Genomic DNA, 114,780 nt, shown 5'->3' with positions numbered 1-114,780 from the left:
GACCGGATACGCGCCCTCGGGGCCCGCGTCGTCATGGCGCCGCCCCGGGAGCGGGAGGCGGTCGCCGGGGAACTGGCCCGGACCGAGGGGCTCGCGCTGATCCCGCCCTTCGACGACCCGGACGTCATCGCCGGGCAGGGCACCGTCGGCCTGGAGATCCTGGAGCAGTCGCCCGAGGTGACCACCGTCGTCGTCCCCGTGGGCGGGGGAGGGCTGGCCTCCGGGGTGTCCACCGCGGCCTGGACCGTCCACCCGCGCCGCGTCCGCGTCATCGGCGTCGAACCCGAGCTCGCCGCCGACGCGGCCGAGAGCCTGAGCGTGGGACACCCCGTCACCTGGCCGCCCGAGCGCACCGGCCGCACCATGGCCGACGGCGTCCGCGTGGGCCTCTCCGAGCGCACGTTCGCGCACCTCGCCGCCAGACTCGACGGGATCGTCACCGTCACCGAGGACGAGATCGCCCGCGCCGTCGGCGTGCTGGCCCACGGCGCCCGCGTCGTCGCCGAGCCCAGCGGGGCCCTGGCGGCCGCCGCCCTCCTCGCCGGCCGGATCGACACCGTCCCCGGGCGGCCCGAGGCGACCGTGGCGGTGGTGTCGGGAGGCAACGCCGATCCCGGCCTCTTCGCCCGCCTGGTGGCACAGGGCTGAGGACGGCTCCCCTCGGGGCCGGAGCCGGGAGGCGCAGGCCCCGCCCGGTGGGCAGGTCCCCGGGCTGCCGGGCACGGCCCTGCCCCTCCGCCGGCCGTCGGCGTTCGTGTGGGCGGCCCACCGCCCGGGCCGCACGGCCGAGGCCGACGGCCTGCTCGTGTCGTCGGTGATCACGGCGTTTGGCCGGGCCCGGCCCGGGACCGGCGCGCGCGTCCACGACGGGCCCGGCGGCCGAGCGAGGGGAGGCGGAGCGCTGCGCGGTCACGGTCTCCGCGGGCGGGCACCGGACGTCCCGCGGGAGGTGCTGCTGCGGTCAGCGGCGTTCGGCGGCGTCGCGGTCGGGGACGCCGCCCGCGGTCGCGCCCGCCTGCGGCGCCCGGGCGGCGGGGGAGGCGGAACGGGAGCCCGGGCCGGTCGCCGGGGTCTTCCGGGCGGCTCGGTCCTCGCGGCGGCGCATGGCCATGTCGGACACGGCGGCCACTCCCAGCGCGACGACGAGCGTGGCGACGATCAGCAGGGTCCACAGGGCGGCGCCGAAGGAGGAGGGGTCGGTCACGGGGGCTCCGGGGGTTCGCGGGCGGTCTGGTCCCCTCACCGTAATAGGCGTTAACTTTCGGACCCAGTGTTAGCACGAGTGAACTGCGTCATACACGGCCCCGGGCGGGCGAGGGCCCAGGACACACGGAGGGCCCGGGACGGCGCCCCCGTCCCGGGCCCGGCGGCCGGCCCCGCGGCGACGCGTCGCGGGGCCGGAACGGCTACAGGATCGAACCGGGGGAGTAGGCGGCGGCCTCCGGGCGCTCCGCCACGATCCCGTCGATCCGCGCCACCACGGAGGCGACCTGGTCGGCCGCGGCCCCCGTGAAGGTGATCCGGTCCTCGAGCAGCTCCTCCAGCGCGGCACGGTCCAGCGGGAAGCGCTCGTCCGCGCCCAGCCGCTCCAGGAGCCGGTTGCCCACGCCCTCCTGGCGCATCGCCAGGGCCGCACCCACCGCGTGCTCCTTGATCAGCTCGTGGGCGGTCTCCCGGCCCACGCCCGCGCGCACGGCCGCCATCAGCATCTTGGTCGTGGCCAGGAACGGCAGGTACCGGTCCAGCTCGGCGGAGACCACAGCGGGGAAGGCGCCGAACTCGTCCAGCACCGTCAGCATCGTCTCGACCAGGCCGTCGAAGGCGAAGAACGCGTCCGGCAGCGCCACCCTGCGCACCACCGAGCACGACACGTCGCCCTCGTTCCACTGGTCCCCGGCCAGCTCGCCGGCCATCGACGCGTAACCGCGCAGGACCACGGTCAGCCCGTTGACCCGCTCGCACGAACGCGTGTTCATCTTGTGGGGCATGGCCGACGAGCCGACCTGGCCCTCGGCGAACCCCTCGGTCACCAGCTCGTGCCCGGCCATCAGCCGGATCGTCTTGGCCAGCGAGGACGGGCCCGCCGCCAGCTGCACCAGCGCCGTCAGCACCTCGAAGTCCAGCGAACGGGGGTACACCTGCCCCACGCTCGTGAACCGGTGCGCGAAGCCCAGGTGCCCGGCCACCTCGTCCTCCAGGGCGGCCAGCGCCCCGCGGTCGCCGCCCAGCAGGTCCAGCATGTCCTGCGCTGTGCCCACCGGCCCCTTGATCCCGCGCAGCGGGTAGCGGGCGATCAGCTCCTCCAGCCGGCCGTGGGCGACCAGCACCTCGTCGGCGATCGACGCGAACCGCTTGCCCAGGGTCGTGGCCTGCGCCGCCACGTTGTGGGAGCGGCCCGCCATCACCGTCCCGCCGTACTCGGCCGACAGCCGTCCGAGCCGGGCCAGCAGCGCCACCACGCGGTCGCGCACCAGCAGCAGGCTGTCGCGCACCTGCAGCTGCTCGACGTTCTCGGTCAGGTCGCGCGAGGTCATGCCCTTGTGCACGTGCTCGTGGCCGGCGAGGGCGTTGAACTCCTCGATCCGGGCCTTCACGTCGTGCCGGGTGACCCGCTCGCGCTCCGCGATCGAGGCCAGGTCGACCTGCTCAAGGACCTTCTCGTAGTCCTGGACGACGCCGTCGGGGACGTCGACGCCCAGACGCGACTGGGCCCGCAGCACGGCCAGCCACAGCCGCCGCTCGGAGACCACCTTGTACTCGGGGGACCACAGCCGGGCCAGCTCCGCCGAGGCGTAGCGGGCAGCCAGGACATCGGGGATCAGAGGTTTCGCGCTCACGTCGCCCCACCCTACCGTCCTGAGCTGCGCCGCCCGCCCCGGCCTCGGCCCGCCCGGCGGTCCCTGGCGCGGACACGGCCCCGGCGGACGCCGGGGCGGCGGGCGGACGTGCGGCGGTCCACCGCAGGGCGGGGCCGCGCCCGGCCCGTCCGTGCTCCACGGGTGGGGAAGCGCGGTGGGAGGAGGCCCGGTGGACGCGGGCCCGGAGAAGGGGGGACACGCCCCGGGTGGGCCCTGCCCCACCCCCGGCCCGGGGGCGGGGCCGATTCCGGCCCCCTCGCCCGCTGCCTACGGTGGGGGCATGACCACGCCCCGCACGACGAAGGCGCAGCCGAGGACACTCCTGGCAGCCCTGCTGAGCCCCCGCTTCCTCCTCACCGCCTGGCCCTGGCGCGCCCTGGCCCATTCCGCGAACACCGTGTTCGTCGGCCTGGCGGTGGCCGTGGTCGCCATGCCCGTCTACCTGCCGTGGACGCTCGTCGGGGGGATGCTCCTGAGGAGGCCGTGGGACACCCTCTCCACCGGCCCCGTGGCGGCCGGGTTCCTGGGCGGCCTGGCCATGGTCCTGGTCTTCGCGCCGCTCATCGCCCTCCCCCTGGGGGCGCTGGAGCGCAGGCGCCTCGTGTTCATCACGCGGGGGCCCTTCCCCAGCGGCCACCGTGTGCCGGAACCCGGCCTGTGGGCCTGGGCCCGCACCCGCCTGACGGAAGGGGCGACCTGGCGGGAGATCGCCTACTCGGTGCTCCTGGTCCCCGTCGCACTCCTGGTCTGCCTGGTCCTGGGCTCCCTGATCAGCGCGGCGGCGGTCTTCGCCACGGGCCCGCTCCTCGCCCAGGAGTCCCGGGGCGGCCAGGTCTCCCTGGGCTTCGTCACGATCACCTCCTCCGCGGAGGCCGTGCCCTACATGCTCCTCGCCCCGGTCATCCTCGTCGTGCTGCTCTACGCCTCGGCGGTCCTCGCCCAGACGCACCTCGCCATCGCCCGCGCCCTGCTCGTGGGGCCGCCCAAGGACGAGCTCCGCGCCGAGCTCAGCCAGGTCACCGAGTCCCGCGCACGGCTGGTCAACGCCTTCGAGTACGAGCGCAGGCGCATCGAGCGCGACCTGCACGACGGAGCCCAGCAGAGGCTCGTCGCCCTGTCCGTGGACCTGGGGCTGGCCCGTCTGGACCTGGAGGAGGGCAGTGAGGCCGACCGGCGCGTGGCCGCCGCCCAGGCCAACGCCGACGAGCTGATCGACGAACTCCGCGAACTCGTGCGGGGCATCCACCCCAGGGTCCTCACCGACCGCGGCCTGCCCGCCGCCCTGGAGGAGCTGGCCGACCGCTGCCCCGTCCCCACGCGCGTGGAGGCCGCGGTCCCGGTCCGCCTGCCCGCCCACGTCGAGGGCACCGCCTACTTCGTGGTCGCCGAGGCGCTCACCAACGTGGCCAAGCACGCCGGGGCGACGGCGGTGACCGTGCGCGCCTCCGTCCCGCCCGGGACGGGCGGTTCCCCGGACACCCTCGTGGTGGAGGTCGCCGACGACGGTGCGGGCGGGGCCGAGCCGGGGCAGGGCTCCGGCCTCACCGGGCTCACGGACCGGGTGGCCGTCATGGGCGGCACAATGGAGCTGTCCAGCCCCCAGGGCGGACCGACCCGAATCCGAGTGGAGCTGCCGTGCGGACCGATTCCCCCGACCCCGCTGACCTGACCCCCGTGCCGACCGTCCTCGCCGAGGACGGCGTGCTGCTCAGGGAGGGCCTGGCCGGGGTCCTGGAGCGCTTCGGCTTCCCCGTCGCCGCCGCGGTCGGTGACGGGGAGGCGCTCCTGGCCGCGGTCGCCGAGCACCGCCCCGGCCTCGTCGTCACGGACATCCGCATGCCCCCCGGCTTCACCGACGAGGGGCTGCGCGCCGCGGTCCGGCTGCGCGCCGAGCACCCCGGGCTCGCGGTGGTGGCCCTGAGCCAGTACGTGGAGCTGAGCTACGCCTCCGACCTGCTGGACTCGGGGGACGGCCGGGGCGTCGGCTACCTGCTCAAACAGCGTGTGGGGGACGTACGGGAGTTCGCGTCCGTGCTCCGGCGCGTGGTGGACGGGGCGACCTTCGTCGACCCCGAGGTGGTCCGCCAGCTGCTGCGCCGCCGGTCCGACCCGCTGGAACGCCTCACCCCCCGGGAGCGCGAGGTGCTCGCGCTGATGGCGGAGGGGCACTCCAACGGGGCCATCGCCCGCAGGCTCGTGGTCAGCGACGCCGCCGTCGGCAAGCACGTGGGCAACATCCTGGCCAAGCTGGACCTGCCCCTGGACGAGGACGTCCACCGCCGGGTCCAGGCGGTCCTGGCCTACCTGCGGGGGCGCTCCGCCTGAACGGCGGGCGGGCCGGGCCCCGCGAACGGGTTCGGCCGCCCCTCCCCTCCGGAGCGCCGCGCGCGCACCCCACCGGCCGGGACGGCGTCCGAGGGGGCCGGGGGCGGCGCCCGGACCCCGGACGTATCGTGGGACCACCGCCCGCCACAAGGCGCGAACCCCCCGCGCAGCCCGGAGGAGAACGGATGCAGCCCACCGCCGCCGCCCCGGAGAGCGTCACCTGGAAGATCCACCTGGACCGGTCGATGTGGGTGGCGGGCGTGCGCGCCCTCATGCTCCAGGCGCTCCACCCCGTGGCCATGCAGGGGGTGTGGCAGCGCTCGGACTTCCGCTCCGACCCGACCGGACGCCTGCTCCGCACCGCCCACTTCGTGGCCGTCACCACCTACGGCAGCCTCACCGAGGCCGAGGCCCTCGGCGCGCACATCCGCCGCGTGCACCGCGCGCTGTCCTTCACCGACCCGGCCACCGGACGCCTGCACCGGGTGGACCAGCGCGACCTGCTCGTGTGGGTGCACTGCGCGGAGGTCTCCTCCTACCTGGAGACCGCCCACCGCGCCGGAGTGCCGCTGACGGCGGAGGACGGGGACCGCTACGTGGACGAGCAGTCGCGCACTGCCGCCTACGTCGGCCTCTCCCGCGACGACGTGCCGCGCGACCTCGCCGGGATGCGCCGCTACCTCGCCGCGGTCCGGCCCTCCCTGCGCGCCACCCCCGAGGCCCGGCAGGCGGTGCGGTTCCTGCTGTGGCCCAAGGTGCCCGAGCGCCTGGCATGGCTGACCCCGCTCAAACCCCTGTGGTTCCCCGTCGGCGCGCTGTCCTACGCCACCCTGCCCGCGTGGGCGCGCCGCGCCTACGGGATGCTGCCGGACCCGCCGGGGAGCGACGCCCTCGCCACCACCGCACTGCGGGGGCTGCGGGCAGGGCTGGAGCTGGTGCCGGAGCGGTACTACAACCTCGTCTTCGACGAGGCCACCGTGCGCAGCGCCGACGAGGCGAGGAAGCGCCTGCTGGCCGCGGGGTACGAGGTCGAGAACGGGTTCCGGGCGCTGCGCGCCCGCACGCTCTTCCGGGCGCCGGCCGTGCCGGCGCCCCGCGACCCCGCCGAGGTCTGAGGCCCGCTCGCGGCCGGGGCCCGCCCCCGGCCCCGCGGGCCGGTACGCGTCGTGGTCCGGCACACGCCCGACGAGGTACGGCCTCCGGCGGGGGGACTTCGCGCGGAGAGGACGGGACGGCCCGTGGGCGGCCCCGCCCGAGCCCCGGGGCTTCCGGGCCGACTGCGGGCCGTGCCCCTACCTGTCCAGGACCCGGCGGAGCGCGGCGAGCACCACCTCGGCGCGGTCCAACCGGGCATTGTGGCCCATGAGGCCGATCCGCCACACGGACGCCGCGTAGCGGCCCACGCCCGCGCCGATCTCCAGGCCGTACTCGTCGAGCAGGCGCATCCGGACCTTGGCCGAGTCCACGCCCTCGGGGACGAGCACCGACGTGAGCTGCGCCAGCCTGTGCCCCTCGGCGGCGAACAGCTCCAGCCCCATGTCCACCAGGCCCTCGCGCAGGCGGGCCCCGGCCGCGCGGTGGCGCTCGGCCACCGCTTCCGGGCCCTCGGCCTCGATGCGTGCGAGCGCGGCGTCCAGGGACGCGATCATCGCCGTCGGCGCGGTGTGGTGGTAGGCGCGTCCGCCGGGGCCGCCGCGCACGTAGGCGCCCAGGAGCCCCAGGTCGGCGTACCACACGGGCGGGGTCGTGACCCTGCGCTCCCAGGCGCGCTCGGAGAAGGTGAACGGGGCCAGCCCCGGTGCGACGCCCAGGCACTTCTGGGTGCCGGAGTAGGCGATGTCGACCTTCCACGCGTCCAGCTCCAGGGGCATGCCGCCCAGGGAGGTCACGCAGTCGGCGAGCAGGAGGGTGTCGTCGGAGCGCTCGCGCAGGGCGCGGCCCAGGGCGCCGACGTCGCTGACCACGCCGGTCGAGGTCTCGGCGTGCACCACGGCGACCAGCCTCGGGGAGGGGTGGGCGTCCAGCACGCGCCGCACGTCCACGGGCTGTCCCCACTCGTGGTCGACCCGTACGACATCGGCTCCGTAGCGGCGGGCGACCTCGCACATGCGCTCGCCGAAGAGGCCGTTGACCGCGACGACCACCACGTCGCCCGCGGAGACCGTGTTGGCGAAGGCCGTCTCCATGCCCAGGGAGCCGGTTCCCGACAGGGGCAGCGTCAACGGGTTCCCGGTGCCCCACAGGGCCCGGAGCCGGTCGCAGGTGCGTTCGAGCACGGCGATGAACTCGGGGTCGAGGTGACCGAGGAGGGGCGCGGCGAGCCCCAGGGTCGCCTCCGGATAGGGGTTGCTCGGGCCGGGGCCGAGCAGGATGCGGTCCGTCAGTGGCATGCGCACACACTAGCGGGGCGTGTGCGCCGGACGCGTGACGGGGAGCGGGGGAGGTCCGCCCCGCGGCGGCGGTGCGGACGGCGGGGCCCGGCCCCCGGACGGGTTCCCCGGGGCCCGCGGCCCGGGCCGCGGGTGCAGGTAGCGTGGATGTCAGCGCCGGTGAGGGGGTTCCCCGATGAGACGCAGGGTGCGACAGTACGGGATCCTCATGGGCGTCTGCCTCGTCCTCTTCGCCGGTTCGCTGCCCGTCTACTACGTGTTCGGCACGGGGTGGGCGGTGGCCATGTGCGCGGCGGCGTCGGTCCTCCCACCGGTCGCGGCCACCCTGGGCAACCTCGCCGACCCGGCCGACCCGCAGGATCGCGGCGCCCGTTTCGGTCCCAACGCAGACCCGGGCTGCGGGAGCGGCGACGACCCCGGCGACGGGGACGGTCCCGGCCGCGCCCCGGGCCCTTCGTAGCCGCGCGGCCCCGGGCCGGCCGACCCCCTTCGGCGGGAGCGGCGGTCCCGCACGTAGTATTCCGGCGGGGTCGGGCACCGTGCGCCCGGACGGCCGCCGCGACTCCCGGACGACAGGGGAGGGGAAGCGGTGACGCACACCAGCACCGAGGACGCCGGGGCGGGCGGCAGCACCGGAGGGGTGCGCATGCTGCGGGTGCTCCACGACGACCCCCGGGTGGCGGGGCTGCTCGCGGGCCTGCTGGAGGAGTACACCGAGCGCTACGGCGCCGAGGGCGCCGCGAAGGAGCTCGCCCGGTACCCGGTGTCCGAGTTCGTCGCCCCCCACGGCCGCATCGTCCTGGCGGAGTCGGACGGGGAGGTCGTCGCCGGGGGCGCGATCCGCCCCTACAAGAAGGACCGCGCGTCCATGGCCGACACCGCCGAGTTCAAGCGGATCTGGACCTCGGGCCGCCACCGCCGCCGCGGGCTCGGACGAAGGGTGATGGCCGCACTGGAGGAGGCCGCCCGGGACCTCGGCTACACCAGGGTCCTGCTCTTCACCGGCCCCTCCCAGCCCGAGGCCGTCGCCCTGTACGAGGGCATCGGCTACCGGTGGGTCGACCCGGCCGAATTCGACGAGCTGCCGTACTCCTCCGCGATCCCCTTCGCGCACGAGCTGTGAGCCCAGTCCCTCCGCCACACGGGCCGCCCGACCTGCGGCGATCCGGTTCCGCGGGGTCGGCTCCGGGCACAGCGGGCGCCCCACGGGCGTTATGGGGGCCGCTATGCCCGTCGGCCGGTCGCCCGTACGGTACCCCCCGTACGATGGGCGGCAACGGCCGTCACCAGCGGTCACCGAGGGCCGTCACCCGCGGCCCCTACGACGGATCCGACAGGAGAGTCACGACGTGAGCGAGCAGCAGCGCCCCGGAGCCCAGACGGACGCACCCGTGTTCAGTCCACGCAAGAACGGGCAGGCGCAGTCGGTCTCCGACGAGCTCGCCGCGTGGATGAGCACCGGGTGGGCCGACACCGAGCTGCGGGACCTGAAGCCGGTCGAGCAGGCCGGGCACACCGCCCGCCGCCGCGCGGCCCTCAGCGCCGCCTTCCCCGGCGAGCGCCTCGTCGTCCCGGCCGGACAGCTGCTCACCCGCTCCAACGACACCGAGTACCCGTTCCGGGCCGCCACCGCCTACGCGTACCTCACCGGGGACACCTCCGACGGCGGCTGCCTGGTGTTCTCCCCGGACTCCGACGGCGGCCACGACGTGGTCCTGTACCTCAAGCCCCGCTCCAACCGCGAGAACGGCGAGTTCTGGCTGGGCGGCTACGGCGAGCTGTGGACCGGCCGCCGCCACAGCCTGGACGAGGCCGCCGCCCTGCTCGGCGTGCCCACCGCCGACGTGACCGGCCTGACCGAGGCCCTGCGCTCCGACGCGGTGACCACCCGGATCGTGCGCGGCCACGACGCCGCCCTCGACGCCCTGGTGGACGGACTGCGCGCCGACGCCGACGAGGACTCCCGCGCCGGGTCCGCCCGGCTCGACGAGGAACTGGCCGTGACGCTGGACGACCACCGCCTGGTCAAGGACGAGTGGGAGGTCGCCCAGCTCCAGCTGGCGGTGGACGCCACCGTCCGCGGCTTCGAGGACGTCGTCCGGGCGCTGCCGCAGGCCAAGGACACCTCCGAGCGGTTCGTCGAGGGCACGTTCTTCCTGCGCGCCCGGGTCGAGGGCAACGACGTCGGCTACGGCACCATCGCCGCCTCCGGCGCCAACGCCACCACCCTGCACTGGACCCGCAACGACGGGCCGGTGCGCGAGGGCGACCTGCTGCTCCTGGACGCGGGTGTGGAGACCACCACCCTGTACACGGCCGACGTCACCCGCACGATGCCGGTGTCGGGCACCTTCACCGACCTCCAGCGCAAGGTGTACGACCTGGTCTTCGCCGCACAGGAGGCGGGGATCGCCGCCGTCGCCCCGGGACGGCCGTTCACGGCCTTCCACGAGGCTTCCCAGCGCGTGCTCGCCGAGGGCCTGGTCGAGTGGGGCCTGCTGGAGGGACCGGTCGAGAGGGTCCTGGAACTGGGCCTCCAGCGCCGGTACACGCTGCACGGCACCGGCCACATGCTCGGCATGGACGTGCACGACTGCGCGGTGTCCCGCCAGGAGGTGCACCTGTACGGCGACCTCGAGCCGGGCATGGTGCTCACGGTCGAGCCCGGCCTGTACTTCCAGCCCGACGACCTGACCGTCCCCGAGGAGCTGCGCGGCATCGGCGTGCGCATCGAGGACGACGTGCTGGTCACCGAGGAGGGCCGCACCGTGATGTCGGCCGGCCTGCCCCGCTCCTCCGCCGACGTCGAGGCCTGGCTGGCCGAGCGCCTGCCGCGCTGACCCCGCCGAGCCGTACGCGCACGGGCCGTCTCCCCTTCCGGGAGGCGGCCCGTCGCCGTCGGGGCGCCGCGACGGCGGACGACGGATCCGGGACGGGGACGCCGAGCCGCGTGTGGGACGCCCGCCGCCGAACCCCCGGGTTTGCCCAAGGACGGGTGATGCTTCGCACCCCGGGGTTTGCGTCGCCGTGTGAACGGTGAGCAGGGGGAGAAGGACAGGACACACCGAGCAAGAGGAGGTTCTCCTCTCATGGGAGACGACAACCAGGGCCCCACGCTGCGGATCTTCGCCTCGCCGGGGCGCTACGTCCAGGGACGCGGCGCCCTGGCCCGGTTGGGCGAGCTGGTCGCCGACCACGGATCGCGGCCGCTCGTCCTGGCCGACGACGTCGTCCGCGGCCTGACCGAACAGGTCGTCACCGACTCCTTCCGCGAGGCGGGGCTGCCCCTCGTCTTCGAGCGGTTCGGGGGCGTCCCGACCCGGGCTGAGGCCGCGCGCGTCGCCGCGGTGATCGGGGACGGCGGCCACGACGTCGTCATCGGCCTCGGCGGGGGGACGGCGATCGACACCGCCAAGGCCGCGGGCGACGACTCGGGGGTCCCGTGGGTGAGCGCGGCGACGGTCGCGTCGACGGACGCCCCCACGTCGGCGCTGTCCGTCGTCTACACCGAGTCCGGCGCGTTCGAGTCGTACCGCTTCTACGACCGCAACCCGGCCCTGGTCGTGGTGGACACGCAGCTGGTCGCCGAGGCTCCCACCCGGTTCCTCGCCGCGGGGGTCGGCGACGCGCTCGCCACGTGGATCGAGGCGCGGGCCGTGCGCGACGCGCACAGCCACAACATGGTGGGCGGCCTCCCGACCCGCTCGGGGACCACGCTCGCGCGCCTGTCCTGGGACATCCTGTGGGAGTCGGCCCTTCCCGCGCTGGAGGCGGTCGACCGGAACCTGGTGACCCCCGCCGTCGAGGCGGTGGTGGAGGCCAACACCCTCCTGTCCGGCCTCGGCTTCGAGTCCGGCGGACTGGCCGCCGCGCACGCGGTCCACGACGGCCTGACCGCGGTGGACCAGACGCACCACCTGGCGCACGGGGAGAAGGTCAACATCGGCTCCCTCACGCAGCTGCTCATGGAGGGCGCCCCGACCTCGGAGGTGGACGCGTTCGCGGAGTTCACGGCCCGCGTCGGCCTGCCCACCACGCTCACCGAGGCGGGGCTGGGCGACGCCGACGACGCCACGCTCGACCGGGTGGTGGCCGCGGCGACCGCGCCGGAGGAGACCATCCACAACCTGCCCTTCGCCTTCACCCCCAGGGACGTGCGCGACGCGCTGCGCGCCGTCGAGGGGGTCGGCCGCCGCGCACGCGCGCGGGCAGGCCTCGGGGAGCCGTCCGCGCCGGACCACGGCTGACCGCCGCCCCGCCCCGCCCCGGCCCGGGCCGAGGATCCGCCCTGCCGGGCCCGTGCTCCGGGGGCAGCGGCTCCGGCGGCCCGGCCCGGCGGGCGCCCCCGCCCGGGCCCCGCAACCGTGCGGGAAGGGGGCCGCGGGCGGCGCCCGCGCCGGAGGGCCCGCCTCAGGAGGCCGGTCCGGCGAGCTCCGCCAGTTCGGCCTCCAGGAGCGGTCCCAGGAACCCCCTGGTGCGGGCCGCGTCCGCGGGGGCGCGACCGCGCGGTGTGGGCTCGACGAACATGATCAGGTACAGGTACGTCCGGTAGAGGGCGAGCCGGCGGAGCAGGCCGGGGGAGAAGTCGAGGACGCCGCCCGTGTCGCGGTACCCCGCGAGGAAGTCGGCGTCGTCCCGGATGTCGCCGAACAGGGCCAGGGAGACCAGGTCCGCCGCGGGGTCGCCCCAGAACGCGCGCTCGGCGTCGATGATCCCGGTGAGGCGCGGTTCGCGGTCGGGGCCCCCGTCCGCGCCGGGCCGCGACGCCAGGACGTTGCCGTCCCACAGGTCGAAGTGCGTGAGGACGGGGGTGCGGACCGGTGCGAGGTGGACGAGGTTCGCGGACACCAGCCGCACGACCTCGGCGCCGCCCCCGGGCAGGGGCACGGAGAAGCGCCGCGCGTCCGCCACGACCGCCTCGGCCATGGCGCGGAAGGCCTCCGGCCAGGTGTCTGCCCGAAGCCCCGCGGACCCCGCCGGATAGCCGAAGGCGTCGCCGGTGACCGTGTGCAGGGCCGCCACGGCACGGCCCAGGTCCCGGCGGGCGGCGGAGGACCGCACGGTCGCCTCGCCGGACCGCAGATCCTCCAGGGTCTCCCCGGGCAGGTGGTCGAGGAACAGGTACTCCCGGCCCGGTTCTCCGGGGACCCGCCCGGAGGCCAGGACGCGAGGGACGAGTCCGCCCAGCAGCGGACGGGCCCTCGCGTAGACCAGGGCCTCCGTGGCCAGGAGGCCCTGCTCATAGGTCAGGCGGGGGCGGTCGGCGGGCGGCGCGACCTTGAGGACCGACCTCCGGCCGTCGCGCAGGACCACGGAGCGGACCGTGTTGTAGGTGCCGCCGGACAGGGCGGTGTGCTCGCGCACCCGCGCCCCGCGCCCGAAGGCGGAGCCGACGAGGGCGTCGAGGGCGGGGTCTGCGGGAAAGGGGCGGTCGGCTGCGGGGGGCTGCACGCACATGGGCCCAACCTAGCCGTACCGGCCACGGAGGCCGGTGACGACCTCCTCGCCCGACACACGGCAAGAGGGCCTCCGGCATCGGTGCGGACCGCGGCATCCGCACCGACGCGCCGGAAGGCCGTCGACGCCCCTCACCACCCACGCCCATGCCACCCTCGCACCCGCCGGACGCCGCAGCCGCCCGAGGGGCGCGGGGCGGCGGCGCCCCGCACCCTGTCGGCGCCGGTTCCGGTCGGCCCGCCGACACCGCCCGCCCCGGCCCGGAAGTCCACGCCTCCGGTGCGGGCCGCCCCGTGTGCGTCCCCGGCCCGGTCGGGAAGCCGCCGTGGCGGGTGCCCCCGGAACGGCCGCGTGCTCCGGGGACGGGAGTTCCGGTCCGGACGTGCCGGGGCCGGGCGGCCCCCGAGGCGTTCCCGGGACACGGGTGCGTTATCTCACGGGCGCCCCGGAGCCCCCGCACAGGCGTCATCGCGGCCGGACGTGGCCTCCCTCACGGGAGAAGCACGTCCCGTCCCTGGTTGACTGGTCCGCGCTGCACGGGCCGGAGGCGTGCCAGGGGGCCGTAACGCACCGCCGCCCCACCCCTCCGCTCCGTCCACAGTCCGCGTACGTCGCCGAAGCGGCCCGGGACGACCGTCTCCGGGCGGACCCGCGCCGCCCGACGGCGTCCGGCTCCGTGTTTCGCCGGACGGCGCGCCCCGTAGCGGGCGCCGTCCGACCGGCCTGCCGCCGACCGGGGCGGACCCTTCCACGCCGACCGTCGACAATGCCGGTCGGCAGTTTCCCACCGAGGAGCATCCCCTTCTCCATGTTCTCCACCCTGCGCACACGCGTGTCCGCGTCAGGAAACCGTCCCGACCTCTGGGTCATGGGCGTCACCTGCGTGCTCCTGATCGCCTTCGTGGTGACGGCCCTGGCCTCACCCGGGGCGGTCGGCGCCGCCGTCGACGCCGCGTTCGCCTGGTCCGCACAATGGTTCGGCGCGTACTGGCAGGTCCTGCTCCTCGCGATGCTCGCCGTAGCCGCCGTCCTCGCGTTCTCCCGCTACGGCAGGGTCCGCATGGGCGGCATGCCCGCACCCGAGTTCGGCATGTTCCGGTGGGTCGCGATGGTCATGACCACCCTGCTCGCCGCGGGCGGGGTGTTCTGGGCCGCCGCCGAGCCCATCGCCCACTACACCGCAGCGCCGCCGGCGTACGCCGACCAGGCCGGAGGCATGGAGGGGGCCGCGGTCGCGCTGGCCCAGAGCTTCGTGCACTGGGGCTTCCCCGCCTGGGCCATCGGAGGGTCCCTGGCCACCCTGGTCATGATGCGGGGTGTCGAGAAGGGCATGCCGCTGCGCCCCCGGACACTGCTGTGGCCGGTCATGGGCGAGCGTGTGCGCACCCACTGGATCGGCGCGGTCGTCGACATCAGCTGCGTGGTCGCGGTCGTCGCCGGGACCGTCGGACCGATCGGCTTCCTCGGTCTCCAGGTGTCCTACATCGGGGGCCGGCTGTTCGGGCTGCCCGACGGGTACGGCACCCAGGCCGCCATCATCGCGGGGCTGACCGTCGTGGGCGCCGTGTCGGCGGCGAGCGGCCTCAACCGGGGCATCCAGCTGCTGAGCAAGGCCAACGTCTGGGCGGCCCTCGCGCTGATCCTGGCCATCGTCGGACTCGGCTCCGTGCCCTTCGTCGTCGACCTCTACCTCCAGGCGATGTCGGTCCACGTCCGCGAGTTCGTGCCGATGGCGCTCTTCCGGGGCGACCAGGAGTGGCTGGGCTACTGGACCGTCTTCTTCTTCGGCTGGTTCCTGGGCTACGGGCCGATGATGGCGATCTTCATCGCCCGCATCTCCCGGGGCCGCACCGTGCGCCAGATCTTCGTGGGGGCCACCGTCGCCCCGGCCGTGGTGACCACCGTCTGGTTCACCGCGCTGGGCGGCACCGGCATCTTCCTGGAGCAGCAGAACCCCGGAGCCGTCTCCGGCGCCTACGAGGCGGACGGGCTCCCCGCCGCCGCCCTGGCCATCGTCGAGGCGCTGCCGATGAGCGCGTTCCTGGGGGTGCTCATGGTGGTGGTGACGCTGATCTTCTTCGCCTCCACCCTGGACGCGATGTCCTACGCGATCGCCTCGTCGAGCATGCACGAGGGCACGCCGCCCGGGTACTTCCGGGCGTTCTGGTGCTTCGGCATGGGCGCCGCCGCCATCGCGCTCCTCCTGGTCGGGGACGGCGGCGTGCAGGCGCTCCAGTCCTTCATCGTGGTCACCGCGGTCCCGGTGGGGCTGATCATGCTCCCGACGCTGTGGACGACTCCGCGCCTGCTCCGGACCATGGCCGTCGAACAGGGGATCGTCGCCGACCCCGCCTCCCCGGCCGCGCGGGACGGGGGAGCGCAGTCGGACCCGGGGGACGGCGCCCCCTCGGCAGAGGGCGACCGGGTCGCGGCGGGCGGCGCCCGGTAGCCGCGGCGCCGTCGGCGGCGCGGGCGGGTACACCCGTCAGGGACCCCGCCCGCGCCGTGGACGGGCTCCGTGCAAGCCTTCCGGGCAGCCGGTTCCCGGCACGCGGAACGGCCTCCGAAGGTTCCCGGACGATCCATGATCTGGAACACAGAAGTAAATGGGCCCCGTCCCGTAGGATCGGGAATGTCCCGGTCCCATGGGAGGTTGGTGTACCTCTGGGCGGGTCCGAACACGTCCCCCGCGGACCCCGTTCCTTTCCACGACACGACCACCCACACGACGACGCGAGGACACCAGTGACCGGGCAGCACAATCCATCAGTGGCCGAGGAGAACTCGGCCGGCGGTAGCGGCGGAGCGGAGCCGCGCACCGCCGACCGCCTCGTCATCCCGCTGCTCCTCGTCTCGGCGTTCGTCGTGATCCTGAACGAGACGATCATGGGAGTGGCGCTTCCCGCGCTCAACAGGGACCTCGGGATCTCCGTCTCCACCGGGCAGTGGCTGACCTCGGCGTTCATGCTCGTGATGGCCGTGGTCATCCCGGCCACCGGGTTCCTGCTCCAGCGGTTCCACCTCCGCCAGGTGTTCATGGCGGCCATGACGCTGTTCAGCATCGGCACGCTGATCTGCTTCCTCGCGCCCGGGTTCGGGCTCCTCCTGGCGGGCCGTGTCGTCCAGGCCGTCGGCACGGCGATCATGATGCCGCTGCTCATGACGACCGTGCTGAACCTCGTGCCGCCGGACCGCCGCGGCCGCACCATGGGCAACATCTCCATCGTCATGGCGGTCGCCCCCGCGGTCGGCCCCACACTCGCCGGCTTCATCCTCAGCGCCCTGGACTGGCGCTGGATGTTCGGCCTCGTCCTGCCCATCGCCCTCCTCGGCCTGGTCCTCGGCTCGCTGTTCATCCGCAACGTCACCGAGCCCCGCCACGCCAGCATCGACCTCCTCTCGGTCCTGGTGTCGGCGTTCGCGTTCGGCGGCCTCGTCTACGGGTTCTCCAGCCTCGGCGAGGGCCACGCCACCGCGATCGTGCCCCCGTGGGTCGCGATCGGCGGCGGCGCCGTGGCACTGGTGCTGTTCGTGTGGCGGCAGCTGCGCCTCCAGCGCGGCGACCGCGCCCTGCTCGACCTGCGCGTGTTCCGCTCGCGTCAGTTCTCGATCTCGATCGGCCTCGTCGCGGTCAGCTTCATGGCGCTGTTCGGCACGCTCATCCTGCTGCCGCTCTACATGCAGAACGTCCTCCAGCACGACACGCTCGTCACCGGCCTGACCCTGCTGCCGGGCGGCCTGACGATGGGCCTGCTCGCCCCGGTGGTCGGCCGCCTCTACGACCGGTTCGGCCCGCGCCCGCTGGTCATCCCGGGCGCGGCGGTCGTCTCGCTGGTGCTCTGGACGATGACGCTGTTCGGCACCGAGACACCGCTGGGCTTCGTGGTCGCCACGCACGTCCTGCTGAGCGCCGGACTGGGCTTCATGTTCACCCCGCTGCTCACCGGCGCGCTCGGGTCGCTCAAGCCCGAGCTCTACTCGCACGGCAGCGCCGTGGTCGGCACGGTGCAGCAGGTCGCGGGCGCGGCGGGCACCGCCACGTTCATCGCGGTCATGTCCGCCAGCTCGGCGAGCCTGCTCACCGACGGCCTCCCCGAGATCAGCGCCCAGGCCGGCGGCATCCACGTCGCCTTCCTCCTCGGGGCCACGATCTCGGTCCTGGCCTTCGCGGCGACCTTCTTCGTGCGCCGCGTCGAGTCGGGCACCTCGGAGGGCGCTCCGATCGCCCACTAGGAACCTCGCGACGGCGACGGCCGCGCACGGGAGCTCCCGTGCGCGGCCGTCGCCGTGTCGGCGGGTCCTCCTTCCCCGACCCCGTCCCCGCCCTCCTCCACGCGCCGCGCCGTCCGCGGCGCGTTCGCCCCGTCCCCGGGACGCCCCTGGATAATCGGTGCGGAGCGGCCGTGCACGGGCGGCCCGGACCGGAGGGGGAGACATGGGCACGACGCGAACGCACGCGGCCGGCGCCGTGATGCTCGGCCTGGCGGCGGGCGCGCGCTCCTCGCTCGGGACGGCCGCACCCCTGTGGCCGGCCTCGTCCGGGCGGCGGCGGGTGTTCCTCGCCGCGGGAGTCCTCGGGGAGTTCGTCGCGGACAAGTCTCCGGTCGTCCCCAGCCGCCTCTCCTGGCCGAGTCTCCTCGCCCGCTCCGCCAGCGCGGCCGCCGGAGGCGCGATGCTGGCCCGGGAGCGCTCGCGACCGGTCGCCGGCAGCGCCGTGCTCGCGGCCGCCGCCGCGCCCCTCGGCGCGCTCGCGGGGTCCGGGTGGCGGAAGCTGTGGACCGACGGCGGACTCCCCCCGTGGATCGGCGCCCTCGTCGAGGACGGCCTCGCCCTCGCTCTCGCGGCGGCCGCCTGCCGGGGGGTCCGCGGCGCGGCCGGGGACGAGGGGCCCGGCCCGTGGCGGACCGGCCGCCCGCACCTCCTCGCGGGGGCGGGTTCGGCCCGCGCCCGCTCCGGGTAGGTGACCCGGGCAGAACACGCATCCGACCCTGGGGAAGCACATGGCACGCCTGATCGACCTGCACGGCACCGCGCTGGAGGAGTTCGACCGCCGGGTCCGGGCGGTCGGGCTCACCGACTGGGCCCGGCCCACGCCCTGCACGGACTGGGACGTGCACGACCTGGTCAACCACCTGGCCACCGAGCAGCTGTGGGTCCCGCCCCTGCTGGGCGGGGCCCGGATGGAGGACGTCGGCGACCGTTTCGACGGGGACAACCTGGGTGAGGAGCCCGCGGCCTCCTGGGCGGTGGTCTCGAGGGAGGCCCGGACGGCCTGGCTCGGCCTGTCGTCCCTGGAGCGCACGGTCCACCTGTCCTTCGGGGACGTGCCCGCCGAGGTGTACCTCTGGCAGATGACCTTCGACCTGGCCGTCCACGCCTGGGACCTGGCCCGCGCGATCGGCGCGGACGAGGCGCTCGACCCCGACCTGGCCAAGGAACTCCACGCCTGGGCCTCCGATCAGGACTTCGGGCCGGGGCAGATGTTCGACGCGCCCTCCCCGGTCGGCCCCGACGCGACGGCCCAGGACCGCCTGATCGCGCTCACCGGACGCACGCCCTGAGCGGTCCCCGGACGCGGGCGGCCGGCGGGGGACGCACCCGCCCCTCCGCCGGGCTGCCGCAGCCCCTGTCCCCGGCGGCTCCGGGGCGCCCCCGGACGCGGCACGAGCCGTCCGGCACCGCCCCGACGTGGCGGCTTCGCCGAGCCACCCCCGTGTCACACACTGGGACGAGAGCTGTACGAGGGGCAACGAGGGGAAGGCACATCCGGTGGACGCCACGATCACCCTGCGGGTCGACGGTGAGGAGCGCCGGCTCACCGTCGACACCCGCACCACACTGTTGGACGCGCTGCGAGACCGGCTGGAGGCGACCTCGCCCAAGAAGGGCTGCGACCACGGGCAGTGCGGAGCGTGCACCGTCCTCCTGGACGGGCGCCGCATCCTGTCCTGCCTGGCGCTCGCGGTCGCGCACGACGGCGCCGACGTCACCACCGCGGCCGGCCTGGGGAGCGGGGACGGCGCCCCCGGCGGGGAACTCCACCCCGTGGCCCGCGCCTTCGTCGACCACGACGGCTTCCAGTGCGGCTACTGCACCCCCGGCCAGGTCTGCTCGGCCGTGGGCATGCTGCGGGAGGCCGAGGCCGGCTGGCCCAGCCACGCGACCGCGGACCTCGACGCCCCGGTGAGCCTGGACGACGAGGAGATCCGCGAGCGCATGAGCGGCAACCTGTGCCGGTGCGGCGCCTACACCAACATCGTCGCCGCGATCAGGGAGGCGGCACGGTGAGGCCCTTCGACTACACGCGGCCCGACGGGCCCGCGGACGCCGTCGCCCTGGTCGCCGACGACCCCGGCGCCGCCTACCTCGCGGGCGGCACCAACCTGGTCGACCACATGAAGCTCGGCGTGGCCTCGCCCACCCGGCTCGTGGACGTGCGCGGCCTGCTCGGCAACCGGGTCGAGGAGCTCCCCGGCGGGGGACTCAGGATCGGCGCCTCCGTGCCCAACAGCGACCTGGCCGCCCACCCGGCGGTCCGCCGCCGCTACCCGGTCCTGTCCGCCGCGCTGCTCGCCGGCGCCTCGGGGCAGCTGCGCAACGCCGCCACCACCGGCGGGAACCTCTTCCAGCGCACCCGCTGCCCGTACTTCCAGGACACCACCACGCCCTGCAACAAGCGCGAGCCCGGCACGGGCTGCTCGGCCCTGGAGGGGCACGGACGCGACAACGCCGTCCTCGGCGCCTCCGACCACTGCGTGGCGACCCACCCCTCCGACATGGCGGTGGCGCTCGCCGCGCTGGGCGCCGAGGCGCGCGTGCTCGGCCCCGGCGGGGAGCGCGTCGTGCCGATCCCGGGCCTGCACCGGCTCCCCGGCAGCGAACCCGAACGCGACACCGTCCTCGGACACGGCGACCTGATCACCGCGGTCGACCTGCCCCACCTGCCGGTGGCCGCACGGTCGGCCTACCGCAAGGTGCGCGACCGCGCCTCCTACGCGTTCGCGCTGGTGTCGGTGGCCGCCGCGCTCGACGTCGTGGACGGCACGGTCGCGGACGTGCGCATCGCCTTCGGCGGACTGGCGCACGTCCCCTGGCGCGCCCACCGCGCGGAGGAGGCGCTGATCGGCGGACCGGCGACGGAGGAGGCGTTCCGCGAGGCCGCCCGCGCCGAGCTCGCCGACGCCCGCACCGGGCGCGACAACGCCTTCAAGGTCCCCATGGCCGTCAACACGCTCGCGTCCACGCTGCGCGGCCTCACCGCCGAGGAGGCACGATGACCACCACGCCGAGCACGCCGTCCGTCGGGCGTCCGCTGACACGCCTGGAGGGGGAGGCCAAGGTCACCGGCCTGGCGCCCTACGCCTACGAGTACGCCCTCACCGACCCGCTGTACCTGGGCCCGGTCCTGTCCACCGTCGCCCGGGGCAGGGTCAGCGCCGTGGACACCGCACGGGCGGAGGAACTCCCGGGGGTGCGCGCCGTCCTGACGCCCGCCAACGCCGAACGGCTGGCCGACACCGAGGACCGGGAGTTCGCCGTCCTCCAGAGCGACGAAGTGTCCTTCCGCGGCCAGTTCGTGGCGGCCGTGGTCGCCGACACGCCCGAGACGGCCCGCGAGGCGGCCGGGCTGGTGGACGTCGCCTACGAGACGCTCGCGCACGACGTGACGCTGACCGCCGACCACCCGCGCCTGTACCGGCCGGAGGAGGTCAACACCGGTGTCGAGGCGGACACCGAGCAGGGGGACCCCGACGCCGCGCTCGCCCGCGCGGCCGTCGTGGTGGACCGCACCTACCGCACGCCCATGGAGCACAACAACCCCATGGAGCCGCACACCACCGTCGCCCTGTGGGACGAGGGGGGCGGCCGTCTCACCCTCTACGACTCCACCCAGGGAGCGCACCCCGTCCGGCACACGGTCGCCGGGGTCTTCGGCCTCGACCCGGAGCGCGTCAGGGTGGTCGCCCCGTACGTCGGGGGAGGGTTCGGGTCCAAGGGCTCGGCGCACGCGCACAACGTCCTGGCCGCGATGGCGGCCCGCGCCGTCCCCGGACGCCCGGTCAAGTTCGCGCTGACCAGGCAGCAGATGTTCAGCCTGGTCGGCTACCGGACGCCCACCATCCAGAGGCTGCGGCTCGGGGCCGACCGCGACGGGCGCCTGGACGCCGTCGTGCACGACGTCGTGGAGCAGACCTCGAAGATCAAGGAGTTCGCCGAGCAGAGCGGGGTGTGCACCCGCATGATGTACGCGGCCCCCCACCGGCGCACCACGCACCGGCTGGCGCCCCTGGACGCGCCCATCCCGTTCTGGATGCGCGCCCCGGGCGAGGCGCCGGGGATGTACGCGCTGGAGTCGGCCATGGACGAGCTCGCCCACGAGTGCGGGGTCGACCCGGTGGAGCTGCGCCTGCGCAACGAACCCCCGGTCGACCCCTCGACGGGGGAGCCCTGGTCGGACCGGGCTCTCGTCAGGTGTCTGCGCGAGGGTGCCGAGCGCTTCGGCTGGCACGGGCGCGACCCCGCGCCGGGGGCCCGCCGCGAGGGCGACTGGCTGGTGGGCACGGGGGTCGCCTCCGCCATGTACCCGCACATGGTGAACCCGGGGTCGGTGGCCGAGATCCGGTACGGCGAGGACCGCCGCTACCACGTCGGCATCGGCGCGGCAGACATCGGCACCGGAGCGCTGACGGCCCTCACCCAGATCGCCGCGGACGCGCTGGGGCGCCCGCTGTCGGAGGTCGTGGTCTCCATCGGCGACACCGACCTGCCGGAGGCCTCCGTGGCGGGCGGCTCCAGCGGCACCACGTCCTGGGGGGCGGCGCTGGTCGCCGCGGCCCGGGTCTTCAGGGCCGAACACGGCGAGGCTCCCGCGCCGGGCGCGAGCGCGCGCGGGACCGCGCCCGAGGACACCGCGACGCCGGGCTACTCGCAGTACTCGTTCGGCGCCCACTTCGTGGAGGCGCGGGTGCACGCCGACACGGGGGAGATCCGGGTCCCGCGCATGCTGGGCCTGTTCTCGGTCGGCCGGGTCGTCAACCCCCGCACGGCGCGCTCGCAGTTCCTCGGGGGGATGGTCATGGGCCTGTCGATGGCGCTCTACGAGCAGAGCGTGGTCGACCCCGCCTTCGGCCATGTGGTCAACCACGACCTGGCCCAGTACCACGTCGCCGTGCACGCGGACGTGTCCGGGCTGGAGGCCGACTGGCTGGAGGGGGAGGACCCGCACGCGGGCCCCCTCGGTTCACGGGGCGTGGGGGAGATCGGCATCGTCGGCACGGCGGCGGCCGTCGCGAACGCCTGCCACCACGCCACCGGCGTCCGGGTCAGGAACCTGCCCCTCACCCCGGACCTCTTCCTGCGCTGACCTGCGAGGAGGGACGGCTCGCCCCGGCGGCGGGCCCGCGCGCGTGCGCGGGCCCGATTGGAGCGCCCCGCCGCGGGTAGCCCGGGGACCGTGCACCGACACGGGGAGGGAACGCACATGGTGGAAGCGATGGCACCGCCGTGGTCGCTGGGCTGGAGTATCGCGATCTTCGTCCTGGTGGCCGCGGTGACCGTGGTGGCCAGCGTCAGGATGGCCACCCTCGGGGACGTCCTCGCGGACCGCACGGGGTGGGGGGAGGCCGTCTTCGGCGCGGTCTTCTTCGGCCTGGCCACGTCCCTGTCGGGGATCGTGATGACGGCGGTGAGCGCCGCCGCGGACCAGCCGGGGCTGGCCTACAGCAACGCCGTCGGGGGGATCGCCGCCCAGACCCTCGCTCTGGCGGTGGCCGACTTCTTCCACCGCCGCGCCAACCTGGAGCACGCCGCGGCCTCGTCGGCGAACCTGCTCTTCTGCTGCCTGCTGATCGGGATGCTGTCCCTGGCCCTGATGTCCGGCTTCGGGCCCGACGTGACGGTGCTGGGGGTCCACCCGGCCTCGGTCGTCCTCGTCGCCTTCTACGCGGGCGGGCTCCGGCTGATCCACCACGAGGGAGCGCACCCGATGTGGCGCGCCGTACACACGCGGGAGACGGTGGTGGACGTCCCCGGCGCCTCCGGCGGCGCCCCGGCGCCCGGCTCCGGGGGCGGTTCCGCGGGGAGCGGGACCGTGGACGCCGTCCGCGCGGACACCCCGGCGGGCGAGGGGGCCGGGGGCACGGCCTCCCTGTGGGCGGGTTTCGCGGTGGTCGGCACCGTCGTGGCCGTGGGCGGCTGGGCCCTGGCGGAGGCGGCGGTCGTCGTCGTGGAGTCCACCGGGCTCAGCGCGGGGCTCGTCGGCGCGGTGGCGATGGGCGCGGTCAACGCCCTGCCCGAGACGGTCGCGGCGGTCGCCGCCGTCCGGCGGGGCGCCATGACGCTGGCCGTGGCGGCGATCATCGGCGGCAACAGCCTGGACGTGCTCAACCTGGCGGTGGGCGACGTCTTCTACCGCTCGGGGTCGCTGTTCCACGTCGCGGGAACCGACGAGCTCTTCCTCACCTGCGGTGCGCTGCTGATGACGGTGGTGCTCCTCGCCGGGCTCATCGTCCGCCAGGCGCGCGGATGGGGCCGGATCGGCTTCGAGGGCGTGCTGCTGATCGCCGTGTACGCGGGGATCGTCGGTGTGCTGGCCTTCTGAGGCGGGTCCGCCGGCCGCTGCGGGGCGCGGTCCGGAGGGCGCCGGGCGGGAAACCCGCCCGGCGCCCCGCCCGCAGGAGGTAGGCGGCTGGGAGTCGGCCCCCGGAGGGGGCGCCGGGGGCCGAACTGGGGAGAGGGTCAGCGGTCCCCGGCCCTCGCCCGGGGAGGAGAACCGGTACGGCCCGCAGGCGCGCCTTCGGCTTCCATGACCCTAGGTGACCACATTCCGGGACGCACAGTGTGCGATTCCAGAAAAAAACTTCGGGAAATCCGGGAACGGCCAGGACCTCGGTCCCGGAAAACGCCCCGGCCGCTCCGATCGCCCGGGAGCCGGGCCCCGGGAGCCCGTGTTCCGACACGCACACGGAGTCGTCGTCCACCCACGGAAAACCCGTGTGCGCACGGCTCCGCCGGAAGGGCGGGGCCGTGCGCACACGGGAAGGGAGAGGGAGGCGCCGGGACCTGCTAGCCGCCGCTGTAGGAGTTGTACCTCTCGGCGCGCTCCTGGCCGGACATCGCCTGGATGGCGTCCATGACCTGGTCGGCGATCACCCTGCGGGCCTTGCCCGGAGCGAGGTGGTCGTAGCCGGAGGAGAAGTCCAGGGGTTCGCCGAAGCGGATGGTGAAGGGGCGCGGACGCGGCATGGACGCCCCCACCGGCTGCACGTCCTGGGTGCCCGACAGCGCCACCGGTACGACGGGGGCCTTGGACTCCATCGCCAGGTGCCCCACACCGGTCCGGCCCCGGTAGAGGCGCCCGTCGCGCGAGCGGGACCCCTCGGGGTAGATCACGCACGCCTCGCCCTCGCGCAGGCGGTCCAGCATCAGCTCCAGCGACATCATGGCGCCGCGGGCGTCGGAGCGCTTCACCGGCATGGCGCCCAGCGAGGAGAACACGGCCTTGGTCAGGCGGCCCTTGACGCCGGAGCCCTCGAAGTAGTCCGACTTGGCGAGGAAGCGCACCGGGCGCTGTGTGACCGACAGCGGGATGATGATGCTGTCCACGAACGACAGGTGGTTGCTGGCGAGCAGGACCGCGCCGGTGGCGGGGACGTTCTCACGGCCCAGGATGGTCGGGCGGCACAGGGTGCGCGCGAGTACCGACGCAGACTGCCTGAACGCACCATAGAGCACGTGGTCTCCCTCACGAGATTGGTCGGATGCCGGATCCAATGTAAGGGCGACCGGTCGGTAACATCGGCACCGGGTCACCCGGGTGCCCCAGGTCACCGCTTCGCGCGGCGGAGCCCGGGGACGGAGCGGCTCCGCTGCCCCGGCCCGTCAGCCGACGCGCCTCCAGTCCGCGTTGGCGCCGCACACGACCAGGCAGGGGCGCTCCCCGGGGACCCGTCCGGCGAGCCAGGCGGCGAAGGGCACCGCCGCCGCCGGTTCGGTGGCGATCCGGAACTCCTGCCACAGGCGGTCCTGCGCCTCGACGATCTCGGCGTCGTCCACGAGCGCCGGGGTCACCGGGTGGGCGCGCAGCACCTCGAACGGCACGCGGCCGAGGACGGACGCGCCCAGGGCGGAGGCGGCCACCGAGTCCACCGGGGTCTGCACCGGCCGGCCCGCCGCCAGTGCGGCGTGCAGGCTCTGGCAGCCCTCGGGCTCCACGCCCACGACCTGGCGTCCGCCCGCTCCCAGACGCACGCCGGCGGCGAGCCCGCCCCCGCCGACCGCGACCGCGATCGTGTCGCACTCGGGCGCGTCCGTGGCGATCTCCAGACCGATCGTGCCCTGGCCCGCGACGACCAGGGCGTCGTCGAAGGCGTGGAGGTAGCGCACACCCTCCGCCTCCGCGCGGGCCCTGGCGGCCTCGGCGGCCACGGCGTAGTGCTCGCCCAGCCGGACGATCTCGGCCCCGGTGGCGGCCAGCGGCGCCGCCTTGGCCTCGGGGACGGTCTCGGGCACGTACACCGTGGCGTGCACGCCCAGCAGCCGCGCGGCGGTCGCCACGCCCAGCCCGTGGTTGCCGCCGGAGGCGGTGATGACGCGCTCGGCCGGCTCCCCGCCGAGCAGCGCGTTGAGGGCCCCGCGCAGCTTGAACGCGCCCGTGAGCTGGAGGTGCTCCAGCTTCAGGGACAGCGGACGGCCGTCCACCTCGGTGTGCAGCACGGGGGTCCGTCGGGCGTAGGGCGCGATGCGCTCCGCCGCCGCGCGGACGTCGGTGGCCGTGGGCGTGCGCGCGGCGTGCGCGGTCGTGGGGCTCATGGCTCCACTCTGCCGCTACTGACGATTAACTTAAAGTTGGGTCTGCTAAAGATCAGTAAGCAGAACTTTGTGCCGGATGTTGTTTGGGGGAGGGTCGCCGTGCTGGACGCCAACCGGCTCCGCGTGCTCGTGGAGATCGCGCACGCGGGATCCATCGCCGCCGCGGCCGAGCGACTGTCGTTCACCCCGCCCGCCCTCTCCCAGCAGCTCACCAAGCTGGAGCGCGAGGTCGGATGCGCACTGGTCGAGCGCGGACGCACGGGGGCCACCCTCACCGAGGCGGGGCGGGTGCTGCTCGCCCACGGGGAACGCGTCCTGGGCGAGCTGCGCGACGCCGAGACCGCCGTCCGCGCGTTCGCGGGGGTGGTCCCCGACCGCCTGTCCCTGGGGGCCTTCGCCAGCGCGGGCAAGGTCCTGCTGCCCGCCACCCTCGCCGCCTTCGGCCGCGAGCACCCGCACGTGCGGCTGTCCCTGTCCGACATCGAGCCGCCCGGAGGGTACGGCCTGGTCGCCTCCGGCGAGCTGGACCTGCTCGTCACGCACCGCTACCCGGGCGTGCCCCTGCCGCGGGCCGGCGGCCTGCACCGCGAACGCGTCCTCGTCGACCCGCTGCTCGCGGTCGCCCCCACCGGGCACCCCCTCGGCGACCACGACCTGGGGCTGGCGGACCTGGCCGACGAGGAGTGGATCTGCGGGGCGCCCGGGATCCACAACCGCGTCAGCCTGGACACCGCGGCGGCCGCGGCCGGGGTCCGCCTGACCGTGGCCTACGAGACCCGCGACTACGAGGTCGCCCTCGCGCTCATCGAGGCCGGGGTCGGTGTGGCGCTCGTGCCGAGCAGCATCCTGGGCGCCGCGCGCCCGGGGCTCCGGGTGAGCCGCCCCCTGCGCGACGCCCGCCTGGCCAGGGAGATCTACGCCGTCCACCGGCGGCGGCCGACCGGGCCCGTCCACGCCATGGTCACTATGCTGCGCGAGGTGGCGGACCGTGCCCTGGGGGCGACACCGGAACTCCCCTGAGGCGGGGACGGCCGTCGGCGCGCATGCGGGTGCGCGTGCGGAGCTCGCCCCCGCCCGGCCGAGCGCCTGGCCCGTCGGCGCGCACGCGTGCGTGCGAGGTCCCGCACGACGAGTGCCGCCGGCCGGGAGAGGTCCAGGGTCACCCGTGCGGCCCCGCGCCCCGCTCCCCGGGGACCGGGTCCTCCTCCGCGCACACGGATGCCGGGGCCCGCGCCCCGTCCGCGGACGTGCGGGGCGGCCGGAGCCCGGTGCCGGGGCGGGGGTCACAGCGGCGGCGCCCCGGGCGGCAGGGGGGCGTTCCACCGGTACCGCAGCGCGAGGATCCGCACGGTGAAGCAGACCAGGGCGCCGACGACCGCGACCAGGCCCGTGCCGAACCCGGCCACGTTCGCGAGCACGACGAACGCGGCGCCGAGCATCGCCGGGATGGCGTACAGGTGCGAGTTGGCGCTGAGCACGGTCGGTACGCGGTTGAGCAGCACGTCGCGGACGGTGCCGCCGCCGACCCCGGTGATCGCGCCCAGCAGGACCGCCTGGAGCGGACCGAACCCCATCTCCTGCGCCTTGGTCGCGCCGATCACCGCGAACAGGCTCAGGCCGGCCGCGTCGAACAGCAGGATCGGCCTGGACAGGTGCGTCAGCTGGCGGCTGAGGAAGAAGGCCAGCGTGCCGCCGACGAGCGCGGTCGTGATGTAGCGCCAGTCCTGGAAGGTCGCCGGGGTCACCCCCAGCAGGACGTCGCGGATGACGCCGCCGCCGATGGCGGTGACCAGGCCGAGGGACAGCACACCGACGATGTCCACCCGGGCGGTGCGGATGGCCGTCAGGGCCCCGTCGACGGCGAACGCCAGGATGCCGACGAGGTCGAGGACGAGGAGGAGGTTCTGCGTGGACATGGGGATGCGCCGGGGAGGCGGTTCCTTCCGGATCGGACCGGGTGACGACCTGCAATTCCATCACGCCCCGGCCCGCGCACGGCCCGTTCCGGGGGTGACGCGCCGCACGCGGGCGCTCCGCCGGACCGCGCTCCCCGTGCGCGTCCGCGGCCGTCCGCCGTACGCGTGCGGGCCGCTTCCGCGCCTCCCGCGCGGTTCCGGAGGCGCGAACCCGTGGAATAGCCGCGTGTCGGACCTTCCCCCCACCCCGGGCAGGGGCCACCATCGTGGTTGACCCACCGGGCTGCGGGCGGAACGAGGCACATGGAACACCTGGACGCGATCATCATCGGCATGGGACCGGGCGGCGAGACGGTCGCGAGCCGTCTGCTCGAGGCGGGCAGGCGGGTCGCCGTCATCGAGCGCGAACTCGTCGGCGGCGAGTGCGGCTACTACGCCTGCATCCCCACCAAGGTGCTGCTGCGGCCCCCGGAGGTTCGCGCGGAGGCCGTCGGCGCGGCGGGCGTCTCCCCGCCGGACCTCGACTGGCCCCGGCTGCGCGAGTACCGCGATCAGATGATCCGCCACCTCGACGACTCCGCACAGGTCCAGGGGTACCGGGACCAGGGCGCGCTGGTGTTCAAGGGCGAGGGGCGCGTGATCGGCCGCGACCCCTGGCGCGTGGCGGTGGGGGACACCGAGCTCACCGCCGACCACGTGGTCGTCGCCACCGGGTCCTCGGCCGTGCGCCCGCCGATCGACGGCCTCGACGCCCTGGACCGGTCCATGGTGTGGACCAACCGGGAGGCCACCACCCTCACGGAGATCCCCCGCAGCGCCCTCGTGGTCGGCGGCAGCGCCGTCGGCGTCGAACTGGGGCAGTTCCTGTCCCGGATGGGCGCCGCGGTGACGGTCGTCCAGCGCGGGCCCCGCCTGGTGGACCGCGAGGAACCGCGGCTGTGCGAGCTGATCGGCGACCAGTTCGCCCGCGACGGCATCTCCGTGCACCTGGGGACCCAGGTCGCCTCGGTGTCCAGGGACGGCGACGGCGTGCTCGCCACCCTCGACAACGGCGAGCGCGTCCGCGCCGACGTGGTGGTGCTCGCCACCGGTCGCCGGCCCCGGACCGACGGCCTCGGGCTGGAGGAGGCCGGCGTGCGGACGGACCGGAGCGGCCTGCCGGTGGACGAGCGCTGCCGGGCGGAGCCGGGCCTGTGGGGCATCGGCGACGCGACCGGGGTGTCGATGTTCACGCACGTGGCCAAGTACCAGGGGCGCGTCGTCGCCGACAACATCCTGGGCAGGGAGCGCACCGCCGACTACACGGCGGTCCCCCGCGTGATCTTCTCCGAGCCCGAGATCGCGGCGGTGGGGCTCACCGCCCGGCAGGCGGTGGAGCGCGGGATCGACGCGGTCACCGCCGAGGCCGACCTGCCCGAGACCCTGGCCCGGCCCTGGACCTACGGGACCGACCCGCGCGGCACGCTCGGGCTGGTCGCCGACCGCGGGCGCGGGGTCCTGGTCGGCGCGTGGGCGTTCGGGCCGATGGCGTCGGAGTGGATCCACACCGCCGCGCTGGCGATCCGGGCAGGGATCCCGGTGGCGACCCTGCTCGACTCCGTCCCCCAGTTCCCGACCTTCAACGAGGCCTACCTGATCGCGCTGGAGAAGCTGGAGGCGTAGCGGCCGGACCGGGACCGCGGCGTCAGCCGGAGGAGGCCAGGGTGGCCTCCTCCTCGGCCTCCACGCTGCGGTTCCACTCGGCCTTGGAGGCCTGCCAGCCGTCCTCGTCGCGGCCCAGGCGCCAGTAGCCGGAGATGGACAGGCTCTCCTTGGCCAGCCCGTACTCGACGCGCAGGAGGCGGCGCAGGTCGCGGACGAACCCCGCCTCGCCGTGCACGAACGCGTGCACGGCGCCCTCGGGGAGGTCGAGCGCGCGCACGGCCGGGACCAGGAGGGACCCGACGGGCCGGTCTCCGCGGTGCAGCCAGTGCACGTGGACGTCGTCGTGGGCGTCGAGCTTGTGCTCCTCCTCGGGCCCCTGGACCTCGACGAACACGTGCGCGGTGCGGCCGACCGGAAGCCGCTCCACGGAGGCGGCGATGGCGGGAAGGGCGCTCTCGTCCCCGGCCAGCAGGTGCCAGTCGGCGCCGGGGTCGGGGGAGTAGCCGCCGCCCGGCCCCAGCATGCACAGCCGGTCGCCGTGCGAGGCGCCCGCCGCCCAGGCACCGGCCAGGCCGGAGCTGCCGTGGTGGACGAAGTCGATGGTCAGCCGGCGGGAGTCGGGGTCCCAGGCGCGCACGGTGTAGGTGCGGGTGACCGGCCACTCCTCGCGGGGGCGCTCGGCGCGGATCCGGTCCACGTCGAGGGGTTCCGGGTCGCCCGGGGCGGGCGGCGGGAACAGGAGCTTGACGTAGCTGTCGGTGTGGCCCCCGGTCGCGAACGAGGAGAGTCCGTCACCGCCGAACACGACCCGGACCATGTGCGGCGTCAGCTGCTCGACCGACTCCACCCGTCCCGTGTGGACGGTCCTCTTCGGACGTTCCCGCCGCTCTGCCATGGTGTCCCCGTTCTCGCGTCGTGGGTTAGGTAAGCCTAACCACCTCACACGGTAGGGCACCCTGCGCCAACAGGGCAAACCGCCGCGAACCACAGGGCCGGTCCGGGGCCGGGCCGGAGTCTCACGGACGTTCCCGCGCGGGGGCCCGGGGACGCGTGAACGCCCCGTCACGCGTCCCCCGGCACCGCCCGCGCGGGCCCGAGGGCCGGCCCCTACGCCGCGTCGGTGCGGTCCCTGCCGCGGTCGGCGCCCCCGTCCGGGGCGGGCCGGGTGAACGCCCCGTGCAGCTCGCGGTCCCCGTCCGCCGCACCGGCCCGCAGGGCGGCCAACCAGGCCGCTCCGCCCTCCGTGCACCCGGCCGCGACGACCTCCGACCCGGCGGTGCCCATCGTCAGCTTGCGGGTGAGCGCCGACCGCACCGGTTCCGAATGCGCGAGCACGCCGCCCGCCAGCACCACGGGCAGGCACTCGCCGGGGTTGCGCACCTGGTGCACCGAGTGCGCCAGGTGTCCGGCGGCGGCGTCCACGATCACCTCGGCCGCAGGGTCGCCCAGCGCGTACGCCTCGCTGACCAGCGGCGCGAGTGCGGCGAGTGCGATCGGGGGCGCCGCGGTCAGGGTCCGGGCGAAGTTCCTGGCGTGCTCCTGGGGTATGTGGGACTCCCCGTCCACCGGCCTCTGGCCGGGGATGACGCGTTTGGCCACCGCCCGGGCCAGCGGGCTGAGGCCGCCGCCCCGGGACAGCTGACGCGCCGTCTCCTTGGCCGCGTGGTGCCCGATCCAGAACGCCGAGCCGTCGTCGCCGATCAGCCACCCCATGCCGTCCGCGGACCGGGTCCGCCGGCGGTCGTCGATCCGGGTGGCGATCGCCCCGGTCCCGGCGATCAGCACCGTGCCGTGCGCGGACGGGGTCCCGGCGGCGAAGGCCACCTCGTCGTCCCCGGTGAAGACACCCCGGCCGACGGCCGGCCCGGCCTCGTGCAGGGCGCGCTCCATCCGCGCGCGCACGCCCGGGTCGCGGAGCGCGGAGACTCCGGCCAGGCCCACCACCACCGCGGCCACCGCGTCGCGCGCCCCCCGCCCGGCCTGGTCCAGGGCCCCCGCGACCGCCTCGGCGAGCCGGTCGGCGGCCGCGTCGGCGCCGTGCGCGTTGGGGTTGGCCCCCCCGGACCGGGCCCGGCCCAGGCGCTCGCCGGACAGGGTGGCGACCAGTGCGCGGGTGGCGGTGCCGCCCGCGTCCACCCCCACCACGAGTCTGCGCCGACCGTCGCGGGGCGGGTGGTCGGACGGGGGCCTGAGGGGAGGGGTCGTACGTTTCACACGGTAGGAGTGCCCCCTGGGGCGGCGGGTTACTCCTCGGTCCCGCGCCTGTGGACGACGGCCGCGGGACGGAGGTCGCGCGCGACCTCCGGCGCCGCGACGGCCGCCTCCTCCCCGCGGCCCCGGAGGGGCGCGGGCCGCGGGGGAGCGGTCGGGTCGGCCCGGCGGGGTGCACCCGCCCCCGGCGACCGGGGCCGGTCGCCGGGGGACGATCGCGCCGACACGCGGAAAACCACTGGCGCCGCGCCGGGCGCGGCTGAGAGGGTCGGCCCATGGCAGGCGCTCACCACCCCGTTCCCCCTCGCAACGACGACCTGGGATGGGCCGTGCGCACAAGCACGGAGCAGGAGTACCCCGAGTTCGCGGCGGTCTTCTCGGAGGCCATCGGCCTGCCGGTGGAGAGGCTCCTCCGCGAGGAGCGGGACTTCCCCAGCGCGGAGTACGACCGCGCCCTGGTCGCCCTGGACGGTGAGCGGATCGTCGGCACCACCATGGCGTACTCGCTCACCCTCACCGTGCCCGGCGGGCCCCGCGCGGTCGCGGGGGTCACCGCCGTGGGCGTGTGGCCCACGTACCGGCGCAGGGGCGTGCTCAGCGCGCTGATGCGGCGCCAGCTGGCCGACGTCCGCGAGCGCGGCGAGAAGCTCGCGGTCCTCTGGTCCTCGGAGGGCACGATCTACGGCCGCTTCGGCTACGGCCCGGCCGTCCGGCAGTTCGAGGCCTCCGTCCAGCTCGCCCACGCCGCGCTGCGGCCCGGGGCCCCGCGCGACCCGGCCCTCACCGTCGACCTCACCGAACCCGGGCACGTCCGCGGCGAGATCGAGGAGCTGCACCGCCGGACGGCCTCCGCCCGCAACGGCCACATCCTCCGGAAGCCCGGCTGGTGGGGATGGCTCCTGCACGACGAGGAGCGGGACCGCCGGGGCGCCGGGCCGCTGCGCGCCGCCGTCGTGCGCGGCCCCGACGGGGCCGAGGGCTACGCCCTCTACCGCGTCCTGCACAAGTGGGAGGACCGCCTCCCCACGGGGGAGGTCCGGGTCCGGGAGGCCGTCGCGGCCACGGCCCGGGCCGGGGTCGCCCTGTACGACCACCTGTTCTCCAGGGACCTGGTCTCCTCGGCGCACCTGGACAACCTCGCCGAGGACGACATCCTCACCGTGCTGCTGGCCGACCCGCGCCGACTGGCGCGCCGGGAGTTCGACTCCCTGTGGGTACGCCTGGTGGACCTCCCCGGCGCCCTGGCCGAACGCTCCTACGCCACGCCCCTGGACACCGTCCTGGAGGTCACCGACCGGTTCGCCCCCTGGAACGCCGGGCGCTGGCGGCTCAGGGCCGGCGGCGGGGAAGCCCGCGCCGACGCGGCCGACGCGGCCCCCGACCTGACCCTGGACGTGTCCCACCTGGGCGCCGTGTACCTGGGGGGCGGTTCCCTGACCGCCTTGGTGGACGCGGGCCTGGCCGTCGAGCACGCGCCGGGGGCGGCCGCCCGCCTGGACACCGCGCTGCACGTGCCCCGCGCACCCCTGTGCACCACGGACTTCTGACCGACCGCGAAGACACGAAGAACGGTAGCAACGGCATGACGAAGAACCCCGAGACCGAGAGACCCGCGTGGACCGTGCGCGGCTCCGACCGGGACGAGTTCCCCGAGGTGCTCAGGGTCGTGGGCGAGGCCCTCCTCGCGGGCGACGACCCGGACACGATGGCGGAGCGCGCCTTCCCCCTGCACGACGCCGTCGGGTACGACCGCGTCCTCGTCGCGGTCGACGGGGAGGGGGACGCGGAGGAGGTCGTGGGCGCCACCAACCACTTCCCCTTCGAGATGGCCCTGCCCGGCGGGCCCCGCGCGGTCGCGGGGGTCACCGCCGTGGGCGTGTGGCCCACGTACCGGCGCAGGGGCGTGCTCAGCGCGCTGATGCGCCGGCAGCTGGCCGACATCCGCGCCTCCGGCGGCAGGTACGCGGCCCTGTGGGCCTCGGAGGGGGCCATCTACGGCCGCTTCGGCTACGGCCCGGCCGCGACCGAGATGGAGACGGCCGTCCAGCGCCAGTACGGCGTGCTGCGCCCGGAGGCGCCCCGGGACCCCGCCCTGCGGGTCCGGCTCGCCGACCCCGTCCGGGTCCGCGACGACCTCGCGCTCGTGCACCGCGAGGTGGCGGCGGCCCAGGTCGGCCAGTTCCAGCGCGGGAGCCACTGGTGGGACAGGTTCTTGCGGGACAAGCCCGACTCCCGCGACGGGAAGAGCCCGAGGCTGGCCGCTGTCGTGAGCGGACCGGACGGCCCCCTGGGATACGCCCTCTACCGCACCCTGAACAAGTGGTCGGGTGACGGGGCCCGTGGCGAGGTGCACGTCGAGGAGGTCCTGGCGACCGCCCCCGCCGCCTGGACGGCCCTGTTCGAGCACCTGTTCAACCGCGACCTGACGAGCAGGGTCAGGTTCGGCTTCCTGGCGGAGGACAACCCCCTGCGCCACCTGGTCGTGGACAGGGACCGCGTGGTCCCCACGCTCTACACGTCCCTGTGGATGCGGCTGGTGGACGTGCCGGGGGCGCTCGCCGAGCGCTCCTACGCGGCACCGGTGGAGGCGGTGGTGGAGGTCGCCGACCGCCACGCGCCGTGGAACGCCGGCCGGTGGAGGATCGGCGCCGACCGCGGGGGAGCCCGGGTGGAGGCCGTGCAGGACGCCCCGGACGTCTCCCTGGACGTGTCGCACCTGGGCGCCGCCTACCTGGGGCAGACCTCCCTGGAGGGGTACCTGCGCGCGGGCCTGCTCACCGAGCACACCCCCGGCGCCGTGGCCGGCCTGGACGCGGCCCTGCACCGGGCGGACGCCCCGTTCTGCGGCCGCATCTTCTGACCGTCGCCCGCCGCGGGCCGGTCCGCTCCCGCCACGGGCAGCGGACCGGCCAGCAGGGCCCCCTCCCGCCGCTCCGACGGGCACGGGACACGGCGTGCCCCGCCCCGGGGCTCCACGGCCCGCCCCGGCGGACCGTCCCGGGACCCGCCGCGCGTGGGCGCGTGCCCGCGCCCCCGGAGCGGGATACTGGTCGCCGCGGCGGCGCCGCCCGGCCCTCCGGACGGCCGGGGACCGCGGTGCGGGTGGCGCTGCGCGTGAGCAGAGACCGTAGCGGCAGGAACACGTGACACGGATGTAACCGTCACCTGTAACGCTTCCGTGCACGCCTTCGGACCCGCCTCCGGCCCGCCGGGGGCGCCCACCCATCGACGACAGGGAGACACACTCTGATGACCGATACGATCCAGGCGATCCTGGACGCCGTCGTTTCCTTCGTGTGGGGACCGTTCTTCCTGATACCCCTGCTCCTGATCGTGGGCGTCTACCTCACCATCAGGCTGGGCGGGCTCCAGTTCCGCGTGCTCGGGCACGCGCTGTGGCTGGCGCTGATCCGCCGCACCGAGGGCGGCCAGGCCAAGGGCGACATCTCCCACTACCAGGCGCTCAGCACCGCCCTCGCGGCCACCGTCGGCGTCGGCAACATCGCGGGCGTGGCCCTGGCGATCGGCGTCGGAGGCCCCGGAGCCCTCTTCTGGATGTGGGTCACCGGCGTCCTGGGCATGGCCACCAAGTACAGCGAGGCCCTGCTCGGCGTGAAGTACCGCCGCCCCGACTCCAAGGGCGAGATGAGCGGCGGCCCGATGTTCTACCTGCGCCACGGGTTCGCCGAGAAGTTCGGCCCCGGCAGCGGAGGGGCGAGACTCGGCCTGGTGCTCGGCACCCTGTTCGCGCTCTTCGGCGCCGTGGCCTCCTTCGGCATCGGCAACATGACGCAGGCCAACGCCGTCGCGGGCCAGCTCGACTCGACCTTCGGCGTGCCGACCTGGCTCTCCGGGATCGTCATGGTCGTGCTGGTCGCCGCGGTCATCCTCGGCGGCATCAAGAGCATCGGCCGCTTCGCCGCCGGCGTCGTGCCGTTCATGATCATCGCCTACGTCCTGGCCGCCCTCGTGGTCCTGGCCGTCTACGTCACCGAGATCCCGGCGGCCATCGCCCTGATCTTCACCGACGCCTTCACCGGCACCTCCGCGGTCGGAGGGTTCCTGGGCTCGGCGTTCATCCTCGCGATGCAGCAGGGCATGGCGCGCGGCATGTTCTCGAACGAGTCGGGCCTGGGCACCGGCGGCATCGCCGCCGCCGCGGCCAAGACCGCGCACCCGGTCCGCCAGGCGATGGTCTCCATGACCCAGACCTTCATCGACACCATCATCGTCGTGACGATGACGGGCCTGGTCATCATCGTCACCGGCGCCTGGCACGCCGAGGCGGACACGGGCGACGGCGCCCTGATGACCAACTGGGCCATGAGCGAGGCCCTGGGCTCCATCTCGCCGGGGCTGGCCCCGGTCGGCGGCGCCATCGTGGCGATCAGCCTGATGTTCTTCGCCTTCACCACGCTGGTCGGCTGGTCCTACTACGGTGAGCGCTGCCTGGACTACCTGGTCGGCCGCAAGGCGGTCATCCCGTTCCGCATCGTGTTCGTCCTCGTCGTGTACGTCGGCGCCACGACCGACCTCAGCATCGCCTGGGCGTTCAGCGACGCGGCCAACGGCCTGATGGCGGTCCCCAACCTCATCGGCCTGCTGGTGCTCAGCGGGGTCATCGTCGCGGAGACCAAGAAGTACTTCTCGGACCCGGACTGGAAGAAACCCGACCTGGTGGACGCCCGTCAGCAGTGACGGGGGCGCCGGAGCGGATCCGGACGGGGTGAACGGGGGCGCGGTCGAGACCGCGCCCCCGTTCCGTGTTCCGGGGAGTCCGGGGCCACGGCTCCGCAGGGGAGGGCACCGTGCGGGGGCCGGCCCCGCGTCCCGCACGGCGACGGGCCGCATGGATGCCGTGAGGATTCACCACCGGTTCCGCATGGAAGCCGTTAGGAACGGCATCGGCGCAGTTCCAGGGGTTTTGTATGGGTTTCAGGCCTTCGAGGCCCGTGCCCCGGACAGAGGGGCACACCCTTCACCCCAGGGAGTCGCCCCGTGCTCGACGTCGTCTACGTGCTCACCGCGCTCGCCGCTTTCGCGCTGGTCGGCGTGATCGGCAGGGGGGTCGCGAAGCTGTGATCGCCTTCGACCTCCTCGCGGCCGCGCTCGCGGCGGCCGCGGTCGCCTACCTCGTGTACGCCCTCGTCAAACCGGAGCGGTTCTGATGGCCGTCCTCCTCGCGGTCCTCCCCGCCGCCGCCGTCGCGCTGGTCCTCGCCCTGCTGTACCGGCCCCTCGGCGAGTACATGGCGCGCGTCTTCACCTCCCCCCGCGACCTCGCGGTCGAGCGGGGCTTCTACCGGCTCATCGGAGTGGACCCGGCGTCCGGGCAGTCGTGGCAGGCGTACCTGCGCGGGGTGCTCGCCTTCTCCGCGGTCGGCCTGCTGTTCCTGTACCTGCTCCAGCGGCTCCAGGCGTTCCTGCCCCTCTCCCTCGGGCTGCCGCCCGTCCCCGAGGGGCTCGCGTTCAGCACCGCGGCGTCGTTCGTGACGAACACCAACTGGCAGTCGTACTCGCCGGAAGCGACCGTGGGCCACCTCGTGCAGTTCGGCGGGCTGGCCGTCCAGAACTTCGTCTCGGCCGCCGCGGGCCTCGCGGTCGCCGTCGCCCTGGTCCGCGGACTGGCGCGCCGCCGCTCGGGCACGATCGGCAACTTCTGGGTCGACCTCACCCGTGGAACGCTGCGCATCCTCCTGCCGATCTCCCTGGTCGCGGCCGTGGTCCTGATCGCGGGCGGTGTCGTCCAGAACCTCGGCGGCCCCACCGAGGTCCGGACCCTCGCCGGCGCGACGCAGACGATCCCCGGCGGAACGGCGGCCTCCCAGGAGGCGGTCAAGCTCCTGGGCACGAACGGCGGCGGCTACTTCAACGCGAACTCCGCGCACCCGTTCGAGAACCCCTCGCCGTGGACCAACCTGTTCGAGATCGTCCTCATGCTGGCGATCCCGTTCTCGCTGCCGCGCACCTTCGGCCGGATGGTCGGCGACCACCGGCAGGGCTACGCCGTCCTCGCCGCCATGGCGGCGATCTTCGTGGTCTCCCTCACCGCCCTCACCGCCCTGGAGCTGAACGGCGCCGGAGCGGCGCCCGAGGCCGCCGGAGCGGCGCTGGAGGGCAAGGAGCAGCGGTTCGGCGTCATCGCCTCCGCCCTGTTCGGCTCGGCGAGCACCCTGACCTCGACCGGCGCGGTCAACTCGATGTTCGACTCCTACACCGCCCTCGGCGGCATGGTGCCTATGGTCAACATGATGCTCGGCGAGGTCGCGCCCGGCGGTGTCGGCTCCGGCCTCTACGGGATGCTGGTGCTCGCCCTCCTGGCCGTCTTCGTCGGGGGCCTCCTGGTCGGCCGCACCCCGGAGTACCTCGGCAAGAGGATCGGTCCGCGCGAGATCAAGCTCGCCAGCCTGTACATCCTCGTCTCCCCGACCCTGGTCCTCGCGGGGACGGCGCTCAGCTTCGCCGTGCCCGCCGTCCGCGCCGGCGTGGAGGCGACGTCGATCCTCAACCCCGGCCTCCACGGCCTGTCCGAGGTGCTGTACGCGTTCACGTCGGCGTCCAACAACAACGGCTCGGCCTTCGCCGGACTGACCGCGGACACGCCCTGGTTCAACACCGCGCTGGGCATCGCCATGCTGCTGGGACGGTTCGTCCCGATCGTGTTCGTCCTCGCCCTGGCCGGCGCACTCGCGGCCCAGGACAAGGCGCCCGCGACCGGCGGCACCCTGCCCACCCACAGACCGCAGTTCGTCGGCCTGCTGATCGGCGTCACCGTCGTGGTGACCGCCCTGACCTACTTCCCCGTGCTCGCGCTGGGCCCCCTGGCGGAAGGACTGTAACCGACCATGACCACGACATCCCGCCCACCCGTCGCCGAGGCGCCGCCGAGCGCCGACCCCGCGACCGGAGGCCGCCGCAGGGCGTTCGGACCGGCCCAGGTCGCCGCCGCGCTCCCCGGGGCGCTGCGCAAGCTCGACCCGCGGATCATGTACCGCAACCCCGTCATGTTCGTCGTCGAGGTCGGGGCCGCGCTCACCACGGCCATGGCGGTCGCCGAACCGTTTTTCGGAGGCCCCGAGGCGTCCGGGGGCTCGCCGATCCCGGCGGGCTTCACCTGGGCGATCGCCGGCTGCCTCTGGCTGACCGTGGTCTTCGCCAACCTGGCCGAGTCCGTGGCCGAGGGCAGGGGCAGGGCCCAGGCCGACAGCCTGCGCAGGACCCGGACCAGTACCGCGGCGAACCTGGTGGTCGGCTACGACCCGGAGGCCGACCCCTCCGCGGAGGACACCGGGACACGCCCCGTCTCCTCGGCCGATCTCAGCCCCGGGGACGTCGTGGCCGTCTCGGCGGGAGAACCGGTTCCCGGCGACGGCGACATCGTCTGGGGCATCGCCTCGGTGGACGAGTCGGCGATCACCGGGGAGTCCGCGCCCGTGGTGCGCGAGTCCGGCGGCGACCGCAGCGCCGTCACCGGCGGCACCCGCGTGCTCTCGGACCGGATCGTCGTCCGCATCACGTCCAGGCCGGGGGAGACCTTCGTCGACAGGATGATCGCCCTGGTCGAGGGCGCCGAGCGGCAGAAGACCCCCAACGAGATCGCGCTCAACATCCTGTTGGCGAGCCTGTCGGTCGTCTTCGTGGTCGTCGCCCTCACCCTGCACCCGATCGCCTCCTACGCCGGGGCGCCGGTCAGCGTCCCCGTCCTGGTCGCGCTGCTCGTGTGCCTGATCCCCACCACCATCGGCGCCCTGCTGTCCGCCATCGGCATCGCCGGCATGGACCGCCTCGTGCAGCACAACGTGCTGGCCATGTCCGGCCGCGCCGTCGAGGCCGCCGGCGACGTGACCACCCTGCTGCTGGACAAGACCGGCACCATCACCCACGGCAACCGGCGGGCCAGCGAGTTCGTGCCCCTGGAGGGCGTGCGGAAGCCGGACCTGGTCAGCTCCGCGGCGCTGGCCTCCCTGGCCGACCCCACCCCCGAGGGCACCTCCGTGGTGGAACTCGCCCGCGCCGAGGGGGTGGTGGTGGACGCCGCGTCACCCGGCGAGGTCGTCCCCTTCACCGCCCAGACCCGGATGAGCGGTGTCGATCTGCCCGACGGCACCCTGATCCGCAAGGGCGCGGGCTCGGCGGTGCTCGCCTGGGTCCGGGAGACGGGCCCCGTGGGCCCCGTCGTCCGCACGGAGCTGGAGGACCGGGTCGGGCGGATCTCCGACAGCGGGGGCACACCGCTGGTCGTGGCGGTGCGCAGGCCCTCGGGACACACCGCCGTACTGGGCGTGATCCACCTCAAGGACGTGGTCAAGGAGGGCATCGCCGAACGCTTCGCGCAACTCCGCGAGATGGGCATCCGCACCGTGATGGTCACCGGGGACAACCCCCTGACGGCGAAGGCGATCGCCGCCGAGGCCGGGGTGGACGACTTCCTCGCCGAGGCCACCCCGGAGCAGAAACTCGCCCTCATCCGCAGGGAGCAGCAGGGGGGCGGGCTCGTCGCGATGACCGGGGACGGCACCAACGACGCCCCCGCACTGGCCCAGGCCGACGTCGGCGTGGCGATGAACACCGGCACCTCGGCGGCCAAGGAGGCCGGGAACATGGTGGACCTGGACTCGGACCCCACCAAGCTCATCGACGTGGTCCGTATCGGCAAGCAGCTGCTCATCACCCGGGGGGCGCTGACCACGTTCTCCGTCGCCAACGACATCGCCAAGTACTTCGCGGTCATCCCGGCCATGTTCGCCGGGGTCTTCCCCGGTCTGGGCGCGCTGAACGTCATGGGCCTGGCCTCTCCCGCGTCCGCGATCATGTCGGCGATCGTCTTCAATGCCGTGATCATCGTGGTCCTCATCCCGCTCGCGCTGCGCGGTGTCCGGTACCGGCCCCTGCGCGCGCCGCAGATCCTCAGCCGCAACCTGCTCGTCTACGGGCTCGGCGGAGTGGCGGCCCCCTTCGCCGGCATCAAACTCATCGACCTCGCCGTCAGCCTTCTTCCCGGTTTCTGACGGCTCCGAAGGGAGACACCCACCATGGGTTCCACACGCGTACTGATCCGCCACCACGGAACCGCCCTCCGGGCGTTCCTGGTCCTCACCGTCGTCCTGGGCCTGGTCTATCCGCTGGCTGTGACCGGCGTCGGCCGGGTGCTCATGCCGGAACGCGCCGACGGCTCGCCCGTCAGGGCGCAGGACGGCACGGTCGTCGGCTCGTCCCTGATCGGGCAGTCCTTCACCGGCGCCGACGGCGCACCGCTCCCCGAGTGGTTCCAGTCCCGGCCCTCCGCCGCCGGCGACGGACACGACGCCGGGGCCTCCGGCGGGAGCAACCTCGGTCCGGAGAACCCCGACCTCGTGGACACGGTCGAGGAACGGCGGGCGGCGGTCGCGGAGTTCGAGGGGGTCGATCCCGGGAGCGTCCCCGCGGACGCCCTGACCGCCTCGGGTTCCGGTCTGGACCCGCACATCAGCCCCGCGTACGCGCTGCTCCAGGCGCCGCGCGTCGCGGAGGCGCGGGGGGTGCCGGCAGCGGACGTCCAGGACCTGGTCCGGCGTAGTATCGAGCCCCGGGACCTGGGGTTCCTGGGCGAGGAGAGGGTCAACGTCCTGAAGCTGAACCTCGCCGTCGACGGGTGGGGGGCGGAAGGCAGATGAGGAGAGGCCGGCTGAGGGTCTTCCTGGGCGCCGCTCCCGGGGTCGGCAAGACCTACACCATGCTCGAGGAGGGGCGGCGCCTGCGCGAGGAGGGCGGGGACGTCGTGGTCGCCGTCGTCGAGACGCACGGCCGCTGCGGCACGGCGGCGATGGCCGAGGGCGTCGAGGCGGTGCCCCGGACGACGGTGTCCCACCGGGGCGTCGGCCTGGCCGAGATGGACCTGGACGCCGTCCTGGCGCGCCGTCCGGGGACGGCGCTGGTCGACGAGTACGCGCACACCAACGCCCCGGGGGCGCGCCACGAGAAGCGCTGGGAGGACGTGTCGGCGCTGCTGGCGGCCGGGATCGACGTCATCACGACCGTCAACATCCAGCACATCGAGTCCCTCAACGACGTCGTCCAGCGGATCACCGGCGTCCCGCAGCGCGAGACCGTCCCGGACCAGGTGCTGCGCGCCGCCGACCAGATCGAACTGGTCGACCTGGCGCCGCAGGCCCTCCGGGACCGCCTGGCGGCGGGGAACGTCTACCCCGCCGAGCGGATCGACGCCGCCCTGTCCAACTACTTCCGCCTGGGCAACCTCACCGCGCTGCGCGAGCTCGCGCTGCTGTGGCTGGCGGACGAGGTGGACAGCGCGCTGAAGGACTACCGGGCCGAGCACCGCATCGACAGCACGTGGGAGGCCCGGGAGCGCGTCGTCGTCGCCCTGACCGGCGGGCCCGAGGGGGAGACCCTGCTCCGCAGGGGGGCGCGCATCGCCGCGCGCTCCTCCGGGGGCGAGCTCCTGGCCGTGCACGTGAGCAGCCAGGAGGGGCTGCGCGAGGGCCGTCCCGGGGCACTCGCCGCGCAGCGGGCCCTGACCGAGAAACTCGGCGGCACCTTCCACCAGGTGGTCGGCGACGGCATCCCCGAGTCCCTCGTCGGGTTCGCCCGCGCGGTGAACGCCACCCAGCTGGTCATCGGCATCAGCCGCCGGGGGCGCCTCGCCACCGCACTGACCGGCCCCGGCATCGGCGCCACCGTCATCCGCGAGTCCGGCGGCATCGACGTCCACATCGTCAACCACGCGGCGGCCGGGGGACGCTTCGCGCTCCCCCGGCCGGGCGGGGCGCTGACCGCCAGGCGCCGCCTCCTGGGCTTCGCCCTCTCGGTGCTCGGCGGCCCCGTCCTGACCTGGCTGCTCGTCGGCCAGCGCAGCGCCGAGTCCATCGTCGTCGAGGTCCTGGCCTACCAGCTGCTGGTCATCGTCGTCGCGCTCGTCGGGGGCATCTGGCCCGCGCTGTACACCGCCGTCCTGTCGGCGGTCACACTGGACTACTTCTTCATCGAACCGGTGCGGACCATCACGGTCGACGAGCCGGTCCACCTGCTCGCCCTGGTCCTCTACGTCGTCAACGCCTCCCTCGTCAGCTACATCGTCGACCAGGCGGCGCGCCGGTCGCGCTCCGCCCTCCGGGCCGGGGCGGAGTCCGAACTCCTCGCCACGGTCGCGGGCAGCGTCCTGCGGGGCCAGGACGCCCTCCAGGCGCTGGTGGACCGCACCAGGGAGGCGTTCGGGCTGGACGCCGTGCGACTGCGCTCGGGGGAGGACGTCCTGTGCGCGTCCGGCCAGCCCCGGGGAGGGGAGGAGCCCGCCGTCGTGCGGGTCGGCGACCGCGCCTCCCTCGAACTCCACGGCGCCGAGCCGGGCGCCTCCGAGAGGCGGCTCCTCGGCGTGATCGCCGCGCAGATCGACGCGGCCCTCGAACACCAGGACCTGAGCGACACGGCCAGCGAGGTCGGCCCGCTCGCCGAGAACGACCAGGTGCGCAGCGCCCTGCTGTCGGCGGTCAGCCACGACCTGCGCAGGCCGCTGACGGCGGCGACCACCGCGGTCAGCAGCCTGCGCTCGTCCGAGGTCAGCTGGTCCCCCGCGGACCGCGACGAGCTGCTCGCCACGGCGGAGGAGAGCCTGACCACGCTGACCGGCCTGGTGACCGACCTCCTCGACGTCAGCCGCATCCAGGCCGGAGCCCTCGTGGTCTCGCTCGCCGCCACCGACGTCGACGAGGTGATCCTGCCGTCCCTGGACGAGCTGGACCTCGGTCCCGCCGACGTCGACCTGGACCTGGACCCCGACCTGCCGTGCGTGCGCGCGGACGCGGGCCTGCTGCAGCGGGCCATCGTCAACATCCTCGCCAACGCCGTCCGGTTCTCGCCGGGCGACCGCAGCGCGCGCGTGGCCACGAGCGTGTTCGGGGACACCGTGCAGATCCGCGTCATCGACCACGGGGGCGGAGTCCCGCCCGACCGGCGGGAGCAGCTGTTCGTGCCGTTCCAGCGCCTGGGCGACACCGACAACACCACCGGGCTCGGCCTGGGGCTCAGCCTCTCCAAGGGCTTCGTGGAGGGGATGGGGGGCGGGCTCTCCGCCGAGGACACCCCCGGCGGAGGACTGACGATGGTCATCTCCCTGCCCGTCGCGGACGGACAGGCTTCTGGAAGGACGGACCGGTGAAGATCCTCGTCGCCGACGACGACCCGCAGATCCTCCGGGCACTGCGGGTCACCCTGCGCGCACGCGGCTACGACATCGTCGTCGCCACGAACGGCGCCGACGCCCTCAGGGCCGCCGTCGACCAGCGCCCGGACCTGTACCTGATCGACCTGGGCATGCCCCGCCTGGACGGCGTCGGGGTCATCGAGGGCATCCGGGGGTGGACGAGCGCGCCCATCCTCGTCGTCTCCGGGCGCACCGACTCCGTGGACAAGGTCCGGGCCCTGGACTCCGGTGCGGACGACTACATCACCAAGCCCTTCGCCATCGACGAGCTGCTGGCGCGCGTCCGCGCCCTGACCCGCCGGGGCGTCGGCGGCGACTCGGACCCGGTCGTGCGGGTGGGGGACCTGACCGTCGACCTCTCCGCCAGGACGGTGACCCGGCCCGGTCCCTCCGGCGGGGAGCTCGTCCGGCTGACGCCCACCGAGTGGCGCCTCCTGGAGATCCTCGTCCGCCACTCGGGCAAGCTCGTGACGCGGCAGACGCTCCTCTCCGACATCTGGGGGTCCGACCACGTCCACGACACCGGCTACCTGCGCCTGTACGTCTCCCAGATCCGCAAGAAGATCGAACCGGAGCCGAAGTCGCCGCGCTTCCTGATCACCGAGCCCGGCATGGGATACCGGTTCCTGCAGGGCGGCTCCGACGGCGGGGAGGCGTGAACCCGGGCCCCGGGCGAAGACCTGGACCGCCGCGGCGTCGGGGCCGGACCGGGGTGCGCGCCGGACGACGGCTGCGGGACCTCTCGCAGCGGATCAGCCCGCCGCAGCTCACCGTGCTGACGTTCGCGCTCCTCGTGCTCTGCGGGGCGGGTCTGCTGGCGCTCCCCGCCGCCACCGAGAGCGGGGAACGGACGCCGTTCGCCGCCGCCCTGTTCACCTCCACCTCCGCGGCCAGCGTGACCGGCCTCGCGGTGGTCGACACGGGGGGCCACTGGTCCTTCCTGGGCGAGGGCGTGATCCTGGCGCTCATCCAGGTGGGCGGCTTCGGCATCATGGCCCTGGCGACCGTGCTCACCCTCGTGGTGGGCCGCCACCTGGGCCTGCGCATGGCCGTGCGCACCGGCTCGGAGACCAAGACCCTCACCCTGGGGGAGGTGCGCCGGATCGCCGTCGGCATCCTCACGGTGACCCTCGTCTTCGAGACGGCCGTCATGGCGGTCCTCACGCTGCGCTGGTGGATCGGGTACGACCTCCCCCTCGGCTCCGCGGCCTACCTGGGCCTCTTCCACGCGGTCTCGTCCTTCAACAACGCCGGCTTCTCGCCCTTCGCCGACAGCCTCATGGGGTACGCCACCGACCCGTGGATCACGGTGCCCGTCGCCGTGGGGGTCGTCGCGGGCGGTCTGGGGTTCCCGGTGTGGGTGGAACTGTGGCGGTTCGCGCGACGCAGGGGTGAGCGGCACACCTGGACGATCCACGCCAGGATCACCCTGTCCGTCACGGGGTGCCTGCTGGCGGTCGGCTTCGCGGCCTTCCTGGCCCTGGAGTGGGACAACCCGGCCACGATGGGCGGGCTGGACCTGCGCGGCAAGCTCCTCACCGGGTTCTTCCAGGCGGTCATGCCGCGCACGGCCGGCTTCAACAGCCTGGACTTCGGTGCCATGAACACCCAGACGCTGCTGGTCACCGACCTCCTGATGTTCGTCGGCGGCGGCAGCGCGGGCACCGCCGGCGGCATCAAGGTGACGACGTTCGCGGTCCTGCTGTTCGTGGTCCTGGCCAACGTGCGCGGAGAGCCCACCGTCCACGTCGGCCACCGCCGCCTGGGCGAGGGCGTCGCCTCCCAGGCGGTCACCGTGGTGCTGCTGTCCCTGTCCCTGGTCCTCGCCGGCACGCTCGCGCTGATGACGATGACCACCTTCACCCTGGACGAGATCCTGTTCGAGACGACGTCGGCCTTCGCCACGGTCGGCCTGTCGACCGGCATCACCGCGGACCTCCCGGTCCCGGGGCAGATGGTGCTCGTCTTCCTGATGTTCGTCGGCAGGATCGGCCCGATCGCCCTGGCGTCGGCCCTGGCGCTGCGGCGCCGGGCGCGCGCCTACGAGCTGCCCGAGGAGCGCCCCATCGTGGGCTGAGGGACCTCCGCGCCCCCACGGTCGGGCGCCGCGGTGGCTCCGGGCCCGTCAGGGAGGAGCGGGGCCGCCGCGGCGGAGCAGGGGCGGCACGGCGGCCCCCGCCCCGGCCGAAGCGGCGGCCCCTCCCCGCGCTCGGACCCTCAGGCTCCGCGGGCTGTCGGGTCCAGGACCTCGTCGGCCGCGCGGTACCCGCTCCTGACGGCGCCGTCGAGGGTCCCGTTGCACGGGAACACCGCGGTCTCCGTCGCGGCCCAGTGGAGCGGCCCCACCGGAGCGCGCAGGAGGGGGCCGAACTCGGTCAGGAACCCCGGAGGCATCGGGGACTGGTAGGCGCGGCTGTAGGGGTCGGCGTCCGGCAGGGGCTGGCGGAGGGAGACCGGATTCGCCGCCAAGGGGCCGAGCACACCGCTCAGGTTCTCCAGCAGCAGGGCCCGGTGGCGTTTTGGGTCGTCGGCGACGCTCTGGTCGGCGCCCAGGGGATCGGCCTCGCCGAACGTGTAGGTGTGGGCCACCAGGCGTCCCTGGGAGGCCCCGGGCGGGCTGTCGTCGACGGTCCACGCGGGGACGCCGTCGTCGAAGTGCATCTCCCCGGACAGGCCGAACCCGCGCCAGAAGGGTCGCCAGTAGACGATCTCGGTGCGGATGACCTCTGCCTGCGGCCACTGCCTCTGGAGCCGGCGGCGGCTCGCCGGGAGCGGGGGCGCCACCTCCAGGCGGCCGGCGTCGGAGGGCGGGCACGCGACGAGCACGCGGTCGGCCGACAGCGACCCCCAGTCGCCCGAGAGCCGCACCCTCCCGTCGCCGTGCTCGATGCGGGAGACGTGGTGGCCGGGCCGGACGGCGTCGCCCGCCCGCGCGGCCAGCCTGCGCACCAGGAGGTCGGCGTCCAGGCGCAGGGGCCGTTCGCCCCTGTCCGGCTCCGGCCCCAGGTGGGCGAGCAGCCACAGCATGCTCATGCGGTCGGCGGGCAGGGCCGCGGCCAGGGTCAGCTGCTCCTCGACCAGTTCGAGCAGGTCCGGGTCGGAGGTGTGCGAGCGCAGCCACCCGCGGACGGTCAGGGCGTCCAGGTGCTCGGCGTCGGCCGAGCGCCAGGGCTCGGCGAAGTCGACCCCCTCGGCGAGCCGGGCGACGCGCCCCAGGATCCACTCGTTGCGGAGCAGGGTCCACCAGGAGGCGCCCAGGGGCATGTGCTCGTCGCTGGCCTCGGTCCCGCCGTCCTCGTCGATGCGCAGGTCGCTCAGCCCGGGGTTGTCGGGCAGCTCGTCGACCGGGACGTCCAGGGCCGCCGCCAGCTCCAGCAGGTCCCGGTCCGACCGCCGCGCGTACATGCTCGCCGGAGGCAGGCCGTCCGGCGGCGGGGACACCGCGGCCGCGCGCCCTCCCGGCGCGGCCCGGCCCTCCAGGACCACCACCGAGCGGACGCCGCCCGCCCTCAGCCGCCACGCCGCGGCCAGTCCCGACAGCCCGGCTCCCACGATGACGACATCGCTGTGCTCCACGGCCCACTCTCTCCTCGTCTTCCGCTTCCCTGTGATGGCTCAACGGTCCCAGGTGCGGTGGAGTGCCGGGCGGCGGCCCCGAGCGGGCCGCCGGCGCCGTACGCGGCCGGCCCCGTGCGGCGCGGGGAGGGCGGACGCGCGGGACCGGCGCCGGGGGAGCGGGAGCCCGGGGTCTCAGGAGGTCAGGACCTTGACGAGCCGGTCCACCTCCTCCTCGGTGTTGTACAGGTGGAAGGACACCCTGAGCCGTCCGGCGCGGGTGGACGCGGCGATCCCGGCCTCGGCGACCTTCCGGGACAGGTCCTCGGACACGGCCAGGGACACGATCGCCGACCCGGCCGGCGGGAGGTCCAGTGCCGTGAGCAGCCGGTCGCCGAGCCCGGCGTCGTGTTCGCGGACCGTCTCGAGGCCGACCTCCTCGACCAGCTCCAGGGCGGGCGCCAACCCGACCCACGAGAACCACACGGGGGCCAGGTCCAGGCGCCGCGCCCCGTCGGCGAGCTCCAGGGGGCCTCCGTAGAGGGAGTTCCACGGGTCGGCGGCGGCGTACCAGTTCGCGGCCAGGGGGCCGAGCCCGGCCAGTGCCTCCGCGGTCGCGGTGAGGAAGGCCGATCCGCGCGGCCCCAGCAGCCACTTGTAGGTGCTGCACACGGTGTAGTCGACCCGCTCCAGGGGGAGGGGCAGCCATCCCGCCTGGGTGGTGTCCAGCATCAGCCGCGCCCCGTGGTGGGCGCAGGCCTCCAGGAGGTCCTCCACCGGGGCGACGGCGCCGTCGGAGGACTGCACCGCCGAGACGGCGACCAGGGCGGTGCCCGGGCCGACCTCGTCGGCCAGCCGGTCCAGGGGCACCTCGCGCACCCGGACGCCGTGCGGCTCCCGGGCGAGGAAGGGGTGGACGACGGAGCTGAACTCGCGGGCGGCGGTCAGGACCTCGGAACCGGGCGGCAGGCTCGCGGCGATCGTCCCGACGAACTGGGAGGCGTGGGAGCCGATGGCCACCCGTTCGACGGGAACGCCCGTGAGGCGGGCATAGGCGCCGCGGGCCGCGGCGATGCCGGGGTCCGCCTCCGCGGGGGAGAACCGTCCGGCGCCCACCGAGCGCAGGTGCCGCTCCAGTTCGAGGAGGGCCGTGCGGGGGGTCAGCCCGTGGGTGGCGGTGTTGAGGTAGGTCGTCTCGGGGGAGAACTGGCTCTGCGCGGAGCGGAGGCGGTCGCGGCCGGTGTTGTGCATGGTCCGATGCTCGCCGTTCGCGGGACGGCGCTCAAGGTCCAATCCGGGTCGGAGCGGACTCCGCCTCGGCCGGGGCCCGCCGGCTCCGGGCGGCCCGGGGCGCAGGCGTGCGGGTCAGTTGCGGAACTTGGCCTTGGCCTCGGTGGACCCGGCCATGAGCTTGTTGAGCAGGCGGACCAGCTCGGTGCGCTCCTCGGGTTCGAGGGCGGCGGCCCAGGCGGTCTCGCGCCTGTTGTGCGCGCGGAAGCCGCCGAGGATCGCCCCGTACCCGGCCTCGGTGAGGGTGAGCTGGAGGGCGCGCCGGTCGTGGGTGGCGCGTTCGCGGACGATCAGCCCGTCGCGTTCGAGGGTGTTGAGGAGCGCGGACAGGGCCGCCCGGCTCATGCCGGAGATCTCGGCGGTGGTCTTGGCCTCCATGGGGCCGGCCAGCCACAGCGCGAAGATCACCCGGAACCCCGGCCAGGTGAGACCGCGCGGGCGGTGGACGGAGGACTCCAGGTCGTAGACGACCATGCTCGTGGCCCGGTTGAGGGTCAGGACCATGCGCATGGCGTCGGCGTTGACGGAGGGCAGTTCCTGTTCGGCCTTCCGCACCGCGTAGTCGACGAACGACCAGAAGGTGAGATCGCTTGGGGGGGCGGTGTCGTGGGTCACGGCGCCCAGCCTAACCCCTGGTGCGGCGCGTCCGCGGGCCGGGGAACGCACGCTCCGGCCCCGTGTCGCGGCGGGCCGGAGCGGCGCGCGGGCACGCCGGCGCCCCGGCGGGAGCCCGGGGCGGGACCGGGACCGCGATGCTCCTTCGGCGGGGTGCGCGGTGGTCGTGGGGCGGGTGGGACAGGCGAACGGGCTGGTCGGAGTGGTTCCCCGGGTAGCCTTGATGTGTGACCTGTATCACTCCACTGGTGGCTCCGCGTCTCTTGGTCCTGTGGCGTGGAGCACGTTAGGGTCATGATCATCAAACCTTTGATCAATTGGGTGGCCGCGGCCATCCTGAGCGAGTGAAGGGTCCTCAGACCATGGCAGCCAAGCCGTTCGCCTCCTCCGCCGACACCGAGGCCAAGCCGCAGACACTGGAGGTCCTGGCCGACGGGGTCTACGCGCTGACCGCGGAGGGCGACCCCAACGTCGGCGCCATCGAGGGCGAGGACTTCGTCGTCGCCTTCGAGGCCCTCGCCACCCCCGCCGCCGCACGCGACTGGCTGAAGGTCCTGCGCGAGCAGACCGACAAGCCGGTCCGCTACCTGGTGCTCTCCCACTACCACGCGGTGCGCGTCCTCGGGGCCAGCGCCTTCGACGCCGAGATCATCCTCACCCACGAGAAGACCCACGAACTCATCCGCGAGCGGGGCGAGGAGGACTGGGCCAGCGAGTTCGGCCGCATGCCCCGCCTGGCCAAGGACGCCGACTCCGTCCCCGGCCTCACCTGGCCCACGCAGACCTTCGCCGACCGCACCACCATCGACCTGGGCGGCGACCGCGGAGAACTCGTCCTGCAGTACTTCGGGCGGGGCCACACCGAGGGCGACATCGTCGCCTGGCTGCCCCGGCAGAAGATCCTCTTCGCCGGCGACCTCGTCGAGGCTCAGGCCGCCCTCTACACCGGCGACGCCTTCCACAAGGACTGGGCCGGGCAGACCCTGGACCGGGTCAAGGCGCTCGGCGCCGAGATGCTCGTCGGCGGGCGCGGCGCCGTCAGCAGGGGCCGCGACGAGGTCGACGCCGCCATCGAGCAGACCCGCAACTTCCTCGACGTGATGATCCGCGAGGTCGGGGCCGTCCACGAGCGCGGCGGCACCCTCAAGGAGGCCTTCACCGCCACGCACGCGGCGCTCGAGGGCGACTACGGCCACTGGCCCATCTTCGAGCACTGCCTGCCCTTCGACGTCTCGCGCCTGTGGGACGAGTTCCGCGGTATCGAGCGGCCCGTCATCTGGACGGCCGAGCGCGACCGCGAGGTGTGGGCCCAGCTCCAGGGATGATCCGGCCTGACCCGTCCGGCACGGGTCCGGCGCCGACCGCCTCCCATCCACTCCACTCCGCGCCCCGCCGGGCGCCCAGACCGAACGGAGCCCGACATGCGACCCCCCGCTCCACGCACCCCCGCCGACCCCGGCGCCGACCCCGTCCTGGTGCTCGGAGCGGGACCGGTCGGCCAGACGGCCGCCCTGCTGCTCGCCCGGCGCGGCGTCCCCGTCCAGCTCCTGGACGGACGCCCCGAGCGGGACGCCGTGGGCTCCAAGGCCATCTGCCAGCAGCGCGACGTCCTCGACGTCTGGGACTGGCTGGGCGCGGGCGGCCTCGTGGAGGAGGGTGTCACCTGGGACACGGCCCGTACCTTCTACCGCGAGAACGAGCTGTTCAGCGTCCACCTCGCCGACCCGGGGGCCTCGCCCCTGCCCCCGTTCGTCAACATCTCCCAGTCCCGCACCGAGGAGGTCCTGGACGAGCGCCTGGCCGCGGCGGGGGTGCGGACCCGGTGGAACCACCGGGTCACCGGCATCGCCCAGGACGCGCGCGGCGTCACCGTCGAGTGCGACACCCCCGGGGGGCCCGTCCTGCTGCGCGGCTCCCACGCGCTCTCCTGCCTGGGCGCCCACGGCGGCGTGGTCCGCGACGCGCTCGGGCTGTCCTTCGACGGGACCACCTTCGAGGACCGCTTCCTCATCTGCGACATCCGCGCCGACCTCCCCGGGTGGGAGCGCGAACGCCGCTTCTACTTCGACCCCGCATGGAACCCGGGCCGACAGGTCCTCATCCATCCCTGCCCGGACTCGGTGTACCGCATCGACTGGCAGGTCCCGGCCGACTTCGACCTGGAGGCGGAGGAGTCGGACGGGCGCCTGGACGCGCGCATCCGCCAGATCGTCGGGGACACGCCCTACGAGATCGTCTGGCACTCGGTGTACCGGTTCCACACCCGCGTCGTCGAGCGCATGCGCGAGGGACGCGTCCTGCTCCTCGGCGACAACGCCCACCTGGTCGCGCCCTTCGGCGCCCGCGGGCTCAACTCCGGGGTCCAGGACGCCGAGAACGCCGCCTGGAAGCTCGCCTACGTCCTCGCCGGATGGGCGGGGGAGGACCTCCTGGAGAGCTACCACGCCGAACGCCACGCCGCGGCGCGGGAGAACGCCGAGGTCACCGGTGCGACCATGCGCTTCCTCGTCCCCCACGGGGACGAGGAGCACAGCACCCGCGTCGGCGTGCTCGAACGGGCCCTCACGGACGACTCCGCCCGGGCCCTGGTCGACTCCGGCCGCCTCGCCGAACCCTTCTGGTACACGGAGTCGTCCCTGACCACCCCCTGCCCCGAACGCCCCTTCGGCGGACGGCCGCCGAGGGGCGCGACCCCCTCCCCGTGCCCCGGTGTGATCCTTCCCGACGCCCCGGTCACCGTTCCCGGCGCGGCGGAGCGGATCCGGCCGCTGCTGCGCGAGGGGCTCACCCTCCTCCTGGGCGCCGCCCCCGCCGGCCTCGACCCGGCCTCCTTCCTGGACGGCGCGCGCAGCGCCGCGCAGGAGGCGACCCGGGCCCCCGTCACCGCCCTCTACCTCGACGGGATCGACACCACGGGCGCGCTCGCCGCCGCGCTGGAGCCCGAACCCGGACAGGTGTGGCTGGTGCGCCCCGACGCCCATGTCGCCGCCGTCGTCCACGGAGCGGACCACGGCGCCGTCCGCACCGCCGTCCGCACCTGCCTCGGCCTCGCCGCGGCGGAGGCCCCCGCGTCCCCCGCGGCGACCGCCCGCCCCGAGCGGTCGGCCCCGACCGCCTGACCCTCCGCCGGCCCCGGTTCCGTGCCCGCCCCCGGGCGGGCCGGGCCGCCGTCCGCACCGGACCAGGAACCCGAACCACGACAGCCCAGCACGGGTACGACCACGGTCGGCCCGGACCAGCCCACGGTGAGGAGAGAACCGCCATGGCCCACTACCGACGGATCGGCGAGGTGCCCCGCACCCGCCACACCCAGCACCGCAACCCCGAAGGCGGGCTGTACTACGAGGAGCTGATGGGGGAGGAGGGGTTCTCCTCCGACTCCTCGCTCCTCTACCACCGCGCCATCCCCTCGGCCATCGTCGCCGCGGCCGAATGGGAGGTGCCCGCCCAGACCCGCACCCGCAACGCGCCGATGGTCCCGCGCCACCTCCGCCTACACGACCTGTTCACCGGCGAGGACTGGAAGGCCGCCGACGTCGTCGAGTCGCGCCGCCTCGTCCTGGGCAACGACGACGTGCGCATCTCCTACGTGGTCGCGGGCGCCCCCTCCGAGCTGTACCGCAACGGCATCGGCGACGAGTGCGTGTACGTGGAGTCCGGCAGCGCCCGGGTGGAGACCGTGTTCGGCCTCCTGGAGGTCGGTCAGGGCGACTACGTCATCCTGCCGCGCGCGACCACCCACCGCTGGGTGCCCACCGGCGAGGAGCCGCTCCGCGCGTACGTGGTGGAGGCCAACAGCCACATCGCCCCGCCCAAGCGCTACCTGTCCAGGTACGGCCAGCTCCTGGAGCACTCCCCCTACTGCGAACGCGACCTGCGCGGCCCCTCCGAGCCGCTGCTGGCCGAGGGCGAGGACGTCGACGTACTCATCAAGCACCGGGGCAACGGCCCCGGCGGGATCTCCGGCACCCGGTACACCTACCCCCAGCACCCGTTCGACGTCGTCGGCTGGGACGGCTGCCTGTACCCGTACGCCTTCAACATCGCCGACTTCCAGCCCATCACCGGCCGCGTCCACCAGCCGCCGCCCGTCCACCAGGTGTTCGAGGGCCACAACTTCGTCATCTGCAACTTCGTCCCCCGCAAGGTGGACTACCACCCCGGCGCCATCCCGGTGCCCTACTACCACTCGAACGTGGACTCCGACGAGGTCATGTTCTACTGCGGCGGCGACTACGAGGCCCGCAAGGGCTCCGGTATCGGCCAGGGCTCCGTCTCCCTGCACCCCGGCGGCCACTCCCACGGGCCGCAGCCCGGCGCCTACGAGCGCAGCATCGGCGCCGAGTCCTTCGACGAGCTCGCCGTCATGGTGGACACCTTCCGCCCGCTCGACCTCGGGGAGGGCGGCGTCGCGAGCGACGACGGCGGATACGCGTGGACCTGGGCCGGGGGAAGGGGGGACCGGTCGTGAGCGGCGCCCTCTACCGGAAGCTGTTCGACGACGCGGCCCTGTTCCCGCCGGGCAACGCGCCGATGGGCGAGGCACTGCCCGCCCACCGGGCCCACCTGGCGGGCCCCCGGGCCGGGTACGTGGGCCCCTTCCTGGTCGCCGACGCGCGCGTGGCCGAGCTGCGCGCCGTCCTGGGCAGGGAGCCGGAGGACGACGGCCGCGCCCCCCTGGCGGTGGCCGTCACCGTCCCCGGCGGCGCGGGCGCGGTGGGGGCGGCCGTCGACGCGGTCCTCGCCGACCCGGCCCTGCGCCTGGCCGGTGTCGAGGTCGCGGCGGCGCCCGGCGGCGCCCGGGAGGCGGCCGGGGCGCTGGACTCCCACCTGCCGGGGGGCGCCGAGGGCTTCGTGGAGGTCTCCCGCGGGGCAGGCGTGCGCGAGGACCTGGAGGCACTGGCCGGCAGCGGCCACAGCACCAAGTTCCGCACCGGAGGACTCACCCCGGAGGCACACCCCGGCGAGGACGAGCTCGCGGAGCTCCTGCACGCGGCCGTCGCACTGGGCCTGCCGTTCAAGTGCACCGCCGGGCTCCACCACGCGGTCCGCCACACGACCCGGGAGGGGTTCGAGCAGCACGGGTTCCTCAACGTGCTCCTCGCGACCGGCGCCCTCCTCGACGGCGGTGGTTCCGGCGACGCAGCCCGGATCCTGGCCGAACGGGACGGCACGACCGTGGCCGGCCTCGCCGCCGGGCTCACCGACGGCGGGGCGGAGGAGGTGCGGGGACGCTTCCGGTCCTTCGGCACGTGCAGCGTCACCGAGCCGCTGGAGGACCTGGTCGTCCTCGGAGCCCTGCCCGCACCCCGTCCCCGGCGGGCCCTGCACCACTGACCGGCTCCGGGGCGGCTCCCCGGCCGGACCGCCCCGGACCCCGGACCACCGAACGCCCACTCCCAGAAAGCACCTCTCATGCCCGACAGCTGGCTCGACCTCGACCCGGACGCGCACTTCGGCCCGGCCACCCTGCCCTACGGGGTGTTCAGCACCGCCTCCGACCCCGGGCGGCGCGTGGGCGTGGCCATCGGGGAACACGTCCTGGACCTCGGCGGCACGGCCCGCGCACTGGGCGCCCCGTTCGCGGACACCGTCGCCGGGCCCGGCCTGGACGCCCTGCTGGCGGCCGGACGCCCCGTGTGGGACCAGGTGCGGACCGCCCTCACCGCGTGGCTGACCGACCCCGTCCACGCCGACGCCGTCCGCCCGCACCTGGTGGACCGGTCGTCGGTGCGCCTGCACCTGCCGTTCACCGTGGCCGACTACGTGGACTTCTACGCCTCGGAGCACCACGCCACCAACGTCGGCCGGATCTTCCGCCCCGACCAGGAGCCCCTCACCCCGAACTGGAAGCACCTCCCGATCGGCTACCACGGCCGCTCGGGGACCATCGTGGTGTCGGGCACCGACATCGTGCGCCCCACCGGCCAGCGCAAACCGCCGACCGAGCCGGCACCGGTGTTCGGGCCGTCCGTGCGCCTGGACATCGAGGCCGAGGTCGGGTTCGTCGTGGGCACGCCCAGCCCGATGGGCGAGAGCGTGCCGGTGGACTCCTTCGCCGACCACGTGTTCGGGGTCTTCCTGCTCAACGACTGGTCCTCCCGGGACCTCCAGGCCTGGGAGTACGTGCCGCTGGGCCCGTTCCTGGGCAAGTCGTTCGCCACCTCCGTCTCCCCCTGGGTCGTGCCCGTCGCCGCCCTGGAGGCAGCCCGGGTCGAGCAGCCCGCCCAGGACCCCGAGCCGCTGCCCTACCTGCGGGGCACACGGCCCTGGGGTCTGGACCTGCGCCTGGAGGTACGGCTCAACGGTCACGTGGTGTCGAACCCGCCCTTCGACCAGATGTACTGGACCGCCGCGCAGCAGCTCGCCCACATGACCGTCAACGGGGCCTCCCTGCGCACCGGGGACGTCTTCGCCTCCGGAACAGTCAGCGGCCCGGAGCCGGACCAGCGCGGCTCCCTCCTGGAGCTGACCTGGAGCGGCAAGGAGCCGCTGCGCCTGCCCGACGGCACCGAGCGCGCCTTCCTGGAGGACGGCGACGAGGTGGTCATCACCGCGACCGCGCCGGGGCCGGGCGGGACGGTGGTGCACTTCGGCGAGGTGGCAGGCCGGATCCTCCCCGCCAGGTAGGCGGGAGCCGCGGCCGCGCCGACCAGGGGTCGGCGCGGCCGTTCGCGTGGGCCGCCCCGTGCCTGTCGTCCCTACCAGGGGGATGACGAGTCGGGAAAACCCCATCGCAGGGACGACCCCTCCCCGAGGAGATCCGCTCCGATCACCCGGGTCCGGGAGAAGGCCCTGACGGTGAGGCCGCGCGCTCCGGCGAGGGGCCGAATGTCCAGGGAGCCTGGGCACGGGAGGCTCAGGGTGTGCAATCCGGGGATGTCCCGGACCCAGGACGGAGCCACAGCGGGTGAGTCGCGGAAGTTCAGGGAGAGGAACTTCAGGCGGGGGATCTTGCTGATCCACCTCTGGTTCTCCGTCGCGGTCCGCACATCCAGGCGCAGGTGCGTGAGGTTCTCGAAGCGGACCAGATCGCTCAGATCCAGGTCCTGCGCGTTCTCCTGTGCGCGGTAGACGAACTGCGTGAGTGACTCTTTCTGGCTCTCCAGACCGTCGAGGCTCTGGAAGCCGGAGCAGTCCCTGACACCGACCTTCGTGAGCGTCCCCGGCGCGCCGGCCAGGTAGGACAGATCGCCCAACCTCATGTTCGCGCAGGAGAACGATGTCACACCGGGCGGGCCGATCTCGCTGAGCGGAAGGGCGGGCAGGGCGAGCCCGAACTCCAGATGGGTCAATGACTCGGAGTCGCGCAGCAGCTCCAGGTCGCGGGTGCGGTCGGGATGGCTGAGCGAGAGCCCTGCGAGGGGCGTCCGGGCCAGGGGGGCGACCGACCGGGCGGAGGTGACGCCGTCCATGCCGAGGCTTCTCAGCGCGGGGAGTTCCCGGAGTGGCGCGAGGTCGATGCCGTGCCATTCGTGGTGGTCCCGACCGCGCAGTTCCACGCTGGTCGTATGGGGGAGCCGGACGATACCGCCGATCCCGTCCCCGGTACGTCCCTGGATGCAGACCCGGGCGCGTTCGGGGAGATGGCGGACGAGGAGATCGATATCGTCCGCCGGGACGGGAATGTAGTAGTTCTCTCGACGAGCTCCGGCCTGTGACAGGAACACGTCCGCCAGCTCCTTGGTCTGGTTTTCCCACCATGCCCTCAGCGCGGCGACGAAGACCCGTTCCGAGCCGAAGTCGAGCGCCCTCCCGATGACCGGCACGGTATCCGGCCCGCCGATGGCCGAGGCAGCTTCGATCACCTTCTCCGCCTGCCGGGCGTTGGCGGGCGGGATCTCCCGGAGGAGGGGCAGGGCGAACTCGCCGACCAGTGACAGGGCGTGCACATGGGCGCGCGTGCGCGGCGGCAGGATCCCCCTGACCCTTTCCCGGATCTCCTCGCCCAGGACCCTCGACAGCTGCGGCGACGTCTCCAGGCAGGCGAACGCCACGATCAGCAGCCGGTCCCGGTGGGCGCGGACCCGGTCGGAGCGGTCGAGGAGCCCCCGGATCAGCTCCTCCCGCTGGGCGGGGGTGGCGTGGCCGGCCGCCATCACCACCACCTCGTGCCACTGGTCGTCGTGGGCGTTGCGCACCAGCAGCGGGAAGCTGTCCTCCTCCACCAGCGCCTTGGCGGCCAGGTACTCCTCGAACGTGCGGTGCAGGAAGCTCACCCGGTCGGCGGTGGGTGTGTGCAGCAGGCCGCTGCGCACCACCAGGTGGGTGTAGACCTCCTCCGGCGCCTGCTCGACGCGGTGCATCGAGGCGAGCGACCGGGCCACCTGGCGCCGCGCGGTCTCGACGGGTGCGTCGGAGCTGCCGTTGACGACCAGCCACCGGGCGAGTTCCTGGAGCAGCAGGACCAGTTCCCGGCGGGACAGGTCCACGCCCTCGATGCCGCGCTGCTGGTCGCGGTCCTTGAGGAGCATGGCGAGCGCGGCCTCGTACACCTCCATCCGGTCCCGGGGCAGCACCGTGCGCCTGTCCCGGTACAGGGCGCACAGGAGGGCGCAGAGCAAGGGGGTGGACGCGATGGCGCGAAGGTGCCGCTGCCCCGTGACCTTCCGGCCGAGTTCGTGCTCGTGGCGGGTGAGCAGTGCGCGCTCGTCCGCGTCGGCGGTCCCGCTGCGTACCGCCTCGTGCCAGTGGTGGACGAACGCCCGTACGTCCCCGTCCCCGAGCGGCTGGAGGTCGGCGCCGGCGAAGCCCTCGGTGTCCAGCCACCGCGCCCCGGCTGCCCCGGGCCGTGCCGTGACCACGTACCGGCACGACGGGAAGTCCGTCAGGAGGTCCCGCAGCCAGCGCCGCGCGGACTCCCGCTGCCCTCGCGGGAGCTCGTCCACCCCGTCCACCAGGACCACGGCCCGCCCCTCGGCCAGCAGACCGGTGACCCATCCCGGGGGGACCCGGTCGGCGAGGTGCCGTCCCGTGTGGCGGACGAACTCCGCGGGCTCGGGCAGATCGCGCCCGACGTACTCGCGCAGGGGCACGAGGAAGGGCACGAGCCCGTTCCAGGAAGCCATCTCCTCCGGGAAGTCGCCCCTGCTCGCCCTGACCCCGACCCAGCGCAGGAGCGTGGTCTTGCCCGATCCCGCCGGGCCGCGCAGGAACGTGCGCGGATGGGCGGCCAGGACCTGTTCGACGCTGCTGTCCCCCGTCTCGTACCGGTCACCGGGCTGTGGATGCCCCGGCTCCCGTGACACGCGCAGGCTCAGGTACGCCAGGGACAGCGGGTAGCTGCGGGTGCCGACGTCGGCGCCGAACAGCTCGAGCACGTCCCAGCGCTGTGCCGCCTTGCGCAGGTAGGCGGTGGTGAACGCCGTCCCGGGGTCCTCGGTCCGCCCCTCGGCCCGCCCGGGAAGGCGGTCCAGGACCTCCTCCAGGTGCTCGAGGACCAGGGACTCGCGGCGCAGCAGCTCGGTGAAGGCCCCCGCCTGGAAGCGCGGCAGGGCGGAGGCGGTGGCCAGGGCGTACGCGCAGGCTTCGGGGAGCACCCGGTCGTACAGGGCGACGGCCGGGCCGCCCAGGTCGCGGGTGGCGCCGGGGCTGCGCTCCCGGACGTACCGCTCCAGGTGGAGCGGGTCCAGGTCCTGCTCGAACAGGGTGCGGTCGGTGAGCCCCGCGCGCTCGAACGCGTCGGCCACGGCGAGCACCGCCGCCTCGCGTTCGTTGTCGTCCAGCCCGTGGAACTCGTGCTCGAGCTGTCCGACCACGCGGTCGGCGATGCTCTCCTCGATCTCGGCGAACCGGCGCTCCAGCCTGCGCTGGTCCCGTTTGCCTGCGACCTTGGCCTGGACGAGGTCGACCACGGTCGTGGCGGCGCTCTGCGCCAGGGGGTTGCCGAGCCAGAGGCCGCAGGCGGCCTTGACCACGGCCGCACCGAGTTTGAGGGCTGCGTCGTACACGGGGCTCCCGGGGCGGAAGGGGGTGGGTGCGCCAGAGCCTACGGCGAAGAGGCCGTCCAGGGGGCGCGCAGACGCGACCGGAAGCGGCCAGGTGCGGTCCCGCGGCCGTGCCCGGCGGCGTGCGGAGGCTGCGCCCGCCGTGACCGCGGGCGGGCCCCGGGGGCGCTTTGCCCGGGCGCAGCTCCGTCGGGTTCACTGGCGGCATGGTGCATTCCGAACATCCCGGGCAGACCCCCGACATCGTGCTCTTCGACCTCTTCGGCGTCATCGCGTGCCACCAGTCCGAGGAGGGCAGGGACCGGTTGGTGAGAGTCGCGGACGCGCCGGCGCCCGCCTTCTGGAAGGCGTACTGGGACCTGCGCCCCGACTACGACCGGGGCGATGTGGACGGCCCCGGCTACTGGGACAGGATGGGCCGGGCCCTGGGCGCCCGCTTCGACGACCGCCGGGTCGCGGACCTGGTGGAGGCCGACATCGCCAGCTGGAGCGCCGTCGACGCCGCCATGGTCTCGCTGGTCGCGGAGCTGGCGGACGCGGGGCGGACCGTCGCCCTGCTCTCCAACATCCCGGAGGAGCTGGCCGCCCACTACGAGGCCGAGCATCCCTGGTTCGACCGCTTCCGGGTCCGTGGCCTCTCCTGCCGCATCGGCCACGCCAAGCCCGAGGAGGGTGCCTACCTCTGGTGCCGGGACGCGCTGGGAGCGGACGCGGAGCGCATCCTCTTCGTGGACGACCGGGAGGACAACATCCGCGCGGCGGAGGGGGTCGGCATGCGCGGCCACGTCTTCACATCCCGCGACCTGCTCGCGGAGGTCCTGGCCGCGTAGCGCCCGTACGAGGACGGGCCGGCCGGCTCCGGCCGGCCGGCCCGTCGGAGGGGCTGGGGTCCTACCGCGCCCGGGCGGGGATGGCGTCCAGGTCGTCGTCCCGGGTCTCGCGGCTGATCAGCAGGGCCACGAGGGTGATCACACTGACGAGCACCAGGTAGCCGCCGACCCAAGCCAGACCGAAGGTGCCCGCGAGCCAGGTCGCGATGTAGGGGGCGAACGAGGCCCCGAGCAGGCCCGCCAGGTTGTACGCGACCGAGGCGCCGGTGTAGCGGACGTTGGTCGGGAACAGCTCCGGCAGGACCGCTGCCATGGGGCCGAAGGTCAGGCCCATCAGGGACAGGCCGATGATCAGGAAGGCCATGACCCCGACCGTGCCCCCGCCGGCCATCATCGGCCCCATCGCGACGCCGAAGGCGATGATCGCGACGGTGACCGCGATCAGGGTGGGCTTGCGGCCGAACCGGTCCGCGAGGAGGCCCGAGACCGGGGTGAACAGGGCGAAGAACACCACGCCGATCATCAGGAAGACCAGGAACTGTGAGCGCTCGTAGCCCAGGCCGTCCACGGGGTCGGTGCCGAAGCCCAGCGAGAACACGGTCATCAGGTAGAACAGCACGTAGGTCGCGACCATGATCAGGGTCCCCAGGACGACCGCGCGCCAGCTGGTGCGGAACACCTCGACCATGGGGGTCTTGACCCGCTCCCCGGAGGCGACGACCTTGGCGAACGCGGGGGTCTCGTGCAGGGTCAGCCGGACCCAGAGGCCGACGACGATCAGCAGGGTCGAGAGCAGGAACGGCACCCGCCAGCCCCAGGCCAGGAACGTCTCGTCGCTCATGGTCTGGGTCAGGGCCAGGAACACGCCGTTGGCGAGGAAGAACCCGATCGGGGCGCCCAGCTGCGGGAACGTGCCGTAGAAGCCGCGCTTCCCGGCGGGGGCGTTCTCGGTCGCCAGCAGCGCCGCGCCGCCCCATTCGCCGCCCAGGCCGAGGCCCTGGCCGAACCGGCAGACCGCCAGCAGGACGGGGGCGAGGACGCCCACCTGCGCGTAGGTCGGCAGCACGCCGATGCCGACGGTCGCGATGCCCATGGTGAGCAGGGAGGCCACCAGCGTGGCCTTGCGGCCGATCCGGTCGCCGAAGTGCCCGAACACCCAGGAGCCGATGGGGCGGGCGACGAACGCGATCGCGAAGGTGGCGAGCGACTGGAGCCGCGCCGCCAGCATGTCGCCCTCGGGGAAGAACAGCAGCGGGAAGACCAGGACCGCGGCGGTGGCGTAGATGTAGAAGTCGTAGAACTCGATGGACGTGCCCACGAGGCTGGCCGTGAGGACCTTGCGCCTGGGGTTGGTCGGTGGCTCTGCCACATCCGGTGAGCGTGGGGCGACGTCCGTCATGGGACTTCTTTCCAGGTCAGTGCTGTGATGATGGCTGGATGCTAGCCCCGGTGGACACTATGTGAAACATTTGTCTCGCTATATGGACGCCTGGGGTGCTCGTGTCCGTCTGGTGTCCCCCGGGCGGAACGCGGGGAAGCCGTTCGTTCCAGGCGTTCCCGTCCCTGGGCGTGAGACCCGTCACGCGGGGCGGGTGCGGCCCCGGGACGCGCGCGGCGGGCCGGGGAGCGCCGGGGGCACGGTGCCGGGTCGGGGCGCTCCCGCGGCCCCGGCCCCTTCCCGCGGACGTCCCGGGCGGAGGGGCCGGACTCATCTCCGGGGCACGGTCCCCGTCGTCACCACCCGGGTGCAGTTCGCACGGAACCGTTTGACAAGCTCGCCGTTGGGGCGGTCGCTGCGCTCCACCCAGTCCCGGGCCGCCTCCTCGCTCGCCCCGCCCGACACCTGCCGCCGGTGCAGCCTGCGCTCCCGCAGCCCGTCGTCGGCCTCCACGTACCAGAGCCCGGCGAACAGGCCCCGCAGCCCCGCCCAGGGCTCGTCGTCGCTCGCGAGGTAGTTGCCCTCGGTCACGACCAGCCGCGTGTGCGGATCGATCACGTGCCGCGCCGCCACCGGCTCGTGCAGGGTCCGGTCGTAGTCGGGGACGTAGACGGGGTGGTCCGCCTCGGTCAGCAGGCGGCGTACGAGCGCCGCGTACCCGTGCGCGTCGAAGGTGTCCGGCGCGCCCTTGCGGTCGAGCCTGCCCAGCCGGTCGAGCTGGGCGTTGGACAGGTGGAAGCCGTCCATGGGCAGGTAGCCGGCGGCCCCGGGCCCCAGCACCCGGCAGACCTCGGCCACCAGGTGGCGGGCGAGGGTCGACTTCCCCGCGGCGGGAGGGCCGGTCAGGCCGAGCACGGCCCTGCGGGCCCCGCTCCCGGCGGCCTCCCGGGCCAGGGCGAGGGCGTCGGGGACAAGCGGTTCGGGCATGGGTCCGAGCTTATGCGCCGGGGGCTCCCCGCGTCCTCCCCCCGGGCCCGCCGGAGGGCGGTCACGGCCCGGTCGGTCCGCCCTCGGCGCGCAGGCCCGACAGGCAGACCTCGACCACGGTGCCGGCGAGCCCGTCCAGCCGTACGCCGGGGTCCATCAGCCACTGGACGAGGCAGCCCTCGATCGCTCCGACCACCACGGTGGCCTCGGGTTCGCCGACACCGGGGCGCAGGTCGCCCTCGTCGGCCGCGCGGCGGAGGAGGTCGGCGACCGCGCCCCGGTACTCGCGGTAGACCGAGGCCATGTCGAGGGGGGCGGCGGCCCCGCCGTGGCGGCCGGCCGCCCACAGGTCGACCATCACGCGCGTGAGGTCGGGTTCGTCGGCGAGCACGGCCACGGCCGCCCGCACGAGTGAGGCGAGCCGTTCGACCGCCGGGGCCCCCTGCGCGGAGGCGTGTGCCAGCACGTCCGCGGAGCGCTCGGCCAACCGCGCGAACGCGGCGGCCAGCAGTTCGTCGCGGCTGCCGAAGGAGAGGTAGACACTGCCCTTGGCGATACCGGCCTCGGCGGCGACGTCCTCGATCCTCGTGGCGGCGAACCCCCGGCGCGCGAACACGCGTACGGCGGCCGAGAGGATCTCCTCACGCCTCGCCTCCCGGTCGACCCTCTTCGGTGCCATGGGCTCCCCTCTCCGCCGCTCCCCGTGCCGCTCCGGGGAGCATATGGCCCAGGAGGAGTTTGACGAGCATGACCGGGGCCAGCCAGGACAGGGGGTCGGGCACCGGCAGGAGCAGCAGGGCGGCGGCGGAGCCGGTCGCCGTGGCGCAGAACGCGACGGGCGGGCGCAGGGGGAGCGGGGCCAGGCCCACGGCCGCCGCGCTCCCCAGGGCGAGCAGGTACAGGGCGGTGGCGGTCCACCAGTCGAAGCCGGGCACGAACAGGGCCAGGGCGAAGGGCTGGACGTGGAGGGCCACGAACCCCAGATGGTGGCGGAGGGTGCGGCCCGGCGCGTGGTAGCGCCGTTTGGCCGCCGCCGTCGAGGTGGCCGCGGCGCCGCCGAAGAAGTCGAGGGCGACGACCCCGGTGACCGCGGTCGCCGCGGCCGGCAGGCCCGCGGCCAGACAGGCCCCGACGGCGAGTGCGGTGCCCGCCGCGGCGGAGACCAGGGTGGCCGCGGTCTCGCCGGGGGAGGGGTCGGGGCCGACCAGGACCGTGGCGAGTCCGCGCAGGGTGTGCGCGAGGGGACCGGTGCGCGGTGCGGGCGGGCCCGTGCGCGGTCCGCGCGCGGCGGCGGGACCGGAGGCCGGTGGGCGGGTGTGGTTCACGGTGGCGCCGCTCCTTAAATGACTGACTGGTCAGTCATAATAAGGGACGGAACAGGGGCGGGAAAAGGGGTCGGCGCCGGAGAAGTTCCGGTGCCGACCCCTCAACGGTCGTGCGGGGCCGCCGCGGCCCGCGCGGCGGGTCTCAGGGCGCGTGGCCCACGTAGGCCAGCGCCTGGCGCAGCAGCACCCCCTGGCCGCCCGTCATCTCCTCGCGCAGCTGCGGGCTGGCCGCCTCCTCCGGGGTGAACCACACCAGGTCCAGCGCGTCCTGGCGGGGCTGGCAGTCGCCCGAGACGGGGACGATGTAGGCCAGCGCCACCGCGTGCTGGCGGGCGTCGTGGAACGGGGTGACGCCCGGGGTGGGGAAGTACTCGGCGACCGTGAACGGCTGCGGGGAGCCGGGGATGCGCGGCAGGGCCACCGGGCCCAGGTCCTTCTCCAGGTGACGGAGCAGGGCGTCGCGCACCCGCTCGTGGTAGAGCACGCGGCCCGAGACCACCGAGCGCTGGAAACTGCCGTCCGGGGTGGCGCGCAGGAGCAGGCCGATGTGGGTCACCTGCCCCGCCTCGTCCACCCGGACGGGTACCGCCTGGACGTAGAGGACGGGCATCCGGCCCCGGACGCTCTCCAGTTCCTCGGGGGCGAGCCAGCCGGGCTGTGTGTCGGCGGTTTCGGTCATCGGGTGCGCGGTGGGTGCCCCCGGTCTGACGGCCGGACGCGGTCACCGCTCCCTCCCTTCGTCTTGCTGTCCCTGAGGTCGGCCCGGGGGTCCGGCCCGGAGGCGCGGACACCTGCGGGTGTCACATGTACTGCTTCTACCGCATTCACGACCGTAAAGCACGGCGCGGCCGGGGGTTCGGGAGTGTCCGAGAGAGATGAGGAGGGGTCCGGAGCCGCGGACCCGCAGCCGTGTGTCCCGGCATCCCCGGACAGGGTGACACCAACCTGACCGGGTGGCCATATCAGCGAGATTTCGCGGGTTTTTCTCACGGAAAGCCTCCCAGGGGTTCTCTGTAGAGGCTACGATCTCGTACGCGGTTGCGTAGTGGAAAGGTTACGTCCGGTGAGAGGTGGCCCGAGTGGTGATGGATGCCCGGTTCTCTGCCCAGGAGCGTTTCCGCTGTACAGGTGTGACGGTCGTGCCCGTCCACGGCGAGGTGGACCTCGCCACCGCCGACCGCATGCGCGATCGGCTGCTCCAGGCCGCGCACGCCTCACGGTGCGACTGCCTGGTCGTGGACATGTCGGGGCTCGACTTCTTCGACGCGAGCGGGGTGAGCGCCCTCGTGTCGGTCTTCAGGACCCTCACCGCTGAGGGGCGCCACGTGGTGCTCGCCGAACCCGCGCCCATCGCCGCGCGCGTGCTCGACGCACTCGGCATGGGGCGCCTGTTCGAGATCTACCCGATCCTGGAGATGGCACTGACCCACACCAGCGGACTGCGGGTCAACGGCGACCCGATCGGCGACACGGTCCCCGGCGGACCGTGAGCCGACGCCGGCCCCGGGCCCCCGCACCAGGGGCCCGGGGCCGGGACGCGGCCCTCAGCGCGGGTCGGGGACCCCGGGACCGCCCGCCGGCCCCCCGCCGCCGCGCACCAGGAACGGCTCCAGCAGTTCGGGCACCGCCTCGTCGGCCCAGGCCAGCCCTTCACCCAGCCCCACGTCCGCCGCCGCGTACATCCCCTCGCCCGCGGCCGTGGTCGCCGCCACGTCCGCCAGGCCCAGCCGCCGCTGGAACGGCGACCTGGTGATCCGCCAGCCGATCACGGCGGCCCTCTCCAGGGTCACCGTCCTGCGCACCGCCATCCCCCGCCGGACCACCAGGTAGCGCGGGTGCAGCCCGTGGCCGAGCCCCCGGTAGGAGCCGACCGCGTACCAGAACGCCGCCGCGCCGAGCAGCACGGCGACCACCGCCCACCCCCAGCCCGGAGCGGACTCCACGGCCCGGACCGTCAGCGGAACGGGCATGATGTACTCCTCGACCTCGTGCGCGGCCTCCCACCACGCCTCGGACGCCAGCGTGTGGAGCCAGGCCAGGACCCCTGCCAGCACCAGGGCCAGCACCGTGGCGTACCCCGCGCGGGTGAGCCGGCGGCGCAGCGCCGCCCGCGGGTGGGGGGCCAGGGGCACGTCCAGGGGCGAGTCCTGCGTCCGCATCAGGTCGGCGGCCAGCCCCCGCGCCAGCTCCCGGGGCATCGCCGGGGACAGGCGGCTCTTGGCGCTGGCCTTCTGGTCGTCGGCCGCGCCCAGGCCGGTCGCGACCGCCCGCACGTCCGCGCCGCCCGCGGACCTCAGCAGGAACGGCTCGTACAGGGTCACGCCGTTCAGACGGCGCCCCTCCACCGACAGCGACACGCTGGTGAGCAGGCCTCGGCGCAGGCGCACGGTGCCGTCCGCCTCCCGCGTGAGCCGGTAGTCCCACCAGGTCTCCACCGCCACGGCCGTCACGACGAGTACGCCGGAGACCAGCAGGCCGAGCAGGGTCAGGGGCGCCACGAGCAGTATCTGGCCCACGACGAAGGAGGCCATCTCCTCGCCGCTGGGCAGGTTCGCCCGGTCGGAGATCCACCGCCACGGGGCGCCGTTGCTCTGGGCGTTCGCCCCCAGGAGCGTGGCGATGACACCGAGGCCCACGCCCACCGTGGCGGTGGTCACGGGGGCGAAGGCGAACCAGCGCCGGTCCAGCCGGGCCAGTTCGACCTCGATCCCCCCGTCGTCGCCGGGGGCCGGGTCCTCCCCGGCGGCGGTGGCCCCGGCGGTCCGGGAGGCGCCCCGGTGGAGGAGTTCGCGGCGCAGCCATTCGCCCTGCTCCGCGGTGACGTAGAGCAGCTGGAGCTGCTCGGACCCCGCGCCGACCTGCTCGCCGGTACCGACCGTCACCGAGCACAGGCCGAAGACCCGGGCGTAGAGGGGGGCGGCGACGTCCACGCTGCGCACGCGCTCGCGCGGGATGGAGCGGTACGACTTGGCGATGATCCCGGACCGCACCTCCATGCGCTCGACGGTGACCCGGTAGCGGGTGGCCCGCAGCCGCAGCAGGTCGAGGTACGTCATGAGCGCGAGGAAGGCGAGTGCGCCGGGAACGGGGGCGAGGGCCCACAGGGGCTGGCCCGCGATCACCAGGACCACGGTGGCGACGATCGCCCCGGGAACGAGGAACGCGCCCGCCACGAGGGTGCTCGCCCACACGCTCAACGGGTGCAGCCGCCGCCAGCCATCGTCCTCGGTGGCAGCGGTGCCCGCGCCGGGGGTGTTCCCCGCCTCCGGGCCGTCCGCCCCGACGGGGTCGTGGGCGTCCGCGCCGCCGGCCGGCGGCGGGAGGGGGGAGCCGCCGGCCGTGAGGCCCTCCGGCTCGTTCGGGAGGGCCGGTCCGCCCTCGCCCAGGGGCTGCCTGTGCTCGTCGGGGGTGCTCATGTCGCGTCTCCCGGGGTCGCCTGGGTGGTCTCGGTGAGCTGCTCCGCGACCTCGGTGGCCCGGACGTGGTCCAGGCCCGCGATCTCGATCGGTCCCGCCGCCGAGGCGGTGGTCACGGTCACGCTGGACAGGCCGAACATCCTCTGGAGCGGGCCCCGCGCGGTGTCGACGGTCTGGATGCGCGACATCGGGGCCACGCGCCACTCCTGCCAGATCCATCCGCTGGACGTGTACACGGCGGTGTCGGTGACCTCCCACCGGTGGACGCGGTAGCGCCACTGCGGCATGAGGACGGTGATCAGGAGTCCGACCCCGCCGACCACGGCGGTGGCGAGCAGGAACCAGGCGCGCGGCGGTTCCCAGATGATCGCGGGGACGAGGGGGATCGCCGTGAGGACGACGGTCACGGCCAGCGACCGTGTCGTCCACCACCGGATCGCCCGTCGGTCCACGCGGTGGTGGGGCGGGCGCAGGCGCGGCGCGTCTGTGGTCATCGCTTCCACGTCTCCTCTCTTCGGGGCCCTGTGGGCCGTTCGCTATTAAAAGTGATATCACAATGCTATGCTCGAGTCATCACCTTGAAGAGAACGGAAGAAGCGATGGCCGAAACCAGCCAGCCCACCACACCGGCGCCCGAGTACAGGGAGCACACGGCGAAGAGCCACGACGGCATCCTGTTCGCCGTGATCAGCCTCGTGCTGGTCCTGGGCGGCGTGGGCACCGCCCTGCTCCCGATACTCGGACTGCCGCCCCTCCTGATCGGCGTCGGCATCGTCGTCGGACTGGTCGGACTGGGGCTCTCGTTCGGGCTGACGATGGTCGCGCCCAACGAGGCCCAGGTCGTCCAGCTGTTCGGCCGCTACGTCGGCAGCGTCCGCACCGACGGCCTGCGCTGGGTCAACCCCTTCACGCTCCGCAAGGGGATCTCCACCCGCATCCGCAACCACGAGACCTCCGTCATGAAGGTCAACGACGCCTCCGGCAGCCCCATCGAGATCGCCGCCGTCATCGTCTGGCAGGTCGAGGACACCGCCCGCGCCTCCTTCGAGGTGGACGACTTCGTCGAGTTCGTGTCCATCCAGACCGAGGCGGCGGTCCGCCACATCGCGGGCTACTACCCCTACGACTCCTACGACGCCGACACCAGCCGGTCCCTGCGCGGCAGCGCCGACCTCATCACCGAGGAACTCTCCAGGGAGGTCGGCGAGCGGGTCCAGGCCGCGGGCGTCAAGATCGTGGAGTCCCGGTTCACCCACCTGGCCTACGCGTCGGAGATCGCCCAGGCCATGCTCCAGCGCCAGCAGGCCAGCGCCCTGATCGCCGCCCGTCAGGAGATCGTCGAGGGGGCCGTCGGCATGGTGGACCGCGCGCTCACCCGCCTGTCGGCGGAGAACGTGGTCGAGCTCGACGAGGAGCGCAAGGCCGCGATGGTCAGCAACCTGCTCGTGGTGCTGTGCTCCGACCGGCCCGCCAGCCCCGTCGTCAACACCGGGACCCTGTACCAGTAAAACGGGGGGAGGCGGCCGTGCCCGATCGCAAGAAGGTGCTGCTGCGGCTCGACCCCGCCGTCCACGACGCGCTCGCGCGGTGGGCCGGGCAGGAGCTGCGCAGCACCAACGCACAGATCGAGTTCCTCCTGCGCCGGGCGCTGGACGACGCGGGGCGGATGCCGAAGGAGGCCGGGGTCATCCCCCGCCGGGGCAGACCGCGCAGATCCGCGCCGGAGCAGGACGCGCCCGTGGAGGAGCCCCGGGGCGAGGAGTCCCAGGAACCGACCGAGGAGTGACACCCCCCGCCCACGACGGCGCCGGGCACCCGAAGGTGCCCGGCGCCGTTCGCCGTGTGCGGCCTAGTCCCCGGCCGGGGGCCTCGTGGTCTCCTCGGTCTCCTCCGGTCCGGCGATGTGCGCGCGCCAGTCGCCGTCGAGCCTGAGCATCCATTGCGGAACGATCCGGGCCGGGAAGGGAACGCTGGTCTCGAAGACCTCCTCCCCGAACGCGGCCGAGACCTCCGCGTACTCGCCGTCCTCCAGCCGCAGTTCGATGATGCTCGCCTTGTCCCGGTCGGGGGTGATGACCCAGTACGAGGGGACGCCGAACTCCGCGTACTCGCGGCGCTTGGTGTGGTGGTCGCGGAAGACGCTCTCGGGGGAGACCACCTCGATCGCCAGCACTGGCGGCCTCGTCGTGTACGGCATCTGGAAGTCCTCGCTCCGGATCACGGCCACGTCGGGTATCCGGTGCCGTGTCCGCTCCGTGTCGAGAGTGATGCCCGGGCCGTCCATCACGAGCATTCCCACGGGTGCGGCGTAGCTCAGGTGGGCGGTGAGGCGCCCGGTGGCCAGCGTGTGCAGGCTGGAGGGAGCGGGAGCCGCGTCAAGCCGCCCGTCGACCAGCTCGTAGCGCCGTCCGTCGTCCGGCGTGTGCTGAAGGTCGTCCACTGTGAGCGGCCCCGGTTTCGGGACGGTCCTGCCGCTAGCCACAACTGCCATCATGCCTCCTCATATGCATGAGGACCAGGATTGTGGAGGAGGGGCGGTCGTGGGCCGGAATCGACAAACTCGTGAATAGACGACCTCCCCTCTCATCTTGGGCGGTCGGCCGTAACCCGGGTCGGGGGCGGGATCCCCGACGCGCGACGCTAGCCGACGGCGGACGCGGCGGCCCGGCCCGCGATGCGGCCCGAGAAGAGGCATCCGCCCAGGAACGTCCCCTCCAGGGCCCGGTAGCCGTGCACGCCCCCGCCGCCGAAACCGGCGACCTCGCCCGCCGCGTACAGGCCCGGCACCGGGGCGCCGTCCGCCCCCAGCACACGCGCGTCCAGGTCGGTGTGCAGGCCGCCCAGGGACTTGCGGGTGAGGATGTGCAGCCGCACGGCGATCAGGGGGCCGGCCTTCGGGTCCAGGATCCGGTGCGGCCTGGCCACCCGCACCAGCTTGTCGCCCCGGTAGGTGCGTGCCGAGTGGATGCTCATGACCTGGAGGTCCTTGGTGAAGGTGTTGGCCATCTCGCGGTCGCGGGCCACCACCTCGCGGGTGACGGTGTCGGCGTCGAGCACCCCGTCCCCGGCGATCTCCCGCATCTTCCGGATGAGCGCGGGCAGCCTGTCGGCGACGACGAAGTCCGCGCCGCGCTCCTTGAACGCCTCCACGGGGTCCGGGGCGCCGGGGAGGACGCGCTGGAGGAGGAGTCTGAGGTCCTTGCCGGTCAGGTCGGGGTTCTGCTCCGAGCCCGACAGGGTGAACTCCTTCTCGATGATCTTCTGGGAGAGCACGAACCACGTGTACTCGTGGCCGCTCCGCATGATGTGGTCGAGTGTGCCGAGGGTGTCGAACCCGGGGAAGCAGGGCGCGGGCAGTCGCTTGCCTGTCGCGTCCAGCCACAGGGAGGACGGGCCCGGCAGGATGCGGATGCCGTGCCCGGCCCAGACGGGGTTCCAGTTCCGGATGCCCTCGGTGTAGTGCCACATGCGGTCCGGGTTGACGATCCGCCCGCCCGCCCGCTCGGTGATGCCGAGCATCCGCCCGTCCACGTGCTCCGGCACACCCGACAGCATGTGCTTCGGAGGGGCGCCCAGGCGCTCGGGCCAGCTCTTGCGGACCAGGTCGTGGTTGGCGCCGATCCCCCCGGAGGTGACCACGACCGCCTGCGCGGCCATCTCGAAGTCGCCGACCACGTCGCGGTTGCTGGCCTGGCCGCGGGAGATGCCACTGGGGGCCAGGACGGCGCCGCGCACCCCGGTGACGGTCCCGTCGGTCACGACCAGTTCGTCCACCCTGTGCCGGAAGCGCAGCGTGACCAGGCCCCGTTCGACCGCCGCGCGCACCCGGCGCTCGAAGGGCGCGACCACGCCGGGACCGGTGCCCCAGGTGATGTGGAAGCGGGGGACGGAGTTCCCGTGTCCGCCGGCCAGGTGGCCGCCGCGCTCGGCCCAGCCCACGACGGGGAAGATCCGCAGCCCCTGGGCGTGCAGCCAGGAGCGCTTCTCGCCGGCGGCGAAGTCCACGTAGGCCTCGGCCCACCGGCGCGGCCACTCGTCCTCGGGGCGGTCGAAGGCCGCGGTGCCCATCCAGTCCTGGAGGGCGAGTTCGCGGGAGTCCCTGACACCCATGCGCCGCTGCTCGGGGGAGTCCACGAGGAAGAGGCCGCCGAACGACCAGAACGCCTGGCCGCCGAGGGACTGCTCGGGCTCCTGGTCGAGCAGGACCACCCTCTTTCCCGCGTCGGCCAGCTCGGCGGCCGCGACCAGCCCCGCCAGTCCGGCTCCGACGACGATCGCGTCGGCTCGGTCGGTTCCGCTGCTCATCTGGTTCCTTCCCCTCGGATGGTCCGCGCCCGGAGGGCACGGTGTGCGCGATGGTGACGACTGTGCCGCGCCGTGCCCCCGCCGACAAGGGTGTCGTGTGTCCTGCGCCACATCATTTGTCACACCGTGACAAACGAGGCGGGTGTTCCGCGGTCGGCGCCGTCCCGTGGGGAGGAGGCGGCGCCGACCGCGGGCTCAGGCGCCGAAACGCACGAGGGACCGCCCGCCCAGGCCCCGGCGCATGCGCTCGAAGGCCTCCGGCAACCCCTCCAGGGAGATCTCGTCGGTGACCATCGCGGCGAGCTTCAGCCCGCCGGAGCGCACGTGCGCGGCGATCACCGGGATGTCGCGCTCGGGGTCGCTGGAGCCGTAGACGCACCCGCGCAGGGTGCGTCCCTGGTGGAAGAGCTCCAGGGCGTTGAACGAGACCTCGTCCTCGAGTGCCCCCACGCCCACCACCGTGACCGTCCCGCCGCGCCGTGTGGCGTCCCAGGCCGAGCGCACCACCCGGGCGGAGCCGACCACCTCGAACGCGTGGTCCGCCCCCCGGCGCCCGGTCAGCCCGCGCACGGACCGGGTCAGCGTCTCGTCGGCGATCAGGAAGTCGGTCGCCCCCAGGGACCGGGCCAGCTCCTCCTTGTCGGGGGACACGTCCACGGCGATCACCTGGTCGGCGCCGGCGAGGCGGGCGGCCTGCACCACCGACAGCCCGACCCCGCCCAGGCCGAGCACCACGGCCGTCTGCCCCGCGCGCACGGCCGCGGAGTTGTTGACGGCGCCCCAGCCGGTGAGCACCGCGCAGCCCAGCACGGCGGCGACGGAGGGGTCGATCCCGTCGGGCAGGGGCACGACGGCGCGGGCGGGGACGACGGTGGCCTCGGCGAAGGCCCCGCAGCCCAGGCCCGGGTGGACGGGGGTGCCGTCGGCCAGCTCGGCGTACGGTCGGGCCGCGCCGTCGAGGGCGTGCTCGCACAGGTGGGGCTCGCCCTGGAGGCAGAACCAGCACTCCCGGCAGGCCGGGGCCCAGTTGAGGATGACGTACTGGCCGGGCACCACGCCGGTGACGCCCTCGCCCACGGCCTCGACGGTCCCCGCGCCCTCGTGGCCGAGCACCGCGGGCCACTTCTGCACCAGGGTCCCGTTGGACAGGGAGAGGTCGGAGTGGCACACGCCGGCCGCGGCGATGCGCACCCGGACCTGTCCGGGGCCGGGGTCGGGCAGGACCAGGTCGCGGATCTCGGGGGGCGCGCCCTGCTCGGAGAAGACGGCGGCCTTGACGGTCGTACTCATGGGAGCAACTCCAATCGGGGATTGCCGCGACAGTAGCAATACCGACCGGTCGGTCCGATCCCGGGGCGCTGCCTCCCGCCCCGGCGCGCCGCGGGGCCGCGGTCGCCCGGGACGGCCGCCGTCCGGTGGACCTGACCTCCCCTTTGCCCTCCGTGGGCGGAGTCCTGCCCGGTGGGAGTGATGATGGGAGGCAGAGGGAGGGATCATGGTCAATCCGGTTTGGGTGGGAACCCTGATGTTCGGTCGGGTGCCGATCGGCGTGCGCCTCTACAGCGCCCGGGAACGCAGGGGCCCCGTGCTGCACCAGTTCCAGCGGGGCACCGCGGACCGCATCCGCTACGTGCGCGTCAACGAGCGCACCGGGGAGGAGGTCGCCCCCGAGGAGGTCGTGCGCGGGGCGCGCACCGGGATCGAGGACGAGTACGTGGTCCTCGAACCCGAGGAGCTGGAGGACATCCTGCCGGCGGGCTCGCGCACCATGCAGATGCACGGCTTCCTGCCGGAGGGGGCCGTCGACCCGCTCTGGTACGCGTCCACCTACTACGTGTCCCCCCGGGGCCCCGCCGACACCGAGGCCTACCGCCTCCTCCACGCGGCCCTGGACCGGACCCGCCGGGTGGGCGCGGCCACCGTCGTCCTGCGGGAGCGCGAGTACCCGGTCCTGGTCCAACCGCACCGGGGGGTGCTGGCGGCCTCCACCCTGTGGTGGCCGGACGAGGTCCGGGACCCGGACGACGTGATGCCGCCCGTCACGGGCGCCGAGCCCGGCAAGGGCGAGCTGGAACTGGCCCAGGAGCTCGTCAGGGCACTGTCCGTGGAGTGGGACCCCGGGGACTACGAGGACAGCTACGGCAGGCGGCTCACCGAACTGGTGCGGGCCAAGGCCCGGGGGAGCACGTTCTCCCACCGCCCCGACCGCTCGGAGGGGGGAGGGGAGGTCGGCGCGATCGGCGAGGCGCTCCGGCAGAGCCTGCCCAACCGCCCGCACAAGCGGGGGCGCGCCCCCGTGCCGCGCAGGCCCGCCACCGTCCGCGCCGAGGCGAGGGGCGCAGCCGAGGGCCGCCGGACCAAGCGCGAACTCCTCCGGCAGGCCTCGGAGCTGGAGGTCCCGGGCCGCTCGAGGATGAGCAGGGACGAACTGGAGGAGGCGGTCGGCCGGGCGGGCGCGGGCCGCCGCCGGTGACCGGCGCCCGCCGGGCGGGGCGCGGCGCCCTCCTCGGACCGGCGCCGCGCCCTGTTCCGGACCGGGGCCGGGGGAGGGGCGGGGCCCGGGGGGCAATTCTGGAAAAACGGTCTGTTGCCGGAACTCCGGGGGAGGGTATCTCCTCTTCATCCGTGCGGGAACCACGATGTGGTAAATGCGTGTACCACCGAGGGCTGAACAGCGTTCCGCGCGTCTCACGGGAGGTCCCATGGCTCGTCCGGCTGCATCGGCACCGGCAGCGCGGCACTACCTGATGTGTCGGCCGACCTATTTCGCGATCGAATACGCCATCAACCCCTGGATGGACCCGGCGGCGGGAGTGGACAGGGAAAGGGCGATCCGGCAATGGGAGGGGCTGCGCGACCTCTACCTCCGCCTCGGGCACCGGGTCAGCGAGATCGAGCCCGTCGACGGCCTGCCGGACATGGTCTTCGCGGCCAACGGCGCCCTGGTCGTGGACGGCCGGGTCTACGGCGCGCGCTTCGCCAGCGCCGAGCGCACCCCCGAGGGCCCGGCCTACCTGGACTGGTTCCGCAAGGCGGGCTACACCGAGACCCGTGAGCCCAAGCACGTCAACGAGGGGGAGGGGGACTTCGTCACCCTGGACGACGTGGTCCTGGCCGCCACCGGGTTCCGTACCGAGGCCGCCGCGCACCAGGAGGCCGAGCGCTTCCTCGGACGCCCCGTCGTCACCCTGCAACTGGTCGACCCGCGCTTCTACCACCTGGACACCGCGCTGTTCGCGCTCTCGGGCCGAGAGGTCGCCTACTACCCGGGGGCCTTCTCCGAGGGGAGCCGCCAGGTGCTGCGGGCGCTCTACCCGGACGCGCTGCTGGCCACGGAGGAGGACGCGGCGGTGCTCGGCCTCAACGCCGTCTGCGCGGGGAACGACATCGTCGTCGCCGCGGAGGCTACGGCCCTCGCCGACCGCCTGAGGGAGCTCGGCCGGACCGTCCACCCGGTCGAGATGGACGAGCTGCGCAAGGCCGGGGGCGGCGCCAAGTGCTGCACCCTGGAACTGCGCGACACGCCCGACCCGGTGTGACGGGCGCGGCCGGGTCCCGCGCACCCGTGCGCGGCGCCCGGCCGCCCGCACCGGCCCGGTGTGGGAAATACCACCGCGGGCCGACGGCGGTCCGCCCGTCGCCACAGGTCACGCATGCGCGGGCCGCCGGCGCCCCGCGGGGCGGGCGGCGCGTGTGACAAGCGGCCCTGGACCCGCGCCCCCGCCGCAATAAAGTCTGGGGTCGTGAAGACCACACAGCGCAGACTTCCGCGACGGATCAGGGAACAGCAGATGATCGACGCCGCGGTGACGGCGTTCTCCCGTGGCGACTACCACTCCGTCAGGGTGGAGGAGATCGCCGAGGCGGCCGGCACCTCCAAGCCCACGGTGTACCACTACCTGGGCTCGAAGGAGGGGATCTTCACGGCCTGCGTGCACAGGGAGGGCGAGCGGCTCATCGCCGCGATCCGGGAGGCGGTCCACGACCCCCGGGCCCGCTCCGGGGAGGACCCCCTGCGCCGGGGCATGCACGCCTTCTTCACCTTCGTGACCGGGAACCGTGAGAGCTGGACCGTCCTGTACCGGCGCGCCGCCGTCCAGGGGGAGCCGTTCGCCGCGGAGGCCACGCGCATGAGGGACCGGGTCATGGACGAGGTCGCCGGCCTCATCACCAGCTGCACCGGAGGCCTCCTGGACGAGCACGGCGCCAAGGACGCGCAGCTCCTGGCCCGCATCGCCGTCAGCACGGCCGACGCCTACGCCGACTGGCTCCTGGACCACCCGGAGGAGAGCCCCGACGCCATGGCCGGGCACGTCACCGAGCTCACCTGGTCGCACCTGCGGGCCCGGCGCGCGGCCACCGCGCCCTGAGGGAGGCCCCGAGCCCCGTCCGGGCCCGGGACCGTCCGCCCGCGGTCAGCGCAGCGCGCTCATCACGTGCTTGACCCGGGTGTAGTCCTCCAGGCTGTACGCCGACAGGTCCTTGCCGTAGCCCGAGTGCTTGAACCCGCCGTGGGGCATCTCCGACACCAGCTCCCCGTGGCTGTTGATCCACACCGCGCCGAAGTCCAGCTCACCGCTGACGCGCAGGGCGCGCCCGTGGTCGGCCGTCCACACGGACGAGGCCAGTCCCTGCTCCACGCCGTTGGCCAGCCCGACCGCCTCCTCCTCGGTGGCGAACCGCTGGACGGTGACGACGGGGCCGAAGACCTCCTCGCGCACGATCTCGTCGTCGGCCCGGAGCCCGGACACGACGGTGGGCGCCAGGAAGAACCCCTCCCCGCCCACGCGGTGCCCGCCGGTCTCCACGACCGCGTGCCCGGGCAGCCGTTCCAGGAGCCCGGTGACCCGGGCGAACTGGTCGGCGTTGTTGAGCGGGCCGAAGTCGGAGGGCTGGTCCGAGGGGCGCCCCGTGACCTGTGCGGCAGCCCGTGCGGTCAGTTCGGAGACGAACGCGTCGTGGACGCCCTCGTGCACCAGGACCCGGGTGGCGGCGGTGCAGTCCTGGCCCGCGTTGAGGAAGGCCCCCGCCACCACCCCCGCGGCGGCGCCGGCCGGGTCGGCGTCGTCGAAGACCAGGACCGGGGCGTTGCCGCCCAGCTCCAGGTGCAGCAGCTTCAGGTCGGCGGAGGCCGCCCGTGCCACCTGCACGCCCGCGCGGGTGGAGCCGGTGATCGACACCAGCCGCGCCGCCGGGTGCTCCACCAGCAGGCGGCCGGTGTCGCGGTCGCCCACGACCGCGTTGAGCACGCCCGGGGGCAGGACCTCCGCGGCGGCCTCGGCGAGCATGACGGTGGTGGTCGGCGTGGTCTCGGCGGGCTTGAGCACCACGGTGTTCCCGGCGGCCAGGGCCGGCCCGATCTTCCACACCGCCATCATCAGGGGGTAGTTCCACGGGGTGATGCCCACGCACACGCCCACGGGCTCGCGGCGGATCCACGAGGTGTGCCCCTCCAGGTACTCGGCCGCCGCCCGCCCCTCCAGGTGGCGCGCGGCCCCGGCGAAGAACCGCAGGGTGTCCACACAGAACGGGATCTCCTCGTCGAGCACGGACGCGCGGGGTTTGCCGGTCTCACGGCACTCGGCGTCGGCGAACTCCCCGGCCCGGGCGGCCAGGGCGTCGGCGAGGGCCAGGAGGGCGTCCTGGCGGCGGGCGGGGGTACCGCCCCGGCGCCAGAGCCGGAAGGCCCGGGCGGAGGAGGACACGGCGGCCTCCACCTCCCCGGGGCCGAAGACCCCGGACCTGCCCGCGACCTCTCCCGTCACGGGGTCGACCAGGTCCTGGACGCGCCCGTCCGCGGGCGCCAGGGGTTCTCCGTCGACGAAGCCGGGCAGTGTGTCGAACTCGTGGATGCGCATGGTGTCCTCGCGTCGGTTGCGGTGGTGTCGGGAGGCCGGGAGCCGGGCCGACCGGTGGCTGCGCGCCGTCCGGTCGGCCCGCCCGCCCGGCGGGCCGGGCCAGGGCGGCGGAGGCCCTACCCGTCCAGGTGGGTGGGGGCGAACAGCCCCAGCACCATGGGCAGCACGACCACGTTCGGGCCGGGCCGGGACAGGGCGGCGGACAGGTCCTCGCGCAGCCGCTCCGGGGAGGTCCGGGTGGCGGGCACCCCGAACGCCCCGGCCAGGGCCACGAAGTCCGGTCGGGCCAGCTCGGTGTGGGTGGCCTCCCCGAACGACGACTCCATGTACTCGCGCAGGATGCCGTAGCCGCCGTCGTCCACGACCAGCCACGTCACGTCCAGGTCGTGCTGGCGGGCCGTGGCCAGCTCGGCGACCGAGTACATCGCGCCCCCGTCCCCGGAGACGGCCAGAACCGGGCCGCGCCCGGCCGCCGCGGCGCCCAGGGCGGCGGGGAACCCGTACCCCAGGCCCCCCGACCCCTGCGCGGAGTACGCACCGCCCCCGCGCGGGTCCCACGCGGACCACGCCCAGTAGGCCAGCATCGTCATGTCCCAGAAGCTGGGCGCCCCGTCGGGCAGGGCCTCCCGCACGGCCGCCAGCACGGCGCGCTCCGCTGCCAGGTCCTGCGCGTCCAGGCGGGCGGCCACAGCGGCCTTCACGGACGCCACCTCCCCTTCCACGGCCGGGTCGGCGGGACGGCGGGTCACCGCCTCCGCGAGGCCGGCGAGGGTTGAGGCCGCGTCGCCGTGCACACCGAGCGCGGGGTGGTTGGACTCCAGCTTGCCCAGGTCGGCCTCGACCTGGACCACGCGGCCCCGGGGCGCGAACGTGTGGTAGTTGCTGGACAGCTCGCCCAGCCCCGAACCCACCACGAGCAGGACGTCGGCCCCCTCCAGGTAGTCGGTGGTGTGCCGGTCCTCGATCCACGACTGGAGGGAGAGCGGGTGGTCCCAGGGGAAGGCGTCCTTGCCCCCGAAGGTGGTGGCCACCGGAGCCCGGAGGGCCTCGGCCAGGGCGACCAGCGCGTCCCGCCCCCCGGAGCGGCTCACCCCGCCCCCGGCCAGGATCCTCGGGCGCCGGGCCCCGTCCAGCAGGCGGGCCGCCTCGGCCACCAGTTCGGCGCGCGGCGTGAGCGGGACCGGGGCCGGGTCCACGTCCTCCACCGGGGGCACCACGGTCGGCTCCAGCAGCACGTCCTGCGGGATCTCCACCAGGACGGGACCGGCCGGGGCGCTCGCCGCGGCCCGCCAGGCCCCGGCCAGGGCCGAGGGGATCTGCGAGGCGTGCCGCACCGTGAACGCCGTCTTGGTGACGTTGGCGAAGCTCGCGGACTGCTCGGGCAGCTCGTGCAGGTACCCGTGGCGCCCGCCCCCCAGGCCCGCGCGCGGGACCTGGCTGCTGATCACCAGGACCGGGGCGCTGGACGCCCGGGACTCCTGGAGGGAGGCCAGCGTGAGCAGTGCCCCGGGCCCGGTGGAGACCAGCAGCGGTGTCACCTCGCCGGTGAGCCGGGCGTGCCCGTCGGCGGCGAAGGCTGCGTTGTTCTCGACCCGGCTGGAGACGAACCTCAGCCCCGGGGCCCGGCGCAGCGCGTCGAACAGCCCCAGCGCGTGCTGGCCGGGGATGCCGAAGGCCACCCGCGCGCCGAGCGCGGTGAGCGTCTCGGTGACCAGGTCCCCGCCGTTGCGCGGAGCTCCCATGGGCTCAGGCTCCCGTCGTGTGGTGGAGGGCCAGGACGCTGACCAGGTCGTAGGCCACGTGCGAGGCCGCGGTGGCGGTGATCTGCGCGTGGTCGTAGGCGGGGGCGACCTCCACCACGTCCGCGCCCACGAGGTTGCAGGCGGCCAGGCCGCGCAGGATCTCCAGCAGTTCGCGGCTGGTCAGGCCGCCCGCCTCCGGGGTGCCGGTGCCGGGCGCGTGCGCGGGGTCGAGCACGTCGATGTCCACCGACACGTACAGGGGGCGGTTGCCGATGCGCTGGCGCAGCGCGTCGGCGATCTCGTCCACGCCCTTGCGCATCACGTCGGCCGAGGTGACGATGCCGAACCCGAACCGGCGGTCGTCCTCCAGGTCCTTCTTGCCGTAGAGGGGGCCGCGGGTTCCCACGTGGCAGATGGCCTCGGTGTCGAGGATGCCCTCCTCCACGGCGCGCCGGAACGGGGTGCCGTGGGTGTAGGGCTCGCCGAAGTAGGTGTCCCAGGTGTCCAGGTGGGCGTCGAAGTGCACCATCGCGATCGGCCCGTGCACGCGGTGCAGCGAGCGCAGCAGGGGCAGGGCGATGGTGTGGTCACCGCCCAGGGTGACCAGGCGCGTTCCCTCCCGCACGAACCGGGAGGCGCCCTCGTCCAGGGTCTCCACGGCGTCGCCGATGGAGAACGGGTTGACCGCGATGTCCCCGGCGTCGACGACCTGCGCGTGCGCGAACGGGGACACGTCCAGGCCCGGGTTGTAGGGGCGCAGCAGGCGGCTGGCCTCACGGATGGCGGAGGGGCCGAAGCGGGCGCCGGGGCGGTAGGAGACCCCGGTGTCGAAGGGGACGCCGACCACGGCGATGTCGGCCTTCTCGACCTGGTCGATGCGGGGGAGGCGGGCGAAGGTCGCCGGCCCGGCGAAGCGCGGTACGAGGCTGGAGTCGGTGGGTCCGATCGGTGCGTTCATCGCGTGGTCCGGTCCTTCTCGTCGTCGGTGCGGCCGGTGGGGGCCGCGGTCGGTGCGGTCGGTCGGTGCGGGTCAGCCGTCCCGGGGCGCGGGCGCGTCCACGGCGGCCGGTGCGGCCCCGGCCCCCTCCGGTGCGTCGTCGCCGCGCAGGCGGCTCTGCCAGGCGGCCAGGACGGCCGGGTCCGTCGGCGGGGTCAGCAGGCTCACGGCCACGTACACCACCAGGGCGGTGCCGAGCCCCACGTAGATCGGCTCGTTGGCGAGCATCCCGGTCAGGGCCATGGTGACGATGACGGCCACCGACCCGGTGAGCATGGAGGCCAGGGCGCCCGCGCGGGTGCCGCGCTTCCACACCAGGCCGCCCAGGATGGCGACCAGCAGGCCGCCCACGAGCACGTTGTAGGCCAGGGTCAGCGCCGCGACGACGTCGTCGACGGCCAGGGAGACGCCGATGGTCGCGGCGCCCAGGACCAGGGTGAAGACGCGGTTGGAGGCGACCTCGTCGCGGTTCCCGCCCCCGTGGGAGGCCCCGCCGCGCCCGAACAGGCGGCGGACCTGGGGCCACAGGTCGGTGGACGTCACCGTGGAGCAGGCGATGAGGGCGCCGCTGGCGGTGGACATCACGGCGGACAGCGCGGCGGCGATCACCAGGCCGGCGAGGCCCACGGGCAGGGTCGCGTCGACCATCAGGGTGAACGCGTCGTCGGGGTTGGCCAGGTCCGGGAAGAGAACGGCCGCCGCGGTGCCGATGAGGGCCCCGCACACGCCGTAGACCAGGCAGTAGACACCCGCGCCGATGCCGCCGACCCTGGCGACCCGGTCGTCGCGGCCGGTGAACACGCGCTGCCAGATGTCCTGGCCGATGAGCAGGCCGAGCGAGTAGATGACGAAGTAGGTCAGGATCGTCTCCCCGCCGATGGCGGTGGGACTGAAGTAGGAGGGGTCCAGGGACTCGCGCATCCCGGAGAAGCCGCCCGCCGACCAGATCGCCACCGGCGTCAGGATGAGGACGAGCCCGATGGTCTTGATGGCGAACTGGGCCATGTCGGTCATGGTCACCGACCACATGCCGCCCATCGTGGAGTACAGGACCACGATGGAGCCGCCCAGGATGATCGCCACCGCGCGCGGGAGCTCGAAGAGGCCGCTGAAGATGGTGGAGAACGCCAGGGTGGAGGGCACCGTCAGCATGAAGGTGTAACCCCACATGACCAGGCCCGACACCACCCGCGAGTTGCCGCCGTAGCGCAGGTCCAGCATCTCGGAGACGGTGAAGACCCGCAGCCGCGAGATGCGCTTGGCGAAGAACAGGTGCAGCGCGAGGATGCCGACGCCGATGGCGACGACCAGCCAGGCGCCGGAGACGCCGTAGGTGTATCCCAGGCCGATGCCGCCGACGGTGGAGGCGCCGCCGAGCACGACCGCGGCCATGGTGCCCGCATACATCAGCGGACCCAGGCGGCGTCCGGCGACCAGGTAGTCGGACTTGCTGGTGGCGCGGCGCATGCCCCACCAGCCGAGGGCGACCATACCCAGGAGATAGGCGGCGATCACCGCGAGGTCGACGGTCATGGCACTCCAAATGTGGACGCGGGGGTACGGGGGAGTGAACAGCGGCGACATTGACACAGGTCACACGGACTTCGGACAGACTAGGCAGCGTCTCGACTACGCTCCAGTGGACGAACCGCACCGTCAAACCTCCTTGTATGTGCGAACCATCCAGAAAGTGCGGTCGGCGCACCCCTGTGCGCAACACGGGGGACACGAGGCACCCGGCGCCGGAACCTGCGGCGCGGGGCGGGGAGAAGGGGAACGCCGTGGCAGACCGGGCCCGACGCACCGACGTCCACACAGTGCCGCTGAGCGTGGTCACGGGCCGCCGCGACCTGGCGCTGGCCACCGTCGTCGAGGCGGGCGACCCGGGGATCGCCTGGGCCGTGGTCAGCGAGCTGACGGACCCCTCCGCCTACCTGCGCGGCGGGGAACTCCTGCTCACGGCGGGGGTCAACCTGCCCCGAACCGCCGCCGGCCTGCGCGCCTACGTCGACGCCGTGGTCGGCGCCGGGGTCAGCGCGGTCGGCTTCGGAGTCACCCCCGTCCACGACACCGTCCCCGCGGGCCTGGTCGAGCAGTGCCACGCGCGCGGACTGCCGCTGGTCGCGGTCCCCCGCCCCACCCCGTTCGCCGCCGTCAGCCAGGCCGTCGGCGCGGAGCTGGAGGAGCGGCGGCTGCGCGACCTGCGCCGCCTCGGGGAGGCGCACCAGGCACTGGCCCTGGCCGTCACCGCCGACGCGCCGGTGGACCGCGTCCTGAGGGTGCTCGCCGAGGCCCTCGGAGGGTGGGCGCTGCTCGCCCGCGTCCCGCCCGGGGCCCCGGACGCCGGGACCCCGGCCGCGTCCGGGGAGGCCGCACCGGCGCGGACGGGGGCCGCCGCCGGTGGACGGCACGCGACGCCGGGCGCGCCCCGGGACCTGGACCCCGACCTCCACGGGCTCGTCGCCCGGCTCACCCTCCCGCACGGTCCCCGCAGCGCCAAGGCGCGGTACGGCGCGGACGAGGTCTTCCTGCACACCGTCGGCTCGCCCCCCGACGACCACGGGGTGGTCCTGGTGGGGCGCCCCGACCCCCTCGGCATCACCGACCGCGCGGTCCTGCGCACCGCGACCGCGCTGCTCGACCTCCTCGCGCGCACCGACCGGGGCGCCCCGCCCGCCCCGGGCCGCCTCCTCACCGCCCTGCTGCTGGACGGAGGGGTCGCCGAGGAGGCCCTGCCCCTGCTCGCCGGGCTCACCGGGGGCGGGGACGGCCACGCCGGCGCCTACCGCGTCCTGCACGCCCTTCCCGCCGACCGGGGGCGGCACACCGCTCCCGCCGGCCTGCCCCTGGACACCCGGGTCCTGGACGCCGCCCCCGGCCCGCCGGGACTGCTGCGCGCAGTCCTCGCGGACCGCGGCGACGCCGCGCACCGGGAAGGGCTGGACCTGCTCCTGCTCCACGGGTGGATCGGCGTGCTGAGCGGCCCGGTCTCCCCCGAGGAGCTGTCCTCCGCCGACCGCGCGGCGGCCTCCCTCCTCCCCCGCGCCCGCGCGGCCGGGGGCCCGCTGCTGTGGGAGGAGGACACCGACCCCTTCGAGGCCCTCCTGGACCCGCTGGGCGCGGACGCGCTCGCACGCGGCGTCCTGGGGCCGCTCGCCGAGGACACCGCTCCCGCGGGGCTCCTGCGCGCGACCCTGCGGGCCTGGCTCACCCGCCACGGCAACTGGGACCGGGCCGCGGCCGACCTCGGAGCCCACCGCAACAGCGTCCGCTACCGGATCGGCAGGATCGAGCGGGACCTGGGAGTGGACCTGGCCGACGCCGAGCAGCGCATGCGCCTGTGGTTCGCGCTCACCCGGTGGCGGCCAGGCCCCTGACCGCGCTCCCGGGACCTCCGCCGCGCTCCGGTCCGGGCCCGGCCGCACGTGCGGATGCGCGACGCGCACGCACGTGCACGGGCCCGGACCGGCCCCTCCCACCTGCCCTCGCCCGTGCGGGCGTGGCCGCTTCCGGCCAATTCCCCGATTCGGGGTGCGCGGTGCCCGATCCTGGTCGCGCACATCGTCGTCCCGGCGGGGGCAGCGGCTGCCATGTGCGGCGTACGGACCCGGTTTTCGCTGGGAAAGCGGAAGTTGTGCGCCGACCACGGTTCCGAATCGTGCGCGTGTTCCGGTTCCCTCACCCTGTCGGGGCTCAGCCTGGACACTTGGTATCTCCGTAGCGAACCCGAAGTCAGGGGGCCACATGTCGTTTCCTCCGCTGGACACGGCCCTGCCCGCCGGGGCCGATGCCCGCGAGCACGCGCTCATGCTCAGACGGGTGCACGAGGCCTCGCTCACCGGGCGTCCCGCGCCCGCGCCGCTGCGCCCCGTGATCGAGGACTCCTGGGGAAGGATGCGCGGCTTCGGCATCGACCCCGACAGTGCGCCGCCCCCGCGGGTGGCGCGCGTGGACGAGCTCCAGCGCAACCGCGACGCCTCCCCGATCGCGGCGGTCCTCCCGCTGATCCGCCGGTCCCTCGTCTCGGTCGCGGACGAGGCCGACCACATCATGCTGGTCGCCGACTCCGCCGGGCAGGTCCTGTGGCGCGAGGGCTCGCACCGCATGCGGTCGGTCGGCGACAGGGTGGGGCTGGTCGAGGGCGCGTACTGGAACGAGGGCAGCACGGGCACCAACGCCATCGGCACGGCCCTGGTCGTGGGACGTCCCGTGCAGGTCTACTCGGCCGAACACTTCGTCCGGAGCCTGCACACCCTCACCTGTGCCTGCGCCCCGATCCACGACCCCCGCGACGGGCGCCTGCTCGGCGCCATCGACGTGACCGGTCCCGTCTCCACCATCCACCCCGCGACGCTGGCGCTGGTCAGCGCGGTCGCCCAGCTCGCCGAGGCCCACCTCCAGGGGATCCACCACACGCATCTGGAGCGGCTGCGCTCGGTGGCGGCGCCCCTGCTGGCCGGGATGAGCGAGCGCGCCCTGGTCGTGGACGACGCCGGGTGGACGGCCGCCGCCGTCCACATGGAGCCGGTCCGCAGGGTCCTGCTGCCCACGCAGCGGGACACGGGGACGGCCTGGCTCCCCGCACTGGGGGAGTGCGCGCTGGAGCCCCTGCCCGGGGGCTGGCTGGTGCGCCCCCGGCCGGAGCGGGAGAGCGGCGGGGCCACGGTCACCCTGGACCTGACCCGTTCCGCCCCCACGGTGGCGGTCGCCGGGGCCAGCGGGGAGTGGACGCACCGGCTGACGCCGCGCCACGCGGAACTGCTCCTGCTGCTGGCCGGCCACCGCGAGGGGCGTACGGGCGCACAGCTGTCGCAGGCCGTGTTCGGCGCGGGAGGCCACGTCGTGACCGTGCGGGCCGAGCTGTCGCGCCTGCGCCGGCACCTGGGCGGCATCATCGAGAGCCGCCCCTACCGGTTCAGCGAGGAGGTCCTGGTACGGGTCGTCGCCCCGCCCGCCCCGACCGACCTGCTGCCCGGGTCGGTGGCGCCCGGCGTCCGGGACCTCCGCGAGGCACTGAGGTCGGGCGACCGCTCGGTTGCTCTGCGCGATCTTCTCGCAACCTAGTGCAACCGTTGCGCCCCGTTCCCGGGTGCGGTGGACTGTGCTTGCGCGGCCCCGGCCGGGGCGGTCGCCGGGCCGGAGAGGGCACGGCGACCGGAGTATCGGTCCACCGGCGCGTTCACGACCTTCGGGCCTTGAGGGGGGCCACGGGGAGGGAAGTACGCGCTGCGGGGCCCAGGCGGTCGTTCGGGGTATCGGGGGAGAGCCCGAGGCCGCCGCGCGACGCGGCGGGACGTCCCCCGAGGTGGTCTCCTCCGGGACGTCCCGCCGCGCACCACGGGGGCGCGGGCGCGCCGGAGCCCTAGTCGAGGGCCTCCTCGACGTTCTCCGCCTTCTCCGTCCCGGGTTCCTCGCCGCCGGGCTCCCGTTCCCCGGCGTCCTCGGCCGCGGGGGAGCACTGGAAGCAGTCCATGGTGAAGACCTGCTCGCCGTCGACGCTCCCGGTGAAGCTCCCGGGAAGGCTGTCGTCGCCCGCCTCCCGCTCGGCCAGCGCCCCGCGCAGGAGGCGCCCCTCGAACACCGCCCGCGCGCCGTCCTCGGTCTCGCCGGTGCAGTGGACCTCCAGCCGGCCGCCGCGGGGCTCGGGGGAGGCGGACGCCTCGTACCCCTCCGTGCCGGCGGTCCGGTTCGGGCCCGGGGCCACGGAGGCGGCCGGGGAGGCGGCCGGGTCTCCCTGCGGGCGGCTGCCGCAGATCAGGCCCCCCGGGACGGGGTGTCCCTCGCGGGCGAAGGCGCGCTCGGCTCCCGGCCGCAGTGCCGTCGCGGACAGGGCGTCGGCCGCCTGCTCCAGTTCGACCCGCGCCGCGTCGGCCTCCGCGTCGTGCGCCCCGCCGGGGGAGCAGGACGTGGCGAGCACCCCGCCCAGGACGAGGACGGCCAGCGGGACGAGGACGGTGGTCGAGCGGACTCTCATGGCTTCCCCCTGGAATGTCGGGCCGGGCGGCGGCCCCACGGACCCGCGTGCCCCATGCGACCAATGTCGCTGATGGGAAAGATGGGGCCTATGTCCGACTCGGAGGAGAAGCGTGAACAGTTCCTCATATTCTCGTCATCCCCCCGTGAGTCGACCGCGGGGGATGGGTAGCCACGATGAGGACGATTCGGGATGAAGGAGACGGGGGGGTCGGTGTGGCGAACAGCACGGAAGGCCCTTCCCCCCGGACCCGGGGCCGTGGGCTGGGCTACACTCAGCACATTTACCGAACCGTGCTCACCCACGGCTCGACCGACCCGACCGTCTCACCCGACCCCCGCGGCCCAGCCGCCACAGGGGCACCGTGTGAACCATGGGGGCACGACGGGCGTCGTACCGGAAGACCGCACCCGGGTCCCGGCCGACACCCTGCCGGCCCCTCAGACCGTCCTTCCTTCGGAGGTGGACCGTGTCCGCTGACCACCGAGAGCAGCAGCCCGCGCAACAGGGCTCGCGCATCGACCCCCACGTCGGCCGCTACGCACGTCGAGCACAGGGAATGGTCGCATCGGAGGTCCGGGCACTCTTCGCGGTGGCCTCCAGGCCGGAGGTGGTCTCCCTCGCCGGGGGAATGCCCAACGTCTCCGCCCTCCCCCTCGACCAGATCGGAGAGCTCGTCAAGGACGTCGTCTCCGAGGAGGGCACGGCCGCACTCCAGTACGGATCGGCCCAGGGCGACCCCGTCCTGCGCGAGCAGCTCTGCGAGTACATGGCCCTGGAGGGCGTCACCGCCAGCCCCGAGAACGTCATCGTCACCGTCGGCTCCCAGCAGGCCCTCGACCTCCTCACCCGCGTGTTCGTCGACCCGGGCGACATCGTCCTCACCGAGGCCCCCACCTACGTCACCGCGATCAACACCTTCGCCGCCTTCCAGGCCGACATCCGGCACGTGGCGATGGACGACCAGGGCGTCATCCCCTCCGACCTGGAGGAGGCGCTCGTCCGGGCCGAGCTGGACGGCCGCCCGGTCAAGTTCTTCTACACCGTCCCCAACTTCCAGAACCCGGCCGGGATCACCATGAGCGCCGAGCGGCGCGCCCAGGTGGTCGCGGCCTGCGAGCGCCACGACGTGCTCATCGTCGAGGACAACCCCTACGGCCTCCTCCGCTACGACGGCGAACCCGAGCCCACCCTGTACTCGCAGAGCGAGGGCAACGTCGTCTACCTCGGATCGCTCTCCAAGACCTTCTCCCCGGGACTGCGCATCGGCTGGGCGCTCGCGCCCGCCGCCGTGCGCGCCAAGCTCGTCCTGGCCGCGGAGTCGGCGATGCTCAGCCACTCGACGTTCAACCAGCTGGTCGTGCGCCGCTACCTCAACACCTTCCCGTGGCGTGAGCAGATCAAGGCGTTCAACTCCATGTACGGCGAGCGCCGCGACGCGATGCTCAACGCGCTGACCGCGATGATGCCCGCCGGGTGCACCTGGACCAGGCCCGAGGGCGGGTTCTTCGTGTGGGCCACCCTGCCCGAGGGCATCGACGCCAAGGCGATGCTGCCCCGCGCCGTCGCCGAGCGGGTCGCCTACGTCCCCGGCACCGGCTTCTACGCCGACGGCCGCGGGCGCGACAGCATGCGCCTCAGCTTCTGCTACCCCACGCCCGAGCAGATCCGGGAGGGCGTGCGACGCCTCGTCGGCGCCATCGAGGGGGAGGTCGACCTGCGTGATACGTTCGGCACCACCCTGGCCCCGAGCACCGAGGGCCACCAGTCGCCGGCCCCCGACCTGCCCTGACACCCCCGAGCAAGGCACCAAGCACCATGACCGCAGCACAGAAGGAGGTTGGCGCCGTGGCCGACCTTGACCGTGTCCTCGTTCTCGCCGGGGGCCTGTCCCCCGAACACGAGGTGAGCGTCCACTCCGGGCGCAGCGTCGCCGAGGCGCTCCGCCGACTGGACGTGGAGGTCCAGGTCGCCGACGTCGACTCCACCCTGCTCGACCGGCTCTCCGACGACCCGCCGCAGGTCGTCTTCCCCGTCCTGCACGGGTCCGCCGGCGAGGACGGCGCCATCCGGGAGGTCCTGGAACTGGTCGGGGTGCCCTACGTGGGCGCCCGGCCCTCCGCCTGCCGCCTGGCCTACTCCAAGCCCGCGGCCAAGGCCCTGCTCGCCGAGCAGGGCGTGCGGGTGCCGCGCGGCGCGGCGCTGCCCAAGTCGGCGTTCCACGACCTGGGGGCCCCGGCCCTGCTCGACCGGCTCGCCGAGCGCCTGGGCCTGCCGCTGTTCGTCAAGCCGGACAGGGGCGGGTCGGCCTTCGGCGCCGCCCCGGTGACGTCGGTGCAGGGCCTGTCCACCGCCCTGGTCTCCTGCTTCGCCTACAGCGACTCGGCCCTGGTCGAGGAGCAGGTCCAGGGCACCGAGCTCGCCGTGGGGGTCCTGGACACGGGCGACGGTCCGGTGGCCCTGCCGCCGGTGGAGATCGTGCCGGACGGCGGGGTCTACGACTACGCCGCCCGCTACACCGCCGGCCGCACGGAGTTCTTCTGCCCGGCCCGCCTGGACGCGGAAGCCCTGGCCGCGGCCGCGGAGGTGGCGCTGACCGCGCACCGCGTCCTGGGGCTGCGGGACTTCTCCCGCACCGACCTCATCGTGGGGGCGGACGGCCGGGCCACCTTCCTGGAGACCAACGTCGCCCCGGGGCTGACCGAGACCTCCACGTTCCCGATGGCGGCGGCCGCCGCCGGGCTGGACTTCGCGGTCGTGTGCCGCGAACTCGCCCACCAGGCGCTGCTGCGGCACTGACCGGAGCCGCCCGGCGGACGCGGGGCGCCCTTGCGGCGCCCGAACCCGCCGACCCGATCGGAACAGCACGCCCGAACGCCCGGCCGGGGCACCCCGGCCGGGCGTTCGGGCGTGCGCGGCCGCCGGGCGGCACGGCCTCCGTCCCGCACCCGGGCCGCCGGCCCGGGGCCCGTGGGCGCGGACCGGTGCCGTCACGCCGCCCCGCGCCCGGCGGGGTCTCCCACGCCTCAGGACCGGGGGACCCCCAGAGCCCGTTCGAGCACGTCGCGCACGGTGGCGCGAAGCAGGTCCACCTTGTACCCGGTGGAGGGGAGCGGGGAGCACAGCGAGGCCAGGTCCGCGAGGGCGTCCTCCGCCTCCGGGCCCAGCGCGCGCCCCGGAAGGGCGCCGACCAGGGCGGACTCCACGCCTGGCAGCCTCAGCGGGGTGCGTGCCACCCCGCCGACGGCCACGGCCGCCCGGGTCACCGGTCCGGCGCCGTCCACGCCGCAGTCCAGCCGCGCCACCGCCTCCACCAGCGGCCACTCCGAGCGGGAGCGTCCCGTCGCCCTCCTGTGGGAGGAGCGCTCGCCCCGCACCGGAACCGGCAGGGAGACCGACACCAGCACCCGGCCCGGCGCCAGCACGTGGTCCCGGGCGGGGTCCGCCCCGTCGTACAGGTCGGCCACCGGCCTCTCCTCCGGCTGCGTGGAGCCGGCCCCCGCGACCAGCACCGTCGCGTCGTGCGCCAGCAGGGCGACCGCCAGCGACGAGGGGTGCGGGGCCACGCACGGCCCCTGGTCCACGACCACCCCGTACAGGTGGTCGCCCGAACGGGCGGGGCAGGAGTCACCGCCCGTCTGGAAGCAGTCGAAGGCCGGGTTGCGCAGGTACCAGCAGCGGTTGCGCTGCAACAGGTTCCCACCCAGGGTCGCCGCGTCGCGTACCTGCGGGGTGGCCAGGACCCGCGCCACGGCGGCCAGCGCCGGGTAGGCGTCGGCCAGCCCCGGGTCCCCGGCCAGTTCGCCGACGCCCGTCAGGGCGCCCACCCGGGCCGATCCGTCGGGGAGCCAGTCCACCCCGCGCAGCTCGCCGACGCCGGACAGGTCGACCACCGGCGCGGAGCCGATGACCCCCGATCCCAGGCAGGCGGTCAGGTCGGTTCCCCCGGCGCGCGGGAGCGCGCCCGTGCCGTCCAGTCCGGACAGCGCCTCGTCCAGGGTCGCGGGTCGTGTGACGGTGATCATCGCAGTCCTTCGATCAGTCGGTCCGGACGGACGGGCAGCTCGTGCGGCCGCCAGCCGGTGGCGTCGTGCACGGCGTTGGCCAGGGCTGCGGCGACGCCGACGACCGACACCTCTCCCAGGCCGATCCCGCCGCCGGGGACGTGCTCGAACCCCTCCTCGTGGAAGTACACCTCGGTCTCGGGCACGTCCCCCGGCCCCGGGATCCGGTAGTCCTCCATGTTGTCGGTGAGCGTCACCCCTGTGGCGGGGTCGTGGCGCCGCTCCTCGAACAGCGCGTACCCGACCCCCTGGACGACCGCGCCCTCGCACTGGTTGCGGGCCAGCCGTTCGGCGTAGACGCGGCCGGCGGCGATCCCGGCCCAGCAGCGGGTGGGCTGCACCCGGCCCAGCAGGGTGTCCACCTCCACCTCCATCACGTGCACCGCGCCGCTGAGGCCCCGGCCCAGGGCCAGGTCGTCGGCCATGTTCGGGGAGAGCTGGCCCCAGCGGTCCAGGCCGCGCCCGCCCTCCACGCGCACGCCCTCGGCCGCGGTGAGGGCCTCCTTGAACGCGTGCTCGGGGACCGGGCCGACGGCGGGGACCGAGGGGGAGCGCTCCCGCAGGGCGTCGCGCAGCCGGTCGGCGGCCTGCACAGCGGCGGGCCCCATCGACGTGGTGGTGCGCGAACCGTACGACCCGGTGCCGTGCACCGGCCCGCTGCGCCCGATCTCCACCCGCAGGTCCGAGGCGGGCACGCCCAGCCTGTCGGCGACGGCCCCGGCGAGCACCGTGCGGATCCCGGTGCCGATGTCCTGGGTGGACGATCGCACCACCAACGAGCCGTCCTCCACCGAGAGCTCGACCCTGGCCTGCGGCCCGAGGAGGTAGAGCCAGCTCGCGGCGGCCACCCCCACTCCGTGCCGGAAGCGGCCGGAGCGGGGGCCGCGCGGCCGGTCCCGCCACAGGTCCAGTTTTGCGGCCCGCGCGTACAGGGCGCGCCGCTTGGGGTTGCCGTCCCAGCGGGCGCGCAGCGCCAGCGGGTCCTCGCCCAACCGGTGCGCCATCATGTCGACGGCCTGCTCCAGCGCCCACGCCATGGGCGGTCCGCCAGGGCCGCGCATGGGCATGCCGGGGGGCAGGTTGGTGACCACGTCGAAGTCGCGGACCCGCCGGGGCGAGCGGCCGTACATCATGAAGGCGAGCGCGGCGGCGGAGGAGCCGACCGACACCCCTCCCTCGCCACGGGAGTCCACGCTCATCGCGGCCAGGTCCCCGTTCCGGTCGGCGAGCAGCGCCACCCGGGTGCGGGCCGCGGGCCGGTGCCCGGCGTCGGTCAGCTCCTCCGCGCGGTCGAACGCGACCCGTACCGGCGCGCGGGCGGCCCTGGCCAGCTCCACCGACGCCACGATGTCGGCGGAGAGGGCGTTCTTGGCGCCGAACCCGCCGCCGACGTACTCGCTGACGACGTGCACCCGGTCCAGGGGCAGGCCCCAGTGCTTCGCGGCGCGTTCCGCGGTCTTGGCCACGGCCTGTGTGGACACGCGCAGGTACAGGTCGCCCCCCGGCTCCCAGGAGGCCACGCACACGTGCGGTTCCAGGGGGTTGTGCGCCTGCGAGGCGGTCGTGAACTCCCCGGAGACCAGGAGCGGGTCACTTGCCCGCGCGGCCCGGCGCAGCCTGCGCACGGCGGTGGGACCGCGCCAGCTCAGGGTGCCGGGACCGCGCAGGTTGCCCTCCCACCGGGCCGGAGGGGTCGGGGCCTCGCCGTAGCTGGGGGCGGCGGCCCGCTCGGCCCGGGTCGGGTAGAGGACCGGGGCCCCGGGCGCCCGGGCGGCCTCGGCGTCGAGCACGGCCGGGAGCGGGTCGTAGTCGACCCGGACGGCGGCCGCGGCCGCCCGGGCGCCGGCGGAGGTCGGCGCGGCGACGGCGGCGATCGGCTGGCCGACGTAGCGGACGGTGCGGTCCTCCCCGAGCAGGTCGGTGAACACGGGTGCGGTTCCGGAGGCTGCGGCGGTGTCCTCCGGGGCGTCCCCGGTGCGCGCGGCGCCCGGGTCGACGGCGCGCACGCGGGCGTGGGCGTGGGTCGAGCGGACGATCACCCCCTCCCAGTGGCCGTGCGGAGCCAGGTCGGCGCTGAACCGCGCCCGTCCGGTCACCTTGTCGACGGCGTCGCGGCGGGGGGGCTCCCGGTCCGGCCGGGAGTCGAACTCCCCGGCGCAGGCGGCGGCGACGGCGGCGAAGATCCCCTCGTAGGCGCCGCAGCGGCACAGGTGGCCGGACAGCGCTTCGGCGATCGTGTCGCGGTCGGGCCGGGTGTCGCCGTGGTCCGCCCGCCAGGTGTCGACGAAGACCGAGGCGGAGACGACGAACCCCGGGGTGCAGTATCCGCACTGGAGCGCGTCGTGCGCCGCGAAGGCGTACTGGACGGGGTGGGTGCCGCCGAGGCCCTCGACCGTCGTGACGGTGCGGCCCGCCAGGCGGTCGGAGGGCAGGAGGCAGGAGACGGTGGGGGAGCCGTCGACGAGGATCGTGCAGGCGCCGCACACTCCGCCGCCGCAGGCGATCTTGGTGCCGGTGAGGCCGAGGCGGTCGCGCACGTGCTCGGCGGTGCTGGTCTCGGGGTCGACGGGTGCGGGATGCCGTGCGCCGTTGACCGTGACGTGGTCCATGGGTGTCCGTCCCTGGTGCGCATGAAAGTTGTCAATGTCAACTTAGGGTGGCTCTGCCGGGCTGTCAACGCCCTTCGGACACCGGCCGCGGACGCTTCCGCCGGGGCGCAGGTCAGCGTTCCGCGGTCCGCTCCGGGGGCGCCGCCGACCCGCCGCGTGCCGGCGGCGCCCGTGCTCCCACGACGGCGGGGCCGGTGCGCGCCGAGGTGCGCACCGGCCCCGCGGGGGCGTGCCGGGTCAGAGCCCCAGGGCGTGCATCGAGAAGTGGAACACGAACACGGCGCTGAGCAGCCACATCAGCCAGCCCACCTCCCGGAACCGGCCCTGTGCCGACCTCAGGACCGTGGAGGCGATGATGCCGATGCCGATACCGCTCGCGATGTCGTAGGCGAACGGCATGACCGCGATCGTCAGGAACGCCGGGATCGCGACGGACATGTCGTCCCAGGCGATGCCGCGCACCTGCGTCATCATCAGGGCCCCCACCAGCACCATCGCCACCGATGCCGCCTGGGCCGGGACGATAGCGAACACCGGGGCGAACACGATGGCGGTGAGGAAGAGCAGGCCCGTGACCACGCTGGCCAGCCCGGTCCGGGCGCCCTCGCCCACCCCCGCCGTGGACTCCACGAACACCAGGGTGGCCGACGAGCTGGTCAGGCCGCCGACCACGGCCCCGGTCCCGTCCGTGGCCAGGATCTGGTTGACCCGGGGCATGTTCCCGGCGGAGTCGGCGATGTTCGCCTTGGCGCCGATGGCCAGGATGGTGCCGACGGCGTCGAAGAACCCGGCCAGGACGAGGGTGAACAGGATGACCCCCGCGGCCGTGGGCCCCGCCGTGGTCCAGGCCCCGAACATGTCCACCTGGAACAGGAGCCCGAAGTCGGGCACGGCGACCGGGCTCGCGGGCAGCTGGGGCGCGCCGCCGCCCCAGTCCTCCGGCGTCAGGCCCAGGGCGTAGTGCACCGCGACGGCCATCACCGTGGCGCCGACGATGCCGTAGAAGATGGCGCCGGGGACGCCGCGCGCCAGGAGCGCGCCGGCCAGCACCAGCCCGCACACGAACACCAGCAGGGGCCAGCCCAGGAGGTGCCCGCCGTCGCCGGAGGCGCCGATCTGGAGCAGGCCGTCACCGTCGCCCTTGCTGACGAAACCGGCGTTGGCCAGGCCGATCAGCGACACGAACAGGCCGATGCCCACGCCGATCGCGAGCTTGAGGTCGTGCGGCAGCGCGTTCATCACGGCGGTGCGGACACCGGTGACGACCATCGCGACGATGGCGACGCCCTGCCACACGACCAGGCCCATCGCCTCGGGCCAGGACATGACGGGGGCGGCCTGGTAGGCGACGACCGCCATCACCCCGAGGGCGGCGGCGCAGGCGATCGGCGCGCGGCCGACCACCCCCATCATGATCGTGACCAGGCCCGCGGCCAGGGCCGTCATGGTGGTCAGCTGTGCGGCCGACAGGGTGTCCCCGTTCACGTCGGCGACGCCGCTCAGGACGATCGGGTTCAGGACGATGATGTAGGCCATCGCCATGAACGTGGTGAGACCGCCCCGGACCTCGCGGGCGATGCCGGAGCCGCGCTCACCGATGAAGAAGAAGCGGTCGAGCCAGGATCGACCTGTGGCGGACGCGGGCTGTTCGCGCCTACGGGCGCGCTCACTTCGGGTCATGTCCCCTCCTGGAGGGAAACGGGGCGGCATGGAGCCACCATAGGTGAGGGGGGAGCTACCGTGTGTAGTCACCTGGGTGTCGGCGCCGGGACGGTACCGTCCCGGCGCCGACCGGCCGCGGCACCCGCGTGGCGGGGCCGACGGACCGGGGGAGCGGGAGCAGGGGGTCCACGGGGCGCGGCGGGGCTCCCCGCCCACCGCGCCCCGACGGGCTACAGGTCGATGCCCACGATGTCCTCCGGCCGCACCGGTGCGTGCGTCAGCGGACGCCCCGTCGCCGCGCGCACCGCGGCGACGACCGCCGGGGTCGACGACAGCGTCGGCGGCTCGCCGGCGCCCCGCAGCCCGTACGGCGCGTGCGGGTCCGGATGCTCCAGGACCTCGATCCGCATCGGGGGCGTGTCCAGGATCGTCGGGATCAGGTAGTCGGTGAACGACGGATTGCGGATCACGCCGTCCTCCACCAGGATCTCCTCCATCAGCGCCAGGCCCAGGCCCTGGGCGGACCCGCCCTGGATCTGCCCGGCCAGCTGCTGAGGGTGCATCACCTTGCCGACGTCCTGCACCGCGTCCAGGGCCACCACCTTCACCAGGCCCAGGTCCACGTCCACGTCCACCACGGCGCGGTGGACGCACATCCCGAACTGGGTGTGCGAGGCGCCCTGGCCCAGCAGCGGGTCGAGCATCTCGGTGGGCCGGTGGTGGAACTCACGGGTCTCCTCGACCACCACACCGCCCTGCGCCGCCTCGCCCAGCAGGTCCGCCAGCGACACCAGCGCTCCGGCCGTCGCCGACACCACCTTGCCGCCGGCCAGGGCCAGGTCGGTGTCGGGCAGGTCGCCGGGCACCAGCCCGCGCTCGCGGGCCAGGGCGAACACGGCGGCGCGCACCGACGCGCACGCCGTCCTGACGGCGCCGCCCGTCATGTACGTCTGGCGAGAGGCGGAGGAGGAGCCCGCCGAGCCCACCTGGGTGTCGGAGGGGTGGATGACGACCTTCTCCACGCCCAGCTCGGTCCGGGCGATCTGCCCCTTGACCGTCACCAGCCCCTGGCCGACCTCGGCCGCGGCGGTGTGCACCATCACCACGGGCTCGCCCGCCACGACCTCCAGCCGCACCCGGGCGGTGGAGTAGTCGTCGAAGCCCTCGGAGAAGCACAGGTTCTTCAGCCCCACGCCGTAGCCGACGCCGCGCACCACGCCCTCGCCGCGGGTGGTCCCCGCCACCCCGCCGGGCAGGGTGCGCAGGTCGCCGGGGTCGGGCAGCGCCCCGCGCTCGGGCGGCATCGGCAGGTCGCGGCAGCGCTGCAGCATCTCCGCCATGGGCAGCGGCATGTCGATCTCCTGGCCCGTGATGATCCGCGAGCCCTGCGACAACGCGTTCTTGATCCGCAGGTCCACCGGGTGCATCCCCAGCTCGGCCGCGAGCCTGTCCATCTGCGACTCGTAGGCGAAGCACGCCTGCACCGCGCCGAACCCCCGCATCGCGCCGCACGGCGGGTTGTTCGTGTACACGCCGTAGGCGTCGACCAGCACGTTGGGCACCTCGTAGGGGCCGATGCCCAGCGAGGACGCCACACCCACCACCGCGGGAGTCGCCGACGCGTACGCGCCGCCGTCCACGACCACCTCGGCCGTGGCGTACAGCAGCCTGCCGTCGGACGAGGCGCCGTGCTCGTAGCGCATCTTCGCCGGGTGCCGGTGCACGTGCCCGTAGAAGGACTCCTCGCGGTTGTACACGAACTTGACCGGCCTGCCGGTGCGCAGCGCCAGCAGGCAGGCGTGGATCTGCATCGACAGGTCCTCGCGCGCGCCGAACGCACCGCCCACGCCCGCCAGGGTCAGCCGCACCTTGTCCTGCGGCAGCCCCAGGGCGGGGGCGATCTGGCGCTGGTCCACGTGCAGCCACTGGGTGGCCACGTACAGGTCCACCCCGCCGTCCTCCGCCGGAACGGCCATCCCCGATTCCGGGCCCAGGAAGGCCTGGTCCTGCATGCCCACCTCGTACTCGGAGGACACCACCACGGCGGCCTCCGACCGCAGCCTCTCCAGCACCGCGCCCTCGCGGGCGGCCGCCCCGGCGGCCTCGGCGAACGCGCCCGTGCGGATCGGCTGGTGGCGCAGCCGGTTGCCGCGCTGGTTGAACTCGGGGTGCTCGGGCAGCGACCCCGCCTCGTGCACCGGCGGGCAGTCCGGGTCCATCGCCGCGCGCCGGGAGTCGGTGACCGGCTCCAGCACCGCGTAGTCCACCCGGATGCGCTCCATGGCGCGCCGGGCCGTCTCCGGGTGGTCGGCGGCGACCACCGCGACCGGCTCCCCCTTGTAGCGGACCTTGCCGAAGGCCAGCACCGGCTGGTCCTGGAACTCCAGCCCGTAGCGCTTCTCGCCGGGCACGTCCTCGTGCGTGAGCACCGCGTGCACACCCGGAACCTCCAGGGCCCCGGTGACGTCGATGCCGCGGATCTCGGCGTGCGGGTGGGGACTGCGCAGGGTCGCCCCCCACAGCATGTCCTCCATCCACATGTCCGAGGAGTACGCGAACTCACCGGTCACCTTCAGCGTCCCGTCGGGACGCCGCGGGCTCGCGCCCACCCCGTCCTTCGTGGTGCTGGTCAGGCCGGTCACGGTACGGGTCGTCGCCGCCATCAGCGGTTCACCTCCTGTGTCAGTGCGCGGTGCGCGGCCCGGCCGCGCGCGGCGGCCGTCTCGGCGGACAGGGTGCGGAGCTCGCCGCGGTCGACGACGGTGCTCCCGCCGACCCAGAGCCGCTCCAGCGGCGGGGTGGGGCCGAAGACCGCCGCCACCACCGGGTCGGCGACGACGTCGTAGCCGAACCCGTCCACCCGCCACAGCGCGATGTCGGCGAGCTTGCCGACCGTCAGCGAGCCCAGCTCCGCGTCGCGGCCCAGCACCCGGGCACCGCCCAGGGTGGCCATCTCCAGGGCCTGGCGCGCGCTGAGCGCCTGCGGGCCCTTGCGGGCACGGGCCATCAGCAGGGCCTGGTGCATCTCCCCCGCCAGGGGCGTCAGCTCACTGGAGGCGGGGCCGTCCACGCCCAGCCCGACCCGCACGCCCGCGTCCAGCAGCTCGGTGACCCGGCAGATCCCCGCGCCCAGGCGGGCGTTGGAGGTGGGACAGTGCGCGATGCCGGTGCCCGTCGCGGCGATCCTCGCGATCGCCGCGTCGGACAGGTGCACGGCGTGCGCGAACCACACGTCCTCGCCCAGCCAGCCCAGCTTCTCCGCGTACTCCACGGGGGTGCAGCCGAACTCGGCCAGGCACTGCTCCTCCTCGTCGAGGGTCTCCGCCAGGTGGGTGTGCATCCGCACCCCCCTGTCCCTGGCCAGCGCCGCGCCCTCCACCATCAGCTCCCGCGAGACGGAGAACGGCGAGCAGGGGGCCACGGCCACCCGCGTCATCGCGTCGTCGGCGCGGTCGTGGTAGGCGTCGATGGCCGCGGCGGTCCCGGCCAGCGCCCCCTCCAGCGTCTCGACGACGCCGTCCGGGGGCAGTCCGCCCTGGCTCCGGCCCCGGTCCATCGACCCCCGGGCCAGGTCCAGGCGCACCCCCACCTCGCGGGCGGCCTCCACCTCGGCGGCCACGATGTCCCCGCGCCCCGAGGGGTGGATGTAGTGGTGGTCGGAGGCGGTCGTGCACCCGGACAGGGCCAGGTGGGCCAGCCCGGCCGAGGTCGTCCCCGAGACCACGGCGGCGTCCAGGCGGCCCCAGATCTCGTAGGACCCCACCAGCCACTCGAAGAGCGTGCCGTCGGCGAACAGCCCCTGCGTCGCCCACTGGTAGAGGTGGTTGTGCGTGTTCACCAGGCCCGGCGTGGCCAGGCACCCGCGCCCGTCCACGCGCTCGGCGCCCGGGGCCGCCGGGGCCGGGCCCGCGCCCACGGCGGTGATCCTCCCGTCGCGCACCACCACGTGGCCGTCGGCGTACTCCGCCCCGTCGACGGTGACCACGTGCGCGCCCTCCACGACCACGGCCCGGCCGGTCCCCGCCACGGTGTCCGCCGCGCTCATGCCCCGCCCCCGGTTCCCGCATGGCGCTCGGCCGCCAGGTGCACCGCGTCGATGATCTTCTCGTACCCGGTGCACCTGCACAGGTTGCCCGCCAGCGCCTCCCGGATCTCGGCGTCGTCCGGAGCGGGCAGGCCCGCCCCCACGGTCCGCTCCAGCAGGTCGTCGGTCTGGACGAGGAGCCCCGGCGTGCAGAAGCCGCACTGGACCGCCCCCGCCTCGACGAACGCGTCCTGCACCGTGCCCAGCTCGCGTTCGGGGCCCTTGCCCGACCCCTGCGCCAGGCCCTCCACGGTACGCACGCGGCGCCCCTCGGCCTGCCCGGCGGCGATCATGCACGAGCACGCCGTCACGCCGTCGAAGTACACCGTGCACGAACCGCACTCGCCCTGCTCGCAGGCGTTCTTGCTGCCCGGCAGGCCCAACCGCTCACGCAGCACGTACAGCAGGCTCTCGCCCGGCCACACGTTGTCGGCGGTCACGTCCTCGCCGTTGACGTTGAAACTCACGCGCATCGCGTGGCTTCCTTCCTGTAGTCGGTGACGGACCAGCTCAGAGCGCGGCGCGCCATCACCGAGAGCGCGTGCCTGCGGTACCCGGCGCTGCCCCGCTGGTCGTCGATGGGACGGGAGGCCGCGGCCACCAGCTCCCCGAAACGGCGCACGGCCGCCTCCGGGAGCGGTGCGCCGCCCTCCCAGTCGAACTCCCCGGCCAGGAACTCCTCCGCCGCCTCGGCCCGCAGCGGTGTGGGGCCGGCCGAGCCCAGGCCGGTGCCCACGGTCCTGCGCTCCGCGTCCAGCGCCAGGGAGAAGGAGGTCACCGCGATGACCATCGCGTTGCGCGTGCCGATCTTGGCGAACTGCTGGGGCCCCGACGGCTCGGGCAGCAGGACCGCCGTGATCAGCTCGTCGTCACGCCTGGCCGTGGTCCGGAACGACAGGTAGAACTCCCGGGCGGGCACCCGGCGCCTGCCCCGCACCGACGCCAGTTCGATCACGGCGTCGGTGGCGAGCAGCGGCGGGTGCGCCTCCCCCGCGGGGGAGGCGCCGCCAAGGTTGCCCCCCACGGTGCCGCGGTTGCGGATCTGCGGGGAGGCCACCGAGCGGGAGGCCTTGGCCAGTGCCGGCGCCGCCGCCGACAGGTGCTCGATGATCCGGGTGTAGGGCACACCCGCGCCGAGGCGTGTGCAGCCGTCCTCGGCGCCCCACTCGGCCAGTTCGGGGATCCGGGTCAGGTCGATCAGGGCGGCCGGGCGCCGCTTGTCGAAGTTGAGTTCCACCATGACGTCGGTGCCGCCCATGATGGGCAGCCCGTCGGGATGGGCGCTCTTCGCTTCGAGCGCCTCCTCCAGTGTGGAGGGGCTCAGGAATTCCATGCTGGTCCTCGTCGTCGGGGTTCGGTCAGGTCGTCGGCGGGCGCGCAACCCCTGCTCGGTCCGTTGCTGTTGTGAAGTACAACACCGATACACGGGCCCGGCCAGAACGTGATGACATGAAGTGATCCTGGAACGAACCGTTAGGGTTGGGCGTTTCCTACAAGCGGCGTTTCCGAAAAACCTTCCCACCGCCGCCCACCGGTCACGGGCGAACACCCGTCCGCACAAGCACAGAAGGACGTCAATGCAGATCAGTGAGCTGCTCGCCATCAAGCGGCTGCACCTGAGGTTCCTGTCGGGAGCGGAGCACGCGCACCGCACCCTGCGGTGGGCGTACACCACCGATCTGCTCGACCCGGCCCGCTACCTGCGCGGCGGGGAGTTCGTCCTCACGGGCATGATGTGGCGTACCCGCCCCCAGGACTCGGAGGCCTTCGTGTCCTCCGTGGTCGGGGCCGGCGCCGTCGCCCTGGGGGCCGGCACCGCCCTGGGCGAGGTCCCCGACGACCTGGTGGAGGCCTGCCGGGCCCACGACATCCCCCTGGTCGAGGTTCCGGCGGAGACGTCCTTCGGCGCGGTCACCGAGGAGGTGCTGCGCTCCCTCACCCAGCGCCGCTTCACCACCATCGCCGAGACCCGCGACCGCCACCGCCGGCTGATGGCCGACGTCGCCGCCGGGGCCGACTTCTCCGACGCGCTCACCGCCGCCACCGCGCAGGAGGGGCGGACCGCCTGGGTGATCTCCTCCACCGGGCGCCACGTCGCCTCCTCGGGGGCGCCGCTGCCGGCGGCCGACCGCGAGTGGATCGCCGCCAAGGCGCTCACCTGGCAGGACTTCCCGCACACCACGCGCCTGCCGGAGGAGGGGGGCCGTGTCCTGACCGTGGTCCCCGTCCAGACCAAGGAGTCCCACCCCCTCGCCACCTGGCTGATGGTCTGCGCCGGCGACCACACCGCCTGGACCGACGAGGAGCACGAGGCGGTCGCCGAGCTCGCCTCCGTCGCGGGCCTCGCCCGCAGCCGCGCCGACGAACGCGCGCTGGCCGACGCGCGCCACCTGGAGGGGCTGCCGCGCCTGCTGGCCGCACAGCGCTTCGACGAGGTCACCGAGCTGATGCGCGGAACCGGGACGGCCACGGGCGCCGACGAGGGGGGCCACGTCGTCGTGAGCGCCGTCATGCTGCCCGAGCCCCGCGTGCCCGACCTGCCCCGGCGGGTGGTCACCGAGCTCGTCGCCGACCACCCCGGCGCCGTCGTCACCGGGGACACCGACACCCTCGCGATCCTCCCGGTGGCCGGCGCGGGGACCGACGCCCGCGCGCGGGCCGAGGAGATCCGTGCCCGGCTCCTCCACCGCGCCCGGGTGCTGGACGGCGGCCTGCTCGACCACCGCCTCGCCATCGGTCTCAGCTCGGCCGCCCGGGGCATCCCCGAGCTGCGCGGCGCCGCCGTGGAGGCGCGCCACGCCCGGCGGCTGGCCGAGCTCCGGGGCGGACGGTCCCGCGTGATCGCCGGGGCCGAGATCGACTCCCACGAGCTCCTGCTCGCCTCGGTCCCCGAGGAGGTCCAGGCCTCCTACCGGGAGCGCCTCCTGGGACCGCTGCTCGCCTACGACCGCGACCACCGCTCCGAGCTGGTGGACACCCTGGAGCGCTTCCTCGCCCACTCCGGCTCCTGGCAGCGCTGCGCCGCCGCCATGCACGTCCACGTCAACACCCTGCGGTACCGGATCGGACGGGTGGAGGAGCTGACCGGGCGGGACCTGAGCAGCCTGGAGCACAGAGTGGACCTGTTCCTCGCCCTCAAGCTCCGCGACTGAGGGGACGGCGCCGGATGTCACCGGCGACCGCTAGGGTCCTCGCGATGAGTACCGACCCTTCCTCTCCAGAGACCACGGACGCGGACCTGTCCGACTCCGACCTGCGCGACGTCCTGGCCGACGCCGTATCCGCCCCGCGCGTGTTCACCCGGTGCGACCTCTCCGGCGCCGACCTGAGGGACACCGACCTGACCGATGCCGTCTTCGCCGACTGCCGCATGGACGGCGCCCGGTTCGAGCGCGCCGTCCTGGACGGCGCGAGGTTCACGGGAGGAGGGGCGCCCGGGGCTCTCTTCACCGGGGCGGAGTGCGCCGACACCCGCTTCGAGAGGATGGACCTCGCCAACACCCGCTGGCAGGGCGCGCTGCTCACCGACACGGTGTTCACCGGGTGCCGGCTCACCGGCGCGGGGCTGACCTCGCTGCGGGGGATCGGCTACACGTTCTCCCAGTGCAACATGATGCTGGCCCGCTGCAAGGGGCTCTCGCTGCGCGGCCGCACGCTGGAGGGCCTGCGCCTGGACGAGGCCGACCTGGCGAGCGCCGACCTGCGGGAGACCGTGTGGAAGGAGTCGCGCCTGCGCGGCGCCAACCTGGTCAACGCCAGATTCGCGGGCGCGGACCTGCGCGGGGCCGACCTGGGCGAGCTCGGCCTGGACCAGGCGGGGTACCTGCGGGGGGCCAACATCAGTCCGGCCCAGGCCGGCCTCATCCTCGGCGCCCTCGGCATCACCGTCGTGGAGTAGGAGCCCTTCGGGCCGGGCCGTCGCGCACCTCGCGGACGGCCCGGCCCTTTCCCATCCCCGTCGGCCTTCGATCTGACGGGACTTGCCTAAAGGCTTTAGGGAGAAGTAGGGTACTTCAAGGCGAACGGAGAAAGCATGATGGCACGCGCGGGACTGACCCCGGAGCGCCTCGCCCGGGAGGGCGCGGAGATGGCCGACGAGGTCGGCTTCGAGAACGTGACCGCCTCGGCGCTGGCCAGGCGGTTCGACGTCAAGGTCGCAAGCCTGTACTCGCACGTGCGCAGCTCCCGGGACCTGAGGACCCGGATCGCGCTGCTCGCCCTGGAGGAGATGGCCGACCGGGCCTCCGAGGCCGTGGCGGGCCGGGCGGGAAAGGACGCCCTCGGCGCTCTCGCGAACGTCTACCGCGACTACGCCCGCGAGCATCCCGGCCGCTACGAGGCGGCCCAGCTCAGACTCGACCCGGAGACGGCGGCCGCCAGCGCCGGCGTCAGGCACGCCCGGACGACCCGGGCGATCCTGCGCGGCTACGAGCTGGACGAACCGGACCAGACCCACGCGGTCCGCCTGCTGGGCAGCGTCTTCCACGGCTACGTGACCCTGGAGATGGGGGGAGGGTTCAGCCACAGCGCCCCCGACACCCAGGAGACCTGGTCGCGGACCATCGACGCCCTCGACGCTCTGCTGCGCAACTGGCCCGCGGCCTGAACTGCGGCGGACACCCGCCCGCCCCTTGCGCACGGTGCCGGTGCCCAGTTCCGGCACCGGTTCAGGTGAGCTGTCGCCTCGGCGCCGTCCTGCCGTGCCCGGGCGCCGGACCGGCCCACCACGCACACACGACCACCACAGGAGGCCGCCACCATGCACGCCCAGGACGACTGGACCACCACGACCGTCACACCGGAGCTCCTGCGCGGAGCCCTGGACCTGGAGCGCACCGAACGCGGACTGCTCCCGCACAGGCTCCCCGCCCGGGCCCGGGCCCAGTGCGCCGACCCGCAGCTCGCCATGGCGGAGTCCCAGCCCTCCGGGGTGCGCCTGGCCTTCCGCACTCGGGCCACCGCCGTCGAACTCGACACGGTGCCCACCAGACGCGTCTACCCGGGAGCGCCGCCCCGTCCCGCCGGGGTGTACGACCTGCTCGTCGACGGCCGCCTCACCGACCAGGCCGTCGCGACCGGAGGTGACACCCTGCGCGTCGACCTGGCGACCGGCGCCGTGGAGCACAGCCGGGGTCCCGCGGCCACACTCCGCTTCGCCGGCCTGCCCGACCGGGACAAGGACGTCGAGATCTGGCTCCCGCACAACGAGACCACCGAGATCGTCGCCCTGCGGGCCGACGCCCCGATAGCGCCCCTGCCGGACCGGGGACGCCGGGTGTGGCTGCACCACGGCAGTTCCGTCAGCCACGGCTCCGACGCGGCGAGCCCCACCACCACCTGGCCCGCGCTGGCCGCATCGCTCGGCGGCGTGGACCTGGTCAACCTCGGCCTGGGCGGCGGCGCCCTGCTCGACCCCTTCACCGCCCGCGCCATGCGCGACACCGACGCCGACCTGATCAGCGTCAAGATCGGCCTCAACCTGGTCAACGGCGACCTGATGCGCCTGCGCGCCTTCGGCCCCGCGGTGCACGGTTTCCTCGACACGATCCGCGAGGGCCACCCCGAGGCGCCGCTGCTGGTCGTCTCGCCGATCCACTGCGCCATCCACGAGGACACCCCCGGGCCCTGCGGTTTCGACGCCGAGGCCCTCCGGACGGGTGAGCTGCGGTTCCGGGCCAACGGGGACCCGGCCGAGCGGGCCGAGGGCAAGCTGACGCTCACCGTGGTCCGGGAGGAGCTGGCACGGATCGTACGGCAGCGGGCGGCCGAGGACCCGAACCTGCACTACCTGGACGGCCTGGTCCTCTACGGCGGGGCGGACGCCGACGAACTGCCCCTGCCCGACCGGCTCCATCCGGACGCCGCCACGCACCGGCGCATCGGGGAGCGCTTCGCCGGGTTCGCCTTCGGGGAAGGGGGTCCGTTCTCCGGGAAGGCGGCCTGAGCCCCCTCCCGTCCGTCCCGCGGGGCCCGGCGGGCGGTGCCTGCGCCGGACGGCGGACTCGCGTCGCCGGTGAGCGCGCTTAGCACACCGGTCGGCTCCAGGGGTGGATTCGGTGTGATTGGCCGGGTCGGGACAGTCCTGTTACGCAAAGTGAACCAGTGGATACGTTTGTCCCGGCGGTGGTCGTCGGCCGGTTCTGCTCACCGGCCCGGCCGAGCACCGCCACCGGCAGCGCACTGGTACAGGAAGAGGTTGTATGGCCAACGAGATCAGGTTCGGCGACCGGATCCACCTGCTGAACGGCTACAACGGCTGGCACGGCGGTTACCTCGACAGCATCAACCACCGCCCGGCCCCTGCCAAGTACGGGGTGCAGACCGCGGACACCCCCACCCGCGGACCGGGAACCGGGACCTGGGAGATCCTCTCGCCCGAGGGCAAGGCCACCGGTGCGAACGTCCTCAGCGGTGACGTCGTCTGGCTGCGCAACCTCTACGGCGGCGACGGCGGCTACCTCGACACCAACGGCCACGCCAGCAGCACCCAGAAGTCCGCCGGCGCCAAGTACGACGTGTCGACCTCCCAGAGCCGGGACCGCGCCGAGGGCACCGGGCGGTGGCGGATCTTCGCGCAGACCTCCATCCCCACCGACCAGCACGTGCGCACCGGTGACGTGCTCCTGATCTGGAACCTCTACGCCGGCAACGGCGGCTTCCTGGAGACCAACCAGCACTCCACCGAGGGCGACAAGTACGACGTGTGCACCAACGCCTACTTCAACCGCGCCGCGGACGTCGCCTACTGGAAGGCGTCGCGGGCCTGACCGCGAGGGTGTGCCGATAGCGCTCCCGCGCGGAGGGCGCACCCGTCACGGGGGGTGGAACGAGGACGCCCCGCCATAGCGCGCCCGTGCGGAGGGCGTACCCCGGTACCCCGGACCGGCGCGGTGGCGGGGGAGCGCGGGGACCTCCCCGCACCCACGGGCACGCCTCCGCGCACGCACGCCCCCGGCGCTCCTGCCGGGGGCGTGCGTTCCACCTTCAGGCCCGCCGACGCCCCCGGAGGAGCCCGTGGAGGTGCGCCCCCGGGGCCCGCTCCCACCTCCGCCGGCTCGCGGGTGTCAGGACCCGGTCGCGGGCCGCTCCGTCGAGTGCCCGGCGGAGGAGGGCCGGGGGCGGCCCCGGCGTGCACGCCGCCTTCCTCGGCGACTTGCGTGAATCTACGAGGTAAAGGTGGCCGTTCCTCTTTTTTCCGAAACCGATTCGGAACCGACCCAGGCACCCGATGCCACCGCATTCCTCACGTACTCCCCGAAGGCCCGCGGCTCGCGTCCCAGAACCCGCTGGACCCCCTCCGACAGGTGCGCGTCCTTGCCGCGCAGGATGGGGGAGACCGTCGTCGCCAACGCCTCGGCGTCCTCGGCCCCCACCCCCTGGCCGACGAGCTCCGCGACGAACTCCTCCGGTGGGAGCGCGACGTACTCCACCGTCCGTCCGGTGGCCGCGGAGATCTCCGCCGCCACCTCCGCCAGGGTCAGGGCGCGGGGTCCCGACAGTTCGTGGATCAGACCCGCGTGTCCCGTCCCGGTGAGGGCGGCGACGGCCACGTCCGCGATGTCCTCCGCGTCGACGAAACTCGCCGCGCCGTCCCCGGCGGGCAGCCCGATCCTGCCGGAGCCGACCATGTCGGCGAGGAAGCCCTCGTCGAAGTTCTGGGAGAACCATCCCGGCCGGAGGATCGTCCACTCCAGGCCGCTGGAGCGGACGGCCTCCTCGGCGTCCACGAGCGTGCTGCCCGCCAGGGCGTCTCCGGGCAGGTAGTCGGGGTCGTCGATCCCCCGGCCGGAGAGGAGCACGAGCCTGCGCAGTCCTGCGGCCTCGGCCTGCTCGACGAAGGGCCGTACGACCGGTGCGGGGTCGAAGGGGACCACGTAGGCCGTCTCCACGCCCTCCAAGGCAGGGCCCCACGTGGTGCGGTCGTTCCAGTCGAAGGGCCATGCCCCGGAGCGCGACGCCGCGCGCACCTCGTGTCCGGCTGCGCGCAGCCGCGCCGCCACCCTCCGGCCCGTCTTGCCCGTGGCGCCGACCACCAGGACCGGTCGCCGGGCCGTGCTTCGCGCAGTGTTCCGTGTGTCTGTCATGCCCTGAGTCAACCGGAGGAGAGTGAGACGATCCATGGTTGAAAGCCTCACTCCGATGTCTTCGCGTCTAAGGTGGGGACATGGATGCTCTCGCTGACCTGTTGGACGGAGTCCGGGCCCGGGGGGCCCTGTTCAGCCAGTCGATCATGGCCCCTCCCTGGGCCGTGCGCTTCGAGAACCGGTCGCCGTTGAGCGTGGCCACCATGGTGCGCGGGCGTGGCTGGGTCGTTCCGGCGCACGGCGAACCGGTCGCGCTCGGCACCGGTGACGTCGCGATCGTGCGCGGTCCCGATCCGTACACCGTGGCGGACCGTCCGGACACCCGGCCCACCTGCCTGGTGCACGGCGCCGACCTCTGCACGACCCCAGAGGGGGAGGAGTTCGACGAGGGGGCCCTGCTCGGGCCGCGCACCTACGGGGACCGCCCCGACGCCCCGGACCGGTTGCTCGGGGCCTCGTACGAGGTCGGGGGAGAGGTCAGCCGGCGCCTGCTCTCCGCCCTCCCCGAGGTGCTGGTGGTGCCGGCGGACGACTGCCACCGCCCTGTCACCTCCATGATCGCCGAGGAGGTCGTCTGCCGGGCGCCCGGGCAGCAGGTGGTCCTGGACCGCCTGCTGGACCTGCTGCTCATCTCCACCCTGCGTGCGTGGTTCGACCGCCCCGGCACCCGGGCCCCCTCCTGGTACGCCGCCATGGGCGATCCTGTGGTGGGCCGGGCCCTGCGGCTGCTCCACGACGCCCCGGCGCGCCCGTGGACGGTCGCCGCCCTGGCGGACGGCTGCGGGGTCTCCCGGGCCTCGCTGGCGCGCCGGTTCACGTCGCTGGTCGGAGAGCCGCCCATGGCGTACCTGACCGGTTGGCGTATCGCCAGGGCGGCCGACCTGCTGCGCGGAGGGGACGCCACGGTCGCCTCGATCGCCCGGAGCGTGGGCTACGCGAACACGTTCGCGCTGAGCGTGGCGTTCAAGCGCCTGCGCGGTGTGAGTCCCACCGAGTACCGCCGGGCGCTCGTCGCCGCCTGAGCGGTTCGCCGGTCCCGGGTGCGGGCGCCTCGGCCCGGGAGGGCGGGACGCCGCTGCGGGGGCGGCCCGCCCACGCCCCGGCCCGGACGTGTCGGCCGGGAGGGGCCGGGGCACGCTCGCCGGGCGGCGGGCCCTGCCGCCGCCCGCCGGGTGCCTCACCCGGTCAGGGCGTCGGCGACGGCCCTGGTGGCGCCGAACCGTGTGCGCTTTCCCTCCTCCAGCTGCCAGAGGCAGTCCTCCAGGGCGCGGACGAGGGTCCAGGCGCGGGCGCGGTCCCGGTCGATGCCTGCGGCGCCGGTCAGCCGGTCGAACCTGCGGCGTACGGAGGCGGGGGCGCCGCCGGGGGCCGCCTCCTCGGCGAACCTGTTGCGGAGCGCGGGCATCAGCTCGTATCCGGGGTCGCCGACGAGCGGTTTGGGGTCGATGGCGACCCAGGGGTCGGGGCGTGTGCCGGGCAGGGGTGCGAGGACGTTGGCGTAGTGCAGGTCCCAGTGCAGGAGCCGGTCGCCGGGTTCGTCGGCCATCTCCCGGGCGACCGCCGTCCAGCGGGCCAGGGAACGGCGTGCGCGGCTGTCGATCCGTTCGTCGGTCAGGAAGGGGCGGACACGTTCCACCAGGGACCGGGTCATGGTTGCGAGCCTGCGTACCCCGGCCGGTCCGGGGTGGGCGCCGAGCCGGGCGAGGAGTTCGCCGACGGTGGTGAGGGCCTGGTCCAGGGGTGCGTGTTCGAGGGTGCGGGTGGGGTCGAGGGCTTCGAGGAGCAGGGCACCGGTGTCCGGGTCGTGGTCCAGGAGGCGGACGGCTCCGTCTCCCGCCCAGGCGCGCAGGGCCCGGGGTTCGCCCTCGGTCTCTTCGTCGACGGGTTGCATCTTGAGCACGGCGGGGGCGCCGTCGGCGCGCCGCACCGGGACCACGAGGGCGACCATGCCGTGCATGGGCGTGCCCGTGGGGTGCAGGTTCCACCGTCGGAGCAGGTGTGCGGTCAGTGCGGGCAGGCCGGAGGTCCACTCGGTGCCGAACTCGCGGTCCAGGAGCGGCGCCAGGGTCTCGGGGACCCTGATGGGGTGTGGTGGGGGTGTTGTCTCGTGCACGGGTTCCTCTTCTTCGTCGTCGGTTCCGGCGGTGACGAAGAAGGGCGGGGGGCCACGGGTCTAAGGCATGCCGAACACCTCACGGCTCGTCGGCGGTCACGGACGGCACGACCCTACCGGCGCCGTCCGTGCGGCGCTTCCCATTGGGGGGTGTCCGGCGGGGCGCCGGCCGGGTTCTCACCGGGGGCGGGTGAGGGTTCCGCCTCCGTAGACCAGTGACCAGGGGCGTTCCCCGTGGGGGTCGGCGAGGGCGCTGCGGGGGTGTTCGGCGAGTACCCGTGCGGCCACCTCGGCGAAGGCGGGGGCGGCCGGGTGGGCGTCCCGGGCGGGGCGTACCGCCTCCGTGTTCCGGAGCAGGGGTGCGCCCTCCAGCGGGCGCCAGGCCAGGCGGGGCTCCCGTGCGGCCACCCGTGCGCTCTCCAGTCCCACGCCGAGGCCTGCCAGGACCAGGCCCAGCAGGAATCCCGCGTCGCCGGCCTCCCGGACCCTGGGAGGCGTCCATCCGTGTGCCCGGCACACGGACAGGACGCGCTCGAACCAGGCGGGGTCCGAGCGGCGCGCGGACAGGACGAGTTCGCGGTCGGCCAGGTCGGCGAGGGCGACGGGGGCGGAGTGCGGTGGCGCCTCGGCCCGGGGGAGCACCGCGCCCAGCTCCTCCCGGAGCACCGGTTCGCCGAGCAGGCCGGAGCCCTCGAAGGGTGTGGTGAGGAGGCCGGTGTCGACGGTGCCCTCGCCCAGGGCGCGCACGAGTTCGGCGCCGGTCATCTCGCACAGGTCGACGTCCAGTCCGGGGGCGTGTTCGGCCATGCCCCGGAGGAGGCCGCGCAGTGCCGTCGCCGGGGTGCCGGGTCGTACAGCGGCCCGGAGGGTGCCGAGTTCGCCGTCGCGTGTGCGGCGCATGGTCTCCCTGAGCCGGGCCTCGCCCGCGACGAGGTCGCGGGCCTGGGAGATCAGGAGGCGTCCGGCGGGGGTGAGGGAGACCCGGCGGCGTGACCGGTCGAAGAGGGTGACGCCCAGTTCCTCCTCCAGCCGGCGCACCGATTGGCTCAGGGCCGGCTGGGCGATGCCCAGCTCGACCGCCGCCTCGCCGAAGTGGCCTTCGCGTGCCACGACCAGGAAGTACCGCAGGTGTCGTCCGAGATCCACGGCCAGACACTAGCGGAAGGGGTTGTAGCGTGAGCGCCGTGACCACCACCGACGCCCCTGCCGTGCGCGTGCACGTTCGCGAGGTCGACGGGACCCGTGAGTGGGGGCGCCTCGCGGACGTCCCCGTCGTGCTGGCCTCCGTCGCCAAGGTCCTCATCGTCCTGGAGTTCGCCCGTCAGGCCGGGGCGGGGATCCTGGATCCGGCCGAGCGGGTCGTGGCGCGGCGCGCGGACCGCCTGGGCGGGTCGGGCATCGCGGACTTCGCCGACGACGTCGAGTTGTCCCTGCGCGACTGCGCCCACCTGGCGATGACCGTCAGCGACAACACGGCGGCCGACCTGCTCGTGGACCGGGTGGGCGTGGAGCCCGTCCAGCTGCTGGCGGCCGAGCTGGGGCTGGGTTCCACCCGTTTCACGGGCGGTCCCCGGGACCTGTTGCGGATCCTGTTGGAGGAGGGCGGGCCGGGGGGTGCGGGTTCCGCGGTCCTGCCGGCCGGTGTGCTGGGGCGCGTCACGTCCGGCACGCCGGCGGATCTGACGCGGCTCCTGCGGCTGGTGTGGACGGACGGGGCCGCGCAGCCGGAGGCGTGCGCGTTCGTCCGCGATCTCATGGCGCGCCAGCTCGTGCGTACGCGGATCGCGTCGGGGTTCGGTCCGGGGGTGCGGGTGAGTGCCAAGTCCGGCACGCTGCCGGGGCTTCGTGCGGAGGCGGGCGTGGTGGAGTACCCGGACGGTGCGCGCTATGCCGTGGCGGTGTGCGCGGTCGGCCCCGACCCGGGGAGGACGGGGCTGGAGGCGGACCTGGCGCTGGGGCGTGCGGCGCGCGGTGCGGTGGAGCGGCTGCGCCGGGTTTCCGGGCTGCCCGCGGCGGGGCGGACCGGGGTGGACCGGGGCCGATAGGCGAACGCCTATGGTCGGGTGCCGCCTGCTTATTGGACGCCTGTTCGGAGCCCGTGTTTGGCTGTGCGCCGTTCGGTCCACCGGGGCCGGGCTCGGGAGCGGGTGGAAGAGGTGACCGGCGCATGGCGATCGGACGACGGGGTTTCCTGCGGGGTGCGGTGGCGGCGGGGGCGCTCACGCCCTTGCTGTCGGGGGCGGCGGGTGCGGTGGCGGGGGCGCCGTCGGAGTCCTCGGGCGGGGGGTCGGGTGCGACGTTCCGGTGGCTGGGGACCAGTGGTTGGCGCATCGATGTCCCGGGGCGGGCGCCGATTCTGGTGGATCCGTTCCTCACCCGGTTCTCCACCGGCCTGTTCGACCCCGAGCGGGGGTTCGACGCCGCGACGGAGCTGGTCGTGGACCCGGTGCTCGTGGACGAGCACACCGCCGACCTCGGTGAGGACGGCGTCGTCCTGGTGACCCACAGCCACTGGGACCACTTCTCCGACGTCCCCCACATCGCGACCACGACGGGGGCGCGGGTCGTGGGGACCCTGACGACGTACCACCTGGCCCGGGCGATGGGGGTTCCCGCGGGCCAGGTGTCCACGGTGCGGGGCGGGGAGGTTCTGGACTTCGGCGGGTGCGTGGTGGAGGTCGTCCGGGCGCTGCACAGCCGCAACGCCTCCAGGTCGGTGCTCTTCCCCGGGGTGCGCGTCGGTGTCCCCGAGGCCCCGGTCACGGTCGCGGACCTGCCGGAGGGCGACACCCTCGCCTTCCAGGTGCGGCCGGGGTCGGGGCCGTCGGTGTTCTTGATGGGGGCGAGCGACTTCGCGGAGCGGGAGGTGGCGGGGCTGGCGCCGGACGTGGCGATGGTCGCGCTGCCGTCGACCTCCAGTACGCACGAGTACGTGCCGCGGCTCATCGAGGCGCTGGACAGGCCGGCCACGGTCGTGCCCGTGCACTGGGACCACTTCGAGCGGGAGTTGGTGAACCCGCCCCTGGACGGGACGGGGGAGGGGATGGGTGTGGAGGAGTTCACGGCGGAGGTGTTGCGGGTCGCTCCGCGGACGCGGGTCGTGGTTCCCGAATACCTGGTCCCTTTGAGTTTTTGAGCCGTGTCCTGTGGCCCGGGGGCGTGCGCGGGGTCGTCCGGCCCGGTCGGGTCCCTGTCCGGCGTCGTTCCAGGGCCTGCGCCATGCCTGCCAGGGCGGGTTTGGGCCGGTAGGAGCCGTCGAAGGGCAGGGCCGCGGTGTAGCCGGGGAACCACTCGGGGATCCAGGAGTGCTGGTCGCTGACGCCCCACACCGTGACGTTGACGCACCGGGGCACGTCCAGGCAGGCCTGGACCACCCGCCGGTACTCCCGGGCCTGTTCCTCCAGCTGTTCCTGTCCGGCCGGTTCGGGTATGCGCACGTCGAGTTCGCTGACGGTGACGTCCAGGCCGAGGTCGCTGTAGCGGCGCATCTGCTCGGTGAGGTCCTCGGGGACGGAGCCGTGGACGAAGTGTCCCTGGAAGCCGATGCCGTGCAGCGGCACGCCGCGGTCCAGCAGGTCGGTCACCAGGGTGTGGAGGGCGTCGGCCTTGGGGCCGGCGCCCTCGATGCCGAACTCGTTGATGTAGAGCCTGGCCCCGGGGTCGGCCTCGTGGGCCATGCGCAGCGCCTCGGCGATGTAGTCCTCGCCCAGGACCCGGTGCCACAGGTTGTCCCGCAGCCGGGGGCCGTCGTCGACGAGGGGTTCGTTGATGACGTCCCAGGTGGTGATCCTGCCCCGGTAGCGGCCCAGCAGCGCGTCCGTGTGCTCGCGCATCACCTCGCGCAGCTCCGTGCCGGTCCAGGTCCCCTCGGACAGCCAGGGCGGCTGCTGGTTGTGCCAGAGCAGGGTGTGGCCGCGCACGCCGAGGCCGTGGCGTCGGGCGAAGTCCACCACCGCGTCGGGGCCGCTCCAGTCGAACTCGTCCCGCTCGGGCTGCACGTACTCCCACTTCATGGTGTTCTCCGCGGTGACGGAGGTGTAGTTGGAGGTGACCACGTCCTGGTAGCCGCCGTCGCGGGCCAGCGGGTCCACGGCCACGGCCACCCCCAGGCCGATGCCGTGCGAGCGGGCCAGCGCGGGGAGTTCGCCGACCGGCGCCCGGTCGGGCAGGGCGAGGAGCAGGGTCGCGGTGACCGTGAGGACCGCCGCGCCCAGGGCGCCGGCGGTCAGCAGCGCGCCCCTTGCCCGGGTGGGGGCCCGGCGGGCGCCGGGGGCCGTGTCGTGCCTGTGGTCCGCCGGTGTGCCGTGTTCCTCGGGTTCTCGCGGGCTCGGTTCCACCGGGGTTCCTCTCGCTGGGCCTGTGTGCCGGTGGGGCACGCCGGGGTCGGGTCGCGCGTGTCGTGCGGGGGCTCCTCCTCAGGGGGTGCCGGTGGTGACGGGGAACCGGGACAGGGAGCGTACGACGGTGGTGCCGCGGCGGGTGGGGACGGCGGTGGGGCGCAGGCGCGGGAGCCGTTCGGCGAGGGCGCGCAGGGCGATCTCGCCCTCGAGGCGGGCCAGCGGGGCTCCCAGGCAGTAGTGGGCGCCGCTGGAGAAGGAGAGGTGGTCGGAGGCGTCCTCGCGGGTGATGTCGAACCGGTCGGGGTCCTCGAAGCGGTCCGGGTCGCGGTTGGCGGACCCGATCAGGCACAGCGCGTAGTCGCCCGGTTGCAGTCGCCTGCCCTGCACGGTCGACTCGGTGTGCGCCCATCTGGTGGTCATCTGCACCGGTGAGTCGAAGCGCAGGACCTCTTCCACGGCCCCCGGCGCCAGGCCGGGGTCCTGCACCAGCCGTTCCCACTGTTCGCGGTGGCGCAGCAGGGCCATGACCCCGTTCCCGATCAGGTTGACCGTGGTCTCGAACCCGGCGACCAGCAGCAGGCGGCACATCGCGCGCAGTGCGGCGGGGGTGAGCGCGCCGTCGTCGGCCTCGGCGACCAGGGCGGAGATCACGTCCTCGCGGGGGCGGGTGCGCCGTTCGGCCATGAGCCGGTCGAAGAGGGCGTCCAGTTCGGCCGAGGCCTTGTCGATCCGGCGCAGGTGGCCCGCCGAGCGGGCGCCGTCCAGGGCGCCGCCGATGGTGTGGCCGATCTGGACGAACCGGGCGTCGTCGGACTCGGGGATGCCCAGGAGGCGGCTGATCACCGCGATCGGCAGGGGTTGGGCGAAGTCGCGCATGAGGTCGAAGTCGCGCCGGGCGGTCGCCGTGTCGAGGAGTTCGTGGGTGATCTTCTCGATCTCGGTGCGGTACCCGGCCATGCGGCTCGGGCTGAAGGCGGGGCGGGCGAGGGCGCGCAGACGGGTGTGCTCGGGCGGGTCGAGCGTGAGGAAGGACAGGTCGATGATGTCGAACTGTCCGGGGAGGGCGGCCCCGGCGGGCGGTTGCACGCCGAAGTCCCGGCTGCGCAGGAGGGTGCTCACCGCCTCGTAGGTGTTGGCGGAGCGGAAGCCGAGCTTGCTGGTGGTGAAGGGGCCCTGGGAGCGCATCCGCCGGAAGGTCGGGTAGGGGTTGTCGCGCCAGGGGTGGTGCAGGAGGCGGCTGGGGTGGTCGCCCGTCTGCGCGGACAGCCATGACAGGCTGTGGGCCGCGCGCAGCCGGGCGTCGATGCGCAGTGCGTCGATGGTCTGCATGGCCGTGTGGTCCTCTCCTCGGTGCTCCGGCGTTCCCGGCCCGGGCGGGCGGGCCCGTCCTCGCACGCAGTGCGGCGGGGGAGCGGCTGTCGGGTGGCGGGCCGGGGTCGCTGTGCCGTTCCGAGGGGGCCGGGCCGGAGGGCGCGTACCCGGTCCCCCGTTCCCTCGCGCACGCGTCCCCCGCCCCGCGGGCGCGGCGGGGGCCGCCGTGGCGGTCCTGTGCCGGGCCGGACGCCGTCCCCGGGCCGGCGTCCGCGGCGTCCTCCGTGCGAGTGGGGGTGATGTGGACGACCCTAGGTGTGACGTGAGGGCCGCAGCCACTGCGTGCGGCAACTTGGCCGGTGGCGGCCAGGGGGGAACTTCGCGGTCGGCCGGGGCGTTTCCGGCAGGGTCCGGCGAACGGCGGACACGCGCCCCCGCTTCCGGGAGGGAGGGGTGCCGTGTCGGCCGAACCCCCTAGACTGGGCCCC

92 protein-coding genes (1 of these 92 cut by a window edge) are annotated in these 114,780 nt (G+C 74.4%); 52 read left to right on the top strand and 40 right to left on the bottom strand.

Annotation, left to right across the window (positions count from 1 at the left end; translation table 11 throughout):
* Positions 1 to 648, top strand: partial view of a threonine ammonia-lyase gene (locus OUQ99_RS16295; protein ID WP_267944607.1) — the 3' portion only. Its footprint begins 312 nt before the window's first position; 648 of the gene's 960 nt are visible here — the last part of the coding sequence; the start codon falls outside the window, past its left edge; its stop codon occupies positions 646 to 648.
* A 313-nt stretch (positions 649 to 961) separates the two neighbouring features.
* Here the strand turns inward: OUQ99_RS16295 and OUQ99_RS16290 are convergent, their stop codons facing one another.
* Together OUQ99_RS16290 and purB are read right to left on the bottom strand one after the other, a co-directional pair.
* Complete coding sequence (locus OUQ99_RS16290; RefSeq protein WP_267944606.1) at positions 962 to 1,204, bottom strand: histidine kinase; 243 nt, start codon at positions 1,202 to 1,204, stop codon at positions 962 to 964.
* Between the two features lie 202 nt (positions 1,205 to 1,406).
* Positions 1,407 to 2,837: an adenylosuccinate lyase gene (purB, locus tag OUQ99_RS16285; RefSeq protein ID WP_267944605.1), complete on the bottom strand. Its 1,431-nt coding sequence runs from the start codon at positions 2,835 to 2,837 to the stop codon at positions 1,407 to 1,409.
* Positions 2,838 to 3,138: 301 nt separating this feature from the next.
* Here purB and OUQ99_RS16280 point away from each other — a divergent pair, with 301 nt between their 5' ends.
* From OUQ99_RS16280 to OUQ99_RS16270, 3 genes are all read left to right on the top strand, one after another.
* A complete protein-coding gene (locus OUQ99_RS16280) occupies positions 3,139 to 4,527 on the top strand; it encodes a sensor histidine kinase (RefSeq protein WP_267944604.1) in 1,389 nt (462 codons plus the stop codon).
* Positions 4,494 to 5,183, top strand: coding sequence for a response regulator (locus OUQ99_RS16275; protein ID WP_267944603.1), 690 nt, complete (start codon positions 4,494 to 4,496; stop codon positions 5,181 to 5,183). Before OUQ99_RS16280 ends, OUQ99_RS16275 begins: the two co-directional genes overlap by 34 nt.
* A gap of 185 nt (positions 5,184 to 5,368) precedes the next feature.
* Positions 5,369 to 6,298 carry an oxygenase MpaB family protein gene (locus tag OUQ99_RS16270; RefSeq protein WP_267944602.1) on the top strand — a complete coding sequence of 310 codons (930 nt, stop codon included), beginning with the start codon at positions 5,369 to 5,371 and terminating at the stop codon, positions 6,296 to 6,298.
* Positions 6,299 to 6,475: 177 nt separating this feature from the next.
* Here the strand turns inward: OUQ99_RS16270 and OUQ99_RS16265 are convergent, their stop codons facing one another.
* Positions 6,476 to 7,573 (bottom strand): pyridoxal-phosphate-dependent aminotransferase family protein, encoded by a 1,098-nt coding sequence (locus tag OUQ99_RS16265; protein ID WP_267944601.1) that lies wholly within the window; start codon positions 7,571 to 7,573, stop codon positions 6,476 to 6,478.
* A 175-nt stretch (positions 7,574 to 7,748) separates the two neighbouring features.
* Between OUQ99_RS16265 and OUQ99_RS16260 the strand changes: the two genes are divergently transcribed.
* From OUQ99_RS16260 to OUQ99_RS16245, 4 genes are all read left to right on the top strand, one after another.
* Positions 7,749 to 8,033, top strand: a complete 285-nt coding sequence (locus OUQ99_RS16260; protein ID WP_267944600.1) for a DUF3099 domain-containing protein — start codon at positions 7,749 to 7,751, stop codon at positions 8,031 to 8,033.
* 129 nt (positions 8,034 to 8,162) lie between these two features.
* Positions 8,163 to 8,696, top strand: a complete 534-nt coding sequence (locus OUQ99_RS16255; RefSeq protein ID WP_378551995.1) for a GNAT family N-acetyltransferase — start codon at positions 8,163 to 8,165, stop codon at positions 8,694 to 8,696.
* Positions 8,697 to 8,922: 226 nt separating this feature from the next.
* On the top strand, positions 8,923 to 10,413 hold the full coding sequence (locus tag OUQ99_RS16250; RefSeq protein ID WP_267944599.1) for an aminopeptidase P family protein: 1,491 nt from the start codon (positions 8,923 to 8,925) through the stop codon (positions 10,411 to 10,413).
* 249 nt (positions 10,414 to 10,662) lie between these two features.
* Positions 10,663 to 11,820 (top strand): glycerol dehydrogenase, encoded by a 1,158-nt coding sequence (locus OUQ99_RS16245; protein WP_267944598.1) that lies wholly within the window; start codon positions 10,663 to 10,665, stop codon positions 11,818 to 11,820.
* Positions 11,821 to 11,983: 163 nt separating this feature from the next.
* Here the strand turns inward: OUQ99_RS16245 and OUQ99_RS16240 are convergent, their stop codons facing one another.
* Entirely contained in the window at positions 11,984 to 13,030 is a 1,047-nt protein-coding gene (locus OUQ99_RS16240) for a phosphotransferase family protein (protein ID WP_267944597.1), read from the bottom strand.
* A gap of 808 nt (positions 13,031 to 13,838) precedes the next feature.
* Here OUQ99_RS16240 and OUQ99_RS16235 point away from each other — a divergent pair.
* From OUQ99_RS16235 to OUQ99_RS16200, 8 genes are all read left to right on the top strand, one after another.
* Entirely contained in the window at positions 13,839 to 15,479 is a 1,641-nt protein-coding gene (locus tag OUQ99_RS16235) for a BCCT family transporter (RefSeq protein WP_267944596.1), read from the top strand.
* Positions 15,480 to 15,775: 296 nt separating this feature from the next.
* A complete protein-coding gene (locus OUQ99_RS16230; RefSeq protein ID WP_431061422.1) occupies positions 15,776 to 17,263 on the top strand; it encodes an MDR family MFS transporter in 1,488 nt (495 codons plus the stop codon).
* A 202-nt stretch (positions 17,264 to 17,465) separates the two neighbouring features.
* On the top strand, positions 17,466 to 17,990 hold the full coding sequence (locus OUQ99_RS16225) for a hypothetical protein (protein ID WP_267944594.1): 525 nt from the start codon (positions 17,466 to 17,468) through the stop codon (positions 17,988 to 17,990).
* 40 nt (positions 17,991 to 18,030) lie between these two features.
* Positions 18,031 to 18,591, top strand: coding sequence for a TIGR03086 family metal-binding protein (locus OUQ99_RS16220; RefSeq protein ID WP_267944593.1), 561 nt, complete (start codon positions 18,031 to 18,033; stop codon positions 18,589 to 18,591).
* Positions 18,592 to 18,799: 208 nt separating this feature from the next.
* Positions 18,800 to 19,318, top strand: coding sequence for a 2Fe-2S iron-sulfur cluster-binding protein (locus tag OUQ99_RS16215; RefSeq protein ID WP_267944592.1), 519 nt, complete (start codon positions 18,800 to 18,802; stop codon positions 19,316 to 19,318).
* Positions 19,315 to 20,307, top strand: a complete 993-nt coding sequence (locus OUQ99_RS16210; protein ID WP_267944591.1) for an FAD binding domain-containing protein — start codon at positions 19,315 to 19,317, stop codon at positions 20,305 to 20,307. Before OUQ99_RS16215 ends, OUQ99_RS16210 begins: the two co-directional genes overlap by 4 nt.
* Positions 20,304 to 22,394: a xanthine dehydrogenase family protein molybdopterin-binding subunit gene (locus OUQ99_RS16205; protein ID WP_267944590.1), complete on the top strand. Its 2,091-nt coding sequence runs from the start codon at positions 20,304 to 20,306 to the stop codon at positions 22,392 to 22,394. Before OUQ99_RS16210 ends, OUQ99_RS16205 begins: the two co-directional genes overlap by 4 nt.
* 117 nt (positions 22,395 to 22,511) lie before the next feature.
* The gene (locus OUQ99_RS16200) at positions 22,512 to 23,630 is read left to right on the top strand and encodes a sodium:calcium antiporter (RefSeq protein WP_267944589.1); all 1,119 of its coding nucleotides are present in this window, start codon (positions 22,512 to 22,514) and stop codon (positions 23,628 to 23,630) included.
* Positions 23,631 to 24,094: 464 nt separating this feature from the next.
* Here OUQ99_RS16200 and OUQ99_RS16195 read toward each other — a convergent pair whose 3' ends face one another.
* Together OUQ99_RS16195 and OUQ99_RS16190 are read right to left on the bottom strand one after the other, a co-directional pair.
* Positions 24,095 to 24,763, bottom strand: a complete 669-nt coding sequence (locus tag OUQ99_RS16195; RefSeq protein WP_267944588.1) for a lysophospholipid acyltransferase family protein — start codon at positions 24,761 to 24,763, stop codon at positions 24,095 to 24,097.
* A 147-nt stretch (positions 24,764 to 24,910) separates the two neighbouring features.
* The gene (locus tag OUQ99_RS16190; protein WP_267944587.1) at positions 24,911 to 25,840 is read right to left on the bottom strand and encodes a threonine/serine dehydratase; all 930 of its coding nucleotides are present in this window, start codon (positions 25,838 to 25,840) and stop codon (positions 24,911 to 24,913) included.
* A 99-nt stretch (positions 25,841 to 25,939) separates the two neighbouring features.
* Here OUQ99_RS16190 and OUQ99_RS16185 point away from each other — a divergent pair, with 99 nt between their 5' ends.
* A complete protein-coding gene (locus OUQ99_RS16185; RefSeq protein WP_267944586.1) occupies positions 25,940 to 26,860 on the top strand; it encodes a LysR substrate-binding domain-containing protein in 921 nt (306 codons plus the stop codon).
* A 263-nt stretch (positions 26,861 to 27,123) separates the two neighbouring features.
* On the opposite strand, the gene OUQ99_RS16180 is transcribed toward OUQ99_RS16185, so the two are convergent.
* Positions 27,124 to 27,756 (bottom strand): trimeric intracellular cation channel family protein, encoded by a 633-nt coding sequence (locus OUQ99_RS16180; RefSeq protein WP_267944585.1) that lies wholly within the window; start codon positions 27,754 to 27,756, stop codon positions 27,124 to 27,126.
* A gap of 303 nt (positions 27,757 to 28,059) precedes the next feature.
* Between OUQ99_RS16180 and OUQ99_RS16175 the strand changes: the two genes are divergently transcribed.
* Complete coding sequence (locus OUQ99_RS16175; protein ID WP_267944584.1) at positions 28,060 to 29,418, top strand: dihydrolipoyl dehydrogenase family protein; 1,359 nt, start codon at positions 28,060 to 28,062, stop codon at positions 29,416 to 29,418.
* Positions 29,419 to 29,440: 22 nt separating this feature from the next.
* Here the strand turns inward: OUQ99_RS16175 and OUQ99_RS16170 are convergent, their stop codons facing one another.
* Both OUQ99_RS16170 and OUQ99_RS16165 read right to left on the bottom strand, forming a co-directional pair.
* Positions 29,441 to 30,295 (bottom strand): siderophore-interacting protein, encoded by an 855-nt coding sequence (locus tag OUQ99_RS16170; RefSeq protein ID WP_267944583.1) that lies wholly within the window; start codon positions 30,293 to 30,295, stop codon positions 29,441 to 29,443.
* A gap of 212 nt (positions 30,296 to 30,507) precedes the next feature.
* The gene (locus OUQ99_RS16165; RefSeq protein WP_267950403.1) at positions 30,508 to 31,536 is read right to left on the bottom strand and encodes an N-acetylglucosamine kinase; all 1,029 of its coding nucleotides are present in this window, start codon (positions 31,534 to 31,536) and stop codon (positions 30,508 to 30,510) included.
* 350 nt (positions 31,537 to 31,886) lie between these two features.
* Here OUQ99_RS16165 and OUQ99_RS16160 point away from each other — a divergent pair, with 350 nt between their 5' ends.
* The 10 genes from OUQ99_RS16160 (at position 31,887) to OUQ99_RS16115 (ending at position 45,883) form a co-directional block, all read left to right on the top strand.
* Positions 31,887 to 33,158, top strand: coding sequence for a GNAT family N-acetyltransferase (locus tag OUQ99_RS16160; protein WP_267944582.1), 1,272 nt, complete (start codon positions 31,887 to 31,889; stop codon positions 33,156 to 33,158).
* A gap of 35 nt (positions 33,159 to 33,193) precedes the next feature.
* The gene (locus OUQ99_RS16155; RefSeq protein WP_267944581.1) at positions 33,194 to 34,471 is read left to right on the top strand and encodes a GNAT family N-acetyltransferase; all 1,278 of its coding nucleotides are present in this window, start codon (positions 33,194 to 33,196) and stop codon (positions 34,469 to 34,471) included.
* Positions 34,472 to 34,860: 389 nt separating this feature from the next.
* Positions 34,861 to 36,309 carry an alanine/glycine:cation symporter family protein gene (locus tag OUQ99_RS16150; RefSeq protein WP_267944580.1) on the top strand — a complete coding sequence of 483 codons (1,449 nt, stop codon included), beginning with the start codon at positions 34,861 to 34,863 and terminating at the stop codon, positions 36,307 to 36,309.
* Between the two features lie 380 nt (positions 36,310 to 36,689).
* The gene (locus OUQ99_RS16145) at positions 36,690 to 36,779 is read left to right on the top strand and encodes a potassium-transporting ATPase subunit F (protein WP_267944579.1); all 90 of its coding nucleotides are present in this window, start codon (positions 36,690 to 36,692) and stop codon (positions 36,777 to 36,779) included.
* Complete coding sequence (gene kdpA / locus OUQ99_RS16140) at positions 36,779 to 38,449, top strand: potassium-transporting ATPase subunit KdpA (protein ID WP_267944578.1); 1,671 nt, start codon at positions 36,779 to 36,781, stop codon at positions 38,447 to 38,449. The genes OUQ99_RS16145 and kdpA overlap by 1 nt, the downstream gene beginning before the upstream one ends.
* A gap of 6 nt (positions 38,450 to 38,455) precedes the next feature.
* A complete protein-coding gene (gene kdpB, locus OUQ99_RS16135; protein ID WP_267944577.1) occupies positions 38,456 to 40,618 on the top strand; it encodes a potassium-transporting ATPase subunit KdpB in 2,163 nt (720 codons plus the stop codon).
* Positions 40,619 to 40,642: 24 nt separating this feature from the next.
* Entirely contained in the window at positions 40,643 to 41,263 is a 621-nt protein-coding gene (gene kdpC / locus OUQ99_RS16130; RefSeq protein WP_267944576.1) for a potassium-transporting ATPase subunit KdpC, read from the top strand.
* Entirely contained in the window at positions 41,260 to 43,761 is a 2,502-nt protein-coding gene (locus OUQ99_RS16125; RefSeq protein WP_267944575.1) for an ATP-binding protein, read from the top strand. Before kdpC ends, OUQ99_RS16125 begins: the two co-directional genes overlap by 4 nt.
* Positions 43,758 to 44,465, top strand: a complete 708-nt coding sequence (locus OUQ99_RS16120) for a response regulator transcription factor (protein WP_267944574.1) — start codon at positions 43,758 to 43,760, stop codon at positions 44,463 to 44,465. The genes OUQ99_RS16125 and OUQ99_RS16120 overlap by 4 nt, the downstream gene beginning before the upstream one ends.
* 53 nt (positions 44,466 to 44,518) lie before the next feature.
* The gene (locus OUQ99_RS16115) at positions 44,519 to 45,883 is read left to right on the top strand and encodes a TrkH family potassium uptake protein (protein ID WP_267944573.1); all 1,365 of its coding nucleotides are present in this window, start codon (positions 44,519 to 44,521) and stop codon (positions 45,881 to 45,883) included.
* A gap of 140 nt (positions 45,884 to 46,023) precedes the next feature.
* Here OUQ99_RS16115 and OUQ99_RS16110 read toward each other — a convergent pair whose 3' ends face one another.
* The 3 genes from OUQ99_RS16110 to OUQ99_RS16100 all read right to left on the bottom strand — a co-directional run bounded on the left by OUQ99_RS16110 (position 46,024) and on the right by OUQ99_RS16100 (position 49,266).
* Positions 46,024 to 47,382 carry a flavin monoamine oxidase family protein gene (locus tag OUQ99_RS16110; RefSeq protein WP_267944572.1) on the bottom strand — a complete coding sequence of 453 codons (1,359 nt, stop codon included), beginning with the start codon at positions 47,380 to 47,382 and terminating at the stop codon, positions 46,024 to 46,026.
* A gap of 174 nt (positions 47,383 to 47,556) precedes the next feature.
* Positions 47,557 to 48,612 carry an aminotransferase class V-fold PLP-dependent enzyme gene (locus OUQ99_RS16105; protein ID WP_267944571.1) on the bottom strand — a complete coding sequence of 352 codons (1,056 nt, stop codon included), beginning with the start codon at positions 48,610 to 48,612 and terminating at the stop codon, positions 47,557 to 47,559.
* Positions 48,613 to 48,726: 114 nt separating this feature from the next.
* A complete protein-coding gene (locus tag OUQ99_RS16100) occupies positions 48,727 to 49,266 on the bottom strand; it encodes a MarR family winged helix-turn-helix transcriptional regulator (protein WP_267944570.1) in 540 nt (179 codons plus the stop codon).
* Between the two features lie 362 nt (positions 49,267 to 49,628).
* Here OUQ99_RS16100 and OUQ99_RS16095 point away from each other — a divergent pair, with 362 nt between their 5' ends.
* The 5 genes from OUQ99_RS16095 to fahA all read left to right on the top strand — a co-directional run bounded on the left by OUQ99_RS16095 (position 49,629) and on the right by fahA (position 55,896).
* Entirely contained in the window at positions 49,629 to 50,591 is a 963-nt protein-coding gene (locus OUQ99_RS16095; protein WP_267944569.1) for an MBL fold metallo-hydrolase, read from the top strand.
* Between the two features lie 96 nt (positions 50,592 to 50,687).
* A complete protein-coding gene (locus tag OUQ99_RS16090; RefSeq protein ID WP_267944568.1) occupies positions 50,688 to 52,385 on the top strand; it encodes an FAD-dependent monooxygenase in 1,698 nt (565 codons plus the stop codon).
* A 143-nt stretch (positions 52,386 to 52,528) separates the two neighbouring features.
* A complete protein-coding gene (locus OUQ99_RS16085) occupies positions 52,529 to 53,737 on the top strand; it encodes a homogentisate 1,2-dioxygenase (protein ID WP_267944567.1) in 1,209 nt (402 codons plus the stop codon).
* Positions 53,734 to 54,603, top strand: a complete 870-nt coding sequence (locus OUQ99_RS16080) for a hypothetical protein (protein WP_267944566.1) — start codon at positions 53,734 to 53,736, stop codon at positions 54,601 to 54,603. The genes OUQ99_RS16085 and OUQ99_RS16080 overlap by 4 nt, the downstream gene beginning before the upstream one ends.
* Before the next feature lie 78 nt (positions 54,604 to 54,681).
* On the top strand, positions 54,682 to 55,896 hold the full coding sequence (gene fahA / locus OUQ99_RS16075) for a fumarylacetoacetase (protein WP_267944565.1): 1,215 nt from the start codon (positions 54,682 to 54,684) through the stop codon (positions 55,894 to 55,896).
* A 71-nt stretch (positions 55,897 to 55,967) separates the two neighbouring features.
* Here the strand turns inward: fahA and OUQ99_RS16070 are convergent, their stop codons facing one another.
* Entirely contained in the window at positions 55,968 to 59,216 is a 3,249-nt protein-coding gene (locus OUQ99_RS16070; RefSeq protein WP_267944564.1) for an NACHT domain-containing protein, read from the bottom strand.
* Positions 59,217 to 59,419: 203 nt separating this feature from the next.
* Between OUQ99_RS16070 and OUQ99_RS16065 the strand changes: the two genes are divergently transcribed.
* The gene (locus OUQ99_RS16065) at positions 59,420 to 60,043 is read left to right on the top strand and encodes an HAD-IA family hydrolase (protein ID WP_267944563.1); all 624 of its coding nucleotides are present in this window, start codon (positions 59,420 to 59,422) and stop codon (positions 60,041 to 60,043) included.
* Positions 60,044 to 60,104: 61 nt separating this feature from the next.
* Here the strand turns inward: OUQ99_RS16065 and OUQ99_RS16060 are convergent, their stop codons facing one another.
* The 5 genes from OUQ99_RS16060 to OUQ99_RS16040 all read right to left on the bottom strand — a co-directional run bounded on the left by OUQ99_RS16060 (position 60,105) and on the right by OUQ99_RS16040 (position 64,412).
* Positions 60,105 to 61,442, bottom strand: coding sequence for an MFS transporter (locus OUQ99_RS16060; RefSeq protein ID WP_267944562.1), 1,338 nt, complete (start codon positions 61,440 to 61,442; stop codon positions 60,105 to 60,107).
* Positions 61,443 to 61,751: 309 nt separating this feature from the next.
* Complete coding sequence (locus OUQ99_RS16055; RefSeq protein ID WP_267944561.1) at positions 61,752 to 62,408, bottom strand: nucleoside/nucleotide kinase family protein; 657 nt, start codon at positions 62,406 to 62,408, stop codon at positions 61,752 to 61,754.
* Between the two features lie 61 nt (positions 62,409 to 62,469).
* Positions 62,470 to 63,087 (bottom strand): TetR/AcrR family transcriptional regulator, encoded by a 618-nt coding sequence (locus tag OUQ99_RS16050; protein WP_267944560.1) that lies wholly within the window; start codon positions 63,085 to 63,087, stop codon positions 62,470 to 62,472.
* Positions 63,050 to 63,733, bottom strand: coding sequence for a hypothetical protein (locus OUQ99_RS16045; RefSeq protein WP_267944559.1), 684 nt, complete (start codon positions 63,731 to 63,733; stop codon positions 63,050 to 63,052). Before OUQ99_RS16045 ends, OUQ99_RS16050 begins: the two co-directional genes overlap by 38 nt.
* 142 nt (positions 63,734 to 63,875) lie before the next feature.
* The gene (locus OUQ99_RS16040) at positions 63,876 to 64,412 is read right to left on the bottom strand and encodes an NUDIX hydrolase family protein (RefSeq protein ID WP_267944558.1); all 537 of its coding nucleotides are present in this window, start codon (positions 64,410 to 64,412) and stop codon (positions 63,876 to 63,878) included.
* Between the two features lie 451 nt (positions 64,413 to 64,863).
* On the opposite strand from OUQ99_RS16040, the gene OUQ99_RS16035 reads away from it, so the two are divergent.
* Positions 64,864 to 65,223 carry an STAS domain-containing protein gene (locus tag OUQ99_RS16035; RefSeq protein WP_267944557.1) on the top strand — a complete coding sequence of 120 codons (360 nt, stop codon included), beginning with the start codon at positions 64,864 to 64,866 and terminating at the stop codon, positions 65,221 to 65,223.
* Between the two features lie 54 nt (positions 65,224 to 65,277).
* On the opposite strand, the gene OUQ99_RS16030 is transcribed toward OUQ99_RS16035, so the two are convergent.
* Positions 65,278 to 67,149, bottom strand: a complete 1,872-nt coding sequence (locus OUQ99_RS16030; RefSeq protein ID WP_267944556.1) for a PH domain-containing protein — start codon at positions 67,147 to 67,149, stop codon at positions 65,278 to 65,280.
* Positions 67,146 to 67,643: a PH domain-containing protein gene (locus OUQ99_RS16025; protein WP_267944555.1), complete on the bottom strand. Its 498-nt coding sequence runs from the start codon at positions 67,641 to 67,643 to the stop codon at positions 67,146 to 67,148. The genes OUQ99_RS16030 and OUQ99_RS16025 overlap by 4 nt, the downstream gene beginning before the upstream one ends.
* A 105-nt stretch (positions 67,644 to 67,748) precedes the next feature.
* Between OUQ99_RS16025 and OUQ99_RS16020 the strand changes: the two genes are divergently transcribed.
* Both OUQ99_RS16020 and OUQ99_RS16015 read left to right on the top strand, forming a co-directional pair.
* Positions 67,749 to 68,657, top strand: a complete 909-nt coding sequence (locus tag OUQ99_RS16020; RefSeq protein ID WP_267944554.1) for an SPFH domain-containing protein — start codon at positions 67,749 to 67,751, stop codon at positions 68,655 to 68,657.
* A gap of 17 nt (positions 68,658 to 68,674) precedes the next feature.
* Positions 68,675 to 68,935, top strand: a complete 261-nt coding sequence (locus tag OUQ99_RS16015; protein ID WP_267944553.1) for a hypothetical protein — start codon at positions 68,675 to 68,677, stop codon at positions 68,933 to 68,935.
* Between the two features lie 63 nt (positions 68,936 to 68,998).
* Here OUQ99_RS16015 and OUQ99_RS16010 read toward each other — a convergent pair whose 3' ends face one another.
* From OUQ99_RS16010 to OUQ99_RS16000, 3 genes are all read right to left on the bottom strand, one after another.
* Positions 68,999 to 69,640, bottom strand: coding sequence for a Uma2 family endonuclease (locus OUQ99_RS16010; RefSeq protein ID WP_267944552.1), 642 nt, complete (start codon positions 69,638 to 69,640; stop codon positions 68,999 to 69,001).
* A 149-nt stretch (positions 69,641 to 69,789) separates the two neighbouring features.
* Positions 69,790 to 71,454, bottom strand: coding sequence for an FAD-binding dehydrogenase (locus OUQ99_RS16005; protein ID WP_267944551.1), 1,665 nt, complete (start codon positions 71,452 to 71,454; stop codon positions 69,790 to 69,792).
* Between the two features lie 195 nt (positions 71,455 to 71,649).
* Entirely contained in the window at positions 71,650 to 72,744 is a 1,095-nt protein-coding gene (locus tag OUQ99_RS16000; RefSeq protein ID WP_267944550.1) for an alcohol dehydrogenase catalytic domain-containing protein, read from the bottom strand.
* A gap of 205 nt (positions 72,745 to 72,949) precedes the next feature.
* On the opposite strand from OUQ99_RS16000, the gene OUQ99_RS15995 reads away from it, so the two are divergent.
* From OUQ99_RS15995 to OUQ99_RS15985, 3 genes are all read left to right on the top strand, one after another.
* Complete coding sequence (locus tag OUQ99_RS15995) at positions 72,950 to 73,927, top strand: Ku protein (RefSeq protein WP_267944549.1); 978 nt, start codon at positions 72,950 to 72,952, stop codon at positions 73,925 to 73,927.
* A gap of 229 nt (positions 73,928 to 74,156) precedes the next feature.
* On the top strand, positions 74,157 to 74,993 hold the full coding sequence (gene ddaH, locus OUQ99_RS15990; protein ID WP_267944548.1) for a dimethylargininase: 837 nt from the start codon (positions 74,157 to 74,159) through the stop codon (positions 74,991 to 74,993).
* A gap of 204 nt (positions 74,994 to 75,197) precedes the next feature.
* Entirely contained in the window at positions 75,198 to 75,824 is a 627-nt protein-coding gene (locus OUQ99_RS15985; protein ID WP_267944547.1) for a TetR/AcrR family transcriptional regulator, read from the top strand.
* A gap of 45 nt (positions 75,825 to 75,869) precedes the next feature.
* Here the strand turns inward: OUQ99_RS15985 and OUQ99_RS15980 are convergent, their stop codons facing one another.
* From OUQ99_RS15980 to OUQ99_RS15965, 4 genes are all read right to left on the bottom strand, one after another.
* Positions 75,870 to 77,312 carry an aminobutyraldehyde dehydrogenase gene (locus OUQ99_RS15980; protein WP_267944546.1) on the bottom strand — a complete coding sequence of 481 codons (1,443 nt, stop codon included), beginning with the start codon at positions 77,310 to 77,312 and terminating at the stop codon, positions 75,870 to 75,872.
* 116 nt (positions 77,313 to 77,428) lie between these two features.
* Positions 77,429 to 79,054 carry a thiamine pyrophosphate-binding protein gene (locus OUQ99_RS15975; RefSeq protein WP_267944545.1) on the bottom strand — a complete coding sequence of 542 codons (1,626 nt, stop codon included), beginning with the start codon at positions 79,052 to 79,054 and terminating at the stop codon, positions 77,429 to 77,431.
* A gap of 4 nt (positions 79,055 to 79,058) precedes the next feature.
* Positions 79,059 to 80,012: an agmatinase gene (gene speB, locus OUQ99_RS15970; protein ID WP_267944544.1), complete on the bottom strand. Its 954-nt coding sequence runs from the start codon at positions 80,010 to 80,012 to the stop codon at positions 79,059 to 79,061.
* A 72-nt stretch (positions 80,013 to 80,084) separates the two neighbouring features.
* Positions 80,085 to 81,584: a sodium:solute symporter gene (locus tag OUQ99_RS15965; protein ID WP_267944543.1), complete on the bottom strand. Its 1,500-nt coding sequence runs from the start codon at positions 81,582 to 81,584 to the stop codon at positions 80,085 to 80,087.
* A 248-nt stretch (positions 81,585 to 81,832) separates the two neighbouring features.
* Between OUQ99_RS15965 and OUQ99_RS15960 the strand changes: the two genes are divergently transcribed.
* Positions 81,833 to 83,428, top strand: a complete 1,596-nt coding sequence (locus tag OUQ99_RS15960; protein ID WP_267944542.1) for a PucR family transcriptional regulator — start codon at positions 81,833 to 81,835, stop codon at positions 83,426 to 83,428.
* Positions 83,429 to 83,795: 367 nt separating this feature from the next.
* A complete protein-coding gene (locus tag OUQ99_RS15955; RefSeq protein WP_267944541.1) occupies positions 83,796 to 85,115 on the top strand; it encodes a helix-turn-helix domain-containing protein in 1,320 nt (439 codons plus the stop codon).
* 298 nt (positions 85,116 to 85,413) lie between these two features.
* Here OUQ99_RS15955 and OUQ99_RS15950 read toward each other — a convergent pair whose 3' ends face one another.
* Positions 85,414 to 86,025 (bottom strand): hypothetical protein, encoded by a 612-nt coding sequence (locus OUQ99_RS15950; RefSeq protein ID WP_267944540.1) that lies wholly within the window; start codon positions 86,023 to 86,025, stop codon positions 85,414 to 85,416.
* 559 nt (positions 86,026 to 86,584) lie between these two features.
* On the opposite strand from OUQ99_RS15950, the gene OUQ99_RS15945 reads away from it, so the two are divergent.
* Together OUQ99_RS15945 and OUQ99_RS15940 are read left to right on the top strand one after the other, a co-directional pair.
* The gene (locus OUQ99_RS15945; protein ID WP_267950402.1) at positions 86,585 to 87,817 is read left to right on the top strand and encodes a PLP-dependent aminotransferase family protein; all 1,233 of its coding nucleotides are present in this window, start codon (positions 86,585 to 86,587) and stop codon (positions 87,815 to 87,817) included.
* A 56-nt stretch (positions 87,818 to 87,873) separates the two neighbouring features.
* On the top strand, positions 87,874 to 88,824 hold the full coding sequence (locus tag OUQ99_RS15940) for a D-alanine--D-alanine ligase family protein (protein ID WP_267944539.1): 951 nt from the start codon (positions 87,874 to 87,876) through the stop codon (positions 88,822 to 88,824).
* Positions 88,825 to 89,051: 227 nt separating this feature from the next.
* Here OUQ99_RS15940 and OUQ99_RS15935 read toward each other — a convergent pair whose 3' ends face one another.
* The 7 genes from OUQ99_RS15935 to OUQ99_RS15905 all read right to left on the bottom strand — a co-directional run bounded on the left by OUQ99_RS15935 (position 89,052) and on the right by OUQ99_RS15905 (position 99,777).
* Positions 89,052 to 90,050 carry an FAD binding domain-containing protein gene (locus tag OUQ99_RS15935; RefSeq protein ID WP_267944538.1) on the bottom strand — a complete coding sequence of 333 codons (999 nt, stop codon included), beginning with the start codon at positions 90,048 to 90,050 and terminating at the stop codon, positions 89,052 to 89,054.
* A complete protein-coding gene (locus OUQ99_RS15930) occupies positions 90,047 to 92,698 on the bottom strand; it encodes a molybdopterin-dependent oxidoreductase (RefSeq protein WP_267944537.1) in 2,652 nt (883 codons plus the stop codon). The genes OUQ99_RS15935 and OUQ99_RS15930 overlap by 4 nt, the downstream gene beginning before the upstream one ends.
* Before the next feature lie 237 nt (positions 92,699 to 92,935).
* The gene (locus OUQ99_RS15925; RefSeq protein ID WP_267944536.1) at positions 92,936 to 94,378 is read right to left on the bottom strand and encodes an NCS2 family permease; all 1,443 of its coding nucleotides are present in this window, start codon (positions 94,376 to 94,378) and stop codon (positions 92,936 to 92,938) included.
* A gap of 212 nt (positions 94,379 to 94,590) precedes the next feature.
* A complete protein-coding gene (pucD, locus tag OUQ99_RS15920) occupies positions 94,591 to 97,023 on the bottom strand; it encodes a xanthine dehydrogenase subunit D (protein ID WP_267944535.1) in 2,433 nt (810 codons plus the stop codon).
* Positions 97,023 to 98,405, bottom strand: a complete 1,383-nt coding sequence (locus OUQ99_RS15915; protein ID WP_267944534.1) for an 8-oxoguanine deaminase — start codon at positions 98,403 to 98,405, stop codon at positions 97,023 to 97,025. The genes pucD and OUQ99_RS15915 overlap by 1 nt, the downstream gene beginning before the upstream one ends.
* A complete protein-coding gene (locus OUQ99_RS15910; protein ID WP_267944533.1) occupies positions 98,402 to 98,917 on the bottom strand; it encodes a (2Fe-2S)-binding protein in 516 nt (171 codons plus the stop codon). Before OUQ99_RS15910 ends, OUQ99_RS15915 begins: the two co-directional genes overlap by 4 nt.
* Positions 98,908 to 99,777 carry an FAD binding domain-containing protein gene (locus tag OUQ99_RS15905; RefSeq protein ID WP_267944532.1) on the bottom strand — a complete coding sequence of 290 codons (870 nt, stop codon included), beginning with the start codon at positions 99,775 to 99,777 and terminating at the stop codon, positions 98,908 to 98,910. Before OUQ99_RS15905 ends, OUQ99_RS15910 begins: the two co-directional genes overlap by 10 nt.
* Positions 99,778 to 100,021: 244 nt before the next feature.
* On the opposite strand from OUQ99_RS15905, the gene OUQ99_RS15900 reads away from it, so the two are divergent.
* The 5 genes from OUQ99_RS15900 (at position 100,022) to OUQ99_RS15880 (ending at position 105,211) form a co-directional block, all read left to right on the top strand.
* Positions 100,022 to 101,596, top strand: coding sequence for a PucR family transcriptional regulator (locus OUQ99_RS15900; protein ID WP_267944531.1), 1,575 nt, complete (start codon positions 100,022 to 100,024; stop codon positions 101,594 to 101,596).
* Positions 101,597 to 101,640: 44 nt separating this feature from the next.
* Positions 101,641 to 102,342 carry a pentapeptide repeat-containing protein gene (locus OUQ99_RS15895; RefSeq protein ID WP_267944530.1) on the top strand — a complete coding sequence of 234 codons (702 nt, stop codon included), beginning with the start codon at positions 101,641 to 101,643 and terminating at the stop codon, positions 102,340 to 102,342.
* A 138-nt stretch (positions 102,343 to 102,480) separates the two neighbouring features.
* Positions 102,481 to 103,050 (top strand): TetR/AcrR family transcriptional regulator, encoded by a 570-nt coding sequence (locus OUQ99_RS15890; protein ID WP_267944529.1) that lies wholly within the window; start codon positions 102,481 to 102,483, stop codon positions 103,048 to 103,050.
* A 153-nt stretch (positions 103,051 to 103,203) separates the two neighbouring features.
* Positions 103,204 to 104,388 carry a GDSL-type esterase/lipase family protein gene (locus OUQ99_RS15885; RefSeq protein WP_267944528.1) on the top strand — a complete coding sequence of 395 codons (1,185 nt, stop codon included), beginning with the start codon at positions 103,204 to 103,206 and terminating at the stop codon, positions 104,386 to 104,388.
* Positions 104,389 to 104,644: 256 nt separating this feature from the next.
* On the top strand, positions 104,645 to 105,211 hold the full coding sequence (locus tag OUQ99_RS15880) for a hypothetical protein (RefSeq protein ID WP_267944527.1): 567 nt from the start codon (positions 104,645 to 104,647) through the stop codon (positions 105,209 to 105,211).
* Between the two features lie 396 nt (positions 105,212 to 105,607).
* Here OUQ99_RS15880 and OUQ99_RS15875 read toward each other — a convergent pair whose 3' ends face one another.
* On the bottom strand, positions 105,608 to 106,528 hold the full coding sequence (locus OUQ99_RS15875) for an NAD(P)H-binding protein (RefSeq protein ID WP_267944526.1): 921 nt from the start codon (positions 106,526 to 106,528) through the stop codon (positions 105,608 to 105,610).
* Positions 106,529 to 106,608: 80 nt separating this feature from the next.
* On the opposite strand from OUQ99_RS15875, the gene OUQ99_RS15870 reads away from it, so the two are divergent.
* The gene (locus OUQ99_RS15870; protein ID WP_267944525.1) at positions 106,609 to 107,550 is read left to right on the top strand and encodes an AraC family transcriptional regulator; all 942 of its coding nucleotides are present in this window, start codon (positions 106,609 to 106,611) and stop codon (positions 107,548 to 107,550) included.
* A gap of 155 nt (positions 107,551 to 107,705) precedes the next feature.
* On the opposite strand, the gene OUQ99_RS15865 is transcribed toward OUQ99_RS15870, so the two are convergent.
* Together OUQ99_RS15865 and OUQ99_RS15860 are read right to left on the bottom strand one after the other, a co-directional pair.
* Positions 107,706 to 108,641 (bottom strand): aminoglycoside phosphotransferase family protein, encoded by a 936-nt coding sequence (locus OUQ99_RS15865; protein WP_267944524.1) that lies wholly within the window; start codon positions 108,639 to 108,641, stop codon positions 107,706 to 107,708.
* Between the two features lie 177 nt (positions 108,642 to 108,818).
* Positions 108,819 to 109,787, bottom strand: coding sequence for a LysR family transcriptional regulator (locus OUQ99_RS15860; protein ID WP_267944523.1), 969 nt, complete (start codon positions 109,785 to 109,787; stop codon positions 108,819 to 108,821).
* Positions 109,788 to 109,825: 38 nt separating this feature from the next.
* Between OUQ99_RS15860 and OUQ99_RS15855 the strand changes: the two genes are divergently transcribed.
* Together OUQ99_RS15855 and OUQ99_RS15850 are read left to right on the top strand one after the other, a co-directional pair.
* The gene (locus OUQ99_RS15855) at positions 109,826 to 110,686 is read left to right on the top strand and encodes a serine hydrolase (protein ID WP_267944522.1); all 861 of its coding nucleotides are present in this window, start codon (positions 109,826 to 109,828) and stop codon (positions 110,684 to 110,686) included.
* Positions 110,687 to 110,808: 122 nt separating this feature from the next.
* Positions 110,809 to 111,777: an MBL fold metallo-hydrolase gene (locus OUQ99_RS15850; RefSeq protein ID WP_267944521.1), complete on the top strand. Its 969-nt coding sequence runs from the start codon at positions 110,809 to 110,811 to the stop codon at positions 111,775 to 111,777.
* Here OUQ99_RS15850 and OUQ99_RS15845 read toward each other — a convergent pair.
* Positions 111,701 to 112,873: an endo-1,4-beta-xylanase gene (locus OUQ99_RS15845; protein WP_431061531.1), complete on the bottom strand. Its 1,173-nt coding sequence runs from the start codon at positions 112,871 to 112,873 to the stop codon at positions 111,701 to 111,703. The genes OUQ99_RS15850 and OUQ99_RS15845 overlap by 77 nt on opposite strands.
* Positions 112,874 to 113,056: 183 nt before the next feature.
* Positions 113,057 to 114,310, bottom strand: a complete 1,254-nt coding sequence (locus OUQ99_RS15840) for a cytochrome P450 (protein ID WP_267944520.1) — start codon at positions 114,308 to 114,310, stop codon at positions 113,057 to 113,059.
* Positions 114,311 to 114,780: the final 470 nt, after the last annotated feature.

It is taken from the genome of Streptomonospora nanhaiensis, from assembly GCF_026642255.1.
Lineage (GTDB): Bacteria > Actinomycetota > Actinomycetes > Streptosporangiales > Streptosporangiaceae > Nocardiopsis > Nocardiopsis tropica.
This window is presented reverse-complemented; position numbering and strand designations above follow the sequence as displayed.

Excerpts from the sequence above, each read along its gene's own strand:
- OUQ99_RS16280 (WP_267944604.1), top strand. The coding sequence starts at position 3,139 with ATGACCACGCCCCGCACGACGAAGGCGCAGCCGAGGACACTCCTGGCA.
- OUQ99_RS16270 (WP_267944602.1), top strand. The coding sequence starts at position 5,369 with ATGCAGCCCACCGCCGCCGCCCCGGAGAGCGTCACCTGGAAGATCCAC.
- OUQ99_RS16265 (WP_267944601.1), bottom strand. The coding sequence starts at position 7,573 with ATGCCACTGACGGACCGCATCCTGCTCGGCCCCGGCCCGAGCAACCCC.
- OUQ99_RS16260 (WP_267944600.1), top strand. The coding sequence starts at position 7,749 with ATGAGACGCAGGGTGCGACAGTACGGGATCCTCATGGGCGTCTGCCTC.
- OUQ99_RS16245 (WP_267944598.1), top strand. The coding sequence starts at position 10,663 with ATGGGAGACGACAACCAGGGCCCCACGCTGCGGATCTTCGCCTCGCCG.
- OUQ99_RS16240 (WP_267944597.1), bottom strand. The coding sequence starts at position 13,030 with ATGTGCGTGCAGCCCCCCGCAGCCGACCGCCCCTTTCCCGCAGACCCC.
- OUQ99_RS16235 (WP_267944596.1), top strand. The coding sequence starts at position 13,839 with ATGTTCTCCACCCTGCGCACACGCGTGTCCGCGTCAGGAAACCGTCCC.
- OUQ99_RS16225 (WP_267944594.1), top strand. The coding sequence starts at position 17,466 with ATGGGCACGACGCGAACGCACGCGGCCGGCGCCGTGATGCTCGGCCTG.
- OUQ99_RS16220 (WP_267944593.1), top strand. The coding sequence starts at position 18,031 with ATGGCACGCCTGATCGACCTGCACGGCACCGCGCTGGAGGAGTTCGAC.
- OUQ99_RS16205 (WP_267944590.1), top strand. The coding sequence starts at position 20,304 with ATGACCACCACGCCGAGCACGCCGTCCGTCGGGCGTCCGCTGACACGC.
- OUQ99_RS16200 (WP_267944589.1), top strand. The coding sequence starts at position 22,512 with ATGGTGGAAGCGATGGCACCGCCGTGGTCGCTGGGCTGGAGTATCGCG.
- OUQ99_RS16190 (WP_267944587.1), bottom strand. The coding sequence starts at position 25,840 with ATGAGCCCCACGACCGCGCACGCCGCGCGCACGCCCACGGCCACCGAC.
- OUQ99_RS16180 (WP_267944585.1), bottom strand. The coding sequence starts at position 27,756 with ATGTCCACGCAGAACCTCCTCCTCGTCCTCGACCTCGTCGGCATCCTG.
- OUQ99_RS16175 (WP_267944584.1), top strand. The coding sequence starts at position 28,060 with ATGGAACACCTGGACGCGATCATCATCGGCATGGGACCGGGCGGCGAG.
- OUQ99_RS16170 (WP_267944583.1), bottom strand. The coding sequence starts at position 30,295 with ATGGCAGAGCGGCGGGAACGTCCGAAGAGGACCGTCCACACGGGACGG.
- OUQ99_RS16160 (WP_267944582.1), top strand. The coding sequence starts at position 31,887 with ATGGCAGGCGCTCACCACCCCGTTCCCCCTCGCAACGACGACCTGGGA.
- OUQ99_RS16155 (WP_267944581.1), top strand. The coding sequence starts at position 33,194 with ATGACGAAGAACCCCGAGACCGAGAGACCCGCGTGGACCGTGCGCGGC.
- OUQ99_RS16150 (WP_267944580.1), top strand. The coding sequence starts at position 34,861 with ATGACCGATACGATCCAGGCGATCCTGGACGCCGTCGTTTCCTTCGTG.
- kdpA (WP_267944578.1), top strand. The coding sequence starts at position 36,779 with ATGGCCGTCCTCCTCGCGGTCCTCCCCGCCGCCGCCGTCGCGCTGGTC.
- kdpB (WP_267944577.1), top strand. The coding sequence starts at position 38,456 with ATGACCACGACATCCCGCCCACCCGTCGCCGAGGCGCCGCCGAGCGCC.
- kdpC (WP_267944576.1), top strand. The coding sequence starts at position 40,643 with ATGGGTTCCACACGCGTACTGATCCGCCACCACGGAACCGCCCTCCGG.
- OUQ99_RS16125 (WP_267944575.1), top strand. The coding sequence starts at position 41,260 with ATGAGGAGAGGCCGGCTGAGGGTCTTCCTGGGCGCCGCTCCCGGGGTC.
- OUQ99_RS16105 (WP_267944571.1), bottom strand. The coding sequence starts at position 48,612 with ATGCACAACACCGGCCGCGACCGCCTCCGCTCCGCGCAGAGCCAGTTC.
- OUQ99_RS16095 (WP_267944569.1), top strand. The coding sequence starts at position 49,629 with ATGGCAGCCAAGCCGTTCGCCTCCTCCGCCGACACCGAGGCCAAGCCG.
- OUQ99_RS16090 (WP_267944568.1), top strand. The coding sequence starts at position 50,688 with ATGCGACCCCCCGCTCCACGCACCCCCGCCGACCCCGGCGCCGACCCC.
- OUQ99_RS16085 (WP_267944567.1), top strand. The coding sequence starts at position 52,529 with ATGGCCCACTACCGACGGATCGGCGAGGTGCCCCGCACCCGCCACACC.
- fahA (WP_267944565.1), top strand. The coding sequence starts at position 54,682 with ATGCCCGACAGCTGGCTCGACCTCGACCCGGACGCGCACTTCGGCCCG.
- OUQ99_RS16065 (WP_267944563.1), top strand. The coding sequence starts at position 59,420 with ATGGTGCATTCCGAACATCCCGGGCAGACCCCCGACATCGTGCTCTTC.
- OUQ99_RS16060 (WP_267944562.1), bottom strand. The coding sequence starts at position 61,442 with ATGACGGACGTCGCCCCACGCTCACCGGATGTGGCAGAGCCACCGACC.
- OUQ99_RS16055 (WP_267944561.1), bottom strand. The coding sequence starts at position 62,408 with ATGCCCGAACCGCTTGTCCCCGACGCCCTCGCCCTGGCCCGGGAGGCC.
- OUQ99_RS16050 (WP_267944560.1), bottom strand. The coding sequence starts at position 63,087 with ATGGCACCGAAGAGGGTCGACCGGGAGGCGAGGCGTGAGGAGATCCTC.
- OUQ99_RS16040 (WP_267944558.1), bottom strand. The coding sequence starts at position 64,412 with ATGACCGAAACCGCCGACACACAGCCCGGCTGGCTCGCCCCCGAGGAA.
- OUQ99_RS16030 (WP_267944556.1), bottom strand. The coding sequence starts at position 67,149 with ATGAGCACCCCCGACGAGCACAGGCAGCCCCTGGGCGAGGGCGGACCG.
- OUQ99_RS16025 (WP_267944555.1), bottom strand. The coding sequence starts at position 67,643 with ATGACCACAGACGCGCCGCGCCTGCGCCCGCCCCACCACCGCGTGGAC.
- OUQ99_RS16020 (WP_267944554.1), top strand. The coding sequence starts at position 67,749 with ATGGCCGAAACCAGCCAGCCCACCACACCGGCGCCCGAGTACAGGGAG.
- OUQ99_RS16010 (WP_267944552.1), bottom strand. The coding sequence starts at position 69,640 with ATGGCAGTTGTGGCTAGCGGCAGGACCGTCCCGAAACCGGGGCCGCTC.
- OUQ99_RS16005 (WP_267944551.1), bottom strand. The coding sequence starts at position 71,454 with ATGAGCAGCGGAACCGACCGAGCCGACGCGATCGTCGTCGGAGCCGGA.
- OUQ99_RS16000 (WP_267944550.1), bottom strand. The coding sequence starts at position 72,744 with ATGAGTACGACCGTCAAGGCCGCCGTCTTCTCCGAGCAGGGCGCGCCC.
- OUQ99_RS15995 (WP_267944549.1), top strand. The coding sequence starts at position 72,950 with ATGGTCAATCCGGTTTGGGTGGGAACCCTGATGTTCGGTCGGGTGCCG.
- ddaH (WP_267944548.1), top strand. The coding sequence starts at position 74,157 with ATGGCTCGTCCGGCTGCATCGGCACCGGCAGCGCGGCACTACCTGATG.
- OUQ99_RS15980 (WP_267944546.1), bottom strand. The coding sequence starts at position 77,312 with ATGCGCATCCACGAGTTCGACACACTGCCCGGCTTCGTCGACGGAGAA.
- OUQ99_RS15975 (WP_267944545.1), bottom strand. The coding sequence starts at position 79,054 with ATGGGAGCTCCGCGCAACGGCGGGGACCTGGTCACCGAGACGCTCACC.
- speB (WP_267944544.1), bottom strand. The coding sequence starts at position 80,012 with ATGAACGCACCGATCGGACCCACCGACTCCAGCCTCGTACCGCGCTTC.
- OUQ99_RS15965 (WP_267944543.1), bottom strand. The coding sequence starts at position 81,584 with ATGACCGTCGACCTCGCGGTGATCGCCGCCTATCTCCTGGGTATGGTC.
- OUQ99_RS15955 (WP_267944541.1), top strand. The coding sequence starts at position 83,796 with ATGTCGTTTCCTCCGCTGGACACGGCCCTGCCCGCCGGGGCCGATGCC.
- OUQ99_RS15950 (WP_267944540.1), bottom strand. The coding sequence starts at position 86,025 with ATGAGAGTCCGCTCGACCACCGTCCTCGTCCCGCTGGCCGTCCTCGTC.
- OUQ99_RS15945 (WP_267950402.1), top strand. The coding sequence starts at position 86,585 with ATGGTCGCATCGGAGGTCCGGGCACTCTTCGCGGTGGCCTCCAGGCCG.
- OUQ99_RS15935 (WP_267944538.1), bottom strand. The coding sequence starts at position 90,050 with ATGATCACCGTCACACGACCCGCGACCCTGGACGAGGCGCTGTCCGGA.
- OUQ99_RS15930 (WP_267944537.1), bottom strand. The coding sequence starts at position 92,698 with ATGGACCACGTCACGGTCAACGGCGCACGGCATCCCGCACCCGTCGAC.
- OUQ99_RS15925 (WP_267944536.1), bottom strand. The coding sequence starts at position 94,378 with ATGACCCGAAGTGAGCGCGCCCGTAGGCGCGAACAGCCCGCGTCCGCC.
- pucD (WP_267944535.1), bottom strand. The coding sequence starts at position 97,023 with ATGGCGGCGACGACCCGTACCGTGACCGGCCTGACCAGCACCACGAAG.
- OUQ99_RS15915 (WP_267944534.1), bottom strand. The coding sequence starts at position 98,405 with ATGAGCGCGGCGGACACCGTGGCGGGGACCGGCCGGGCCGTGGTCGTG.
- OUQ99_RS15910 (WP_267944533.1), bottom strand. The coding sequence starts at position 98,917 with ATGCGCGTGAGTTTCAACGTCAACGGCGAGGACGTGACCGCCGACAAC.
- OUQ99_RS15905 (WP_267944532.1), bottom strand. The coding sequence starts at position 99,777 with ATGGAATTCCTGAGCCCCTCCACACTGGAGGAGGCGCTCGAAGCGAAG.
- OUQ99_RS15900 (WP_267944531.1), top strand. The coding sequence starts at position 100,022 with ATGCAGATCAGTGAGCTGCTCGCCATCAAGCGGCTGCACCTGAGGTTC.
- OUQ99_RS15895 (WP_267944530.1), top strand. The coding sequence starts at position 101,641 with ATGAGTACCGACCCTTCCTCTCCAGAGACCACGGACGCGGACCTGTCC.
- OUQ99_RS15890 (WP_267944529.1), top strand. The coding sequence starts at position 102,481 with ATGGCACGCGCGGGACTGACCCCGGAGCGCCTCGCCCGGGAGGGCGCG.
- OUQ99_RS15885 (WP_267944528.1), top strand. The coding sequence starts at position 103,204 with ATGCACGCCCAGGACGACTGGACCACCACGACCGTCACACCGGAGCTC.
- OUQ99_RS15880 (WP_267944527.1), top strand. The coding sequence starts at position 104,645 with ATGGCCAACGAGATCAGGTTCGGCGACCGGATCCACCTGCTGAACGGC.
- OUQ99_RS15875 (WP_267944526.1), bottom strand. The coding sequence starts at position 106,528 with ATGACAGACACACGGAACACTGCGCGAAGCACGGCCCGGCGACCGGTC.
- OUQ99_RS15870 (WP_267944525.1), top strand. The coding sequence starts at position 106,609 with ATGGATGCTCTCGCTGACCTGTTGGACGGAGTCCGGGCCCGGGGGGCC.
- OUQ99_RS15850 (WP_267944521.1), top strand. The coding sequence starts at position 110,809 with ATGGCGATCGGACGACGGGGTTTCCTGCGGGGTGCGGTGGCGGCGGGG.
- OUQ99_RS15840 (WP_267944520.1), bottom strand. The coding sequence starts at position 114,310 with ATGCAGACCATCGACGCACTGCGCATCGACGCCCGGCTGCGCGCGGCC.